This window comes from Amaricoccus solimangrovi (genome assembly GCF_006385685.1).
Classification (GTDB): domain Bacteria; phylum Pseudomonadota; class Alphaproteobacteria; order Rhodobacterales; family Rhodobacteraceae; genus Amaricoccus; species Amaricoccus solimangrovi.
On sequence record NZ_VFRP01000016.1, the window covers coordinates 1 to 96,405 of the forward strand.

88 protein-coding genes, 1 tRNA gene and 1 pseudogene are annotated in these 96,405 nt (G+C 70.4%); 34 read left to right on the top strand and 56 right to left on the bottom strand.

From position 1 onward, the window contains the following. From FJM51_RS15115 to pcaD, 5 genes are all read right to left on the bottom strand, one after another. The coding region (locus FJM51_RS15115; RefSeq protein WP_140454978.1) for a 3-keto-5-aminohexanoate cleavage protein at window positions 1-177 on the bottom strand (177 nt) is incomplete at its 3' end. Beyond that, on the bottom strand, window positions 170-865 hold the full coding sequence (gene pcaG / locus FJM51_RS15120) for a protocatechuate 3,4-dioxygenase subunit alpha (RefSeq protein ID WP_140454979.1): 696 nt from the start codon (window positions 863-865) through the stop codon (window positions 170-172). The genes pcaG and FJM51_RS15115, both read right to left, overlap by 8 nt. 3 nt (window positions 866-868) lie before the next feature. Then, a complete protein-coding gene (pcaH, locus tag FJM51_RS15125; RefSeq protein WP_140454980.1) occupies window positions 869-1,627 on the bottom strand; it encodes a protocatechuate 3,4-dioxygenase subunit beta in 759 nt (252 codons plus the stop codon). After that, entirely contained in the window at window positions 1,624-2,004 is a 381-nt protein-coding gene (gene pcaC, locus FJM51_RS15130) for a 4-carboxymuconolactone decarboxylase (protein WP_210240295.1), read from the bottom strand. Before pcaC ends, pcaH begins: the two co-directional genes overlap by 4 nt. After that, window positions 1,997-2,791, bottom strand: a complete 795-nt coding sequence (gene pcaD / locus FJM51_RS15135) for a 3-oxoadipate enol-lactonase (RefSeq protein ID WP_140454981.1) — start codon at window positions 2,789-2,791, stop codon at window positions 1,997-1,999. Before pcaD ends, pcaC begins: the two co-directional genes overlap by 8 nt. Before the next feature lie 90 nt (window positions 2,792-2,881). On the opposite strand from pcaD, the gene pcaQ reads away from it, so the two are divergent. Beyond that, the gene (gene pcaQ, locus FJM51_RS15140; RefSeq protein WP_140454982.1) at window positions 2,882-3,775 is read left to right on the top strand and encodes a pca operon transcription factor PcaQ; all 894 of its coding nucleotides are present in this window, start codon (window positions 2,882-2,884) and stop codon (window positions 3,773-3,775) included. A gap of 175 nt (window positions 3,776-3,950) precedes the next feature. Here the strand turns inward: pcaQ and prfB are convergent, their stop codons facing one another. Next, window positions 3,951-5,084 (bottom strand): peptide chain release factor 2, encoded by a 1,134-nt coding sequence (prfB, locus tag FJM51_RS15145; RefSeq protein WP_140454983.1) that lies wholly within the window; start codon window positions 5,082-5,084, stop codon window positions 3,951-3,953. A gap of 219 nt (window positions 5,085-5,303) precedes the next feature. Here prfB and FJM51_RS15150 point away from each other — a divergent pair, with 219 nt between their 5' ends. Continuing rightward, entirely contained in the window at window positions 5,304-6,653 is a 1,350-nt protein-coding gene (locus tag FJM51_RS15150; protein ID WP_267901428.1) for a DUF2382 domain-containing protein, read from the top strand. Window positions 6,654-6,723: 70 nt separating this feature from the next. Here the strand turns inward: FJM51_RS15150 and FJM51_RS15155 are convergent, their stop codons facing one another. Next, window positions 6,724-9,270 carry a penicillin-binding protein 1A gene (locus FJM51_RS15155; RefSeq protein ID WP_140454985.1) on the bottom strand — a complete coding sequence of 849 codons (2,547 nt, stop codon included), beginning with the start codon at window positions 9,268-9,270 and terminating at the stop codon, window positions 6,724-6,726. 112 nt (window positions 9,271-9,382) lie between these two features. Beyond that, complete coding sequence (locus FJM51_RS15160; RefSeq protein WP_140454986.1) at window positions 9,383-10,633, bottom strand: N-acetylmuramoyl-L-alanine amidase; 1,251 nt, start codon at window positions 10,631-10,633, stop codon at window positions 9,383-9,385. A gap of 460 nt (window positions 10,634-11,093) precedes the next feature. Here FJM51_RS15160 and FJM51_RS15165 point away from each other — a divergent pair, with 460 nt between their 5' ends. Continuing rightward, a complete protein-coding gene (locus tag FJM51_RS15165) occupies window positions 11,094-14,489 on the top strand; it encodes an Rne/Rng family ribonuclease (RefSeq protein ID WP_140454987.1) in 3,396 nt (1,131 codons plus the stop codon). Between the two features lie 46 nt (window positions 14,490-14,535). Here FJM51_RS15165 and FJM51_RS15170 read toward each other — a convergent pair whose 3' ends face one another. After that, window positions 14,536-15,675 carry a pyridoxal phosphate-dependent aminotransferase gene (locus FJM51_RS15170; RefSeq protein WP_140454988.1) on the bottom strand — a complete coding sequence of 380 codons (1,140 nt, stop codon included), beginning with the start codon at window positions 15,673-15,675 and terminating at the stop codon, window positions 14,536-14,538. Window positions 15,676-15,738: 63 nt separating this feature from the next. On the opposite strand from FJM51_RS15170, the gene FJM51_RS15175 reads away from it, so the two are divergent. The 5 genes from FJM51_RS15175 (at window position 15,739) to aat (ending at window position 20,565) form a co-directional block, all read left to right on the top strand. Continuing rightward, entirely contained in the window at window positions 15,739-17,100 is a 1,362-nt protein-coding gene (locus tag FJM51_RS15175; RefSeq protein WP_181164571.1) for a M48 family metalloprotease, read from the top strand. Between the two features lie 11 nt (window positions 17,101-17,111). Continuing rightward, window positions 17,112-17,885: a DsbA family protein gene (locus tag FJM51_RS15180; protein ID WP_140454990.1), complete on the top strand. Its 774-nt coding sequence runs from the start codon at window positions 17,112-17,114 to the stop codon at window positions 17,883-17,885. A 142-nt stretch (window positions 17,886-18,027) separates the two neighbouring features. Continuing rightward, window positions 18,028-18,522 carry an acetyl-CoA carboxylase biotin carboxyl carrier protein gene (accB, locus tag FJM51_RS15185; protein ID WP_140454991.1) on the top strand — a complete coding sequence of 165 codons (495 nt, stop codon included), beginning with the start codon at window positions 18,028-18,030 and terminating at the stop codon, window positions 18,520-18,522. 41 nt (window positions 18,523-18,563) lie between these two features. Beyond that, window positions 18,564-19,907 carry an acetyl-CoA carboxylase biotin carboxylase subunit gene (gene accC, locus FJM51_RS15190; protein WP_140454992.1) on the top strand — a complete coding sequence of 448 codons (1,344 nt, stop codon included), beginning with the start codon at window positions 18,564-18,566 and terminating at the stop codon, window positions 19,905-19,907. 16 nt (window positions 19,908-19,923) lie between these two features. Beyond that, window positions 19,924-20,565, top strand: coding sequence for a leucyl/phenylalanyl-tRNA--protein transferase (aat, locus tag FJM51_RS15195; protein ID WP_140454993.1), 642 nt, complete (start codon window positions 19,924-19,926; stop codon window positions 20,563-20,565). 3 nt (window positions 20,566-20,568) lie between these two features. Here aat and FJM51_RS15200 read toward each other — a convergent pair whose 3' ends face one another. The 6 genes from FJM51_RS15200 to tig all read right to left on the bottom strand — a co-directional run bounded on the left by FJM51_RS15200 (window position 20,569) and on the right by tig (window position 25,538). Beyond that, window positions 20,569-20,955 carry a DUF2155 domain-containing protein gene (locus FJM51_RS15200; protein ID WP_140454994.1) on the bottom strand — a complete coding sequence of 129 codons (387 nt, stop codon included), beginning with the start codon at window positions 20,953-20,955 and terminating at the stop codon, window positions 20,569-20,571. Beyond that, window positions 20,952-21,398: an outer membrane lipid asymmetry maintenance protein MlaD gene (gene mlaD / locus FJM51_RS15205; RefSeq protein ID WP_140454995.1), complete on the bottom strand. Its 447-nt coding sequence runs from the start codon at window positions 21,396-21,398 to the stop codon at window positions 20,952-20,954. The genes FJM51_RS15200 and mlaD overlap by 4 nt, the downstream gene beginning before the upstream one ends. 12 nt (window positions 21,399-21,410) lie before the next feature. Beyond that, window positions 21,411-21,785, bottom strand: coding sequence for an NADH:ubiquinone oxidoreductase subunit NDUFA12 (locus FJM51_RS15210; RefSeq protein ID WP_140454996.1), 375 nt, complete (start codon window positions 21,783-21,785; stop codon window positions 21,411-21,413). 183 nt (window positions 21,786-21,968) lie between these two features. After that, window positions 21,969-23,234 carry an ATP-dependent Clp protease ATP-binding subunit ClpX gene (gene clpX / locus FJM51_RS15215; protein WP_140454997.1) on the bottom strand — a complete coding sequence of 422 codons (1,266 nt, stop codon included), beginning with the start codon at window positions 23,232-23,234 and terminating at the stop codon, window positions 21,969-21,971. Window positions 23,235-23,378: 144 nt separating this feature from the next. Beyond that, window positions 23,379-23,999, bottom strand: coding sequence for an ATP-dependent Clp protease proteolytic subunit (locus FJM51_RS15220; RefSeq protein WP_140454998.1), 621 nt, complete (start codon window positions 23,997-23,999; stop codon window positions 23,379-23,381). A gap of 174 nt (window positions 24,000-24,173) precedes the next feature. Then, the gene (gene tig / locus FJM51_RS15225) at window positions 24,174-25,538 is read right to left on the bottom strand and encodes a trigger factor (RefSeq protein ID WP_140454999.1); all 1,365 of its coding nucleotides are present in this window, start codon (window positions 25,536-25,538) and stop codon (window positions 24,174-24,176) included. A gap of 347 nt (window positions 25,539-25,885) precedes the next feature. Between tig and FJM51_RS15230 the strand changes: the two genes are divergently transcribed. Together FJM51_RS15230 and FJM51_RS15235 are read left to right on the top strand one after the other, a co-directional pair. Next, window positions 25,886-25,970, top strand: a tRNA-Leu gene (locus FJM51_RS15230). Between the two features lie 121 nt (window positions 25,971-26,091). Continuing rightward, window positions 26,092-26,859, top strand: a complete 768-nt coding sequence (locus FJM51_RS15235) for a hypothetical protein (protein WP_140455000.1) — start codon at window positions 26,092-26,094, stop codon at window positions 26,857-26,859. A gap of 15 nt (window positions 26,860-26,874) precedes the next feature. Here the strand turns inward: FJM51_RS15235 and FJM51_RS15240 are convergent, their stop codons facing one another. The 6 genes from FJM51_RS15240 to FJM51_RS15265 form a co-directional block, all read right to left on the bottom strand. Further along, a complete protein-coding gene (locus tag FJM51_RS15240) occupies window positions 26,875-27,198 on the bottom strand; it encodes a GNAT family N-acetyltransferase (protein ID WP_140455001.1) in 324 nt (107 codons plus the stop codon). A 50-nt stretch (window positions 27,199-27,248) separates the two neighbouring features. Next, a complete protein-coding gene (locus tag FJM51_RS15245) occupies window positions 27,249-27,614 on the bottom strand; it encodes a DUF1850 domain-containing protein (RefSeq protein ID WP_140455002.1) in 366 nt (121 codons plus the stop codon). Then, window positions 27,611-29,680 carry a TRAP transporter permease gene (locus FJM51_RS15250; RefSeq protein ID WP_140455003.1) on the bottom strand — a complete coding sequence of 690 codons (2,070 nt, stop codon included), beginning with the start codon at window positions 29,678-29,680 and terminating at the stop codon, window positions 27,611-27,613. Before FJM51_RS15250 ends, FJM51_RS15245 begins: the two co-directional genes overlap by 4 nt. A gap of 10 nt (window positions 29,681-29,690) precedes the next feature. After that, the gene (locus FJM51_RS15255) at window positions 29,691-30,638 is read right to left on the bottom strand and encodes a TAXI family TRAP transporter solute-binding subunit (protein ID WP_233713142.1); all 948 of its coding nucleotides are present in this window, start codon (window positions 30,636-30,638) and stop codon (window positions 29,691-29,693) included. A gap of 154 nt (window positions 30,639-30,792) precedes the next feature. Then, the gene (locus FJM51_RS15260) at window positions 30,793-31,569 is read right to left on the bottom strand and encodes a sulfite exporter TauE/SafE family protein (RefSeq protein WP_140455005.1); all 777 of its coding nucleotides are present in this window, start codon (window positions 31,567-31,569) and stop codon (window positions 30,793-30,795) included. Window positions 31,570-31,617: 48 nt separating this feature from the next. Next, window positions 31,618-33,294: a bifunctional protein tyrosine phosphatase family protein/NAD(P)/FAD-dependent oxidoreductase gene (locus tag FJM51_RS15265; RefSeq protein ID WP_140455006.1), complete on the bottom strand. Its 1,677-nt coding sequence runs from the start codon at window positions 33,292-33,294 to the stop codon at window positions 31,618-31,620. Between the two features lie 341 nt (window positions 33,295-33,635). On the opposite strand from FJM51_RS15265, the gene FJM51_RS15270 reads away from it, so the two are divergent. From FJM51_RS15270 to FJM51_RS15305, 8 genes are read left to right on the top strand one after another with little or no spacing between them, the layout of a single operon-like run. After that, the gene (locus FJM51_RS15270; protein ID WP_210240297.1) at window positions 33,636-35,045 is read left to right on the top strand and encodes an NADH:flavin oxidoreductase; all 1,410 of its coding nucleotides are present in this window, start codon (window positions 33,636-33,638) and stop codon (window positions 35,043-35,045) included. 25 nt (window positions 35,046-35,070) lie between these two features. After that, window positions 35,071-36,585 (top strand): c-type cytochrome, encoded by a 1,515-nt coding sequence (locus FJM51_RS15275; protein WP_140455007.1) that lies wholly within the window; start codon window positions 35,071-35,073, stop codon window positions 36,583-36,585. Window positions 36,586-36,595: 10 nt separating this feature from the next. After that, window positions 36,596-37,036: a hypothetical protein gene (locus FJM51_RS15280; RefSeq protein WP_140455008.1), complete on the top strand. Its 441-nt coding sequence runs from the start codon at window positions 36,596-36,598 to the stop codon at window positions 37,034-37,036. Further along, complete coding sequence (locus FJM51_RS15285) at window positions 37,033-38,502, top strand: c-type cytochrome (protein WP_140455009.1); 1,470 nt, start codon at window positions 37,033-37,035, stop codon at window positions 38,500-38,502. The genes FJM51_RS15280 and FJM51_RS15285 overlap by 4 nt, the downstream gene beginning before the upstream one ends. Before the next feature lie 13 nt (window positions 38,503-38,515). Beyond that, on the top strand, window positions 38,516-41,287 hold the full coding sequence (locus tag FJM51_RS15290; RefSeq protein ID WP_140455010.1) for a hypothetical protein: 2,772 nt from the start codon (window positions 38,516-38,518) through the stop codon (window positions 41,285-41,287). Window positions 41,288-41,295: 8 nt separating this feature from the next. Further along, entirely contained in the window at window positions 41,296-43,110 is a 1,815-nt protein-coding gene (locus FJM51_RS15295) for a GMC family oxidoreductase (protein WP_140455011.1), read from the top strand. Between the two features lie 3 nt (window positions 43,111-43,113). Beyond that, the gene (locus tag FJM51_RS15300) at window positions 43,114-46,713 is read left to right on the top strand and encodes a S8 family serine peptidase (protein WP_140455012.1); all 3,600 of its coding nucleotides are present in this window, start codon (window positions 43,114-43,116) and stop codon (window positions 46,711-46,713) included. Between the two features lie 2 nt (window positions 46,714-46,715). Continuing rightward, a complete protein-coding gene (locus tag FJM51_RS15305; protein ID WP_140455013.1) occupies window positions 46,716-48,185 on the top strand; it encodes a ComEC/Rec2 family competence protein in 1,470 nt (489 codons plus the stop codon). Window positions 48,186-48,191: 6 nt separating this feature from the next. On the opposite strand, the gene mnhG is transcribed toward FJM51_RS15305, so the two are convergent. From mnhG to FJM51_RS15335, 6 genes are read right to left on the bottom strand one after another with little or no spacing between them, the layout of a single operon-like run. After that, window positions 48,192-48,551, bottom strand: a complete 360-nt coding sequence (mnhG, locus tag FJM51_RS15310) for a monovalent cation/H(+) antiporter subunit G (protein WP_140455014.1) — start codon at window positions 48,549-48,551, stop codon at window positions 48,192-48,194. Beyond that, a complete protein-coding gene (locus FJM51_RS15315; protein WP_140455015.1) occupies window positions 48,548-48,829 on the bottom strand; it encodes a K+/H+ antiporter subunit F in 282 nt (93 codons plus the stop codon). The genes mnhG and FJM51_RS15315 overlap by 4 nt, the downstream gene beginning before the upstream one ends. Continuing rightward, window positions 48,826-49,308, bottom strand: a complete 483-nt coding sequence (locus tag FJM51_RS15320) for a Na+/H+ antiporter subunit E (RefSeq protein WP_140455016.1) — start codon at window positions 49,306-49,308, stop codon at window positions 48,826-48,828. The genes FJM51_RS15315 and FJM51_RS15320 overlap by 4 nt, the downstream gene beginning before the upstream one ends. Continuing rightward, window positions 49,305-50,975, bottom strand: a complete 1,671-nt coding sequence (locus tag FJM51_RS15325; protein ID WP_140455017.1) for a monovalent cation/H+ antiporter subunit D — start codon at window positions 50,973-50,975, stop codon at window positions 49,305-49,307. The genes FJM51_RS15320 and FJM51_RS15325 overlap by 4 nt, the downstream gene beginning before the upstream one ends. Beyond that, window positions 50,975-51,316 (bottom strand): Na+/H+ antiporter subunit C, encoded by a 342-nt coding sequence (locus tag FJM51_RS15330; RefSeq protein WP_140455018.1) that lies wholly within the window; start codon window positions 51,314-51,316, stop codon window positions 50,975-50,977. The genes FJM51_RS15325 and FJM51_RS15330 overlap by 1 nt, the downstream gene beginning before the upstream one ends. Further along, window positions 51,316-54,282 carry a monovalent cation/H+ antiporter subunit A gene (locus FJM51_RS15335; protein WP_140455019.1) on the bottom strand — a complete coding sequence of 989 codons (2,967 nt, stop codon included), beginning with the start codon at window positions 54,280-54,282 and terminating at the stop codon, window positions 51,316-51,318. Before FJM51_RS15335 ends, FJM51_RS15330 begins: the two co-directional genes overlap by 1 nt. A 141-nt stretch (window positions 54,283-54,423) precedes the next feature. Between FJM51_RS15335 and FJM51_RS15340 the strand changes: the two genes are divergently transcribed. Genes FJM51_RS15340 through guaA form a run of 3 tightly spaced genes read left to right on the top strand, consistent with a single transcriptional unit; the run spans window position 54,424 to window position 58,168 of the window. Further along, entirely contained in the window at window positions 54,424-55,800 is a 1,377-nt protein-coding gene (locus FJM51_RS15340) for an alpha,alpha-trehalose-phosphate synthase (UDP-forming) (RefSeq protein WP_140455020.1), read from the top strand. After that, entirely contained in the window at window positions 55,797-56,531 is a 735-nt protein-coding gene (otsB, locus tag FJM51_RS15345) for a trehalose-phosphatase (RefSeq protein WP_140455021.1), read from the top strand. The genes FJM51_RS15340 and otsB overlap by 4 nt, the downstream gene beginning before the upstream one ends. Window positions 56,532-56,587: 56 nt before the next feature. After that, the gene (gene guaA / locus FJM51_RS15350) at window positions 56,588-58,168 is read left to right on the top strand and encodes a glutamine-hydrolyzing GMP synthase (RefSeq protein WP_140455022.1); all 1,581 of its coding nucleotides are present in this window, start codon (window positions 56,588-56,590) and stop codon (window positions 58,166-58,168) included. Window positions 58,169-58,175: 7 nt separating this feature from the next. On the opposite strand, the gene arsH is transcribed toward guaA, so the two are convergent. The 4 genes from arsH to FJM51_RS15370 are packed head-to-tail and all read right to left on the bottom strand — an operon-like array spanning window position 58,176 to window position 60,740. Next, a complete protein-coding gene (gene arsH, locus FJM51_RS15355) occupies window positions 58,176-58,928 on the bottom strand; it encodes an arsenical resistance protein ArsH (RefSeq protein ID WP_140455023.1) in 753 nt (250 codons plus the stop codon). Continuing rightward, window positions 58,885-59,310: an arsenate reductase (glutaredoxin) gene (gene arsC, locus FJM51_RS15360; RefSeq protein ID WP_140455024.1), complete on the bottom strand. Its 426-nt coding sequence runs from the start codon at window positions 59,308-59,310 to the stop codon at window positions 58,885-58,887. Before arsC ends, arsH begins: the two co-directional genes overlap by 44 nt. A 2-nt stretch (window positions 59,311-59,312) precedes the next feature. Then, window positions 59,313-60,374, bottom strand: coding sequence for an ACR3 family arsenite efflux transporter (gene arsB / locus FJM51_RS15365; protein WP_140455025.1), 1,062 nt, complete (start codon window positions 60,372-60,374; stop codon window positions 59,313-59,315). A gap of 3 nt (window positions 60,375-60,377) precedes the next feature. Continuing rightward, complete coding sequence (locus tag FJM51_RS15370; RefSeq protein ID WP_140455026.1) at window positions 60,378-60,740, bottom strand: ArsR/SmtB family transcription factor; 363 nt, start codon at window positions 60,738-60,740, stop codon at window positions 60,378-60,380. A gap of 109 nt (window positions 60,741-60,849) precedes the next feature. Here FJM51_RS15370 and FJM51_RS15375 point away from each other — a divergent pair, with 109 nt between their 5' ends. After that, window positions 60,850-61,305, top strand: coding sequence for a MaoC family dehydratase (locus FJM51_RS15375; RefSeq protein WP_140455027.1), 456 nt, complete (start codon window positions 60,850-60,852; stop codon window positions 61,303-61,305). Here FJM51_RS15375 and nadC read toward each other — a convergent pair. The 3 genes from nadC to nadA are packed head-to-tail and all read right to left on the bottom strand — an operon-like array spanning window position 61,302 to window position 64,778. Continuing rightward, window positions 61,302-62,144: a carboxylating nicotinate-nucleotide diphosphorylase gene (nadC, locus tag FJM51_RS15380; protein WP_140455028.1), complete on the bottom strand. Its 843-nt coding sequence runs from the start codon at window positions 62,142-62,144 to the stop codon at window positions 61,302-61,304. The two genes, FJM51_RS15375 and nadC, sit on opposite strands and share 4 nt — an antisense overlap. After that, entirely contained in the window at window positions 62,141-63,715 is a 1,575-nt protein-coding gene (locus tag FJM51_RS15385; RefSeq protein ID WP_140455029.1) for an L-aspartate oxidase, read from the bottom strand. The genes nadC and FJM51_RS15385 overlap by 4 nt, the downstream gene beginning before the upstream one ends. 7 nt (window positions 63,716-63,722) lie before the next feature. Further along, window positions 63,723-64,778, bottom strand: coding sequence for a quinolinate synthase NadA (gene nadA / locus FJM51_RS15390; RefSeq protein ID WP_140455030.1), 1,056 nt, complete (start codon window positions 64,776-64,778; stop codon window positions 63,723-63,725). A 378-nt stretch (window positions 64,779-65,156) separates the two neighbouring features. Between nadA and FJM51_RS15395 the strand changes: the two genes are divergently transcribed. Together FJM51_RS15395 and FJM51_RS15400 are read left to right on the top strand one after the other, a co-directional pair. After that, window positions 65,157-65,645, top strand: coding sequence for a LysR substrate-binding domain-containing protein (locus tag FJM51_RS15395; RefSeq protein WP_181164572.1), 489 nt, complete (start codon window positions 65,157-65,159; stop codon window positions 65,643-65,645). A gap of 198 nt (window positions 65,646-65,843) precedes the next feature. Beyond that, entirely contained in the window at window positions 65,844-67,079 is a 1,236-nt protein-coding gene (locus tag FJM51_RS15400) for an NYN domain-containing protein (protein ID WP_140455032.1), read from the top strand. A gap of 119 nt (window positions 67,080-67,198) precedes the next feature. Here the strand turns inward: FJM51_RS15400 and FJM51_RS15405 are convergent, their stop codons facing one another. Together FJM51_RS15405 and FJM51_RS15410 are read right to left on the bottom strand one after the other, a co-directional pair. Continuing rightward, window positions 67,199-67,606, bottom strand: a complete 408-nt coding sequence (locus tag FJM51_RS15405) for an MFS transporter (protein WP_140455033.1) — start codon at window positions 67,604-67,606, stop codon at window positions 67,199-67,201. 105 nt (window positions 67,607-67,711) lie between these two features. Beyond that, window positions 67,712-68,596: a LysR family transcriptional regulator gene (locus FJM51_RS15410; RefSeq protein ID WP_140455034.1), complete on the bottom strand. Its 885-nt coding sequence runs from the start codon at window positions 68,594-68,596 to the stop codon at window positions 67,712-67,714. A gap of 111 nt (window positions 68,597-68,707) precedes the next feature. Here FJM51_RS15410 and FJM51_RS15415 point away from each other — a divergent pair, with 111 nt between their 5' ends. Then, complete coding sequence (locus FJM51_RS15415) at window positions 68,708-69,325, top strand: FMN-dependent NADH-azoreductase (protein ID WP_140455035.1); 618 nt, start codon at window positions 68,708-68,710, stop codon at window positions 69,323-69,325. Between the two features lie 148 nt (window positions 69,326-69,473). On the opposite strand, the gene FJM51_RS15420 is transcribed toward FJM51_RS15415, so the two are convergent. The 8 genes from FJM51_RS15420 to FJM51_RS15455 form a co-directional block, all read right to left on the bottom strand. Continuing rightward, window positions 69,474-70,403: an SMP-30/gluconolactonase/LRE family protein gene (locus FJM51_RS15420; protein ID WP_140455036.1), complete on the bottom strand. Its 930-nt coding sequence runs from the start codon at window positions 70,401-70,403 to the stop codon at window positions 69,474-69,476. A gap of 77 nt (window positions 70,404-70,480) precedes the next feature. Next, complete coding sequence (locus FJM51_RS15425; protein WP_140455037.1) at window positions 70,481-71,065, bottom strand: type II 3-dehydroquinate dehydratase; 585 nt, start codon at window positions 71,063-71,065, stop codon at window positions 70,481-70,483. 100 nt (window positions 71,066-71,165) lie between these two features. After that, on the bottom strand, window positions 71,166-71,777 hold the full coding sequence (locus FJM51_RS15430; protein ID WP_233713138.1) for a ferric reductase-like transmembrane domain-containing protein: 612 nt from the start codon (window positions 71,775-71,777) through the stop codon (window positions 71,166-71,168). A gap of 5 nt (window positions 71,778-71,782) precedes the next feature. Then, window positions 71,783-72,271, bottom strand: coding sequence for a peptidase associated/transthyretin-like domain-containing protein (locus FJM51_RS15435; RefSeq protein WP_140455038.1), 489 nt, complete (start codon window positions 72,269-72,271; stop codon window positions 71,783-71,785). 384 nt (window positions 72,272-72,655) lie between these two features. Then, entirely contained in the window at window positions 72,656-73,135 is a 480-nt protein-coding gene (locus FJM51_RS24445; protein WP_233713139.1) for a Gfo/Idh/MocA family protein, read from the bottom strand. Next, a complete protein-coding gene (locus FJM51_RS24450; RefSeq protein WP_140455040.1) occupies window positions 73,132-74,190 on the bottom strand; it encodes a Gfo/Idh/MocA family protein in 1,059 nt (352 codons plus the stop codon). The genes FJM51_RS24445 and FJM51_RS24450 overlap by 4 nt, the downstream gene beginning before the upstream one ends. Before the next feature lie 24 nt (window positions 74,191-74,214). Beyond that, window positions 74,215-75,168 (bottom strand): sugar phosphate isomerase/epimerase family protein, encoded by a 954-nt coding sequence (locus tag FJM51_RS15450; protein ID WP_140455041.1) that lies wholly within the window; start codon window positions 75,166-75,168, stop codon window positions 74,215-74,217. 4 nt (window positions 75,169-75,172) lie between these two features. Continuing rightward, entirely contained in the window at window positions 75,173-76,333 is a 1,161-nt protein-coding gene (locus FJM51_RS15455; RefSeq protein ID WP_140455042.1) for a Gfo/Idh/MocA family protein, read from the bottom strand. 216 nt (window positions 76,334-76,549) lie between these two features. On the opposite strand from FJM51_RS15455, the gene FJM51_RS15460 reads away from it, so the two are divergent. The 5 genes from FJM51_RS15460 to FJM51_RS15480 all read left to right on the top strand — a co-directional run bounded on the left by FJM51_RS15460 (window position 76,550) and on the right by FJM51_RS15480 (window position 81,832). Then, the gene (locus FJM51_RS15460; RefSeq protein ID WP_140455043.1) at window positions 76,550-77,500 is read left to right on the top strand and encodes a sugar ABC transporter substrate-binding protein; all 951 of its coding nucleotides are present in this window, start codon (window positions 76,550-76,552) and stop codon (window positions 77,498-77,500) included. Between the two features lie 96 nt (window positions 77,501-77,596). Beyond that, window positions 77,597-78,694 carry a LacI family DNA-binding transcriptional regulator gene (locus FJM51_RS15465; RefSeq protein ID WP_140455044.1) on the top strand — a complete coding sequence of 366 codons (1,098 nt, stop codon included), beginning with the start codon at window positions 77,597-77,599 and terminating at the stop codon, window positions 78,692-78,694. Window positions 78,695-78,767: 73 nt separating this feature from the next. After that, window positions 78,768-79,493, top strand: a complete 726-nt coding sequence (locus tag FJM51_RS15470) for a GntR family transcriptional regulator (protein WP_140455045.1) — start codon at window positions 78,768-78,770, stop codon at window positions 79,491-79,493. Between the two features lie 99 nt (window positions 79,494-79,592). After that, window positions 79,593-80,492, top strand: a complete 900-nt coding sequence (locus tag FJM51_RS15475) for a dihydrodipicolinate synthase family protein (RefSeq protein WP_140455046.1) — start codon at window positions 79,593-79,595, stop codon at window positions 80,490-80,492. Beyond that, window positions 80,489-81,832, top strand: a complete 1,344-nt coding sequence (locus FJM51_RS15480) for an NAD(P)/FAD-dependent oxidoreductase (RefSeq protein WP_140455047.1) — start codon at window positions 80,489-80,491, stop codon at window positions 81,830-81,832. Before FJM51_RS15475 ends, FJM51_RS15480 begins: the two co-directional genes overlap by 4 nt. Before the next feature lie 327 nt (window positions 81,833-82,159). On the opposite strand, the gene FJM51_RS15485 is transcribed toward FJM51_RS15480, so the two are convergent. The 11 genes from FJM51_RS15485 to FJM51_RS15535 form a co-directional block, all read right to left on the bottom strand. Beyond that, window positions 82,160-83,107, bottom strand: a complete 948-nt coding sequence (locus FJM51_RS15485) for a CobW family GTP-binding protein (RefSeq protein WP_140455048.1) — start codon at window positions 83,105-83,107, stop codon at window positions 82,160-82,162. Next, window positions 83,088-83,402, bottom strand: coding sequence for a hypothetical protein (locus tag FJM51_RS15490; RefSeq protein WP_140455049.1), 315 nt, complete (start codon window positions 83,400-83,402; stop codon window positions 83,088-83,090). Before FJM51_RS15490 ends, FJM51_RS15485 begins: the two co-directional genes overlap by 20 nt. Before the next feature lie 4 nt (window positions 83,403-83,406). Next, a complete protein-coding gene (locus FJM51_RS15495; protein WP_140455050.1) occupies window positions 83,407-84,309 on the bottom strand; it encodes a polysaccharide deacetylase family protein in 903 nt (300 codons plus the stop codon). Between the two features lie 14 nt (window positions 84,310-84,323). Next, the gene (locus tag FJM51_RS15500; RefSeq protein ID WP_140455051.1) at window positions 84,324-85,322 is read right to left on the bottom strand and encodes an asparaginase; all 999 of its coding nucleotides are present in this window, start codon (window positions 85,320-85,322) and stop codon (window positions 84,324-84,326) included. Continuing rightward, a complete protein-coding gene (gene hydA, locus FJM51_RS15505) occupies window positions 85,319-86,752 on the bottom strand; it encodes a dihydropyrimidinase (RefSeq protein WP_140455052.1) in 1,434 nt (477 codons plus the stop codon). The genes FJM51_RS15500 and hydA overlap by 4 nt, the downstream gene beginning before the upstream one ends. Before the next feature lie 24 nt (window positions 86,753-86,776). Beyond that, window positions 86,777-87,541, bottom strand: a complete 765-nt coding sequence (locus FJM51_RS15510; protein ID WP_140455053.1) for an SDR family NAD(P)-dependent oxidoreductase — start codon at window positions 87,539-87,541, stop codon at window positions 86,777-86,779. A gap of 23 nt (window positions 87,542-87,564) precedes the next feature. Continuing rightward, window positions 87,565-88,485, bottom strand: coding sequence for an NAD-dependent epimerase/dehydratase family protein (locus FJM51_RS15515; protein ID WP_140455054.1), 921 nt, complete (start codon window positions 88,483-88,485; stop codon window positions 87,565-87,567). 18 nt (window positions 88,486-88,503) lie between these two features. Further along, on the bottom strand, window positions 88,504-90,111 hold the full coding sequence (locus FJM51_RS15520) for an ATP-binding cassette domain-containing protein (RefSeq protein ID WP_140455055.1): 1,608 nt from the start codon (window positions 90,109-90,111) through the stop codon (window positions 88,504-88,506). Next, window positions 90,108-90,959: an ABC transporter permease gene (locus FJM51_RS15525; RefSeq protein ID WP_210240298.1), complete on the bottom strand. Its 852-nt coding sequence runs from the start codon at window positions 90,957-90,959 to the stop codon at window positions 90,108-90,110. Before FJM51_RS15525 ends, FJM51_RS15520 begins: the two co-directional genes overlap by 4 nt. Window positions 90,960-90,970: 11 nt before the next feature. Beyond that, window positions 90,971-92,011, bottom strand: a complete 1,041-nt coding sequence (locus FJM51_RS15530) for an ABC transporter permease (RefSeq protein WP_210240299.1) — start codon at window positions 92,009-92,011, stop codon at window positions 90,971-90,973. 61 nt (window positions 92,012-92,072) lie between these two features. After that, complete coding sequence (locus FJM51_RS15535) at window positions 92,073-93,719, bottom strand: ABC transporter substrate-binding protein (RefSeq protein ID WP_210240300.1); 1,647 nt, start codon at window positions 93,717-93,719, stop codon at window positions 92,073-92,075. Window positions 93,720-93,918: 199 nt separating this feature from the next. On the opposite strand from FJM51_RS15535, the gene FJM51_RS15540 reads away from it, so the two are divergent. The 4 genes and pseudogenes from FJM51_RS15540 (at window position 93,919) to FJM51_RS15550 (ending at window position 96,002) form a co-directional block, all read left to right on the top strand. Beyond that, a complete protein-coding gene (locus tag FJM51_RS15540; RefSeq protein ID WP_140455057.1) occupies window positions 93,919-94,656 on the top strand; it encodes a GntR family transcriptional regulator in 738 nt (245 codons plus the stop codon). A gap of 342 nt (window positions 94,657-94,998) precedes the next feature. Next, window positions 94,999-95,514, top strand: a complete 516-nt coding sequence (locus FJM51_RS24165) for a DNA methyltransferase (RefSeq protein WP_233713140.1) — start codon at window positions 94,999-95,001, stop codon at window positions 95,512-95,514. A 14-nt stretch (window positions 95,515-95,528) separates the two neighbouring features. Next, window positions 95,529-95,573 (top strand): annotated as a pseudogene (locus FJM51_RS24455) (hypothetical protein); the annotation flags it as partial. A gap of 105 nt (window positions 95,574-95,678) precedes the next feature. Further along, complete coding sequence (locus FJM51_RS15550; protein ID WP_233713141.1) at window positions 95,679-96,002, top strand: cupin domain-containing protein; 324 nt, start codon at window positions 95,679-95,681, stop codon at window positions 96,000-96,002. Between the two features lie 273 nt (window positions 96,003-96,275). On the opposite strand, the gene FJM51_RS24910 is transcribed toward FJM51_RS15550, so the two are convergent. Then, on the bottom strand, window positions 96,276-96,404 hold the full coding sequence (locus tag FJM51_RS24910) for a proline racemase family protein (protein ID WP_368733482.1): 129 nt from the start codon (window positions 96,402-96,404) through the stop codon (window positions 96,276-96,278). Between the last annotated feature and the right edge of the window lies 1 nt (window position 96,405).

The window sequence follows — 96,405 nt, forward strand, 5'->3', positions numbered from 1 at the left end:
CTGGTCGTCGTTCCTGACATGGCAATGCGCGATGGTGGCGCCGGCCTCGAAAGCCTCCTGCGTGCTCTCGATCTGCTCCGCGACGGTGATCGGAACGGCGGGGTTGTTCTCCTTGCGCGGCAGCGAGCCGGTGATGGCGACGCAGATGACGCAGGGCTTGGTCGAGAGATCAGACATCGAGGAACACCGTTTCATTCTCGCCCTGCAGGCGGATGTCGAAGCGATAGACCACCTTGCCGTCGCGCTCCCCGCGTTTCGCGATCAGCGTCGGGCGGCGGTCGACCTGTTCGATCAGGTTCAGCACCGGATCCTTGGCATTGGCCTCCTCCTCGTCGGAGAAGTACATCCGGGTGTTGAGCCCGATGTTGATGCCGCGGGCGACGATCCAGAGATTCAGATGCGGCGCCATCGGGCGCTGGTCCTGACGGCCGCGGCCGAGCGCGTCCTTCGCCTCCTCATCGGCGCTCCGGCGCGGCGGATGCGCGGCGGGCCGGCCGGGGACGGAGCCCGGCTTGATCGTCTCGAAGCTGAAGAGCCCGGTCTCGAAATTCGAGATGACCCGGCCCCAGCCCCGGAAGCCTTCCTCGACCTCCCCGGCGCGGCGGTCGGCGGGATGCGGATAGATGCCGGCGGCGTTGGCCTGCCAGACCTCGATCAGCACGTCCTTGAGCGGCGCGCCCATGCCGTCGATCACGGTGCCCTCGACGGTGATCCGCTCGCCCTTCGCATTCGGACCCGCGATGTCGGTGCCGAGTTCCTTCTCGAAGAGGTCGAACCCCGCGGCGCCCGGCGCGAGGCCGATGTGGACGTAGGGGCCGGCGGTCTGGGACGCGGTCTCGCGCAGGTAGTTCAGCGGCTGCGGCATGGCTCAGTTCCCCTCCAGGCGGTTCTCGAACAGGGTCGAGCGGCTGCCGCGCAATACGATGTCGAACTTGTAGGCGAGGCAGTCGAGCGGCACGGCGGCGTTGAGGTCGAGCGGCGCGATCAGCTGGTCGATCGCGTCCTGGTCGGGGATCGACTTCACGATCGGGCAATGCGGCAGCAGCGGGTCGCCCTCGAAATACATCTGGGTGATCAGCCGCTGGACGAAACCCGCGCCGAAGACCGAGAAGTGGATATGCGCGGGCCGCCAGTTGTTGACCCAGTTCCGCCACGGATAGGCGCCGGGCTTGACCGTGCGGAAGTAATAGTAGCCGTCCTCGTCGGTCAGCGTCCGGCCACAGCCGCCGAAATTCGGATCGATCGGCGCGAGATAGGTGTCCTTCTTGTGCCGGTAGCGCCCGCCCGCGTTCGCCTGCCAGAACTCGACCAGCGTGTTCGGCACGCCCCGGCCGGTCTCGTCGAGCACGCGGCCATGGACGATGATCCGCTCGCCGATCGGCTCGCCGTCATGGGCGTAGTTCAGGATCAGGTCGTTGTCGAGCGGGCCGAGATCCGAATGGCCGAAGGTCGGGCCGGTGACCTCGGAGAGCGAGTTCTGCAGGCTCAGCAGCGCGTAGCGGGGCGAGCGCGCGACGGAGGTCTTGTAGTTCGGCGTATAGGCGGGCGGATGCAGCGTGCGGTCACGCTGGAAGTATTCCGCCGCTCCGGGGCCGGTATTGGATCCGATCCTGCCCATCCGGGTCATGGTTTCACTCCCATTTCCTTGTAGGTTTCTTTCACGATCTTGAAGGCGTGATTGGCCGCCGGGACTCCCGCGTAGATGGCGACATGCATCAGCGCCTCGCGGATGTCCTCGGGGGTGGCGCCGGTATTGGCGGTGGCGCGGACATGCATCGCCACCTCCTCGTGATGGCCGAGCGCGGCGAGCAGCGCGATCGTCACCATCGAGCGTTCGCGCTTCGTCCAGTCCGGGCGCGACCAGACCGTGCCCCAGGCGCCCTCGGTGATCATCTCCTGGAAGGGCGCGTCGAAATCGGTCTTCGCCGCCTCCGCGCGGTCCACATGCGCGTCGCCGAGCACGCTCCGGCGCGTGGTCATTCCGGTGTCGTAGCGTTCAGACAAGTCCGATCTCCTTCGCGAAATCCCCGATCAGGCGGGCGACCGTCTCCGGCGCCTCGACGCAGGGGATGTGGCCGGCGCCCCGGATCAGTTCGAACCGGGCGCCCTCGATGCTCTCGGCCATCTCCCGCACCAGATCGGGCGGGGTCGAGCCGTCCTCGGACCCGGCGATCACCAGCGCGGGCAGCCGCAGTCCGGCGGTCGAGTCGCGCAGATCCGTCTCGGCGAGCGCGGCGCAGCAGCCGATGTAGCCGCCGGCCGGCGTGCGGGTCAGCATGTGCCGCCAGCCCGCGAATTCGGTGGCGCGCTCGGCGCGGAACTTCTTCGAGAACCAGCGTTCCAGCACCGGATCCGCCAGCGCGGCGATGCCGCCCGCGCGGATCGTCGCGATCCGCTCCTTCCACATCGTGTCGGTGCCGATCTTCGGCGCGGTATTCGAAAGCACGATGCCCCGGACGAGGTCCGGCCGCTCCGCCGCGAGCCCCTGGGCGATCACGCCGCCGATCGAGAGGCCGACGAAGAGCACATCGCGAAGACCGAGATGCCCGATCAGCCCGGCGGCGTCGGCCACCAGATCGCCCATGTAGTAGTCGCCGTTCGGCGCGTCGGTCAGCCCGTGGCCGCGCTTGTCGTAGCGGATCACGCGCAGGCCCCGGGGCAGGAGCGGAACCACCGCGTCCCAGACGCGCAGATCGGTGCCGAGGGAATTCGCGAACACCACCGCGGGGCCATCGGCCGCGCCTTCGTCCGTGTAATGGACGGTGAGCCCGTTGATTTCCGCCATCTTCATGGTCGTTTCCTCCTTGCCACGCACGATCTCATTTTCATGTGGTTATGTAAAATGATAAGGTTCTTCCAATCCATAACCTGTGGGATATGAATGCGCGAGATCAGCTACCGTCACGTCCGCTGCTTCCTCGAGATCGCGCGGCTGCAGAGCGTCGGACAGGCGGCCGAGGCGCTGGCGGTGTCGCAGCCCGCGGTCTCCAAGACCCTGCGCGAACTCGAGGATCGGCTGGGGGTGAAGCTCTTCGAGCGCGCGGGGCGGCGGCTGCGCCTGACGGCGGAGGGGGCGGTGTTCCAGGCCCATGCCGGGCTCTCGCTCCTCGAACTGCAGCGCGGCGTCCGGGCGCTCAGCGCCGGCGCCCGGATCGGGCAGCGGATCGAGGTCGGCGTGCTGCCGACGGTCGCGACCGACCTGATGCCGCGCGCGGCGCTCACCTTCGCCGAGCGGATGCCGGGCGTCACGCTCACCATCACCACCGGGCCGAACTGGCTCCTGCTGGCGCAGCTGCGCGACGGCGCGCTCGATCTGGTAATCGGGCGGCTCGCGGCGCCGGCGGCGATGGCGGGGCTGGTCTTCGAGCAGCTCTATGTCGAGGCGGTCGTGGCCGTGGTGCGCGCGGGCCATCCGCTCACCGCCGATCCAGCGCGCGCGCTCACCGGATTTCCGCTGATCATGCCGCCGGCGGGGGCGATCATCCGGCCGGTGGTGGAGCAGTATTTCCTCAGCATCGGCCAGGAGCCGCCGCGCGGCTTCGCCGAGACGGTGGCCCAGGCGGTGGGGCGCGGGCTGCTCACGCGTTCGGACGCGGTCTGGTTCATCTCGCGCGGGGTGGTGGCCGATGATCTCGCCGCCGGGGTGCTCGTGGAACTCGACCTGCCCGGCCTGCCGATCCCCGGCCCGGTCGGACTCACCCAGCGCGGCGGCGACGCGCCCGCGCCGCTGCTCGCGGAGGTGATGCGCGCCATTCGCGACAGCGTCGCGCGCTGAGCGGGAATGTCGGCGGATCGAGGCCCTTCCGCGGTCGGAGGTCAGGCCGGATGACGCAAGGCCTCGATCGCTACGCTTCCTCCTGGTCCCGGCTTCTGCCGCGCAAGATGGGCGCGCGCGCGAAACCGGACCTTGCGCTGGATCAAGCGCGGGGCGGAAACCGGCCCCGGGGGGCCTATTCCTCGAGCCCGGCCTGCGCGTCCGCCCGGCTCTTGCCCGCGACCTGGAGCGCGAGGGCCGCGGCCATGAACGGATCGAGGTCGCCGTCGAGCACGCCCTGCGTGTCCGAGGTCTCGTGGTTCGTGCGCAGGTCCTTCACCATCTGGTAGGGCTGCAGCACGTAGGAGCGGATCTGGTTGCCCCAGCCCGCGTCGCCCTTGGCCTCGTGCTGGGCGGTGATCGCCTCGTTGCGGCGCCGGAGCTCCATCTCGTAGAGCCGCGACTTCAGAGCCGCCATCGCATTCGCGCGGTTCTGGTGCTGCGACTTCTCGGACGAGGTCACCACGATATTGGTCGGGATATGGGTGATCCGGACCGCCGAATCGGTCGTGTTCACATGCTGCCCGCCCGCGCCCGAGGAGCGGTAGGTGTCGATCCGGATGTCGTTCGGCGCGATCTCGATCTCGATGTTCTCGTCCACCACCGGATAGACCCAGACCGAGGAGAAGCTCGTGTGCCGGCGCGCGGCGGAATCGTAGGGCGAGATCCGCACCAGCCGGTGCACGCCCGATTCCGACTTCAGCCAGCCATAGGCGTTCTGCCCCCTGATCTGGTAGGTGACGGAGCGGATCCCCGCTTCCTCGCCCGGGCTCTCGGAGATGAGCTCGACCTTGTAGCCATGCGCCTCGGCCCAGCGCACGTACATCCGCGCGAGCATCGAGGCCCAGTCGCAGCTTTCGGTGCCGCCCGCGCCCGCGTTCACCTCGAGGAAGGTGTCGTTGCCATCGGCCTCGCCGTCGAGCAGCGCCTCGATCTCCTTCTGCGCCGCCGCCTCGCGCAGCGCCCTGAGCGCCGCCTCCGCCTCGGCCACCACCTCGGCGTCGTCCTCGGCCTCGCCGAGCTCGATGAGTTCGCGCTGGTCGTCGAGCTCGCGCGCGAGCCCGGTGTAGCCGTCGATCGCATCCGCGAGCACCTGCCGGTCGCGCATCAGCTTCTGCGCCCGGGCCGGATCGTTCCAGAGCTCGGGATCCTCGCTCATCGCATTGAGTTCCTCGAGCCGATGCGGCGCGGTCTCCCAGTTGAGCCGCTGGCGCAAGAGCGCGAGCGACTTCTCGATCTCGGCGACGACATGTTCGGTTTCGGCGCGCATGACTGAAAGCTCCCCCTCCGGCGGTTGCGTGTTCTATCCGCGCGCGGGGTGAGGGTAAAGGGGTGGGGGGTGTCGGGGGTGCCCGGATCACTGCCGGCCCGGCGCCCCCACCGCCGCGGTGCGCGAAATTCCCCGCCCTGGCCGGGGGCGAGGAACGAAAGAACCGCGCGCCGGTTTGTCCCTCGCCACGCACGAAGTCAAACCCCGATGAGCCCCCCGATGAGCGAACCTGACACGGCATTGCCCGTGATCGAAGAAACCTTGTCCGTCGCCAGGCGCGAGCATGTCGTCGGACGGGTCCGGGTCGAGACGGTGACCGAGACGGTCGAGGAAACCGTCACGGCCGATCTCGAGAGCAGCTCCGTGGAAATCGAGCGGATCCCGGTCGGAAAGGAGATCGAGGCCGTCCCCGACGTCCGCGTCGAGGGCGACGTGACCATCATCCCGGTGATCGAGGAGGTGGTCGTGGTCGAGAAGCGGCTCGTGCTGCGCGAGGAGATCCGCGTGACACGCATCCGTGCGAGCAGGACCGTCGAGGCTCCGGTGGAGCTTCGCAGGCAGCGAGCGATCGTGACGCGCGAAAGGGCCGAGCCCTCCGGCGCCGATCCAAACCCCAAGGAGAATGCAATGTCAGACTTCGCAGGCACCCGCCATCTCACCGCCTTCTTCGACACGCGCGAGGACGCCGACCGGGCCGTGTCCCGGCTCCGCGCCGCCGGCCTGACGGAGGCGGACATCCGCGTGGCGGGAGGCGAGGACTACGGCTCCCGTCTCGAGTCCCGCGACACCGGCGGATTCTGGGACAGCATAGCCGATTTCTTCTTCCCCACGGAGGAACGCGACACCTATGCCGAGGGGTTGCGGCGCGGCGGCTACATCGTCACGGTCGGCGCCATTCCCGCGGGGCGTTTCGACGAGGCGGTGGACATTCTCGACGAGGAAGGCTCGATCGACCTCGACGAGCGTAGCGCGAGCTGGCGGGCCGAGGGCTGGGGCGCCGCGCCGGACGCGGAGGCCGACATGCTGACCGGGGCCGACGCGGGCGTCGCCACGACGCCGGAGCGCCTCGGCATGGCGGCCACGGCCCCGGGTGTTGGCGTGGAGGCCGGCGGCGAGCCCGGAATGCGCGCGGCGGCCACCGGCTTCGACGCCGGCCCGGCGGAGGCCGGCCACGCCGGGCGCGACGAAGTGATCCCGGTGGTCGAGGAAAGGCTGCGCGTCGGCAAGCGCGACGCCTCCCTCGGCCGGGTCCGCGTCCGTTCCTACGTCGTCGAGGAGCCGGTCTCGGAGGAGGTGCGGCTGCGCTCGGAACAGGTCGAGATCGAGCGCCGCCCGGTGGACCGGCCGCTGGAGGCGACCGACGACGCCTTCGTCGATCGCACCATCGAGGCGGAGGAACGCGCGGAGGAGGCGGTGGTCGACAAGGAGGCGCGGGTCACCGAGGAAATCGGGCTGCGCCGGACCGCCGACGAGCGGACCGAGACCATCTCCGACACCGTGCGCCACACCGAGGTCGAGGTCGAGGACGACCGCGACATCGCCCGGCGCGATCCGAAGCCCGGCATGTGATCCGCGCGAACGGAGGCGGCGGGCAAGCCGCCGCCTTTCCGCCCCGGCGCGGGTCGGTTGTCCGGAGGCTTCAGTAAAGCCCCCCGCTCGACATCGAGCCCATCGACGGGTTGCTCGGCAGCGTCCGGGTCTGGCCGCGGACCTGGATGCGCTCGATCTGCGACTGGGCGGCGCCCTCGTAGAGCGGCACGTCGGAGCCCATGCGCCAGCCGCCGTCGACCAGGTCGCCGTAGCCGCCGACCACCGTCTGCTGGCCGTCGCGGATGTATTCCGCCTGCACGTTGGCGCCATCGGCGTTGTCGGCGAGGCGCTGGCCGGAGCGGCGGTCGATCTTGATGAAGTAGCCGCCCGGCGGCACGTCCCAGCGCACCGGCTTCTGGCCCGCGAGCGCGACCTTCATGAAATCGACGAAGACCGGCGCGCAGAGCGTTCCGCCGAAAGCGGATTTGCCGAGCGGGCGCGGCGTGTCGTAGCCCATGTAGCAGCCGGCGACGATGCGCGGCGAATAGCCGATGAACCAGACGTCCTTCGCCTCGTTCGTCGTGCCGGTCTTGCCGGCGAGGTTCATGTGCATCTGGCCCACGGTCGCGGCCGAGGTGCCGCGGGCGGCGGCGCCCTGCAGCATCGAGGTGATCTGGTAGTCGGTGATCGGGTCGAGCAGCCGCTGCGCGTCGGTCCGGATCACCGGCGCGCTCGCCGCCGAGAGCGTCGGCCCCTGGCAGTCGTCGCATTCGCGCCGGTCGTGGCGGTAGATCGTCTCGCCGTAGCGGTCCTGCACGCGGTCGACCAGCGTCGGCTCGACCTTGAGCCCGCCGTTCGCCAGTTCGGCGTAGGCCGTGACCATCTTGTAGAGCGTCGTCTCGCCCGCGCCGAGCGAATAGCTCAGGAGCGGCGGCATGTCGTCGTAGATGCCGAAGTCATGCGCGTATTTCGCCACCGTCTCCATGCCGACCTGCTGGGCCATGCGCACGGTCATCAGGTTGCGCGACTGTTCGAGCCCGGTGCGCATCGGCGTCGGCCCGTAGTACTTGTTGCCCGAGTTCTCCGGCTTCCAGAGCCCCTCCGGCGTCGAGACCTCGATCGGCGCGTCGAGCACGATGGTCGCGGGGCTGTAGCCGTTGTCGAGCGCGGCGGCGTAGACGAAGGGCTTGAACGAGGATCCGGGCTGGCGCAGCGCCTGGGTCGCGCGGTTGAACACGCTCGACTGGTAGGAGAAGCCGCCCTGCATCGCGAGCACGCGGCCGGTCTGGGTGTCCATCGCCATGAAGCCGCCCTGGATCGCCGGGATCTGGCGGTAGGACCAGCGCTCGCCGCTGTCCGTGGCGAGCCGCTTCACGAGGATCACGTCGCCGACTTCGAACGTGTCCGCGATGCCCGACGAGGCGCGCAGCCGCCCGTTCTCGGCGCGGAGCCGCGCCCAGCTCACGTCCGAGAAGGGCAGGACGTTCCCCTCCGCGCCCTCGTCGACGCCCTCGATCCCGATCCGGGCCGAGCCGTCGCCGAGGGAGAGCACCACCGCCGGGCGCCAGCCCTCGATGTCGCGCGGCACCCGGGTCGCGGAGAGCGCCTTGCGCCAGCCGGCCTCGGTCGAGAGGTCGGCCTCGGCCGGGTCGATGTGGGCGAGGGCGCCGCGATAGATCTTGAGCCCCCGGTCGTAATCCTCGAGCCCTGCGCGCAGCGCGCGCGCCGCGGCCGCCTGCAGGTCGGGATTGACCGTGGCGCGGATCGTCAGCCCGCCGGTATGAAGCTCGTCGTCGCCGAACCGCGCCGAGAGCTGGCGGCGGATCTCGTCGGTGAAATAGTCCCGCGGCGGCGTCTCGCCCCGGCCCGAGGGGATGCCGCCGCCCTGCACCGTGACGAGGTCCTGCGCCTTCGCGGCCTCGGCCTGGGCCTGGGTCACGTAGCCGTTCTGCGCCATCTGATCGAGCACGTAGTTGCGCCGCGCGATCGCGCGCTCCTTCTCGCGCACCGGATGCAGGAAGCTCGGCGCCTGCGGCAGCGCGGCGAGATAGGCCATCTCCGCGAGGCTCAGCTCGTCGAGCGGCTTGTTGAAATAGACCTCGGCCGCCGCCGTCACGCCGTAGGAATTCTGCCCGAGGAAGATCTCGTTGAGATAGAGTTCGAGGATCTGGTCCTTCGAGAGCGTCTTCTCGAGCCGGGTGGCGAGGATGATCTCCTTGATCTTGCGCTCGCCCGAGCGGTCGCCGGTCAGCAGGAAGTTCTTCATCACCTGCTGCGTGATGGTCGATGCGCCGCGCAGGCGCCCGCCCTGCGTCGCCGCCTGATAGATCGCGACCGCGATGCCGCGCGGGTCGAAGCCCCGGTGCTGGTAGAAGTTCTTGTCCTCGGCCGAGATGAAGGCGTCCTTCACGAGGTCGGGGATCTCGTAGATCGGCGTGAAGATCCGGCGTTCGCGCGCGAACTGGTCCATCAGCTCGCCCTCGCCCGAATAGATCCGGCTGAGCGTCGGGGGTTCGTAATTGGCGAGCTGCTGGTAGTCGGGCAGGTCGCGGCCGTAGATCACGAACAGCGCCGCGAGCCCGACGAGCCCGACGACCGAGCCGATCGCGAGCCAGCTGAACACCAGCCCGAGGAATCTGAGGATGAGACGCAGCACGATTCGAAGCCTTGCGTGGATACGCGCGCACCTTATCGGACCCCCCGCCGAGCGTCAAAAACCGCGGAGGGCCGCGACGCCGCCCCCGGCGGGATGATGCGCGGCCGCGCGGTCACTTCCGCGTCAACGGCCCGCCCGCGTCGAGCCAGCCGACCATCCCCGCGGCGATCGCCGCGGCCGCGCGCGCGCGCCATTCGGGCGAGGTGAGCGCGCGCCGGTCGGCCGCGTTCGAGAGGAATCCGAGTTCGAGCAGCGCCGCCGGCACGTCGGGCACGCGCAGCACCTGGAAATCCGCCGATTGCAGCGGCGCCGGCCCGGCCCCCGTCACCGGCCCCAGCGCCCGCCCGAGCGCCCGGGCGAGGTCGATCGAGCGCGCCTGACCCTCGGCGCGCAGGAGCCCGCCGAGCACCTCCGCGACGGAATCGCCCGGCCCGGGCGCCGCCGGCCCCGCGGCCGCGTCGGCGCGGTTCTCGGCCGCCGCCCGCTCGCGCGCCGCCGTGCTCGATCCGGCCTCCGACAGGGTGAAGACGATGCCGCCGCGCGCCGCTTCGTCCGCGACCGCGTTGGCATGGATCGAGACGAAGGCCCGCGCGCCGAGGCGCCGCGCGAGATCCGCGCGCGCGGCGAGGGGCAGGAAGACGTCCGTGTCGCGCGTGGTGGCGACGCGGAACCGCCCCGTCGCCTCGAGCGCGGCGCCGAGAGCCTCCGAGAAGGCGAGCACGACGTCCTTCTCCGCCACGCCGTCGCGCGTCGCTCCGGGGTCGATCCCGCCGTGGCCGGGGTCGAGCACAACCAGCGCGTGTCCCCCCTCCCCGTCCCCGCCGAGCACCACGCCCGGCGGCGCGCCCGAACGCGCGGCGAAGTCCTCCGCGCCCACGCGGCGGAGCGTCAGCGCGAGCCCGCCTTCGCCCATCTCCGCCGTTTCGAGCGCGAAGGGCCGCGCCAGATCGAGGACGAGCCGCGCCCAGCCCGGCCGGGCCGGGGCGGCGGAGACGCGCGCCACCGCGCGCGAGCGCGCGACGGCGGCCGGATCGAAACCCGCCGCGTCGAGCCCTTCGAGATCGACGACGAGGCGCGGCGGATCGGTCAGCGTGAAGACGCGGAACGGCCGCGGCGCCTCGAATCCGACCGTGACCGAGAGGCCGCGGCCGAAAAACCAGCGCCGGAGCGCGATCCGCGCGGGATCGAGCCGCGCGGGCCGGGGCGCCGGCGCCATCGCGGAGGGCGCGGCGGAAGGGCCGGTCTCGGCCGCGGCGACCGCGGCCGGCCAGCCCGGCGCGCGCGGCGGCGCCGTGACCGGGGCGAGAGCCAGCGCCGCGAGAAGGGCCGCGGCCATGCGAAAGATGAAGCCCGATTCCAGCACCTTAACCCCGCCGCCCCGAAGCGGGTTCGGACATGGCTTGCCTTTCGCTTGACAAAATACCAATTGTCATTTGAGCCCCGCCATGCCTATTGTGCAAGCGAGGATTGGGTGAATGTCACACCCGGCTCTACTCGTATTCGTCGCACGCCCGCGGCTTCGCGGAACGGTTCAGCGTTCCGGTCGACCCGGCGGATCGCGGCAGGCGTTCGCGCCATACCTGAGGAATACCGCGGCCGAAAGCCCGGGAAAAGCATGGCCAAGCGTCGCAGAGGGCGCCTGGCCGGAGAACGAACCGCGGTGACACGCGCAGGAACAGAACCGGTCCGACACAGCAGCCGCCCCTTGGCGCGCGGGACCGTGTTCCTTTGCCCCGGCGCCACCGCGTCCCCCACAGCAACACGAGAAACCGACGCCGCGCGCGCCCCGACACGGGCCCGGCGCGGCGTTGCCGAAAGATACCATGACAAGAAAAATGCTGATCGATGCCACGCACGCGGAAGAGACCCGCGTCGTGGTCGTGGATGGAAACAAGGTTGACGAATTCGACTTCGAGTCGCTGAACAAACGCCAGCTCGCCGGAAACATCTATCTCGCGAAGGTGACGCGCGTGGAGCCGTCGCTTCAGGCGGCCTTCGTCGATTACGGCGGCAACCGCCACGGTTTCCTCGCCTTCTCGGAAATCCATCCGGACTACTACCAGATCCCGAAGGCGGATCGCGAGGCGCTGCTCGCCGAGGAAGCGGCGCTCGCCCGCGAGGCCGAGGAAGAGGCGCCGCGCGAGAAGCCGAAGCCGAAACCCCGCTCGCGCTCGCGCCGGCGGGCGCAGCCCGCGGCCGAGGGGCTCGGCGCCGAGGACGCGGTCGTCGTCTCCGACGTCGTGCCGGCGGAGACCGGCGCGGAGCCGTCCGGCGACGCGGGGCGTGAGCAGCCCGGACACGCCCATTCCGGACACGCCGCTTCCGACCATGCGCCGCGCACCGACTGGGTCGACGCGGCGCCGGAGGGAGTCGGGACCGAGGATCGGGCGGAGGAGTCGCGGGGCGGCGACGAGCCGGCCTTCGCGGACGCGCCGCCGCCCAACGCCGCCTCGGGCGAGGTCGAGATCCGCGTCGCGGACGAGCCCGAGGGCACGCCCGACCTCGTTCCGGTCGAGGCCCCGCGCGACGAGGCCTCCGACGCGCGCGACGACGAGCACGCGGACGCCGGTGACCGGGGCGAGGACGCGCCGAAGGCGCGCGGCCGGGGCCACGAGGACGACGACGCCCAGGACGAATACGAATCCGTCGGCGGCGACGACGTGGCCGAGGAGCGCGCGCCGCGCAAGCAGGTGCGCCACCGCCGCTACAAGATCCAGGAAGTCATCAAGGTCCGCCAGATCCTGCTCGTGCAGGTCGTCAAGGAGGAGCGCGGCAACAAGGGCGCGGCGCTCACCACCTATCTCAGCCTCGCCGGCCGCTACTGCGTGCTGATGCCCAATACCGCGCGCGGCGGCGGGATCAGCCGCAAGATCACCAACGCGGCCGACCGCAAGAAGCTCAAGGAGATCTCGAACTCGATCACGGTGCCCGAGGGCGCGGGGCTCATCATCCGCACCGCCGGCGCGAACCGCACCAAGACCGAGATCAAGCGCGACTACGAATACCTGCTGCGCCAGTGGGAGCAGATCCGCGACCTGACGCTGAAGTCGATCGCCCCCGCGCCGATCTACGAGGAAGGCAGCCTGATCAAGCGCGTGATCCGCGACCTCTACAGCCGCGACATCGACGAGGTGCTCGTCGATGGCGAGCGCGGCTATCGCGAGGCCAAGGACTACATGAAGATGCTCATGCCTTCGCATGCGAAGAACGTGAAGCATTACAACGAGGCGCTGCCGCTCTTCTCGCGCTTCCAGGTCGAGAACTACCTCTCGGCGATGTTCAACCCGGTGGTGCAGCTGAAATCCGGCGGCTACATCGTGATCGACGTGACCGAGGCGCTGGTCGCGATCGACGTGAACTCGGGCCGGGCGACGCGCGAGGCCTCGATCGAGGAGACCGCGCTCAAGACCAATCTCGAGGCGGCGGAGGAAGCCGCGCGGCAGATGCGGCTGCGCGACCTCGCCGGGCTCATCGTCATCGACTTCATCGACATGGAGGACCGGCGCAACAACGCCGCCGTCGAGAAGCGCCTGAAGGAGAAGCTGAAGAGCGACCGCGCCCGGATCCAGGTCGGCCGGATCTCCGGCTTCGGCCTGCTGGAGATGAGCCGCCAGCGCCTGCGCCCCGGCATGATCGAGGCGACGACGAAGCCCTGCGCGCATTGCCATGGCACGGGCCGGGTGCGCTCCGACGACAGTCTCGCGCTCGCGCTGCTGCGCGAGGTCGAGGAGGAAGGGACGCGGCAGCGCTCGAAGGAAGTGCTGATCGTGGCGCCGGTCGAGATCGCGAACTACCTGCTGAACCAGAAGCGCGAGCATGTCGCGCTGATCGAGAGCCGCTTCGGCCTCTCGGTCCGGGTCGAGGGCGATCCGGCGCTGATCAGCCCGGATTTCAAGCTCGAACGCTTCAAGACCGCCTCGCGCGTGATCCCGGCCCCGGCCGCGATGGCGCTGCCCGCGGTCGCCTATCCCGAGGACGATTTCGCCGACGAGGCCGAGGAGACCGAGGCCGAGGACGAAGGCGCCCGGAGCGAGGCGGCGGAGGGCAACGGTGACCAGGCGGGCGACCAGTCGGGCGACCGGCAGGGCAAGCGCAAGCGCCGCCGCCGCCGTCGCGGGCGCGGCGCCGAGGATCAGGCGCGCGAGACCGAGCCCGCGCGGCATGTCGAGTCCATCGAGACGCATGCCTCGCTGCCGGCCGACGTGATGGAGCCGGTCGAGGACGGGGTCGAGGGCATGGTCGCGGAGGCCGGGGACGAGACCTCCGGCGAGGCGTCGGGCCAGCCGGCCGAGGCCGCGAAGCCGGAACCGCGCACCCGCTCCCGCCGCCGCTCGCGCGGGGGAGCCGGCGTCGCCGCGCAGCCCAACGACGGGCTCGGCGAGGTGATCGACCTCGGCGAAGGCACCGCGCCCGAGATCGTCGACGTTCCGGAGGCCTCCGCCCCCGCGCCGCGCAAGCGCGAACGGATCCGCCGCCCGGCCCCGACGACGGAGGGGGAGGCGGAGGCCTCCGCCCCGGACGAGACCACGCCGACCGAACCCGCCCTGGCCGAATCCACCCCGGCCGAGACGGGCGCGGCGGAACCGCTGGAGGCGAGCACGATGGGCGCGACGCTGTTCGAGCCGATGGAGCCCGCCGCGCAGGCCGATGGGGAAACCGGTGGGGAGGCGGTGGACGAACCCGCCGCCGCCGAACTCGCCGGAGACGCGGATGCGACGGGCCAGCCGCCCGCCGCTCTGCCGCCCTCCGACCCCCGGCCCGCCGAGGCGCCCGAGGCCGAGGCCGCCCCGGTCGCGGAGGCTCCGGCGCCGGAACCGGCGGCGGAGGACGGCTTCCGGCCCGCCGATCAGGGCGGGATCGCCGCGCCGGACTTCGTTCCGGCCGGCGAGATCCCGGACGTGGCCGCGTTCCAGAGCCCGAGCGAAGCTCCGGAGATCCTCGACGCGCCCTTCGAGGCGCCCTACGAGACGCTGACGGCGGAGACCCCGCCCGAGGATCCGCTCCCGGCGGAAACCCCGGCCGCGGCCGAGGCGGCTCCGGAAGCCGCCCCGGAAGCGACCGCGGAAGCTCCGGCGGAGGTCCAGGGTGAAGCCCAGGGGGAGACTCCGGCCGAGCCGGAGGCGCCGCGGGAATACGAGACCGCGGTCGCGGCGGGGGCGGAGCCGGAGACGGACGGACCCGCCGCGCCGAAGCGCCGCGGCTGGTGGTCGCGCGACTGAGCGAAGCATCTTCCCGCCGGGCCCGCGCGGCCCGGCGGGAATCCCCTCAGCGCCCGGACCAGGCCCTGAGCCGGCGCAGCCCCTCGGCGATGTCCGCGGTCGAGCGCGCGTAGGAGAAGCGGAGCGTGCCGGCGCCCCGGCCCGGGTCGAAATCGAGCCCCGGCGTCACCGCCACCCCCGCCTCGCGCAGGATCCGCGCGCAGAGCGCCCGGCTGTCCTCGCCCCGCCCGCTCACATCGGCGTAGATGTAGAAGGCGCCGTCGGGCGGCGCGATCCGGTCGAAACCGGCCCCGGGCAGTTCCGCGAGCATCAGCGCGCGGTTGGCGCGATAGGTGGCGAGGTTCGCCTCCAGCTCCCCGCCCGCGTCCATCGCGGCGAGCGCGGCGATCTGGCTCGCATGCGGGGCGCAGATGAACATGTTCTGCGCCAGCCGCTCGATCTTTCGGACATGCGCCTCCGGCACGACCATCCAGCCGATCCGCCAGCCGGTCATCGAGAAGTATTTCGAGAACGAGTTGATCACATAGACCTCGTCGCTCAGTTCGAGCGCCGAGACCGCGCGCGCGCCGTACTGGATGCCGTGGTAGATCTCGTCCGAGACGAAGGCGATCCCCCGCTCCGCCGCCGCCCCGACGAGCGCGCCGAGCGCGGCCTTGTCGAGCATCGTGCCGGTGGGATTGGCCGGGCTCGCGATCAGCACGCCGGCGAGATCGTCGCGGTCGAGATCGGCGGGCACCGGCTGGTAGCGGTTCTGCGCGGAGGTCTCGATCCTGACCGGAACGAGGCCGAGCGATTTCAGGATGTTGCGGTAGCTCGGATAGCCGGGATCGCCGATCGCCACCCGCTCGCCCGCGTCGAAGAGCGCGGTGAAGGCGAGCAGGAAGCCCGCCGAGGAACCGGCGGTGACCACGACCCGCCCCGGATCGAGATCGACATCGTACCACTCGCCATAGAGCCGCGCGATCCGCGCCCGGAGCGCCGGCAGGCCGAGCGCCACGGTATAGCCGAGCGGATCGGCGCCGAGCGCGCGGGTGAGCGCGCGGCGCGCCGCCTCGGGCGCGGGCGTGCCGGGCTGGCCCACCTCCATGTGGATGACGGAGCGCCCGCGCGCCTCCTCGGCCCGGGCCGCCTCCATCACGTCCATCACAATGAAAGGATCGACCTCGCCCCGGGTTGAACTGCGCACACCGACTCTCCTACGCTTCCGCTCGAACGGGCCCCCTTGGGCCATGAAATGCGACGAGGCGCAATGGAGGCGCTCTTGACCGGGGTGTTCCGGACCGCCGCGGCGCTTCTCATCGGTTGTGCCCTCGGCCTCGCGGCGCCCGCGCGCCCGGCGGCGGCGGCGAACGGCCCGCCGCTCATCCGCGACGCCGAGATCGAGGCGACGCTGCGCCGGGTCGCCGATCCGATCTTCCGCGCAGCCAATGTCACGCCCTCGACCGTGGACCTCTACCTGCTCCAGGATCCGGAGATGAACGCCTTCGTCGCGGACGGGCAGAACATCTTCATCAACACCGGGATGATCACCCGGCTCGACACGATCGACGAACTGCGCGGCGTGATCGCGCACGAGACCGGGCATATCGTCGGCGGCCATCTCGCGCGGCGCGCGCAGGCGACGAGCGGCGGGCGCAACATGGTGCTGCTCGGCCTGCTCGGCGCCGCCGCGGTCGGGATCGCCGGGGCGCCGGATGCGAGCGTCGCGATCGCCGCCGGCAGCCAGCAGGTCGCCCGGCGCAACCTGCTCGCCTACAGCCGGGGCGAGGAGGCGGCGGCGGACCAGATGGGCGTGCGTTATGTCGCGACGGCGGGCGGCGATCCGGGGGCGATCCTCGACGTGCTCAGGATCTTCCGCGGGCAGGAGGCGATGATGCCCGGGATCGACCCCTATGCCCAGTCGCACCCGATGTCGGTCGAGCGCATGGCGATGCTCGAGGACAGGATCGCGAAACTGCCGAAGGGGGGACCGCCGAGCGCGGAGGATGCCTACTGGTACGGCCGCATGGTCACCAAGCTCGACGCCTTCCTCGACCGGCCGGCGAAGACGCTTCGCGAGCATCCGGTGTCGGACCAGTCCGAGATGGCCGCCCTCGCGCGGAGCATCGCCTATTACCGCCTGCCCGACATGGCGCGCGCGGGCGCGCAGATGGACGCGCTGATCGCCATGCGGCCCGAGGATCCCTATTACATCGAGCTCAAGGGCCAGTTCCTGCTCGAGAGCGGGAAGGCCGAGGCGGCGGCCGCTTCCTATGGCCGGGCGGCGGAACTCGCCCCGGACGAGCCGCTCATCCTCGCGGGGCTCGGCCGGGCGCTGCTCAATACCGACGATCCGGACGCGACGGCGCGCGCGCGCGACGTGCTCGCCCGCGCGACGCGGCTCGACCGGCGCAACCCCGACGCGCTGCGCGACCTGGCGCTGGCCGAGGCCCGGCTCGGCCACGAGGGCGCGGCGGCGCTCGCCACGGCCGAGCGGTTCACGATGACGGGCGACGCGCGCGACGTGCTCCGCAACGCGACCCGCGCCGCCGATCTGCTGCCGGTCGGCTCCCCGGGCTGGCGGCGGGCCCAGGATATGATTACGATGGCGCGACGCGCGCTCAAGCAATGAGGCTCCTTCCGATGCGACTCCCCTTCCTGGCCCTCCTGCCGCTGGCGGCCCTGCTGGCCGCGCCGGTGGCCCATGCCGAGGATCAGGCGACGCCGCGCCCCGGCCTCGACATGACCGACGCCGAGCGCGAGGCGTTCCAGCGCGAGGTTCACGACTATCTCCTCGCCCACCCCGAGATCCTGAACGAGATGGTGAGGATCCTCGACGCGCGGCAGAAGGAACAGGCGGCGCAATCGGACCAGCAGCTGGTCGCGGCCAATGCCGATGCGATCTTCGACGACGGATATTCCTGGGTCACCGGCAATCCGGAGGGCGACTTCACGCTGGTCGAATTCCTCGACTACCAGTGCGGCTACTGCCGCAAGGCGATGCCGGAACTGACCGAACTGCTGGAAAGCGACGGCCGGATCCGCATGATCGTGAAGGATTTCCCGATCCTCGGCCCCGGATCCGAACTCGCCGCGCGCGCGGCGGTCGCGACGATGATCGCCGAGGGGCCGGAGGCCTACGGGCGGCTCCATGACACGCTGATGGCCGGCAAGGGCCAGATCACCGACGAGAGCCTCGACCGGGCGATGCGCAAGGCCGATCTCGACCCGGCGAAGATCCGCGCGGCGATGAGCGATCCCGAGGTCGACGGCCGGATCGCCCGGAACCGCGCGCTGGCCGAGAAGCTCTCGATCACCGGCACGCCGACCTTCGTCTTCCAGTCCGACATGGTGCGCGGCTACATCCCGCTCGCGGACATGCGCAAGGTGGTGGACCAGCTGCGCGGAAGCGAGTAAGAGCGGCCGTCCGCGCGCCGCCGGCGCGCATTGATGCTTTTCAGCGCCGTCCGCCCCGCCTATACACGGGAGCCAGGGCCGAGAGAGCAGGCCAAGGCGCGCGCGTGCGCGCGCCCCGGTTCAAAGAATAACAGGGCAATCCATGGCTATGAAACCTCAGGAGTCGGACGTCGCCTTCATCAAGGCCCTCGCCGAACTCCTGCGTGAGAACGACCTGACCGAGATCGAGGTCAGCCGCGAATATGGCGAGGACGACGCGCTGAACGTGCGCGTGGCGCGCCAGATCCCCGTCGCCATCCAGCCGGCGGCCGCCGCCGCGCCGGTGACCGTGCAGATGCCGGGACCGGCCGCGCCGCAGGCCGCCGCCCCGGCGGTCGTCGCCGCCCCCGATCCGGCCGAGGATCCGGGCGTCGTGATCTCGCCGATGGTCGGCACCGTCTATCTGCAGGCGCAGCCCGGCTCGCCTCCCTTCGCCAAGGTGGGCGACACGCTGGCCGAGGGTCAGACGATCCTGATCATCGAGGCGATGAAGACGATGAACCAGATCCCCGCCCCGCGCGCCGGCCGGGTGAAGCGGATCCTGGTCGAAGACGGCTCGCCGGTCGAATTCGGCGCCCCGCTGATCATTCTCGAGTGAGGCCCGCCTCCCGGGGCAAGTCCAAGGAACGCGAGGCGACCATGTTCAACAAGATCCTCATCGCCAACCGGGGCGAGATCGCGCTGCGCATCCATCGTGCCTGCAAGGAGATGGGTATCGAGACGGTGGCGATCCATTCGACCGCCGACGCGCATGCGATGCATGTGCGCATGGCCGACGAGAGCGTCTGCGTCGGCCCGCCGCCGGCGGGGCAGTCCTATCTCTCGATCCCGAACCTGATCGCCGCCTGCGAGATCACCGGGGCGGAGGCGATCCACCCGGGCTACGGCTTCCTCTCCGAGAATGCGAATTTCGTCCAGATCGTCGAGGATCACGGCCTGACCTTCATCGGCCCCTCGTCGGAGCACATCCGGCTGATGGGCGACAAGATCACCGCGATCGACACGATGAAGAAGCTCGGCGTGCCCTGCGTGCCCGGTTCGGGCGGCGGCGTGCCGAGCGTCGAGGAGGCGATCCGGATCGCGAACGAGATCGGCTATCCGGTCATCGTCAAGGCGACCGCCGGCGGCGGCGGCCGCGGCATGAAGGTCGCGCGGAGCGACGCGGAGATGGAGACCGCCTTCGGCTCGGCCCGGTCCGAGGCCAAGGCCGCCTTCGGCAATGACGAGGTCTATCTCGAGAAATATCTCGAGAAGCCGCGCCATATCGAGGTGCAGGTCTTCGGCGACGGCAAGGGCGGCGCCGTCCATCTCGGCGAGCGCGACTGCTCGCTGCAGCGGCGGCACCAGAAGGTGCTGGAGGAAGCCCCCTCCCCCGCGATCGACGCCAAGACCCGGGCGCGGATCGGCAAGACCTGCGCCGAGGCGATCGGGCGGATCCGGTATTCCGGCGCGGGCACGATCGAGTTCCTCTACGAGGATGGCGAGTTCTACTTCATCGAGATGAACACGCGCCTCCAGGTCGAGCATCCGGTGACCGAGGCGATCTACGACGTCGACCTGGTGCAGGAACAGATCCGGGTCGCGGCCGGCAAGAAGATGTCCTTCACCCAGGAGGACCTGGTGCCGAACGGCCATGCGATCGAATGCCGGATCAACGCGGAGAAGCTGCCGAACTTCCAGCCGAGCCCGGGCCGGGTGCGCACCTATTACGCGCCGGGCGGCCTTGGCGTCCGGATGGACAGCGCGGTCTACGACGGCTACGTGATCCCGCCCTATTACGACAGCCTGGTCGGCAAGCTCATCGTGCATGCCCGCAACCGCGAGCTCGCGCTCGCGCGTCTGCGCCGCGCGCTGCGCGAGCTCGTGATCGACGGGATCGACACGACGACGCCGCTCTTCCACGCGCTGCTCGACGAGCCCGACATCCAGGCCGGGCGCTACAACATCCACTGGCTCGAGAAGTGGCTGGCCCAGGAGGGGTGAGCGCCGCGCCGCGCCGATGGCCAGCGATCCGATCCTGACCCCGGACCTCCTGCTCCGCGCCTATGCCTCCGGCGTGTTTCCGATGGCGGACGACGCGGCGGCGGAGGAGCTGTTCTGGGTCGATCCGATCCGGCGCGGCGTCCTGCCGCTCGAGGCGCTCCGCGTCTCGCGGCGGCTGGCGCGCGATTTCCTCGGCAAACCGTTCGAGATCCGGATCGACGCCGATTTCGCCGGAACGGTCAGGGCCTGCGCCGACCGGGAGACCACCTGGATCAACGGCGAGATCTTCCGGCTCTATCGCGAGCTGCACCGGATGGGCCACGCGCATTCGGTCGAGATCTGGCAGGGCGACACGCTCGCGGGCGGGCTCTACGGCGTGGTGCTCGGCGCGGCCTTCTTCGGCGAGAGCATGTTCAGCCGGATGCGCGACGGATCGAAATTCGCGCTGGTCGCGCTGGTCGCGCGGTTGCGCGCGGGCGGCTTCACGCTGCTCGACACCCAGTTCATCACGCCCCATCTCGAAAGCCTCGGCGCGGTCGAGATCACGCGGGCGGAGTACCGTGCCCGGCTCGCCGCCGCGCTGCGCCGGCCGGCCGATTTCCGCGCGCTGCCCATGGGCGCGACACGCCGCGCCCTGCTCGACCTCGCGCGGGAATAGGGCTCAGCCGTCGTCGCAGCCGACGACCCAGACGTCGTAGCGGGGATGGTCGAGCGCCGAGAGCGCCGGGGAGGAGGCGAGCATCCAGCCCGAGAACCGCGGCTCCGCCTCGCGCGTGTCGCGGATCCTGAGGAAGGCGAAGGCGTCGGCCTTCGGATCGTCGACGGGCACGCGGCAGGTCTCGGCGGTGATCTCGAGCCGCTTGAAGCGCGCGGTCTCGCCGACCCGGAGCACCAGATCGGTCACGCCGCCGTCGAGCGTGTCGAGCGCGCGGAGCCGCACCCGGCTCGCCGTCTCGGTGTCGCGCCCGTTCGTGACCTGCTCGGTCTGGGCCGCGACGGCCTGACACCCCGCGCAGAGGGCGGCGATCAGGGTGAGCGCGCGTATCACTTCGACGACCCGGTCCCGAAGCGCATCAGCAGGTTCAGGAGGTCGATCGAGCCCTGCGTGTTCAGCACCTGATCGCCGGCGGCGAGCATGGTCTCGGAGGCGCCGGGCTGGATGTCGAGATAGTTGCCACCGAGCAGCCCCTCGGAGGCGATCTTCACGTCGGAATCGTCGGGAACGTCGAGATCCGTCGGCACGGTGAAGGTCGCCTGCGCCTGGTAGGTCTTGGGATCGAGCACGAGCGCGGTGACCGAGCCGACCTTGATCCCGGCGACGCGCACGTCGGTTCCGACCGAGATGCCGTTGGCATCGCGGAAATCGGCGCGGAGCGGCTTCTCGGCGGAGCCGAAGCCATGTCCGCTGGTCTGCCCGGCATAGAGCGCGAAACCGGCGGCGGCGACGAGCACCACCGCGCCGATCACCGCCTCGGCGACGCTATTTGCCATCTGAGATCGTCCCTATTCCGGCGTCCAGGCCTCGTAGTCGCGGGCGACGCCCGGACCGGCCGCGAGCAGGCTGCCCGTCGGGTGATAGGCGGCGGGGCCGCCGGTCGCGTTCGCGCGGTGCGGCTTCACCCAGGGCTTCGTCGCCAACGGCGCCTCGGTCGGCGGCTGCTGCCAGGTGTGGTGCAGCCAGCCGTGCCATTCGGGCGCGATCCGGCTCGCCTCGACCTCGCCGTTGAAGATCACCCAGCGGCGCGTCCCGTCGGCGTTCTGGTAGTAGACGTTGCCGTCGGCGTCCGCGCCGACCTTCTTGCCGTTGCGCCAGGTGAAGAACCGGGTGGCCAGTGTCTCGCCGTTCCACCATGTCAGCGCCTGCAAGAGCCACTTCATGCCGTTCACTCCGTTCAACCTCACCCCTCTTCGCACATGCGCCGAACCCGGTCCAGCCCCGCCGCGATCACCTGCGCGGCACGCGAGACGCCCCGGCGCGGGCGCGTCCGGAGCCCGGCCCGGAACGGAAACGGCGCGCGCCCGGGGGACGGGCGCGCGCCGCGAAAGCCCTCTCCGCCGGCCTCAGGAGGCCGAGGCGGAGCCTTCCTTGCGGTCGGCGTAGATCAGGAGCGGCTCGCCCTTGCGCGAGATGCAGTCCTCGTTCACGACCACCTCCTCGACGCCCTGCATCGAGGGGAGTTCGAACATCGTGTCGAGCAGCACCTCCTCGAGGATCGAGCGCAGGCCGCGCGCGCCGGTCTTGCGGTCGATCGCGCGCTTGGCCACCGCGCGGAGCGCGTCCTCGGTGAAGGTGAGCTTCACGTCCTCCATCTCGAAGAGCCGCTGATACTGCTTGATCAGCGCGTTCTTCGGCTCGGTCAGGATCGTGATCAGCGCCGCCTCGTCGAGGTCGTTCAGCGTCGCGAGCACCGGCAGACGGCCGACGAATTCGGGGATGAGCCCGAACTTCAGCAGATCCTCCGGCTCGAGCTCCTGGAAGAGCTCACCCACCCGGCGCTCGTCGGTGTCCTTCACATCGGCGCCGAAGCCCATGGCCGAGCCCCGGCCGCGCTGCGCGATGATCTTGTCGAGCCCGGCGAAGGCGCCGCCGCAGATGAAGAGGATGTTGGTCGTGTCCACCTGCAGGAATTCCTGCTGCGGATGCTTGCGCCCGCCCTGCGGCGGAACGGAGGCGACCGTGCCCTCCATGATCTTCAGGAGCGCCTGCTGCACCCCCTCGCCCGAGACGTCGCGGGTGATCGAGGGATTGTCGGACTTGCGGCTGATCTTGTCGACCTCGTCGATATAGACGATGCCGCGCTGCGCGCGCTCGACATTGTACTCGGCCGCCTGCAGGAGCTTCAGGATGATGTTCTCGACATCCTCGCCGACATAGCCCGCCTCGGTCAGCGTCGTCGCATCCGCCATGGTGAAGGGCACGTCGAGGATGCGGGCGAGCGTCTGCGCGAGCAGCGTCTTGCCGCAGCCGGTCGGGCCGATCAGCATGATGTTGGATTTCTGCAGTTCGACGTCGGAATTCTTCTGCGCGTGGTTCAGCCGCTTGTAGTGGTTGTGCACCGCGACCGACAGCACCCGCTTGGCGACCTTCTGCCCGATCACGTAATCGTCGAGCACCTTGCAGATTTCCTGCGGGGTCGGGACGCCATCCGAGGATTTGACGAGGTTCGACTTCGTCTCCTCGCGGATGATGTCCATGCAGAGCTCGACGCATTCATCGCAGATGAACACGGTCGGACCCGCGATGAGCTTGCGCACCTCGTGCTGGCTCTTGCCGCAGAAAGAGCAGTAGAGGGTGTTTTTCGCGTCTCCGCCGCTTGTTTTGCTCATTCTCCGCCTCCGGCTTTCGCCCATTATCGCCGCGCCGCGAGCACGGCGACCCGCTCCTCCGGGAACGCCCCCACCATAGGAGCATGGCTGTCACACCAATGACAAGTCCAAACGCGCCACAAGGTTTCGTGACGCGCGCCGCTTTTACGCCGCGGCCGGCTCGCGCTTGACGACGATGTCGTCGATCAGGCCCCAGTCCTTCGCGTCCTGCGCGGTCATGAACCGGTCCCGCTCCAGCGCCGCCTCGACCGCCTCGAAGGTCTGGCCGGTATGCGTCTCGTAGATCTGGTTCAGCCGGTCCTTCAGCGCCTGGGTCTCGCGCGCGTGGATCATGATGTCCGTCGCCTGGCCCTGGTAGCCGCCCGAGGGCTGGTGCACCATGATCCGGCTGTTCGGCAGCGAGAAGCGCATCCCCTTCTCGCCCGCGGTCAAGAGCAGCGAGCCCATCGAGGCCGCCTGGCCGCAGCACAGCGTCGAGACCGGCGGCTTGATGTACTGCATCGTGTCGTAGATCGACAGGCCCGAGGTGACGACGCCGCCCGGGCTGTTGATGTACATCGCGATCTCCTTCTTCGGGTTCTCGGCCTCGAGGAAGAGAAGCTGCGCGACGATCAGGGTCGACATCCCGTCGTGCACCGGCCCGGAAACGAAGATGATCCGTTCCTTCAGGAGCCGGGAGAAAATGTCATAGGCGCGCTCGCCGCGGGCGGTCTGCTCGACCACCATCGGCACCAGATTCATATAAGTTTCAATGGGATCATTCATCGCGGATCTTGCCTGTCGCTATGTTGAGGCCCCGCGCGCGGGGAGCCCACAGGCCAAGATTAGTCATCGCCTCCCGCATCCGCAAGGGGCGGGCGGGCCGATTCCGGATCGGCCCGGAAAGGCGGCGCGCGCCCGGCTCGCAACCGGGCGCGCGCGACCGTCTCGCCCCGGCGGTCAGTCGGCCGGGGCGACCTCGACCTCGGTCGCGGCCTCGTCGCCGAGCGCGTCGATCGCGGCCTGGAGCTCTTCCTTGCTGACCGGCTTGTCGGTCACCTCGGCCTGCTCCACGATGTGGTCGACGACCTTGTCCTCGAAGAGCGGCGCGCGCAGCTGCTGGAGCGCGGAGGGGTTCTTCTGCACGAATTCGAAGAACTGCCGCTCCTGGCCCGGATACTGCCGCGCCTGGGCGAAGATCGCCCGCTGCAGTTCCTGGTCGCTCACCGTCACCTCGGCCTTCTGGCCGATCTCGGCGAGGAGCAGGCCGAGGCGCACGCGGCGCGCGGCGAGCTCGCGATGCTCGTCGGTCGGCTCGATCTCCGGGTGATCGTGGCCCTGGTGGTCGTGATGCTCCTCGTGCCAGAGCTGATGCGCGATCTGCGCGGCCTCCGCGTCGACGAGCACCGGCGGCAGATCGAAGCTCACCATCGCGTCGAGCGCGTCCATCAGCCGGCGCTTCAGCACCGCGCGGCTCGCCTGGCCGTATTCCTCGCCGAGGCGCTCGCGCACCTGCTGCTTCAGCGCGTCGAGCGAGTCCGCGCCGAAGCGGGTCGCGAGCGCGTCGTCGATCTCGGCGGACTTGGGCTTGCGCACTTCCTTCACCGCGCAGGCGAAGACGGCTTCCTTGCCCGCGAGATGCGGCGCGCCGTAGTTCTCGGGGAAGGTGACCTTCACCTCGGGCGTGTCACCGGCCTTCGCGCCGATCAGCTGATCCTCGAAACCGGGGATGAAGCTGCCCGAGCCGAGCACCAGCGGGAAATCCTCGGCCGAGCCGCCGTCGAACTCGACGCCGTCGACCGAGCCCTTGAAGTCGAACACGACCTGGTCTCCCGATTCCGCCGCCGTCCCTTCCGGGGCCGCCTCGAAGGAGGTCGCCGAATTCGCGAGATTGCCGAGCGCCTCGTCGACCGAGGCCTCGTCGATCTCCGCCACCAGCCGCTCGAGCCGGATCTCCGCGAGCGCGACCTCGGGGACCGCCGGCAGCTTCTGGTAGGCCATCGAGACCTGGACGTCCTGGCCCTCCTCCCAGTCCTCGTTGGTGACCTTCACCTCGGGCTGGACCGCCGGGCGATCGCCGGTCTGCTCGAAATGCTCGCGCATCGCGGCGTCGATCGTCTCCTGCATCGCCTCGCCGAGGACCGACTTGCCGAACATCTTCTTCATCAGGGCGGCGGGGGCCTTGCCCTTGCGGAAGCCCTTCATCTGGAAGTCCTTGCGGGCTTCCTCGAGCTTCTCGTTGACCTTGGCCTCGAGCTCACCGGCCGGAACCGTGATCGAGTATTCCCGCTTCAAACCCTCGTTCAGGGTCTCCACAACCTGCATCTCGCATCCTCGCCTGTTGTCCGACACGGGCCGGGGGCCCTCACCCTCGGCCGCGCGGTGCCGCGACTGAAATCCGTCCGTCGCCGGCGGCCGGGGCCGGAAACCCCCTCGGGACCTCCGCGCCTCCCGCGCCGACTTCCTCGCCATGCGCCTCGCGGCGGCCAGCCTTCGCCACGTCTCCGCCGCCCGGCCGGCGCCGGGTGTCTACGAGGTCGCGCGCGACTGCGCAAGGCCTCGCCCGTAAGCGAGCGGACCCTCCGCGTCAAGCCGGGACGCCGGCCGCGCCTGCGCCGCGGGCGTTCCTCCGCCTTGACAGCGCCCCGGTTCCACCGCCATCTGAGCCCCGCGCGGGCGTGGCGGAATTGGTAGACGCAGCTGGTTTAGGTCCAGCCGGTGAGAGCCTTGGGGGTTCGAGTCCCTTCGCCCGCACCAATCCCCCGTCCCGGCCCCGGCGGGCGGGTCGCGGCGGGTGGCCGGGGCTAGCCAGGGCTTCGCGGCGGGGATAGGCTTTCGGACACGGACGTTCGCCCAGCCGGAAGCAGAGGATCCCCCGATGAAACAGTTCGCAGCCGCCGGTCTTCTCGGCCTTCTCGCGGCCGCCGGTCCGGCGCTGGCGCAGGACGCGGCCCAGGCCAACAACCCGCTTGCCAATACCAAGGCGCTGAACTTCCAGACCCTCTACACGGGCGAGCTGACCGGCGTCGACCGCGACGCGAATCAGTTCACCATCCGCTACGCCCAGCCCTTCTCCGCGTTCGGGGGCCAGTGGCTGATGCGCGCGACGCTGCCGGTCAACACCTTTCCGGTCGCGGACGGCGGAAACGACACCGGGCTCGGCGATTTCAACGTCTTCGCCGCCTATCTCATCGACACCGGCGATCCCGGGATCAGCTTCGGCGTCGGCCCCGAATTCACGCTGCCGACGGCGAGCGAGGATTCGCTCGGCGCGGGCAAATGGCAGGCGGGCTTCGCCAACGTGCTCTTCGACGCGCGGAGCCCGAAGTTCCAGTGGGGCTACCTGCTCACCTGGCAGGCGAGTTTCGCGGGCGAGGAGGACCGGCCCTATGTGAGCGTCGGCGCGCTGCAGCCCTTCGGCTTCTACCAGCTCGGCCAGGGGTGGTACCTGCGGTCCACCGGCATCTGGTCCTACAGCTTCACCACCGACGCCTACGCGGTGCCGATCGGCCTCGGCGTCGGCAAGGTGATCAAGACGCCACGCGCGGTGGTGAACGCCTTCCTCGAGCCGCAGTACTCGGTCGCGACCCGGGGCGACGGCCAGCCGGAGTGGAACATCTTCGGCGGCGTCAACTTCCAGTTCTGACGCCGCGGGCGCCGATCACGCCTCCGGCTCCTCGCCGGGGGCGGTGGTGAAGACATCGGCCCATTCCGGGTGCCGGGCGTACTGGCCGCGGATGAAGGGGCAGAGCGGGATGATCCGCAGGCCGCGCGCCCGGGCGTCGGCGAGCATGAACTCGATCAGCGCCTTGCCCACGCCCCGCCCGCCCATCGCCTCCGGCACGCCGGTATGATCGGCGCTGACGCGACCGGGGCCGCGGCGGGTGAAGATGATCTCCGCCTCGGCCGCGATCCCGGCGACGCGCGCGACATAGCGGCCGTGCCGGGCGTCGGTTTCCTCCAGCGTGATCGTGATCTCGTCCATCGGCGTCTCCTTCTGGCCGCCGGGCAGGCTGGCGGCGCCCCGCGCCGGTGTCAATCGCCGGCGCAGCGGGAGAGCGTGACCGGAGGGCCGGCCTCGGCGCCGATCACGCGGCATTCCCCCGCCGCGCAGAGCGTCCAGCCGCCGCCCGTTGCCCCGGAGGCGGCGAGGACGAGTTCGGGCAGCGGCGGCAGGTCGGGGCGGTAGTCCCAGCCGCCCGCGACGCGGCGCGCGCCCTCCGGCGGCTCCATCCCGGCGCCGGAGCCGCGCACCCGCGCCTCCTCGATCCGGAGGCCCGCGGGCGTGACCGCCCAGCGCTCCCACCACTCGACCCGCTCGACGGAATGGGTCCAGGAGAGGGTGAAGCCGGTGACCGCGAGCCGGAGCACCCCGCCCGCGAGGGCGAGGCAGAGGCTCACGCCCGGCTCCGCCGCCACCACTGCCAGCCGAGCAGAACCGCGGCGAGGCCGAAGCCGAGCTCGTCGGTCAGCGGCAGCGCGAGGATGAGGCTCGCCGCCGCCCCGGCCGCGACGAGCCGTTCCCAGAGCGCGAGCCGCCCGACGAGGAAGCCCACCACCGCCGCGCCCCAGAGGCCGATGCCGAGGCAGGCCTTCAGCACGACGTAGACGACCTCGACCGGATAGCCGAGGCTCGCCGAGATCGCCCCGCCCTGCTGCAGCATCAGCGCGGGCGCGAAGACCGCCATGAAGGGCACGACATAGCCCGCCACCGCGAGCTTCGTCGCCTGGCCGGCGATCCGCATCCCCGAGGCCTTGGCGATCGGCGCCGCCGCGAAGGCCGCGAGCGCCACGGGCGGGGTCAGGTCGGCCATGATGCCGAAATAGAAGATGAACATGTGGCTGACGAGCAGCGGCACGTCGAGCGCGAGAAGCGCGGGGCCGGCGATCGAGGAGGTGATGATGTAGTTCGGGATCGTCGGGATCCCCATGCCGAGCACGAGGCAGGTCAGCATCGTGAGCAGGAGCGACAGGAAGAGATGCTTCTCCCCGATCGCGATGATCGCGCCGATGAAGGTCGAGGCGATGCCCGTCAGCGTCAGCGTGCCGATCACGATTCCGACGATGGCGCAGGCCGCCCCGACGGGCAGCGCGTTCTTCGCCCCCTCCGCCAGCGCGTCGACGCAGAGCCGCAGCGTCGCGCGCCCGCCCCGCAGGAAGGCGCAGCCGATCACGAGCGCCGCGATGACGAGCGCGAGCAGGCCGACGCCCCAGCGCAGGAAGCTCGCCGCCGCCAGGCCGAGCGCGAGCCAGAAGACGAGGCGGAAGGCGAGCGGCCCGATCGCCGCGGCGAGCGGCATGCCGAGGATCAGCACCGCGGTCAGCGCGAGGCCCATCGTGCCGGCGAAGATCGGCGTGTAGCCCGCGAAGAGCAGGTAGACGAGCATCGCGAGCGGCAGCACCAGCGGCCAGTGCTTCCGGATCGGATCCCAGGGGTTCGGAAGCTCCGCCCGCGGCAGGCCGCGGAGGCCGAACTTTCCCGATTCTAGATAGACCATCCAGAAGCAGGCGCCGAAATAGAGCGCCGCGGGGATGAGCGCGGCCTTGACGATCTCGGCGTAGGGCAGGTCCAGCGTCTCGGCCATGATGAAGGCGACCGCGCCCATGACCGGCGGCATGATCTGGCCGCCCATCGAGGAGGTCGCCTCGACCCCGCCCGCGAATTCGGCGCGGAAGCCGAAGCGCTTCATCAAGGGAATCGTGAACTGGCCCGAGGCCACCACGTTCGCGACGCCCGAGCCCGAGATCGTGCCCATGAGCGCCGAGGAGAGCACGCAGACCTGCGCCGGCCCGCCGCGCCAGCCGCCGACGAGGCCGAGCGCGAAATCGTTGAAGAGCGCGATCATCCCCGCCTTCTCGAGGAAGGCGGCGAAGAGCACGAAGATGAAGATGTAGGAGGCCGAGACGTAGATCGGCGTGCCGTAGATCCCCTCGGTGCCGAAGGCGAAGGTGTCGATGAGTTGGTCGATCCCGTAGCCCCGGTGGATGAAGGGGGCCGGGAAGTGGTTGCCGAAGAGCGCGTAGACGAGGAAGATCCCGGCGATGATCGCGAGCGGCCAGCCGAGCAGCCGCCGCGCCGCCTCGAAGACCAGCGCGATCAGCGCCGCGCCCACCACCATGTCGGCCGGCGTGAGGAACCCGGCGCGCCGGATCAGGTCGGCATAGAAGATCCAGTGGTAGAGCCCGGTGCCGAAGCCGAGCAGCCCGAGGGTCCAGAAGAGCGCCCGGCCCCGCCGGCTCCGTGCCTTCAGGTTGCCGATCAGCGCGAAGCCGAGCAGCAGCAGGAAGCCCACGTGCATCGCCCGCGTCACCTGGCTCGGCAGCGCGCCGAAGGCGGCGACCCAGATCTGGAAGGCGGAGAAGGCGAGCGCGATGGCGAAGGCGGCGCGCCCGGCGCCGCCCTCCCCCCAGCCGGGCGGCAGCCCCTCGCCCGGGGTTTCCCCGGGCACCTCGGCGGCGGCGGTCATCGGACCCGCCTCAGGGCATCAGCCCCGCTTCCTTGTAATACCGCTCGGCGCCGGGATGGAGCGGCACCGGCATGCCCTCGAGCGCCTTCTTCGGGTCGATCCCCTTGGCGGCGGCGTGCGCGGCGGCGAGCCGGTCGAGATTTTCGAACAGCGCCTTCGTCATCTGATAGGCGAGATCGTCGGAGACGCCGTCCTGGCTGACGAGGAAGTTGCCGACCGCGGCCGTCGCCACGTCGGCCGCCTGCCCGTCATAGGTGCCCGCCGGGATCGTCGCCGCCATGAAGGGCGCGCCGATCTTCGCGACGATCTCGGGCGAGACCGAGACCACGTTGATCGGCACCGAGGCGGCGAGGTCGCGGATCGAGGCGACGCCGAGCCCGGCCGATTGCAGCGTCGCGTCGATCTGGCGGTTCTTCATCAGCTCGACCGATTCCGCGAAGGGCAGGTATTCGACCCGGCCGAGATCCTCGTAGCTCATGCCGGCGGCGGCGAAGATCGCGCGCGCGTTGAGTTCGGTCCCCGAGGCGGGGGCGCCGACGGAGACGCTCTTGCCCTTCAGATCCGCGAGCGACTTCACCCCGCTCTCCTGCGAGGCGACGATCTGGATGTAGTTGGGATAGATCGCGGCGATGCCCCTGAGCTTGTCGAGCTTGCCGGGGAAGCCCGCCTCCTCGTTCCCCTCGGCCGCGGCCTTCACGCTGTCGCCGAGCGCGAAGGCGATCTCGCCCCGGCCCCGCTGCAGCAGGTTCAGGTTCTCGACCGAGGCCTTGGTGGCCTGCACCTGGGTCCGCGCGCCCGGGATCTCCTCGGCGTAGATCTCCGACAAGGCGACGCCGAGCGGGTAGTAGACCCCCGAGGTGCCCCCGGTCAGCACGTTGATGAATTCCTGCGCCCCGGCCTGCCCCGCGCCCAGCCCGAGCAGCACCGCGCCGATCGCGAAGCCCTTGCGAAGACCCATCATCCGTCATCCTCCCTGCGTTTTTCCCGCGGGCGCCCGTTCACCCGGGCGCTCCGGTCTCAGCTTAGGGGGACGGGCGGGTTTTCCAACCCCGTTCGGCGCCCCGCGACGCGGAATGGTTACCGCGGGGGGCGCGCGGGACCGCGGGGCGGCGTCAGAACGCCGCCCAGCTCTTCCAGAGCATGTAGGCCGCGACGACGAAGACGATGCTCGCGAAGACCGTGGTGAGCGCGCCCTTGCCCGAGAGCCGCCGCGCGAGACTGGCTCCGACGAGCCCGCCCAGGAAACCCGAGGCGATGAAGACGAGCGCGAGCCCCCAGGCGACATAGCCCGAGAAGGCGTAGTTGGCCGCCGTCGTCAGGCCGAAGGCCGTCACCGCGACGAGGCTGGTCCCGACCGCGTAGATCATCGGCATGCTGGTCGAGGCGACGAGGGCCGGCACGATCAGGAAGCCGCCGCCGATCCCGAAGAAGCCCGAGAAGCCGCCGGTCCCGAGCCCGTAGGCCACGACCTTGCCGGCGTTTTCGCGGCCGCATTGCGCGCCCTCGATCCCGACCGCCTTGCGGTTGCGCAGCATCAGCGCGCCGACGATGATCATCACGATCGCGAAGAGGAACAGGAGCTTGTGCCCGTCGATCGCCTTGCCGACCGTGGAGCCGAGGAGCGCGCCGACGACGCCGGCCGCGGCGAAGATCCCGCCGCAGCGCCATTTGACGTTCCCCGCCCGCGCGTGATGCGAGAGGCTGCTGAGCGCGTTGACCGCGACGGCGAGCGCGCTGGTCCCGATCGCGACATGCGGATCGGAAACGCCGACGACATAGACCATCAGCGGCACGGCGAGGATCGAGCCGCCGCCGCCGATCAGGCCGAGCGTGAGCCCGACGAGCACCCCCGAGAAGGCGCCGAGAAGATATTGCAATGGTTCGAACATGGGAGACTGGCCTTCGTGTTTCGGGAGGCCCGCGGCGCGCGCGGGCGGTCACTCGGCGGCGCGGATCGGCTCGGGATGGGCCATCCACTCGTGGCCGCGCAGCATCGCCCGCCAGTAGATCGGCGGCAGCATCCGCTCCTTCAGGAGCCAGGCCGCGCGCGTCGGCCGCGTGCCGTCGAGCAGGAATTTCGGGAAGGAGGGTTTCAGCGCCCCGCCATAGCCGAATTCCGCCAGCACGATCCTGCCGCGCTCCACCGTCAGCGGGCAGGAGCCGTAGCCGTCGTATTGCGCGACCGGCGCGCGGCCGGCGATGTCGGCCACGACGTTCTCCGCCACCACCGGCGCCTGCTTGCGCGCCGCGGCCGCCGTCTTGGCATTGGGCGCGTTCATCACGTCGCCGAGCGACCAGATGTTCTCGTAGGTCCGGTGGCGCAGCGTCGCCTGATCGACGTCGACCCAGCCGGCCGCGTCCGCGAGCGGCGAGACCCGGATGAAGTCCGGCGCGACCTGCGGCGGGCAGACGTGGATCATGTCGAATTCGGTCTCGACCCGGCGGACCGGCTGGCCGGGCTCGCTCACCTCGAAGGTGGCCCGACGGGCCGGGCCGTCGATGGCGACGAGGTTGTGGAAGAAGTTCAGCCCGGCGCGGTAGCGTTCGACATATTCCATCAGCGCCGGCACGTAGTCCTTCACGCCGAAGAGCACGCCGCCCGCGTTCATGAAGGAGATCTCGATGTCGTCGAGCACGCCCCGGCGCAGCCAGGCGTCGCCGGAGAGATACATCGCCTTCTGCGGCGCGCCGGCGCATTTGATCGGCATCGGCGGCTGGGTGAAGATCGCGCGGCCGCGCTTCATCTCGCCGACGAGCTTCCAGGTATAGGGCGCGAGGTCGTAGCGGTAGTTCGAGGTGACGCCGTTCCGGCCGAGCGTGCGCTCCAGCCCCTCGATCCGGTCCCAGTCGAGCTTCAGCCCGGGGCAGACGATCAGCCGGTCGTATCTCACCACCCGGCAGCCGTCGAGGATCACCGCGTTCGCCTCCGGCTCGAAGGCCGCGACCGCCGCCTTGATCCAGTGCACGCCCTTCGGGACCAGCCCGCCCATCACCCGCGCGGTGTCGCGCGCCTCGAAGACGCCGGCGCCGACGAGGGTCCAGCCGGGCTGGTAGTAATGCACGTCGGCCGGGTCGATCAGCGCGATCTCGAGATCGGCCTTGCGCGCCCTGAGGCTCGCCGCGACCGAGATGCCGGCCGCGCCCGCGCCGACGATCACCACGTCGAACCGCGCGTCGGCCGTGTCGGTCGGCGTGCGCCCGCCGTTGGCGATGCGCCGCGCGACGCCGTTCATGTCGTAGCCGGCGCCGCGCGTCCGGCCGAGGATGTCCGAGAGCGCCCTGTCGCCGGCCTCGGCGAGCGACCAGAGCGTCGCCGAGCGCGTGCCGGTGCGGCAATAGGCGAGGATCGGCCCCGGCAGGCGGCGGATCGCCGCGCCGAAGGCGACGGCGTCCTCGTCCCGGACCATGCCCGTGGCGACCGGCAGGTAGAGCGCCTCGATCCCCTCGGCGGCGGCGGCGGCCTCGATCTCCTCGAAGCCCGGCTGGTCCGGCCCCTCGCCGTCGGGCCGGTTGCAGATCACCGCGCGAAAGCCGAGTTCGCGCAGCCGGGGCAGATCCTCCGCCAGGATCTGCGGGGAGACGCTCAGCGTCTCGTCGATCTTCCTTACATCCATCACGATCACCTCCTCGGTCGCGCCCGGGGGTTCCGGGCGTCTCGGGTCGGCGCCTCTATGACACGCGCGGGGGCCGGCTCTCGGTGACCTACGTCACAGAAGCGGCGCGCGCGTTTTCGTGATCGCCGGCGCCCCCGCCCCCGTCCCGTCCGCGCGGGCGCGATCCCGGCCTTCGCCGCGGCGCGGCAATGGATGTCGCAGCGCAGCAAGAACAGGGGAACAGAAATTCCGTAGCGATCAGAATGATTTTCTGGTAGGCTTTAAGAAAGACGATTCCGGTTAGCCATTTTTCGCGCTGTGCCCCGGCTTCTATTCTGGAGCCGACAAACAAGAGCTTTGTCATGTCGCACGTCGAGATGAGTGACGCCGATCAGCGATTCCTGCCGGAGGACAACGCGCGCCAGATCTTCGCGCCGCTGGAGTTCCGGAACCTGACGGTGAAGAACCGGCTGTTCCGATCGAACATCTCCGGCACGTTCGACGATTACAACGGCCACGGCAGCCACACCCGGATCAACTGGGAGACGCGTTTCGCGAAGGGCGGCGTCGGCGCGATCATCTCCTCCTTCACCCCGGTCACGGTGCGCGGGCGAATCCTCACGCGCTATGCGATGATCGACAAGGACGACAAGATCCCGTTCTGGACCCGCGTCGGCGAGAGCGTGCACGAGCACGACTGCCGCTTCATCATGCAGCTCAGCCATTCCGGCCGGCAGCAGGACATGGGCGGGATCGAGAACTATTTCCGCGAGGCGCCGAGTTCGACGAGCCGGAAGGACTTCTTCCACGGCATCCTCGCCAAGGCGATGACAAAGCCCGAGATCGCCGAGACGGTGGAGCAGTTCGCGCAGGGCGCGCGGCGCGCGCGGGAGGCGGGGCTCGACGGGGTCGAGCTCCACGGCGCGAACGGCTATCTCATCACCCAGTTCCTGAGCTCCGGGATCAACGACCGGACCGACGAATACGGCGGCGGCTGGGAGGCGCGGGCACGTTTCGTGCTCGAGATCGTCCGCGCGATCCGCCGCGAGGTCGGGCGCGACTTCCATCTCCAGATGAAGATCAACGGCGTCGATCACAACGACTGGCTCTATCCCTGGGAGAAGAAGGGCAATCCGCTCGACGAGACGGTCGACATCTGCCGGCTGCTGCTCGATGACGGCGCGGGCGTCGACGCGTTCCACGTCTCTTCCGGCTCGACCTTCCCGCATCCGCGCAACCCGCCGGGCGACCTGCCGATCCGCGAGCTCACGCGCTGGTACGACGGGCTGCTGTCGCAGGGCGTGCGCACGCATCTCAACTACGCGATCTTCTCGAACCCGATCGCCGGGCCGCTCTTCCGGCGCTACTGGATCTGGCGGCGGGGCAAGGTGATCGAGGGGATCAACCTCGACTACGCCCGCGCGGTCAGGGACGCGGTCCATGCGATCGATCCCTCCGTCAAGGTGATCTGCACCGGCGGCTTCCAGCACGCCTCGAAGATCGCCGGGGCGATCCGCTCCGGGGCCTGCGACGGCGTCTCGATCGCGCGGCCGCTCATCGCCAATCCGGACCTGCCGGGGATGCTGCGCACGGCCGAGGGGCCGCCGCCGGGAAAGGAATGCACCTATTGCAACAAGTGTCTCATCAACGACCTCGAGAACCCGCTCGGCTGCTACGAGCTCAGCCGGTTCGACGGCGACACGTTCGAGGCGCGCTACGACGCGATGATCGCCGAGGTCATGTCCGTCTTCGAACCACCCGCCTACCGGTGACGGCCCAGCAGCGAGGAGAAATCCGATGGCGCTCGATCTCGACCGCCTCAGCCCCGTGGAAAAGGCGATGGCCCGCCGGCGGATCTGGCGCTGGATCATCATCGCGCTGATCGCCGCGCTGATCGTCTGGCGGCTCGTCTTCGTGAACCAGTACGTCGTCGCCTATGAAAAGCCCCTCGACCATTTCCTGCGCGGCTCGATCGGCTCGGAAACCGCGAACGGCATGCCGGTGCTGGTCTTCAAGGCGCTGCCGGTCATCTATCGCGACCGGCTCGGCCCCGGCGGCTGGCGCCATTTCGGCCTCCTCCAGGAACCGGGCGACGACCTGCCGCTCGGCTTCTCCCGCCGGGTGGTGACGGGGGTCGAGCGGGTCTGGCTCAACTGCTCGGTCTGCCATGTCGGCACCTACCGGATGCCGGGCGAGAGCGAGGAGCATTATGTCTACGGCGCGCCCTCGAACAACCTCCGGCTCTACGCGCTCATCCGCTTCTTCATCGACGCCGGGCGGGATCCGGGTTTCACCGCCGACGCGCTCGTCGATGCGATCAACTCCGACGCGGTGGGGGGCGAGCTCAATTTCGCCGAGCGCGCGCTCTACCGCCACATCGTCTTTCCCCGGGTGAAGGCGGCCTTCCTCAACCTCGGCCAGGAGCTCGCCTTCGTCGAGCGGCAGGAGGACTGGGGACCGGGGCGGGTCGACACGTTCAATCCCTACAAGGCGATCCAGTTCAACTTCCCGATGGGGCCGGACACGATCAGCGAGGTCGCGCTCAACGGTTCCTCCGACTACCCCTCGATCTGGATGCAGCGCCCGCGCGAGGGGATGAACCTGCACTGGGACGGCAACAATTCCTCGGTCGCCGAGCGCAACCTCTCCGCCGCGCTCGGCGCGGGGGTGACGCCCGTCACCGTCGACCGCGCCGCGATCCACCGGATCGAGGACTGGATGTGGGACCTGCCCGCGCCCGCCTGGCCCGGACCGGTCGACGCGGAGAAGGCCGGCCGGGGCGAGGCGCTCTACGCCGGATACTGCGCCGGCTGCCACGGGATGAAGCGCGAGGGCGCCTATGACTACGACCGCGCCCGCCATCCGGGGCTGGGAAAGGTCGTGCCCCTGCCCGAGATCGGCACCGATCCGGGGCGCTGGGCCTCCTACACGCCCGATTTCGCCGGGGCGCAGAACACGCTCTACGCCGGCTATCCCTGGCGATTCACCCATTTCCACGTGACCGACGGCTATGTCGGCCAGCCGCTCGACGGGATCTGGGCGCGCTCGCCCTATCTGCACAACGGCTCGGTCCCGACGCTGCGCGACCTGCTGGAGCCGGCGGCGGACCGGCCGAAGGTCTGGTTCCGGGGCGGCGACGTGCTCGACCTCGACCGCGTCGGCTACCGCTCCGATCCCGGCGCGGCGGCGGCCTTCCGCTACGACACGCGCCGCCCGGGCAACAGCGACGCCGGCCACGACGGCGCGGAATACGGCACGGCGCTGCCGGCGTCCGACAAGGACGCCATCGTCGAATACATGAAGACGCTGTGAGCAGGATGCCATGAATACGGGCCACGCCTCCCTCGCCCGCTGGAAGCTCCGCCACACGGTGGTGGTGGTGATCGGGATCCTGCTCAACCTCGCCTACTGCTTCCCGCTGCTCGTCGCGCCCGACTGGACGCTGGCGCTCTTCGGCATCCCGCGCGAGGGCACGACCTTCTGGCCGCGCCTCGTCGGCGGGCTCCTGATCCTGATCTCGACCTTCTACGTGCCGATGACGGTCGATCTCGACCGCTACCGGATCTTCGCCTGGCTCTCGATCCTGCCGTCGCGGACCTTCGGCGCCACCTTCCTCTTCGTCGCGGTGCTCGGCTTCGGCTTCGCCGGCGGCTTCCTCGTGCCCGCGCTGATCGACGCGGGCATCGCCATCGCCTCGCTCTACTGCATGATCCATGTGGTGAGGATCGAGCAGGCGCTCGCCACCGGGAGGAGCGTGCGATGAGGTTCTGGCGCGCGCTCCTCTGGCTTCTCGTCGCGATGGTCGTGCTCGGCCTCGGAGCCTGGTTCCTGCTGCTCCGGCCGGTGCCGCAGAAGGCGACCAACGATCCGGCGGAGCTCTTCCACCACGGCTCGATCGGCAACGAGGCGGCGCAGGGCCTGCCCTACTGGATCTGGCGCGTGCTGCCGAAGGTCTTTCCCGACCTGATGCCGGGCAACCGGGACGGCTACGGCGCCTTCGGCCTCTACTGGGCGGCGGGCGACGCGGTGCCGATCGGCATGTCGGTCAAGACGCTCGGCGTCATTCCCCGCGTCGCGCCGAACTGCGCCTTCTGCCACCAGGGCAGCTACCGGCTCGCGCCCGAGGACGCGCCCCGCCTCGTCAGCGCCGGCGCCGGCACGCGGGTCGACACGCAGAGCTACATCCGCTTCGTGACCCGCGCGGGCTCGGACCCGCGCTTCACCGCCGACCGGCTGATGACCGAGATCCGCGCGATCTACGACATGCCGCTCTGGGAGCGGATGACCTACCGCTTCGTGCTGATCCCGGCGACGCGCAAGGCGCTGACGAAACAGGCGCCCCAATTCGCCTGGATGGCGACGCGGCCGGACTGGGGGCCGGGGCGCATCGATCCGTTCAACCCGGTCAAGTTCCAGAACCTCCGGCTCGGCGACGACGGGACCATCGGCAATTCCGACATGATGCCGCTCTGGGACATGGCGAGCACCGAGGCGACGCCGCTCCGCCGCGCCGCGCTGCACTGGGACGGGTTGCAGACCGACCTTACCGAGACCGTGGTCTCGGGCGCGATCGGCGACGGGATGAGCTACCAGTCCTTCCCGGAGACGAAGCCGGCGCTCGAGGGGATGGAGGCCTTCATCTCGCGGATGAAGCCGCCGCCCTCGCCCTTCTCCGCCGACCGGCCGAGGGGCGATCCCTACCGCGTCGATCCGGCCCAGGTGGAGACGGGCCGGGGGATCTACCTCCGCGACTGCGCCGAATGCCACGACGCGGGCGGGGCGCGCACGCGGAGCGTGATCCCGGTCGCGGAGCTTGGCACCGACCGGCACCGGATCGACATGTGGACCGAGGCGGCGCGGGCGCGCTACGCCGCCTACGAGCCGGGCCACGACTGGGGCTTCGAGCATTTCGAGAAGACGGAAGGTTACGTCGCCGTGCCGCTGACCGGGCTCTGGCTGCGCGGCCCCTATCTGCACAACGGCTCGGTCCCGACGCTCGCCGCGCTGCTCGCGCCGCCGGACCGGCGGCCGAAGGTGTTCTGGCGCGGCTCCGACCTCGTCGACGCGGCGAACGGCGGGTTCGTCAGTTCCGAGGGCACGGACCCGCGGCGGCGGATGTGGCGCTACGACACCGCCGAGCCCGGCAATGCCAATGGCGGGCATCTCTGGGGGACCGAGCTCGATCCCGCGTCGAAGGCCGCGCTGCTCGCCTATCTCAAGACGCTCTGAAAGGGAGGCGGCCATGTGGCCAGAACGGATCACGCGCATCATCGGCTGGATCCTCGCCGTTCTCGCCGGCCTCGCGCTCTTCGTGCTCATCGTGGGCTTCTTCGCGGTCCGGGGCTTCGTCGAGCCGGATTCCGGCTCCTTCGGGACCCTCCCCGACGAGGCGAAACAGGCGGGCCGCGACGCGGAAAGCCTCCGCGCGGCGGGCGAGCCCTATTTCGCCGCGATGGACAAGGGCCTGCTCGAGATGCCCGCGGCCGGCGCGCCCTACCCGCCCGAGATCGAGCAGGTGGCGAAGATCGCGGGGCTGGAGCCGGAGGCGGTGCGGCTCGCCGCGATCCGGGGACAGAACATGTGGATCGCCTGGACCGGCGGCAACGACCGCTTCTGGGACTGGGCGGCGCGCAACGCGATCGGCTCCTTCGACCTCCTGAAGATCATCTCCTCGCATCCGAGCCAGGCCTATGGCCGGGGCAACCGCTTCCGCTATCTCGGCCTCTCGAACGAGCCCTGTTTCCGCGCGCCGGACGGGCCGGACGACACGCATTTCGGCCTCTGGATCGACCAGCGCGACCCCGCCTGCCCGCCCGACCCGTTCGCCGACGCCGACGCCTATCCCGGCGTGAAGGTCGGCGCGCGCGGCGAGACGCTGCCCGTCGGCTCCTACTACGGCGAGCCGACCGGGGTGATGGGGCTGCGCCTCTTCCCCAATCCCGATTTCGACGCCGCGGCCAAGGCGCGCTGGGATCCGGAGCGGTTCTACAAGGATCCCGCCTATTACAACGACAAGGACCTGGTGCGCCCCTACCGCGTCGGCATGTCCTGCGCCTTCTGCCACGTCGGCCCGAGCCCGATCCACCCGCCGAAGGACGTGGAGAACCCCGCGTTCGGCGAACTCGCCTCCAACACCGGCGCGCAGTATTTCTGGGTGGACCGGATCTTCTTCTGGAACACCCGGCCGCGCGAGGATCCCGCGGTGGCGAGCCCGAACGAGGGCAACATCCTCTACCAGCTCTTCCACACCAACCCGCCGGGCGCGCTCGACACCTCGCTGGTCTCGACCGACTACATGAACAACCCGCGGACGATGAACGCGGTCTACGAGACGATCGCGCGGCTCGACATGGCGCCCGGCCAGGGGATCGAGACGCTGCGGCGGGGCGAACTCGACAACCGGCAGTTCCAGGACTACCCGGAGACGGCGGCGCTCGGCGCGCTCTTCGATCCCGCGACCGGCAAGGCGGCCTCGATGCGGGTGCTGAAGGACGGCGCGGACAGCGTCGGCGCGCTCGGCGCGCTGAACCGGGTCTATCTCAACATCGGCCTCTTCTCCGAGGAATGGCTGCTGCATTTCCGCGCCTTCCTCGGCGGGCGGAAGATCTCGCCGATCCCGATCGCCACCGCGCGGAAGAACTCGGTCTACTGGCGCGCGACGGAGGCCGGAACGCCCGACATGGCGATCTTCTTCCTCGTCACCGCCCGCGCCGACCGGCTGAGGGACGCGCCCGGCGGGGCGGAGATCCTCGCGGCCGAGGACAAGGATCAGGTGAAACGCGGCGAGATCGTCTTCGCGGAGACCTGCGCGGGCTGTCATTCGAGCAAGCAGCCGGTGCCCGACCCGTCCTTCGGCGTCGACACCGGCCCCTGCGCCGGCGGCGGCTCCGGCCCCGGCTATCGCGCCTGCTGGGACCGCTACTGGGCCTGGGTCAACTCCGACGGCTACAAGGCGGCGATGCGCGAGATGGTGGCGCGCCCCGACTTCCTCGACGGCAATTTCCTCTCGACCGACCGCCGCGTGCCGCTCGACCTCATCGGCGTCAACGCCTGCTCGGCGATCGCGACCAACGGGCTCGCCGGGGACATCTGGGACAATTTCACCTCCGCCACCTACAAGTCGCTGCCCGCGCCGAAGCCGGTGACGGTCTACCATCCGGTCTCGGGCGGGGCGACGGAATTCGCCCCGCTCGGCAACGGGCGCGGCTATGTCCGGCCCGCCTCGCTCGTCAGCCTCTGGTCGACCGCGCCCTATCTGCAGAACAACTCGGTCGGCTACGATCCGGACTACTACCACTACGACCGGCCCGCCGCCGGCTATGGCGCGGAGAAGCCGGAGAGCGCGAAGCCCGCCGCCTACGACCCGGGCGCGGCCGACGACTGGGGGCCGCGCACCTGCCCCTCCTCCGATCCCTACGACCCGGCGATGCCCTGCGTCGAGAACCGGCTCCACGCCTTCGACCGCTCGATCCGCCAGATCCTCGATCCGGCCGAGCGGCGGACGGATCCGCTCACGACCGAGCCGGTGCCGGGCTACATCTACCGCACCTCGGCCCCCGCCTGCCTGATCGTGCCGCCGGGCTTCGTCCCGGACGCGGCGCGGCCCTTCACCGGCCTCGCCCACCGGCTCGCGCCCTGGGCGGTGACGGCGGAGGGCGGGATCGCGGTCGGCCCCTTCCCGAAGGACTTCCCGATCAACGCGCTCGTCAGCACCAAGCTCCTGCCCGACAATGACGAGCCCGACATGATGGCCCATCTCTGGAAGCTCGCGAAGACCGGGCCCTCGATCCTCGCGGCGGTCAAGGCGCTGGGCGGCCAGTGCGCGCCGGAGCAGCTGCGCGATCCGGGCGTCGAGCAGCATGCCGAGGAAGTGGTGCGCGAGACCGGCCTCGTCGACACGCTGGTCGGCCTCAGCAAGTGCCCCGACTACGTGGTGAACCGCGGCCACGATTTCGGCGCCCCGCTCTCGCCCGACGACCGCGAGGCGCTGATCGCCTATCTGCGGCATTTCTGAGCGCGGCCATGGCTCCCGGACCCGACATGTTCGACGTGATCGTCATCGGGGCCGGGGCCGCCGGCGCGCCGCTCGCCGCGCGGCTGGCGGAGGGAGGCGCGCATGTGCTGCTCCTCGAGGCGGGCGGCGACCCGCTCGCCCCGGCGGAGGATCGCCGCGGCGCGCGCTCGCTGGCGGACGACTATTCCGTGCCCGCCTTCCATGCCTTCGCCTCCGAGCATCCGGGCATGACGGAGAGCTTCTGGGTCCATCACTACGACGACGAGGCGGTCGAGCGGCGCGATCCGAAATACTGGCCCGAACGGAAGGGGGTGCTCTACCCGCGCGTGCGCGCGCTGGGCGGCTGCGCGGCGCATCACGCGCTGATCGTGATCCGGCCGAACGACGCCGACTGGAACCATATCGCGGAGACCATGGGCGATCCCTCCTGGCGCGCCTCCGCGATGCAGGCCTACTGGGAGCGGGTGGAGCGCTGCCGCTCGCGCTGGTTTCCCTGGCGCTGGCTCGCGCGGCTCACCGGCTGGAACCCGCTCGGCCACGGCTGGGACGGCTGGCTCACCACCGAGCTCGCAATCCCGCTGCGCGGCCTCGCCGACCGCGCGCTCCGGGCCGAGGTGCTGTCCTCGCTCTTCGCGGCGGCGGACAACCATCCCGGCCGGGCCAGCGACTGGCAGGAGGCGCAGCCCGATCCGAACGAGCGCCCGCTCTGGAACGCCTCGGCCTCCGGCATCAAGCTGATGCCGCTCGGCACCCGGCGCCATGCCCGGCACGGCCCGCGCGAGCGGCTGCGCGCGGCCGAGGCGGCGCATCCCGACCGGCTGACGCTCCGGCTCCACGCCGAGGTGCGCCGGATCGAGATCGAGAACGGCCGCGCCGTCGCCGTCCGTTACGCCGAGCAGGGCGTGGAGCGGGTCTCCCGCGCGCGCCACGACATCGTGCTCTGCGCCGGCGCCTTCGGCTCGCCGAAACTGCTGCTTCTCTCGGGCATCGGCGATCCCGGCCATCTCGCGGAGGCGGGCGTCGCGCCGATCCACCCGCTGCCGGGCGTCGGGCGCAACCTGCAGGACCGCTACGAGATCGGCGTGGTGAACCGGATGAAACGGCCGTGGCAGACGCTCGAGGGCGTGACCTACGGCCCGTCCGACCGCGCCTACAAGCTCTGGCGCCGGTTCCGGATCGGCAATTACACGAGCAACGGCGCGCTCTTCGCGGCGCGGTTCCGCTCGCGCGCGGAACTGCCCGAGCCAGACCTCTTCTGCTTCTCCTTCCTCGCGGATTTCCGGGGCTACTACCCGGGCTATTCCGCGCGGCTGCTGAAACCGGACTACCTGACCTGGGTGGTGCTGAAGGCCTACGCGGCCAATCGCGCCGGCACGGTGCGGCTCCGCTCCGCCGATCCCGCGGACCCGCCCGAGATCCGCTTCCGCTACTTCCACGACGACGGGCCGGGCGATCGCGACGATCTCGACGCGATGGTGACCGCGATCCGCTTCGTGCGCCGGATCGCGGGCGCGATGGAGAGCCGGATCGCCGAGGAGGAGGAGCCGGGGCGCCAGCGCGAATCCGACGCGGCGCTGCGCCAGTATGTGCGCGATCACGCCTGGGGCCACCACGCCTGCGGCACCTGCGCGATGGCGCCGCTCGCCGACGGCGGCGTCGTCGACGGCGGCTTCCGCGTCCACGGGCTCGGGGGGCTCCGCGTCGTCGACGCCTCGGTCTTTCCGCGCATCCCCGGATATTTCCCCGTCGCCGCCGTCGCGATGCTGGCCGAGAAGGCCGCCGACCAGATCCTCGCGGACGCCGCGATCACCCGGAAGGAGTGAGCCATGCCCCGCCCCGCCATCCTCATCAAGCTCGCCGGCGCGCCGGAACAGGGTTTCGCCGGGCTCCGCCTCGACACCGGCGCGCGGCTGACGCCGCTCTTCGGCGTGCCGGGCGGCGACCCGGCGCTCGCGGGCGTGGCGCCCGGACGCCCCCGCGCCTGGTTCCGCGCCGAGGCGCCGGAGGGCTTCATGACGCCGGCCGCCGCCTGGGACGCGGCCCACGCGGCGGTGCGCGACGGGCTCGGGGTCGCGGACGCCGCGGTGCTGGCGGCCGAGCCCGATCTCGAACAGGTCTGGCCGGGCGAGCCCGCCCGCGCAGCCTTCGGCGCCGCCGGGGGGCCGGAGGGGCAGAAGGGCGCGCCCTTCGACCTCGGCCCGGGCTTCGGCTGGCATCTCGACGACGCGCATTCGGGGCTGCGCGCCGCGCGCGAGGCGGTGGGCGCGGCGGGGGCCGGGATCACCATCGTCCATCTCGACACCGGCTACGACCCGGCGCACCGCGCGCTGCCGCGCAATCTCGACACGGCGCGGGCGCGCAATTTCGTCGAGGGCACGAACAGCGCCGTCGACATGGCCCCGGCCTCGGGCGTGCTCACGAACCGCGGCCACGGCACCGGCACGATCGGGCTGCTCGCGGGCGGGGACACGAGGGGGCTGCGGTCGGATCCGGCGATCCCGAACGGCTTCGGCCCGCTCGGCGGCGCGCCGGAGGCGCGGGTGGTCCCGGTCCGGATCGCCAATTCCGTGGTGCATTTCTGGACCAGCACGGTCGCGCGGGGCATCGATTACGCCCGCCGGATCGGCGCCGACGTCGTCTCGATGAGCATGGGGGGCCTGCCTTCGGCGAGCTGGGCCGACGCGGTCAACGCCGCCTACGAGGCGGGCGTGCTCATCGTCTGCGCGGCGGGCAACAGTTTCAACGGCCTGCCGACCTCGCTCATCGTCTATCCCGCGCGCTTCAACCGCGTGCTCGCCGCCTGCGGCGTGATGGCGAAGGGCAACCCCTATCACGGGCTCGGCGGCCCGATGGAGGGCTGCGCCGGGCCGATGAGCAAGATGCGCACCGCGATGGCCGCCTATACGCCGAACGCGCCCTGGGCGCGGATCGGCAGCCCCGACGTGATCGACATGGACGGCGCCGGCACCTCCGCCGCGACGCCGCAGCTCGCCGCCGCCGCCGCGCTCTGGCTCGCGCGCCATGGCGACAAGTACCAGCGCTCCTGGCAGCGGGTCGAGGCGGCGCGCTCGGCGCTCTACCATTCCGCCGGGCGCGCGGGCGACGCGCCGGACGGCACCGTCGATCCGCTCCTCGGCCGGGGCCTCCTGCGCGCGCGCGCCGCGCTCGACATGCGCCCGAGCGCGGCGAGCCTCACCCGGACGGCGCCCGACAGCGCCTCGCACGCCTTCCTGCGGCTCGCGACCAGCGCCTTCGGCGCGGCCGAGCCCGATCCGCGTCGGCTCGCGATGCTCCGGCTCGAGCTTTCGCAACTCGCGCTCGCCACGCCGGCGGCCGCGCGCGCGCTCGCCGATCCCGACGATCCGGCCGCGGTCGGCGACGCGCTCGGCCGGCGCCGGCTGCTCGAGGCGATCCTCGACGAGGGCCATCCCTCCGCCGCGCTTCGCGCCGGGCTCGGCGCCGCGCTCGGCCGGGGCGCGCTCCAACCGCCAAAGCCGCGCCCGCCCGCGCCGCCCTCCACCGCGCCCGAGACCTCCTCCGGCCCCGGCGTGCCCGGCAGCGGCGCGAAGATCCCGCGCCGGATCGTCGAGCGCAAACCGACGAAGCGGCGGCTGCGCATCTTCGCGACCGACCCGGGCGACAGCCGCAGCCTGCGCCGCTCCTTCGTCAATGTCGCGACCGTCGAGATCCCCTGGGAGGAGAAGCTCGAACCCGGGCCGGTCGGCGAATATCTCGAGGTGATCGACATCGACCCGGCGAGCGGGGTCGCCTATCCGCCGGTCGATCTCGACGCGGGCGCGCTGCTGGCGCAGGACGGGATCGCGCCTTCCGAGGGCAATCCGAACTTCCACCAGCAGATGGTCTACGCGGTGGCGATGCGCACCATCCGCAACTTCGAACTCGCGCTCGGCCGGCGCGCGCTCTGGGCGGATCACAACTGGCGGGACGACAAGGGCGCGTGGCACACCGACTTCGTCCGGCGCCTGCGGATCTATCCGCACGCGCTGCGCGAGAGGAACGCCTATTACAGCCCCGAGCGCGTCGCGCTGCTCTTCGGCTATTTCGCCGAGACCGGCAGCGCCTCGCAGAGCCGGAACACCGTCTTCTCCTGCCTCTCGCACGACATCGTCGCGCACGAGACCACCCACGCGCTGCTCGACGGGCTGCACCGCCGCTTCAAGGAGCCGACCAGCCCCGACGCCTTCGCATTTCACGAGGCCTTCGCCGACATCGTGGCGATCTTCCAGCACTTCACCTTCCCCGAACTGCTCCGCTACGAGCTTCGCCGGCTGCGCGGAGACCTGACGCGCGCCTCGATCCTCTCCGATCTCGCGCGCCAGTTCGGCCAGGCGCTCCACAACGGCCGGGCGCTGCGCCAGGCGATCGGGGATGGCCCGGCGGGGGTGTTCGAGGATACCGGCGAGGCGCCGGCGCCGGCGGAGAACTACATGGACGTCTCCGAGCCGCACCGGCGCGGCGCGATCCTCGTCGCCGCGATCTTCGAGGCCTTCCTCGCGATCTTCAACCGCCGGACCGAGGACCTGCTGCGCCTCGCGACCTCCGGCACCGGCGTGCTCGGCCCCGGCGCGCTGCCCCCCGACCTGATCGAGCGGCTGGCCCGGGAGGCCGTCCACGTCGCCCAGCGCATCCTGACGAGCGCGATCCGCGCGCTCGACTACATGCCCCCCGTGGATCCGACCTTCGGCGACTACCTGCGCGCGATCGTCACCGCCGACGCGGAGGTTTCCGCCGACAGCGAGAGCGGCTTCCGCGTCGCCTTCGCCGAGGCCTTCGCCCGCCGCGGCATCTATCCGAGCGACGTGCCCATCGTCTCGCCCGACGGGCTGCTCTGGCAGGGGCCGGCCGAGCCGGAGCGCTGGAAGGGCCTGCGCCTCTTCCTGCGGCGCGCGAAAGTGAACCTGCCCGATTACAACGCGCGCGACCGGAGCATCGTGCGCCGCGCCGCGGAACGGGCGGCGGTCGACCTGCACGACTGGCTCGTCCGCTCGCTCGACGCGGAGATGGCGAGGTCGCTCGGCCTCGATCTCGCGCTGAAGATCGAGGTCCATTCGCTCCGGCCCGCCCAGCGCGTCACCGCGGACGGCGAGACGCGCACCGACCTCGTCGCCGTCATCACCCAGAAGAAGCGGCTGCCGCGCGACCCCGCCGATCCGGACGGGCCGAGCTTCACCTTCCGGGGCGGCTGCGTGCTGATCCTCGACCGCGAATACGACGCCGACTGCCCGATCCGCTACGCGATCAGCCGGCCGATCTTCAACGAGAGCCGCGCGCGGCGGGTGCGCGAATACCAGTTCGGCGGCGGCGTCACCGACGCCTATGGCGACGCGGCCACCGCCTTCGAGGGCGGAGCCCGAAGCCGGGCCGAGCCCTTCGCGCTCGTCCACGCCGAACTCGGGAGGGAATGACCATGGCCCGCGAAACCCAGGCCAGTGAAACCCGGCCTCGCGTCCGGGTCCGCATGTACCGCCAGGGGCTCGGCGACTGCTTCCTCGTCTCGGTGCTGCGCGACGACGCGCCCCCCTTCCACATGATGATCGACTGCGGCGTCATCCTCGGCACGCCCGACGCGACCGGACGGCTGCGCGCGGTCCTCGGCTCGGTGATCGAGGAGACCGGCGGGCGGATCGACGTGCTCGCCGTCACCCACGAGCATTACGATCACGTCGCGGGGTTCTTCCTCGCCCGGGATCTCTTCGCCGCGCCCGAGGAGGCGGGGGCGGCGGGCAAGCTCAGCGTCGGCGAGGTCTGGTTCGCCTGGACCGAGGATCCGGCCAGCGACCTCGCGCGGACGCTCCGCGAGGAACGCGCGGCCGGGCTGCGCGCGCTCACCGCGATGGCGCTGCGCCTCGGCGCGGCGGGGCTCGGGGACGAACCCGCCGTCGGCGCGGCGCTGAGCTTCTTCGGCGTCGAGGCGAAGGAGTCCGGGGCGAGCGGCCTCGGCCATACCGCGGAGGCGATGGCCTTCGCCGCCGGCCTCGCGCCGCCGGGCCGGGTGCGCTACCTCGAACCCGGCGCGGTGCTCGCCCCCGAGGCCGCGCCGGAACTGCGCTTCCGCGTGCTCGGGCCGCCGATGGACCGCGCGAGCCTGCGCCGGACCGACTCGACGCGCGAGGTCTATCACATCGCCGCCGGCGCGCTCGAGGCCTCGGTGCTGCTCGCCGCCGGGGAGGACGGCGCGGCCCCGGGCGAGGCGTTCAGCCCGTTCGGCCCCGGCTGGGGCCTGCCGCTCGCGAGCCTCGGGGAACTCGCCGACGACCGCGCGAAGTTCTTCCGCGAACTCTATCTCGACGATGCGGAACAGTCCTGGCGGCGCATCGACGGCGCCTGGCTCGCGAGCGCCGAGGGCCTCGCGCTGGCGCTCGACGGGGCGACGAACAACACGAGCCTCGTGCTCGCGATCGAACTCGTCGAGGGCGACGGGGACGGCGAGGGCGGCGGCGGCGAGGTGCTGCTCTTCCCCGCCGACGCGCAGGTCGGCAACTGGCTCTCCTGGGACACGCTCGCCTGGCCGGGGCCGGAGGGCACGCTGACCGCCGCCGACCTGCTCGCGCGCACGGTCTTCTACAAGGTCGGCCATCACGGCAGCCACAACGCCACGCTGCGCGCCCGGGGGCTCGAACGGATGCCGGCGCCCGATCTGGTGAGCTTCATTCCCGTGGACGAGGAGATGGCGCGGAAGAAGCGGTGGAACGCGATGCCGCTCCCCGCCCTTCTCGAGGCGCTGCGCGCGCATTGCGGGCCGGGGCTGGTCCGGCTCGACGAGGATCCGCCCGCGGACGCGCCCGGCGTCACGACCGGCGGGACCGGGGTCCAGTACGGCTCGCTCTACGTCGACTGGACCCGCGCCCTGCCGGCGCGGCGGGCGGCCACGAGCTGAGGCGGCTCACTCCGCCTCGCGCGCCGCCCGGTCCGCCTCGGCCTTCGCCTCGCTCCGGTCGCGGTAGAGCGCGGCGCGGCCGAGCAGCATCAGCGTCACCGGCGTCGTGATCGTGACGAAGAAGCCGATCAGCAGTTCATGCACCGCGAGCCGCCCGGCGAGCACCGAGAAGAGCACCATCGAGGCGGTGACGATCCCCGCCGTGCCGCCGCTGGTGCCGAGGGTGGGCGCGTGGATGCGCTCGTAGAAGGTCGGGAGCCGCAGCAGGCCGACCGCGCCGATCAGCGTCAGCCCCGCGCCGATGACGAGCAGCGCCGCGACGAGGAGCGCGACGGCGGGCGGCAGCGCCTCGAAATGCGTCTTCATTCGATCACCTCCCCGCGCATCAGGAACTTGGCGAGCGCGACGGTCGCGACGAAGGCGAGGGCGGAGATGACGAGCGCGCCCTCGAAGAAGAAGACGTTGCCGGTCCGCATCCCCTGGGTCACGAAGATCAGCATCGTGCAGATCGAGGCCGCGTCGAAGGCCAGCACGCGGTCCTGCGCGCGCGGGCCGATGATCATCCGGATCACCGCGCAGGCCATCGCCGCGACCAGCGCGACCTGGGCGCCGACGACCGAGTAGTAGAGGATCGTTCCGCTCATTCGAAGATCTCCATCAGCGGCCCCTCGTAGCGCTCGCGCACGATGCCGGCCCAGTCGGTCCCGTCCCCGAGGTCGAGCGCGTGCAGCAGGAGCCGGCCGCTCGCGCGGTCGTACTGGATCCAGGCGGTGCCCGGCATCGCGGTCAGGATCGTCGCGAGGATGCCGAGCGCGAAGGGATCGCGGAGCCGGAGCCCGATCTCGACGAAGCCCGGCACGCGCCGCTCCGCCCCGCGCAGGATCTGGCCGGCGACGGCGAGGTTGGACCCGCCGATGTCGCCGAGCACGCGGAGCGCGAGCCCCGGGATCAGCCACCACCGGCGCGGCCGGACCCGGGGCGGGCGCAGCGCCGACATCGCCTTGCCCGCGATGACGCCGACGAGCGCGCCGAGCAGGAGATGCCCGACCGAGAAGCGGTTCAGCAGCAGCCACATCAGGATGACGGTGGCGGTCAGGATCGGATGGGGCAGATGCCGCGTCATCGCGCCTCCCCCTCCCCGCCCGCGTCGACGGGCGCGGTCTCCTCGATCACGTAGGGGCGCGCGCCGAGCACGGTCTCGACATAGAGGTGAGGCTCGGAGAGGGAGCGCGCCGTCGCCTCCATGTAGCGCATCACCGAATTGGCCTGCACCGTCATGTAGAGCGTGATCGCGATCAGCCCGATCACGGGCACGAGTTCGACGAGCGCCGCCCGGGTGCGGTCCTCCTCGTCCACCGGGCCCCAGAAGGTCTGGATCCCGGTCCGGACCAGCGCGATCATCGCGGCGAGGCCGGAGACGAGCAGGAGCCCGGTCAGCGCGAAGGCGAGCGGCGAGGGTGGCCCGTCCGTCCCGATCCCCTCCGGGTTGAAGGCGGCCGAGAGGATCGCGAATTTCGCCATGAACCCGGCGAGCGGCGGCAGCCCGGCGATGAGCAGCGCGACGCAGGCGTAGCAGACCGAGAGCACGGTGAAGACGCCGGGCAGCACCGGGCCGACCAGCGGCTCGTCCTCGTCGGCCGCGTCCTCGCTGAAGCCGTAGAGCTCGGCCGTCACCGCGAAGACGGTGGCGAAACTGCCCTCGTCGCGCTCGACGAGTTCGATGATGAGAAAGAGCGCGCTGATCGCGAGCGTCGAACTCACGAGATAGTAGAGCCCGGCCGCGACGAGATGCGAGCCGCCGCCGAGCCCGAAGAGCCCGATCACCGCGAGCAGCGTGCCCGAGGAGACGAGCACCGTCGAGCCCGCGAGCCGGCCGAGCCCCTGGGAGGCGAGCACGCCGAAGGTGCCGAAGGCGACGGTGGCGAAGCCGCCCGCGACGAGGATCTCCGCGCCGATCCCGGTCTCGCCGACGCCGGTGCCGAAGAGCGAGGTCATCCTCAGGATCACGTAGACCCCGACCTTGGAGAGCATCGCGAACATCGCCGCGACCGGCGGCGCCGCGGCCAGGTAGGTGATCGGCAGCCAGAAGCAGAGCGGCCACATCGCCGCCTTGACGAGGAAGGCGATGCCGAGGATGGCCGCCGCCGCCTTCAGGAGCGGCTTCTGCTCGGCCGGCAGGGTCGGGATCTGCGCGGCGAGATCGGCCATGTTGAGCGTGCCGGTCACGCCGTAGATGAGCGAGACCCCGATCAGGAACAGGAGCGAGGCGGCGAGGTTGATCGCGATGTAGTGCAGGCTCGCCCGCACCCGGAGCGCGCCCGAGCCGTGCAGCGCCAGCCCGTAGGAGGCGGCGAGCATCACCTCGAAGAAGACGAAGAGGTTGAAGAGGTCGCCGGTCAGGAAGGCGCCGTTCAGCCCCGTCAGGATGAACATGAAGAGGCTGTGGAAATGCTGCCCCCGCCGGTCCCAGCGCGCGCTCGCGAAGATGAGCGCGCCGAGGCCGAGCACCGCAGTCAGGAGCAGCATCATCGCCGCGAGCCGGTCGAGCACCAGCACGATCGCGAAGGGCGGCGGCCAGTTGCCGAGCAGGTAGACCCCGACCGTCCCCGCCTCGCCCCCCCGGCGCGCGAGGTTCAGGAGGTCATGCGCGACGACGACGAGGGCCGCGACCGCGATGAAGCTGATGACCCGCTTCGCCCGCCGCTGCCGGTCCTCGTAGAAGAGCATGAGCGCGCCCGCGATCAGCGGGATCAGCACCGGCGCGATGATGAGGTGCTCCGGCGCCGGCATCAGTCGCTCTCCTTGCCGTCGACATGGTCGGTATCGGTGAAGCCGCGGGCGGCGATCAGCACGACGAGAAAGAGCGCCGTGGTCGCGAAGCTGATCACGATCGCGGTCAGCACCAGCGCCTGCGGCACCGGATCGGCGTAGGCGCCGGCCGCGACCGCGCCCTCCTTGCTCAGGATCGGGCTCGCCCCGGTCCTGAGGCGCCCCATCGAGAAGATGAAGAGGTTGACCCCGTGCGCGAGCAGCGCGAGGCCGACGATCACCTGATAGGTCCGGGGCCGCAGCAGCAGCCAGACGCCGGAGGCGACCAGCACCCCGATCGCGAGGGACAGGACGAGTTCCATCAGGCGGAGCCTCCCCGCCAGCCGTCCTCTTCCTCCACCTCCGCCTCCGGCCCGGCCAGGTCCGGGTCGGGCTCCTCCTCGGGCGGGCGGTCGCGCTTGGAGCGGAGCGACTGGTGGGCGATCGCGATCAGCACCAGCACGGTCGCGCCGACGACGAGGGTGAAGACGCCGAAATCGAAGATGAGCGCGGTCGCGAAGGGCACCTTGCCGACCAGCGGCACCTCGAGATAGCGCGCATGCGCGGTTAGGAACGGGAAGCCGAACATCCAGGAGCCGAGCCCGGTCGCCGCGGCGATCAGCAGGCCGAAGCCGATCCAGCGGATCGGCAGGATCCGGAGCCGGTCCTCGACCCAGCGCGCGTCCGCGCCGAGATACTGCAGCAGGAAGCCGATCGCGAGCGCCACCCCGGCCGCGAAGCCGCCGCCCGGCAGGTCGTGGCCGCGCAGGAAGAGATAGGCCGCGATCATGATCGTCGCCGGGAACATCCAGCGCATGATGACCGAGGGCACGAACATGTAGTCGCGCAGCGTCTCGCCCGGCCGGCGGTGCTCGGCCGTCACCTCGTAGTCGCGCTGGATCCGCTGCTGCTCGGGAATGTCGTCGCTCTCCCGCGCCGGGCGGAAGCGGCGCAGCAGCGCGAAGACGGTGAGCCCGACGATGCCGAGCACGGTGATCTCGCCGAACGTGTCGAAGCCCCGGAAATCCACCAGGATCACGTTCACCACGTTGGTGCCGCCGCCGAGGCTGTAGGCGTGTTCGAGGAAATAGGTCGCGATCTCGCGGTCGAGCGGCGCGGACATGACGGTGTAGGAGATCATCGCGATCCCCGCGCCGCAGAAGACCGCGACGATGAGATCGGCGAAGCGCCGCGCGCGGGCGCGGAACTCGACGTCGTCGCGGATCGCCTGGTTGCGCTTCGGCAGCCAGCGGAGCCCGAGGAGCAGCAGCACGGTCGTCACGATCTCGACGAGGAGCTGCGTCACCGAGAGGTCGGGGGCCGAGAACCAGGCGAAGGTCACGCAGGTCACGGTCCCGGCGCCCCCGAGCATCACGAGCGCGGCGAAACGGTGGTACTTCGCCTGCCAGGCCGCGCCGATCGCGCAGGCGGCGCCGACGAGCCAGACCAGCGCGAAGAGCGGGTCGAAATTCGCGAGCGAGAGCGGCGCCCAGGTCGGCGGATCGCGCAGGAAGGTCGCGGTCGCCGCGCCCGCGGCCATCAGCACCAGGATCCGGAGCTGGACCTGCAGCCGCTCGGTCCCGAGCAGCCGGTGCAGCGCGCGCATCCACCGCCAGGAGAGCGCGAGCAGCATCCGCTCGAAGATCCGCTGCCCCTCGAGCCGGCGGATCACCGGCGGCCCCTCCGGCGCCGCCGCGACATGGCGGGCGAGCAGCGCGTAGATCAGGCAGCCCGCGACGAGCGCGATCACGCTCATCACGAAGGGCGCGTTCACCCCGTGCCAGAGCGCGAGGCTGTAATCGGGCGTCGCATCGCCCAGAAGCGCCACGACCGCGGTCCTGAGATAGGGCGCGATCGTCGCCCCGGGCAGGATCCCGACCAGCAGGCAGATCGCGACCAGGATCTCGATCGGGAAGCGCATCCAGTGCGGCGGCTCGTGCGGCTTTCGCGGGCAGTCGGTCGTTGTCGGCCCGAAGAAGACCGAGACGATGAAGCGCAGCGAATAGGCGACCGCGAGCGCGCTCGCGACGAGCGCGATCCAGGGCATGGCCTGGTCGAAGGCGGAATTGTCATGCGCCTCGATCGTCTCGGCGAAGAACATCTCCTTCGAGAGGAAGCCGTTCAGCAGCGGAATGCCCGCCATCGAGGCCGAGGCGACGATGGCGAGCGTCGCGGTATAGGGCATCGCGTGGCGCAGCCCGCCGAGCCGGCGCATGTCGCGCGTGCCGGTCTCGTGGTCGATGATTCCCGCCGCCATGAAGAGCGAGGCCTTGAACACCGCGTGGTTGATGATGTGGAAGGTCGCCGCCACCAGCGCCTCCGGCGTGCCGATCCCGGCGAGCGCGGTGATGAGGCCGAGATGGCTGATCGTCGAATAGGCGAGCAGCCCCTTCAGGTCGTGCTGGAAGAAGGCGAAGAAGGCGCCGAGCAGCAGCGTCGTCATGCCGACCCCGCCCACGACCCAGAACCAGGCCTCGGTCCCGTTCAGCACCGGCGCGAAGCGCAGCAGCAGGAAGACCCCCGCCTTCACCATCGTCGCCGAATGCAGATAGGCCGAGACCGGCGTCGGCGCGGCCATCGCATGCGGCAGCCAGAAGTGGAACGGCACCTGCGCCGACTTGGTGAAGGCGCCGAGCATGACGAGGATGAGCGCGGTCAGGTAGAGCGGATCCTCCCGCAGCCGGTCGCCGGAGGCGAGCACGGTGTCGAGGTCGTAGCTTCCCACGACATGGCCGATGACGAGCAGCCCCGCGAGCAGGCAGAGCCCGCCCGCCCCGGTGACGATCAGCGACATCCGCGCCCCGTCGCGCCCCTGCGCGTTCTGGTGCCAGTAGCCGATCAGCAGGAAGGAGACGAGGCTCGTGAGCTCCCAGAAGATCAGGAGCAGGATCAGGTTCCCGGACATCACGAGCCCGGTCATCGCCCCCATGAAGGCGAGGAGCGAGGCGTAGAACCGGGGCGCCGGGTCGCGCGCCGAGAGATAGTAGCGCGCGTAGATCACGACGAGCAGCCCGATGCCGAGGATCAGCACGAGGAAGATCCAGGCGAAACCGTCGACGCGGAGCGCGAAATCGAGGCCGAAGGAGGGCATCCAGCGGATCGTCTTCTCGACCACCCCGCCCTCGGTCACGTGGCCGCGCAGCGCCGCGAGGATCCCGAGTCCGACCGCGCTCACCGCCGCCGAGAGCCAGACCTCGGCGTTGCGCAGATTCGCGGGCGAGGTCGCGGCGACGACGCTGCCCGCGAAGGGAAGGATCAGCAGGATCAGCAGGAGGTTGCTCTCGACCATGGGGAACTCATTTCAGGTCGGGCGCGGCGCGGCAAGGGCGCGTTGGGCGGCGCGCGCGGGGCCGCGGCGGGAAACCGCGGGAGCCGGCGCGCGATTCCGCGCCCTTGCCTTCTCGCCGGGGATGCTATCTTGTGCGCCGCAATGCCACGCAGACTCGTCATCGCATCGAACCGAACCGCCGCGCCGGGCGAGCCGCGCGCCGGGGGGCTGGCCGTCGCGCTCTACGACGCGCTGACCGAGCGGGGCGGCGGCGTCTGGTTCGGCTGGTCCGGCGAGGTGGTCGAGCGCGAGACCCGGGGCGTCCGGCTCTTCGCCGACGGCCCGATCGACTTCGCCCTCGCCGATCTCACCCAGCCCGAATGCGACGGCTACTATCTCGGCTATTCCAACCGCGCCCTCTGGCCGGTCTTTCACTACCGCACCGATCTCGCCCATTTCGACGAGGGCGAGTTCGAGGCCTACGAGGCGGTCAACCGCCGCTTCGGCCGGCTGCTCGCGCAGCAGACGCGGCCCGACGATCTCGTCTGGATCCACGACTACCATTTCCTGCTGATGGGCGCGGAGATGCGGGCGAGCGGCTGGGAGGGGCTCATGGGCTTCTTCCTGCACATCCCCTTCCCCGCGCCGGAGGTCTTCACCTCCCTGCCGCAGCACCAGCGGCTCGCCCGCGGGCTCTGCGCCTTCGATCTCGTCGGCTTCCAGACCGACCGCGACGCGGCGAACTTCAGGCGCTACCTGACCGAGCAATGCGGCGGCGTCCAGAACGCGGACGGCACGATCAGCGTCTTCGAACGGGTGGTGCGGGCCGAAACCTTCTCGATCGGCATCGATCCCGAGGACATGCTGAGCCTCGCGGGCTCGCAGGAGGCGCTGGCGGCGGCGGACCGGCTCGGCCGGATCATCGAGAACCGCGCCCTCGTGCTCGGCGTGGACCGGATGGACTATTCCAAGGGGCTGCCGCAGCGGATGGCGGCCTTCGGCCGGATGCTCGACGAATCCCCCGAACTGCGCGGCACGGTGAGCTTCCTGCAGATCGCGCCGCCGTCGCGGGAATCGGTCGACGCCTATCAGGCGCTCCGGGTCGAGCTCGACGGGCTCGCGGGCCGGATCAACGCCGATTACGGCGATCTCGACTGGGTGCCGATCCGCTATCTCGCCCGCGGCTATCCGCGCGAGGTGCTGGCCGGGCTCTACCGGATCGCGCGCGTGGCGCTGGTGACGCCGCTCTACGACGGGATGAACCTCGTCGCGAAGGAATTCGTCGCCGCGCAGGATCCCGAGGATCCGGGCGTGCTGATCCTCTCCGAATTCGCCGGCGCCGCCGAGCAGATGCCCGACGCGCTCCTCGTCAATCCGCACGACATCGCCGGCATGGCCGATGCGATCGAGCGCGGCCTGCTGATGCCGGTCGAGGAGCGGCGCGAGCGGTGGAACGCGCTGATCCGGGGCGTGCGCCAGAACGACATCTCCTGGTGGCGCCGGAGCTTCCTCGACGCGCTCGAGGCTTGCGCGCAATGAGCCGGAACCTGAGCGACCTGCGCCTCGCCCCGGGCGACGCGCTCTTTCTCGATTTCGACGGCACGCTGGCCGAATTGCGCGACGATCCCGACGCGGTGCGGCTCGACGCCGGGACCGAGGCGGCGCTGGCCCGGCTCGCCGCGCGGCTCTCGGGCGCGCTGGCGCTGCTGAGCGGGCGCGACATCCGCGACCTCGACCGCCGGACGCCGCGCGCGCTCTGGCGCGCCGGCGGCCACGGGCTCGAGGTCAGCGAACCGGGCAGCCCGCCGCCGCCGACCCCGCGCGGGCCGGTCGCGGAGATGCTGGAACGGCTCGACGCGGCGGTGGCCGGCTTTCCCGGCGCCCGGATCGAGGTGAAGGGCCCGATCCTCGCGATCCACTACCGCGCCGCGCCCGAGGCCGGTGAAAGCCTGATCGCCGCCGCGAAGGCGGAAGCCGAGCGGAACGCGGATCACGTGGCCCAGGCCGGGCACATGGTCGTCGAGGTGAAGCCGGCGAGCGCGAACAAGGGCCGCGCGCTCCGCGCCCTCGCCGCCCGCGCGCCCTTCGCCGGGCGCCGGCCGGTGATGATCGGCGACGACACGACCGACGAGGATGCGATCGCCGCCGCGCTCGATCTCGGCGGCGTCGGCGTGCGCGTGGGCCCGGGCGAGAGCGCCGCCGGCTACCGCGCCGCCGACCCGGCCGAGGTCCGCGCCTGGATCGCGCGCGAGGCCGCGCGGCTCGGCTGAGGCGGCCCCCGCGCGAGGCTCTTGCGAAGGCCGCGGGCGCGAATTATGCGTCGCCCATGACAGAGACAGCGATCCCCGACCCCGCCGCCGAACATCAGCGCCTCCTGATCGTCGATTTCGGCAGCCAGGTGACGCAGCTCATCGCCCGCCGCCTGCGCGAGGCGCGGATCTACTGCGAGATCCATCCGTTCCAGAAGGTCGACGCGGCCTTCCTCGCCGATTTCGCCCCCCGCGCGGTGATCCTCTCCGGCGGCCCCGCCTCGGTGACCGAGGACGGGAGCCCCCGCGCCCCCGACGAGGTCTTCACCCTCGGCGTGCCGGTGCTCGGCATCTGCTACGGCCAGCAGGTGATGATGACCCAGCTCGGCGGCAGGGTCGAGGCCGGCCACCACGCCGAATTCGGCCGCGCCTACGTGACGCCGACCGAGACAAGCGACCCGCTCTTCACCGGCCTCTTCGCCACGGGGCGCGAGGAAGTCTGGATGAGCCACGGCGACCGCGTGACCGCGCTCGCCCCCGGCTTCTCGGTGATCGGCGAGAGCCCGAACGCGCCCTTCGCGATCACCTCCGACCCGGAGCGCCACTTCTACGCGGTGCAGTTCCACCCGGAGGTGCATCACACCGTCAATGGCGCGCGGATCCTGAGGAACTTCACCGATCTCGCGGGCTTTACCGGCGACTGGACCATGGCCGCCTACAAGGAGCAGGCGATCGAGGCGATCCGCGCCCAGGTGGGCGATGCCAAGGTGATCTGCGGCCTCTCGGGCGGCGTCGATTCCTCCGTCGCCGCCGTGCTGATCCACGAGGCGATCGGCGACCAGCTCACCTGCGTCTTCGTCGATACCGGGCTGATGCGGATGGGCGAGGCCGAGGAGGTCGTGACGCTCTTCCGCGACCATTACAACATCCCGCTCATTCACGCCGACGAGAGCGACCTCTTCATCGACGCGCTCGAGGGCGAGTCCGATCCCGAGACCAAGCGCAAGACCATCGGCCGGCTCTTCATCGAGGTGTTCGACCGCTACGCGCGCGAGGTGGGCGATGCGAAGTTCCTCGCCCAGGGCACGCTCTACCCCGACGTGATCGAGAGCGTCAGCTTCACCGGCGGCCCCTCGGTCACGATCAAGAGCCACCACAATGTCGGCGGCCTGCCCGAGCGGATGAACCTGAAGCTGGTCGAGCCGCTGCGCGAGCTCTTCAAGGACGAGGTCCGCGCGCTCGGCCGCGAACTGGGGTTGCCGGAGAGCTTCGTCGGCCGGCATCCCTTCCCCGGCCCCGGCCTCGCGATCCGCTGCCCGGGCGGGATCACGCGCGAGAAGCTCGAGATCCTTCGCAAGGCCGACGCGGTCTATCTCGACCAGATCCGCCGGCACGGGCTCTACGACGCGATCTGGCAGGCCTTCGCCGTGCTGCTCCCGGTGCGGACCGTGGGCGTGATGGGCGACGGCCGCACCTACGACTATGTCTGCGCCCTCCGCGCGGTGACGAGCGTCGACGGGATGACGGCGGATTTCTACCCGTTCGACGCCGCCTTCCTCGGCGAGACCGCGACGCGGATCATCAACGAGGTCAAGGGGATCAACCGGGTGACCTACGACTATACCTCGAAGCCGCCCGGCACGATCGAGTGGGAGTGACCGCTCCTCAGATCGACCCGAGACCCGCCCGCGCTTCGAGTTTGGCCGCCTCCTCCTTCCGCTCGCTGTAGCGGTCGGTGAGATAGGCCGAGCAGTCGCGCGTCAGCAGCGTGAACTTGACGAGTTCCTCGCAGACGTCGACCACCCGGTCGTAATAGGCCGATGGCTTCATCCGGCCACCCTCGTCGAATTCCTGCCAGGCCTTGGCGACCGAGGACTGGTTCGGGATGGTGATCATCCGCATCCAGCGCCCGAGCAGGCGCATCGCATTGACCGCGTTGAAGGATTGCGAGCCGCCCGAGACCTGCATCACCGCGAGCGTCTTGCCCTGGGTCGGCCGGATCGCCCCGATCGCAAGCGGGATCCAGTCGATCTGCGCCTTCATCACGCCGGTGATCGCGCCATGGCGCTCGGGCGAGACCCAGACCTGCCCCTCCGACCATTCCGAGAGGTCGCGCAGCTCGCGCACCTTCGGATGCCCGGGGTCCGCGTCGTCGGGCAGCGGCAGGCCGGAGGGATCGAAGTGCCGGACCTCCGCGCCCATGACTTCGAGCAGCCGCCCCGCCTCCCGCGCCAGCAGCCGGCTGTAGGAGACCCGGCGCAGCGAGCCGTGCAGGATCAGGATGCGCGGCGGATGCGTGGAAAAGACCGGGCGCAGCGCCGCGGGATCCGGCTGGCGCAGATGGAGAAGGTCGGCGGCGGGCAGATCGTCGCGATCAGGCAACGGGCTTTCCCTTCCCGTCGAGCACGGCCTCGCCATCCTCCTTCGCGAAGGCCCCCGCGAAGGCCTCCGCCGGCAGGACCTCCAGCACGACCTCGGACGGCCGGCAGAGCCGGGTGCCGAGCGGCGTGACGACGAAGGGCCGGTTGATCAGGATCGGATGCGCGAGCATCGCATCGAGCAGCGCGGCGTCGCTCAGGCCCGGATCGTCGAGCCCGAGCTCGTCATGGGGCGTCCCCTTCCGCCGGATCGCCTCGCGCACCGAGAGCCCGGCGGCGGCGATCATCCCCGCCAGTTCGTCGCGGCCCGGCGGCGTCGCGAGATATTCGACGACCTTCGGCTCGATCCCCGCGTGCCGGATCAGCGCCAGCGTGTTGCGCGAGGTGCCGCAGGCGGGGTTGTGGTAGATGGTGACATCCATGGTCAGGCTTCCCTGGCGGAGGTGGCATTGGCGGCGACGGCGGGCGCGCGCTCGTACCAGCACTTCGAGCGGTTCACGATCCAGACGACCGAGAGCATCACCGGAACCTCGATCAGCACGCCGACGACGGTGGCGAGCGCCGCGCCGGACTGGAAGCCGAAGAGGCTGATCGCCGCGGCGACCGCGAGTTCGAAGAAGTTCGACGCGCCGATGAGCGCCGAGGGTCCGGCCACGCAATGCGCCTCCCCCGCCCAGCGGTTCATGAGATAGGCGAGGCCGGCGTTGAAATAGACCTGGATCAGGATCGGCACCGCGAGCAGCGCGATCACCCCGGGCTGGGCGATGATCTGCTCGCCCTGGAAGCCGAAGAGCAGCACGAGCGTCGCAAGGAGCGCGAGAAGCGACAGCGGCCGGAGCCGGGCGAGCAGCGCGTCGAGCCGCGCGGTCGAGCCGCCCCTGATCAGCGCGCGCCGGATCAGCTGCGCCGCGATCACCGGCACGACGATGTAGAGCACGACCGAGAGCACCAGCGTGCTCCAGGGCACGGTGATCGCCGAGAGGCCGAGCAGCAAGGCCACGATCGGCGCGAAGGCCACCACCATGATCGCATCGTTGAGCGCGACCTGGCTCAGCGTGAAATGCGGCTCGCCCTTCGTGAGGTTCGACCAGACGAAGACCATCGCCGTGCAGGGCGCGGCGGCGAGGATGATGAGCCCGGCGATATAGGACTCGATCTCCGCCTCCGGCAGCCAGGGCCGGAACAGCCAGCCGATGAAGATCCAGCCGAGCAGCGCCATCGAGAAGGGTTTCACCGCCCAGTTCACCAGCAGCGTGACGCCGATCCCGCGCCAGTGCTTCCCCACCCCGGCGAGCGCGGCGAAGTCGATTTTCAGCAGCATCGGGATGATCATGAGCCAGATCAGCGCCGCGACCGGCAGGTTCACCCGCGCGACCTCGATCGCGGCGACGAGATGAAAGAGGCCCGGCAGCGCGTGGCCGAGCGCGATGCCCGCCAGGATGCAGAGCGCGACCCAGAGGGTCAGGTAGCGTTCGAAGGCGGACATGGGTCAGGCGGTCCTTCCGCTGGCCGCCCCGTCGGGACAGCATGGCATGAGATCCGAGACGAGCGGCGCGCAGAGGCTCGCGTTCCCTCCGCAGCAGTCCCGGAGCAGGTAGAGCATGACCGCGCCGAAATTGCCGAGATCCGCGCGGTAGACGATGGACCGGCCCCGGCGCTCGCCCGAGACGAGCCCGGCCCGCGTCAGTGTCGCGAGATGGGCCGACATCGTGTTCTGCGGCACGTCGATGAGCCGCGCGAGTTCCCCCGCGGGCAGGCCGCCGGGCTCCTTCCCGACCAGAAGTCGGAAAGTCCGGAGCCGCGTCGGCTGGGCCAGGGCGGCGAGCGCCGCGATCGTCGCTGATTCATCCATGCATCCAGAAGCACGGATATGTCATCGGTGTCAAGCCGGGCCTCGGGCGCTTGTCTCTCCCCGCCGCGCGAAGGAGACTGGCGCCCTTGTCACGACGCGGGGAGAGACCATGAAGGAAATGCTCTATCTCGAGGATCTCGCGCCCGGAATGCGCTTCGAGAGCGCGCCAAGCGACCTGACGGCGGCGGCGATCAAGGCCTTCGCGGCGGAGTGGGATCCCCAGCCCTTCCATCTCGACGAGGCGGCGGCGGAGGCCACCTTCTTCGGCGGCCTCGCCGCGAGCGGCTGGCATGTCGGCGCGCTGACAATGCGGATGCTGGTCGAAACGCTGCCCATCGCGGGCGGGCTGATCGGGGCGGGCGTCGAGATCGCCTGGCCGCGCCCGACCCGTCCGGGCGACAGCCTGCGGGTGGTGGCGGAGATCATCGCCCTCCGGCCCTCCCGGTCGAAACCCGACCGGGGGATGGTGACGGTCCGCGCCGAGACGCTGAACCAGCGGGGCGAGGTCGCGCAGGTGATGACCTCGCAAATGCTGGCCTTCCGACGACCCGGGGAACGGGCCTAGAAGTCGAGCCCGAGGTCCAGCACCCGCGCCGAATGGGTGAGCGCGCCGCAGGAGATGTAGTCGACCCCCGTCGCCGCCACCTCGGGCAGCCGGGCGAGCGTCATGTTCCCCGAGGCCTCGGTGATCAGCTTGCCCGCCACCATCTCGACCGCGCGGGCGAGCGTGGGCGTGTCCATGTTGTCGAGCAGCACGACCTCGGCGCCACCGACCGCCAGCACCTCGGAGAGCTGGTCGAGCGTGTCGACCTCGATCTCGACCCGCGTCATGTGCGAGGCGGCGGCCCGCGCGGCGGCCAGCGCGGCGCGGACCCCGCCCGCGGCGGCGATGTGGTTGTCCTTGATCAGGATCGCGTCCGAGAGGCCGAACCGGTGGCTCGACCCGCCGCCATGGGCGACCGCCGCCTTCTCGACGAGGCGCAGGCCCGGCGTGGTCTTGCGCGTGCAGGTCACCTTCGCCGGCGCCGCGGCGCGCGCGAAGGCCGCCGTCATCGTCGCGATACCCGAGAGCCTTCCCGCGAAATTGAGCGCCACCCGCTCGGCGGAGAGGATCGAGGCCGCGTCGCCCTCGATCTCCATCAGCGTGTCGCCCGGCAGGCAGGGATCGCCATCCGCGCGCACGGGGCGGAGTTCCAGCGCCGAATCGACGAGGCGGAACGCGATCCGCGCCAGCGCCATCCCGGAGACGACGCCCTGCTCGCGCGCGTTGATCCGCGCGGCGTAGCGCGTGCCCGCGGGGATCACCGCGCGCGTGGTCACGTCGCCCCAGGGGCCGAGATCCTCCGCGAGCGCCGCGCGCACCAGCGGCTCGAGCAGCAGGTCGGGCAGGACGAGCGCGCTCACGCCGCCACCTCGCCCAGCGCGGCGGCGCGGATACGCTCCGCCGCCGCCAGCGTCATCCGCGAGCGCAGCGCCCGGGCAGGGTCGGGCGCGGGAAAGTCGGTCCGGTAATGCCCGCCCCGCGATTCCTCGCGCGCCAGCGCCGCGGCCGCGATCAGCGTCGCCGCCGCCGTCATCGCGCGCAGGACCGGCGAGTCCGTGCGCGCCTCCAGTTCCGCGATCCCGCGCAGGGCCGCGCGGAGTCCCTCTCCCGATCGCGTCACGCCAACCTCCTCCGTCATGATCCGGCGCAGGTCCGCGACCGCCTCGGCCGGCGCGGCCACCTCGCCCGGCGGGGGCGCGAAACCCGCCTCCGGCGCCGCCCCCGGCGCGCCGAGCGCGCCCGCGATGTCATGCGCCGCCGCCCGGCCATAGACCAGCGCCTCGAGCAGCCCGTTCGAGGCCAGCCGGTTCGCGCCATGAAGCCCGGTCGAGCTCACCTCGCCGATGGCCCAGAGGCCCGGCAGGCTGCTCCGCCCGGTCGCGCCGACGGCGATCCCGCCCATGTGGTAATGCGCGGCCGCGGCGACCGGGATCGGCGCGCGCGCCGGATCGATGCCGAGCGCGCGGCAGCTGGCCGTGACGGTCGGGAAGCGCGTGTCGATCGCCTCCCCGATCGCGGCGCGCGTGTCGAGCATCGGCCGGCGGCCGGCGCGCCATTCGGCGAAGACCGCGCGCGCCACCACGTCGCGCGGCGCGAGCTCGGCGTCGGGGTGGATGTCCGGCATGAACCGCCGCCCCTCCGCGTCGACGAGCACCGCCCCCTCGCCGCGCAGCGCCTCGGTCGCGAGCGGCAGCGGATCGGCGTCGCAATCGATCGCGGTCGGATGGAACTGGACGAATTCCGCGTCGGCCACCGCCGCGCCGGCCCGCGCCGCGATGCCGAGCCCCTGCCCCCGGATCGTGCCGGGATTGGTCGTGCGCGCGTAGAGCCCGCCGACGCCCCCGGTCGCGAGCAAGACGGCGGGGGCGCGCAGCACCCCCTCGCCCGAATGCCCGTCGGCGGCGGCGAGGCGGAGCCCGGTCACCCGGCCGCCTTCGGTCTCGAGCCCGGTCGCGATCAGCCCTTCGAGCACCTGGACCGAGGGCGTGGAGCGCGTCACCGCGATCAGCGCCGTCATGATCGCCCGGCCCGCGCCGTCGCCCTTCACCCGCACCACCCGCGCGCGGCCATGCGCCGCCTCGCGCGAGAGGACGAAGCCGCCCTCGGCGGTCCGGTCGAAGGGCGCGCCGCGCTCGGCGAGCGCCAGCACGTGTTCGAGCGCCTCGGCCGTCACCTGGCCCGCGACCAGCGGATCGACGGTCCCCGCGCCCGCGCGCGCCGTGTCGGCCGCGTGCTCGGCCGGGCTGTCGCCGGGGCCCACGGCCGCGGCGACGCCGCCCTGCGCGAAGGCCGAGCTCGCCCCCTCGCCCAGGGCCCCGGGCGAGATCACCAGAACCGGGCGCGGCGCGAGGCTCAGCGCGGCGTAGAGCGCGGCGAGGCCCGCGCCGACGATCACGACCCGCTGGGTCTCGGTCACGGGCGTCGCGGTCATGATGGGCTCAGGCCGCCTGCGCGGGGCGGCGGCTGATCTCGATCATCCGCTCCACCGCGCGCCGCGCGCCGGCCGCGACCGCGGGATCGACCGTGACCTCGCCCGCGCCGGTATGCAGCGCGTAGAGCACCTTCTCGAGCGTGATCATCTTCATGTAGGGGCACATGTTGCAGGGCCGGGCGAAATCGACGTCCGGAAGCGCGTCGGCGATGTTGGAGGCCATCGAGCATTCGGTGACCAGCATCGCCTTCGCCGGCCGCTCGCGGCTCACCCAGTCGATGATCCCGCCGGTCGAGCCGGTGAAATCGGCCTCGGCCACCACCTCGGGCGTGCATTCGGGATGGGCGATGATCCTCAGCCCCGGATCCTGCGCGCGGTAGGCGCGCAGATCCTCGGCGGTGTAGAGCTCGTGCACGATGCACGAGCCTTCCCACCAGACCACCCGCTTGCGCGTCTGCGCGGCGACGTTGCGCGCGAGATACTGGTCGGGCGTCATGATCACCGTGTCGCCCTCCATCGCCTCGACGATCTGGAGCGCGTTCGCGGAGGTGCAGCAGACATCCGAGGCCGCCTTCACCTCGGCGGTGGTGTTCACGTAGGAGACGACCGGCGCGCCCGGATAGCGCCGCCGCATCTCCGCCACGCCCTCCGCCGTGATCGACGAGGCGAGCGAACAGCCGGCGTCGTAATCGGGGATGAGCACCGTCTTGGCCGGGTTGAGCACCTTCGAGGTCTCGGCCATGAAATGCACGCCGCACTGGACGATCACATCGGCCTCGACCTCGGTCGCGGCGATGGCGAGCTGCAGGCTGTCGCCGACGATGTCGCCGATGCCATGATAGATCTCCGGCGTCATGTAGTTGTGCGCGAGCACGACCGCGTTCCGCTCGCGCTTCAGCCGCTCGATCTCGATCACATAGGGCGCGTGGAAGGCCCAGTCCGCGAGGGGAACCACGCGGGCCATCCGGGCATGGATGTCGCGCGTCGCCTCGGCCTTTTCGAGCGAAGGCGCGAGATCATAGGCCTCCGCGAGCGTTTCGCGGATTCTGGTCGCATCGAGCATGGGCGGCCCCCCTGGCGCGGACGATCGATTCGTCGGAAATCGCCTCGTAGCGCCTCGCCCCCCGCTCGACAAGAGCAGGCGCGGCGGCGCGACACGGCCGGGCCGGAGCCGCGCGGGCGCCGAAATACCGGCTTTCTCAAAGACTTGCCGAATGCACCGGGATGTTTCTGACTCCCCGCCCAACGCAGGGCCGCCCGGCAACAATTCGCCGCGAGAGAAGGGGATGGTCGCGCGGGTAGTCGGCTTCGGCCGCCCGCGCCGGTCAGCATCGTGACGCGCACTTCGGGATCCGCGTCCGCCTCGGCGAGCCGGGCGCGCAGGTCGAGCAGATGCGCGGGGTCGAGCGCGTTCAGCTTCTCCGGCCGGCCGAGCATGAGGGTGGCGATCCGGTCGGCCTTGGTGAGGGTGATCCAGGCGGCGCATCCCGATACCGAGGTGCGGCTGACCGCGTCGATCGAGACGGTGGATTTCGAGAAGAAGAACCTCGACGGTGCGATCCGGCTCGGCGACGGCCAGTGGCCGGGGCTCGAGGTCGACCGGCTGGTCGCGAACGAACTCACCCCGCTCCGCGCCCCCGCCTACCGCCGCAAGCTCGACCTGAAACGGCCCGAGGACCTGACGCGGGCGCGGCTCCCGCACACGCTGGTGCGCTTCGACGACTGGCGCTTCTGGCTCGAGTCGGTCGGCGTCGGCGGCATCGACGCCTACGCAGGCGACAAGTTCGCGAGCTCGACCCTCTCCTATCAGGCGGCGCTGGAGGGCCAGGGGATCATGATGGCGCAGAAGGCGCTGTTCGCCGACGACCTCCGGGCGCGGCGGCTGGTCGCCCCGGTCAAGCCGGTGCTCGACCGGGGGGATTTCACCTAATACTTCATCTTCCCGCGCGGGAAGCTTCGGAGCCCGGCGTTCCGGCAGTTCCGGGGGTGGTTGTTGGAGCAGGCGGTGGGGTGAGGCGTCGCTTCGCGCCCAGCTGTTGGCATTGCCGTCTTGCGAGAGCAGCCTTACAAAGGTGCCCGCAGCAGATGGTTGCAATGAAGATTCAAAAATTTATCTGGATCGAGAACTATGGCTCCAAATGATTTACCTGCTTCCCTCCAAGTGCACCGCTCCAGACCGGCGAAGATTGCTAACCGGCTCGCGACTCAGCGAGAACTGCACGGGAAGCTCGGACAGGCCATAGAGCACTACAAATCCTTCGACACTGAGCTTGAAAATATAAGAGTGCATAATCTCGACGAAACGGCGAATGAATTATCCAAAAAAATTGCAGATAAAGATAAAATTCAAAAGAAAATTTTTCAAGAACTCAGAGAGGTTAAGTCGAGACAATCTAATCCTCTGGCTTTTTGGAAAATGTTTACTCCAGAGCAGAGGCTGCTACGGGCGGAGGTCGATCGTCTTGCCCGTGACATCTCCGCATCTGAAAAGCGTTTGAAAAATGATAAGGATGCGCTTTCCAGAACAATAGAGAGCGCCAGAAGAGCCAGAAGTAATCTTAAGCAACATGCAAATTTTAATCTCGATAATTCTGAAAGGCTGTATTCGGAACTTGGCTCTGAGATTAAACGGCTTGAAGAAGATTATGCGACCGCTAGCGCCGAACTTTCGCGGATCGAAGTAACGATTCGTTCGCATATCCAAGAATACGATCGCCTGAAGTCTTCAATCGCCACCCTGAACGCCGATATCGCAGCTGCGGACCGTTTTGACCAAGAACTCAGCGCAGCTGCCAATAGCTACGAGCGAGCGCAAATCCATCAGAAATGTGAGGTGAAATTCGGCACTAGAAGCCCAAAGTATGTCACCAAGGACAGAAGTGGCCAGATTCGTAGCCTTGAAAACAACCTTTCCAAGATCAACCGGCGGATCAGTGATGAGATCAGGAAGTTCGACAGGAAGATTGAATACCTCGTGATCGATGGGAACAACACTTGCTACGAGGGTCAATCTTTTATAGGATTGCGAGCAATATCTGCTCTGACTGCGGAGCTGGCTAGTCGCTATAAAGCGACAGTAGTGTTCGATGCATCAATTCGTTCTCTATTGAAGACGGACACCCAAGGCATCGAGCGAGCATTAGGGTCTACAGTGTCAACTTACGTCGCGCCAACGAAAACCGCCGCAGATGAGTATATTCTTAAGCTCGCCAACGAAAACCAAAATACCTACATACTGAGCAATGATCGCTACGCCGAGTACCATGAATATGATGTTGTAAAATCGGGACGGTGTATCCGGTTCATGATTGCCGATAATAAATTTATGATCAATGATATTGATATTTTGGTGAATTTTCAGTGAATTCTAAGTGTTGCAAATATGGCGATTGCCCACCCCGCTTCTGGTCGAGTCTAGCAGGCTAGATTTTGCGAAAGGGCGCCCCTCCCGAGGCGCCCCCTTTTCTCCCAGAAAGCCAATCCTTACCGCAACGGCTGCCCCTTCGTCTCCGGCATCCGCGCGTAGGTGACGAGGCTCACCGCCGAGATCGCCGCGAGATAGACCCAGACCAGATGCCCGTGGCCCCAGCCGTGCATCGCGGTGATCAGGTACGGCGCGGTGCCGCCGAAGAGCGTGACCGAGAGCGCGTAGGGAAGTGCTATGCCGGTGACGCGGACCTCGGCCGGGAACTGCTCGGCGATGGCGACGGCGGAGGCGGCGCCGTAGCCGGTCATGATCACGAGCGCCACGGTCTGGAGCAGGATCACCTGGGGCAGCGTGATGCCGGGCGAGAGGAAGGCGAGGCTCGGCCAGGCCCAGCGGATCGAGGCGGCCGCGAAGGCGATCAGCACCGGGCGGCGGCCGAACCGTCCGGTCTCGCCGGGTTTCACCGTCGGTAATTCATCACGAAGTCGGGGCCGGGATCATCGGGAATCACGGAGAAGGCGACGCCTCCAGGGCGGCGCGTCGCGCGGAGCGGCCGGTCGTCGGCCGGACTAGCCGCCACCGAGACGCGCCACGAGGAAATCCGTCAGCACCCTGACCTTCGCGGGCACGTATCCGCCGGGTGGGCGCATGATCCAGAGCGCGGATTCCGGCGAGGGGAAATCCGGCAACACTCTTTCCAGCCGTTTCCCGGCGATCGCGTCGCCTCCCATGAAGGATGGAAGCAAGGCGATGCCGTACCCCGCGATCGCCCATCGCAGGATCGCGTCGCCGCTGGTGGAGGCGAGCCTGCCCCTGGGTCGAAAGCCGACACGGCGCCCGGCGGACACGAATTCCCACTCGGAGCCGCCTCTGGTGAGGTACCGCAGACAGTCATGCCCGGCGAGATCGCGCGGGTGCGCCGGACGTCCGCGGCGCGCCAGATAGTCCGGGCTCGCCACGCAATGGGCGCGGACCGGTGCGAGACGCCGCGCGATGAAACTCGAATCCGGCAATGTCCCGATGCGGATCACCGCGTCGAACCTGCTCTCGATCAGGTCCACGAACCGGTCGTCGAAGTCCACCTCGATCTCCAGCCCGGGATTGGCCGCCGCCAGCTCGCCCAGCAGCGGGGTCAGCGCGTGCACGCCATAGGCCAGCGGCGCCGCGAGCCGCAGCGTGCCGAGCACGGTCCCGCTCCGGGCCGCGACCACTTCGCGCGCCTCCTCAAGCTCCGCCAGGATGCGCTCGGCACGGGTGATCAGCTCATCGCCCGCCTCCGTCGGGCGAACCCCGCGCGTCGTGCGGTCGAAGAGGCGCGCGCCGAATCCCGCCTCCAGTCTCGTGAGGCGGCGGCTTACCATGGATTTCGAGATACCCATCGCCTCCGCCGCCCGACTGAGGGAGCGACTTCTCGCGATCTCGACGAAGCTGCGCAGATCCTCGATCTCGTCCATTCGCGTTCCGCTTCATGCAACGGATTGGTGTGGATTTCTTGCATTCCGATCCGGGCCGCGCAACGCCAGATTAGCAGGGACACTGCGAAACACTTCGGAAAGGTTCCCATCATGTCCAGCATTCTCGCCATCACCAGCAGCGCCCTCGGCGCCGCCTCCGTCTCGAACCAGCTGGTCTCCGACACGGTGGAGGCGCTCAGGGCCGGATCCCCGTCGACGAACGTCCGCCTTCGCGACCTGGGCGAGGCCCCGGTGCCGCATCTGACCGCGCTCGATCTGGTGCCGGAGCCGGCGACCGGGGAACAGAGGGCGCTCCGGTCGCTTTCGGACGAACTCATCGCCGAGCTTCAGGCCGCCGACACGCTGGTCATCGGCGCGCCGATGTACAATTTCGGCATCCCCTCGACGCTCAAGGCGTGGTTCGATCGCGTGCTGCGCGCCGGCGTCACCTTCCGCTACACGAATTCCGGGCCCGAAGGCCTGCTGAGGGGCAAGCGCGCCTTCGTGGTCCTGTCCCGCGGCGGGCTCTACAGCGAGGGTCCGGCTCAGGCGATGGACGCGCAGGAGCCGCACCTGCGCACGCTTCTGGGCTTCATCGGCATCACCGACGTGACCTTCATCCGGGCCGAGAAGCTGGCCATGGGCACCGAGGAACGCGCGGGCGCCCTCGCGGCGGCGGAAGCGCGGATCGCCGAGGCCGTCCGGCGCCCGGCGGCGCTGGCCGCGTAGGCGAGGGCCCCCTCCCGATGGAACCGTCGCTTTCAGAGGATCGCCGCTCCCCCGCCGCGCGTCCTTCCGCGGCCGCGCCGGCGGCGTCCTCGAGGCGGGCTCGTGAGCCCTCCTCCGCCTCGGGTCGATCGGAGCGAGCGCGCGGCGGTCAGTATCCGACGCCCTCTGCCCGGACGTGCAGCGCGTAGAGCGACTGGCTCGCGGCCATGAAGAGCCGCGTCCGGTAGCGTCCGCCGAAGCAGAGGTTGGCGCAGCGCTCGGGCAGATGGACATGGCCGATGGGCTCACCGTCGGGTGCGAACACCCGGACGCCGTTCAGCCCCTCGCCGCGGCCCCAGCCGGCCCAGATGTTGCCGAGCGTGTCGAGCCGGATCCCGTCCGGCGTTCCGGCCTCCCCGGCCTCGATCAGCCGCTTGCCCGCGCCGACGCCGCGCCCGTCCGGAGAAACCTCGAAGGCATGGATCGCCCGGGGCGGCGCGGACTGGACGACATAGAGGCGGCTCTCGTCCGGCGAGAAGGCCAGGCCGTTCGGCAGCGGAAATCCCTCCAGCACGACGTCGAGGGCACCCGTTTCGGGATCGAGCCGGTAGACGTTGGTGGGCAGTTCCGGCTCGGCCCGGTAGCCTTCGTAATAGTCCGCGATGCCGAAGGTCGGATCGGTGAACCACACCGCGCCGTCCGATTTCACCACCACGTCGTTCGGCGAATTGAGCCGCCCGCCCCCGCAGCCGTCGGCGAGCACCGTGATCGCGCCGTCGGTCTCGGTCCGGGTGACCCGTCGCGTCCCGTGCTCGCAGGAAACGAGGCGGCCGCGCCGGTCGCGCGTGTTTCCGTTGGTGAAGTTGCCCCGGCGGAAGACCGAGACGGTTCCGGTCTCCTCCTCGTATTTCAGCATCCTGTCGTTCGGGATGTCGCTCAGCAGCAGGCAGCGCAGGTCGCCGAACCAGACCGGCCCCTCGGCCCAGCGAAGCCCGGTATGGAGCCGCTCGATGGCGGCGTTGGTGACGAGCAGATCCCGGAACCCCTCGGCCAGGACCTCGATCGCCGGATCGGGGTAGCTCTCCGCCGGCTGCCACATCGGCGACCTCCCTTCCTTCGTGTTCCTATCGTGGCACCCGCGCTCCGGGTTCGGCGCGAGCACTCGCGCGGGCATCCTCACGACGAGAGGCCATCGCGCAAGCATATTCGGTAGGCGCCAAGGGCCATCCGGGTCAGGGGGGGCGACGAGGCCGTCGGGTACGTGTCCGGAACACCCTCTCCGCGAACAAGCAACATCCGCTCCCGGCGAGCCTGTTCCCTCCGACGCGCCCGGGGGACCGGAGTCGGCCGCGTCGGGGCACTTCCTTCGATCCGCCCCGGATCGGTCAGCCAGAATCGCGCTGAGGGCACGGACCGCGATCGGATAGCCCGGGCGCCGAGACCGGCGATGACGCCCTTCGCGAGCGCGGAGACCAGCGAATGGCGGTGCGGCTCGTCGCGCGCGTGGATGTTCGAGAGATGGACCTCGATGACGGGCGCCGTCACCATGCTCGGGGCGTCGACGAGCGGGATGGAGCGGAAGCTCGGTCCGGCCGGATTGATCACGATGCCGCCGTCCGCGTCCATCGCCTCCGAGGTCCAGCCGATCGGGAGGTTGAAGGGGTAGCGGAAGGCGATCCGCGCCAGGAAGGCGATGAACATCGCCAGCAGCGGCATCGCCAGCGAAAGCGGAACCGGATGCGCGTCCTCCGGTCTGGCCATCTCGCGCGCGGCGCCCGGAAGATTGGCGCGTCCGCGGCGGACCCGAGGCGAGCGACGGGCGGAACTCCGACCCGGCGACGGAGCCGGGCGAAGGGCCTGGTCAGCGAGACATCCCTCCCGCCGCGCGGATCCTGACCCGGGCGACGACGGCGACCGTCGCGACGACCATCACGGCGCAGGCCGCGACCTTGGAGACGGGCTCCATCGTACCTTCGATCAGCAGCGCGTGAGCCGCGCTTGCGATCGCGATCACGAGCGCGAGCATCCTGTGAGCGAGATGCCAGAGCCGCGTCCTCCGATGGAAGGCCGCGAGAAGCGCCGCGATCACGAGCGCCCACATCGCGATCACGCCCCAGGCCGAGAAGGCGGTGGGAGCCGTGAAGGTGAGCGCGTCGATCACGTCGGGCGGGCTGGTCATCCAGAGGCCCGCGACGTGGACCAGCACCACGACCAGCGCCGCGGCGCCCGCGTAGCGGTGCGACCGGAGCCCGCGACGGCCCGCCAGCCCCGGCAGCGCGCCCGCCGCGAGCAGGGGCTGGACCAGGAGCAGCGCCATTGCGACGATCCCGGCGAAGCCCGCCACGACGTAGACCGGCTCGCGCCATTCGAGAAGCGGGCTCGCGGCGGCCGCGAGCAGCGGCGCGACGGTAACCAGCGCGACGACGGCCCAGACGAGGCCCGCGCGGATCCGGTGGGCCGGCCCGGTTGCCAAGAGCGTCAGACCGGCCGCAGCACGAAATGCGCTTCCAGGGCGCGCTGCCGCGCATTCCTCATCACCGGCCGCAGGAACACCGTCTCGAAGTCGCCGCTGTCATAGGCGAGATGACCATGGGGCTGCCCGAAGGCCGGAACGATCCGGGGCATCTCGAGCCGGAAGGCCCCGGCCGCGTCGGTGAGCGTGGCGCCGTGGCTCCACGGGTCGCGCTCGCTTCCCTCGGTCGTATGCGCCCAGATCTGGATGCGCTGCCCCGCGAGCGGAGTGCCATCGCCCGCGCGCCGGACGGTGCCGGACATCCAGAAGCCGCCACCGCCGATCCGCTCGACCACGGGCGCCCCGGGAAGGTAGTTGTTGGCGCCGCCGCGCATCGACCGCGTGGGGGCGAGGTCTTCCGCGCGAAACGGCGAAAGCAGCCCCGCTACGCCCGTGAGCAACAGCGCGCCGCCGCCCGCGAGGAGGCTTCGGCGATCGTACAGGACCGGTGTCATGCGAATTTCCTCCCGTTTGCGTGCTCCGGGTCGCGAAAACGGTGATCCCCGTTCCGCCCTCGATCCTACCGCCAGCGCGGCGCGGGCCAAAGCGGGCAAAACCGCGCGATCCCGCGAAACCGGCCCACGATTTCGCGAGCCAGGCGCCGCGCGAGGACCTCGGCGGCCCCGGCGGCGAGGCCGGGAGCGCCGGCCGGTCGCAACACTCGTCCACGCAGCCGCGCAGGTCGCCTCGACCGCGCGGGGTTACATGAGACTCCGGCCCGGAACACGGCGCGTGGGAGGCGAAAGCTTCCCGCCGGAAGGCCTCCCGCGCCCGGTCATCATGAGGAGTCACCAGGGACCCTGCGCGCCGGCGGGAGGCGAAACGTTCCGCCTTGCCGGTCAGGCCTCGACCCGCCGCTTTTCCGTGACCGAACGGGCGCAGGCATCCGCGAGGCGGAGCGCGGCGACGCCATCGGCGCCGCTCGGGTTCGCCGGTGTGCCGTTCACGAGGCAGTCGATGAAGGCCGCGATCTCGCCGGCGTAGGAGGCGGTGTAGCGCGTCATGAAGAAGTTGAGGAGCGGCGGGCGGGAATAGCCCCCGGCGGTGCCGATCACCACGGAGCGTTCGTGCTGGTTCTCGGCATTGGCGACGCCGAGCGAGCCATGCACCTCGACACGCTGGTCGTAGCCGTAGGTGGCGCGGCGCGAATTGGAGATGACGGCCTGCCTGCCGGAGGCGGTCTCGAGGATCACCGTCGCGCTGTCGAAATCGCCGATCTCCGCGAGCTTCGGCTCGACGAGCACGCTGGCATGGGCGGAGACGCTCACCGGCTCCTCGCCGAGGAGGAAGCGCGCCATGTCGAGGTCGTGGATCGTCATGTCCCGGAAGATCCCGCCCGAGCGGGAGGCATAGCCGATGTCGGGCGCGCCGGGTCCACCTTTGCCCAGCCGCCCGAGGCGGCGGAGGCGAAGATCGCATCCACGCAGGCCATGTTGGCGCGCGCGTCGTCGAGCCCGTAGAACGGCGCGTCCTCGCCGCGCACCGCCCGTGCGAAGTTCGTCACCTCGGCCTCGTACTGGTCGAGCGCGTCGAAGCTCAGCGTGGCGAGGTCGGATTTCGCGTGGTCGGCCGAGAGATCGACATGGATCAGGTTCGGCTCGGTCCGCGAGGGCACATAGGCCTTCGGCAGTTCGATGAAGGCGCGCTCGCAGACCACCTGAAGCGACTGCGACGAGGCCTCGGCGAGCGAGACGGAGAAGATCGCGTGGCAGCCCGCGCCGAAATCGAGGATCACGCTCGAGAACATGTCGATGCCGCGCGCGTCGCGCGCGCAGGTGGCAAAGGCGCGTTCGGGCTCGCGGCCGAACACGAAGCGCGCGGCCATCGCGGTATAGCAGCCGAGGTCGTAGATCGCGCCGCCGCCCCATTCGGGCCGGGTCCGGAAGTCGTCGGCGTTGGTCATCATGAAGGAGAGCAGGCTCGACACCGTGCGCGGCGCGCCATGCTCGCCGCTCGCGATCTTGGCGCGGAGCGCCTGCCAGCGCGGCTGGTGGCGCACCATGAAGGCCTCGGCGACCTTGAGTGACGGATCGAGCCCCTCGAGCGCCGCGAGATCGGCGCGGGTGAGCGCGATCGGCTTCTCGACCAGCACATGTTTGCCGGCCGCCGCCGCGTTGGCCACCCATTCGACGTGGAGATGGTTCGGGAGCGCGACATAGACCGCCTCCACCTCCGGATCGGCGAGCAGCGCCTCGTAGGAGCCATAGGCATTCGGGATGCCGAATTTGTCGGCCATGGCGCGGGCGCGGGTCTCGTCGCGGGCGGCGAGCGCCACCGGCGCGCAGGCGGGGCTCCTGGTCATGCCGGGCAGCACGGCGCCCTCGGCGATGCGGGCGGCGCCGAGGATGCCCCAGCGGACGGGTTCAAGAGTCATCGGGTTTGTCCTGAATGAGAGGGGTCAGAGGCCGAGGCGGCGGCCGGATTCGGCGATGGCGAAGCGCAGCGTTTGCACGCTCTCCTCGATCGCCGCGCGGGTCTCCAGCGTATAATCCTCGTTCTCGATCGAGATCACGTCGTCATAGCCCGCCCGGCGCAGCGCCATGACGACTTCGAGCCAGCCGCGCCGCGAGAGCCCATGGCCGAGCGGGACGAAGTTCCAGGTCCGGCCGACGACCGGCGTCACGTGTTTCACGTCGAGCGTGCCGTTGACGCGGGCCTCCGGCTCGATCCGGGTGTCCTTGCCGTGGAAGTGATAGATATGCTCCGTGCCGAGCGCCTCGATGGCCGCGACCGAATCGCCGCCCATCCAGATCAGGTGGCTCGGGTCGAAGTTCATCCCCACCGCCGGGCCGATGGCCTCGCGCAGCCGGAAATAGCTCTCGGGATTGTAGACGCACTGCCGGCCGTGGTTCTCGACGCAGAAGCGCACCCCGGCGGCTTCGCCCGCCTTCGCAAGCTCGCGCCAGAACGGGATCACCCGCTCTGTCCATTGCCACTCGAGCATCTCCATGGCTTCGAGCGGCCAGGAGGAGGTGATCCAGTTCGGCGTCTTTTCCTCGGGTCCGCCACCGGGCAGGCCCGACATCATGATGACGCGGGAGACGCCGAGAAGCTTCGCCAGCGCCACGGCGTCATGGGCGAGCTTCGCATCCGCCGGACCGATCTCGCCCGGATGCAGCGGGTTGCCGGAGGCGTTGAGCGCCGAGATCGCGAGGCCGCGCTCGCGCAGCATGCCGGTGAGCCGGTCCCGCGCCGCCTCGGAGCCCAGAAGCTCCGCGATATCCACATGCGGCGCCGAGCTCCAGCCGCCGAGGCCGAATTCGACCGTGTCGAGCCCGAGTTCGGCGGCGGCGTCGAGCGTTTCCTCGAGCGAGAGCGCGCCAAGGCTGTCGGTGTTCAGTCCGATCTTCATGGTCTCAGTCCCGCCAGTCGATCGCCACGGGGGCGTTGGTGGTGGCCGCGCGGTGGATCGCGTCGAGCACCTGCGCGGCGCGGTAGCCGTCCTCGATCGAGCCGTTCCCGAACGGGCGGCCCTCTGCCACCGCGGTCAGGAATTCGTGGATCATGAAGCCGAAGGATTCCGCGTAGCCGATCGGCACGAGGTCATGCGGCACCGCCGCGAGATTGATGCCGGGCGAGGAGGGCCGGTTCAGCATCCGCCGGAACGGCGCCGGGCCGGAGCCGTCCCTCACCGCGAGATCGAAATGCGAGGGCGTCTCGTTGGAAAACCGCGCCGTGCCCTTCGTGCCGTAGACCTCGACCTGAACCCGGTTGCCGGTGCCGACCGCGACGCGCGAGGCGGTGACGAAGCCCTGCGCGCCGCTCGCGAAGCGCAAGAGCGCCGAGGTCACGTCGTCGTTCTCGACCTTGGCCGTCCTGTCGGAGAGCGCGACATGGCCGTGGCCGACCGTCGCGCCCGCCGGCAGGAACCGCTCCGGGATCGAGATCGTCGAGACCGCGCCCGTCACCTCCGCCACGTCGCCCATGATGAAGCGCGCCAGATCGACCGCGTGGGTGCCGACGTCCAGGAGCGCGCCCGGCCCGGCGCGCTCGAACTCGTAGCGCCAGCTGTGCGGCAGCAGCGGATCGGCCGCGTAATCGCATTGATGGAAGACGGTGATCTGCACCGGATCCCCGAGCTCGCCCGAGGCGACCCGCGCCCGGATGTCGGCCACCGCGGGGATCCGGCGGTAGTTGAAGACCGTGCCCGAGATCCCCGAGGCATCCCGCGCCGCGTCCCGCGTTCGAAGCGCGTCCGGCAGGGTGGTCGCGAGCGGCTTCTCGCAGAGCACATGCTTGCCGGCCGCGAGCGCCGCGCGCGCGACCTCGCCGTGCAGGAAGTTCGGCAGGCAGACCGAGACGATCCCGATCGCCGGATCGTCGATCACCTCGCGCCAGTCCGAGGCGGTCCGCTCGAAGCCCCAGGTCTTCGCGAGCGACCCGGCCTGGTCGGCCGACATGTCGCAGACGGTGGCGAGCCGCGCATCGAGCCCGGTGCGCGGCAGATGGGTCCGGTAGCCGGACGCATGCGCGGCGCCGATCATGCCCGCGCCGATGATGGCAATTCCCGTGGTCATTTTCCCCTCCCGGCGTCGCACGCCCCGCCGCGCTTGCCCGGCGGCTGGCGGGAACATGCTTGCGAAGCGGCGCGGGCGGAATCCGAAAACTGATGGGAAACCATCAGTCCGGCGGTGGCGTGGTTTGTTGATCCGGGCGACACCTCCGCCACCGCCAAGACGCGGAAAGCAATCAAGGCCGAGGGGCACGGACGCCCGGCCAATCAAGGGGGAGACATGCTCAGACACCTCGCCACCGGCGCGCTCGCCGCGACGCTTCTCGCCACCGCCGCCGCCACGACCGCTCCCGCCGCCGAGATCGGCGTCGCCATGTCGAATTTCGACGACACCTGGCTCACCATCCTGCGCGATGCGATGACGAAGATGGACGCCGAGGACGCCGACATAGAACTGAGCTTCGAGGACGCGCAGCTCGACATCGGCCGCCAGCTCAGCCAGGTCGAGAACCTGATCGCCAAGGGCGTCGACGCGATCATCATCCACCCGGTGGACCAGACCGCCACGACGCAGATGACGCAGCTCGTCTCCGCGGCCGGCATCCCGCTCGTCTACGTCAACCGCCCGCCGATCGAGGCGTCGCTGCCGCCGAAGGTGGTCTTCGTCGCCTCGAACGAACTCGACTCGGGAAAGCTGGAAGCCGAGGGCATCTGCGCGCTGCTCGGCGGCCAGGGCAAGGCGCTGCTCCTGATGGGCGACCTCGCCTACGAGGCGGCGCGGGTCCGCAGCCAGGACGTGCGCGACGTCTTCGCCACGCCCGAGTGCTCCGGCATCGAGATCATCGACGAGCAGCCCGGCACCTGGATGCGCACCTCGGGCATGGACATCACGACGAACTGGCTCTCGGCGGGCTACGACTTCGACGCGATACTTGCCAACAACGACGAGATGGCGCTCGGCGCGATCCAGGCGCTGAAGGCCGCGGGTCAGCCGGTCGGCACCGATGAGGGTGAAATCAAGGTCGCCGGCATCGACGCGACGCAGGACGCGCTCGCGGCGATGCAGGCGGGCGATCTCGCAGTCACGGTCTTCCAGGACGCCGCCGGCCAGGGCGCGGGCGCGGTGAAGGCCGCGAAGGCGCTGATCGCGGGCGAGGAAGTGCCGGTCGAGAACTGGATCCCGTTCGAGCTCGTCACGCCCGGGAACATGGACCGGGACCTGAGCAAGTAACGTCCTCCCCACTGGCGGCCGGCGCACCCGGCCGCCCTCTTTTTCGCCGGCGATCCGAGGTTTATCCTCCCGGGCCACCAAGGCGAGGAGGATCACGTGTCGGACAAGCCCGCTTCCCGCCGGCGCGCGACGCTCGACGACGTCGCCCGCGAGGCCGGCGTCGGCATCGCGACCGTCGACCGCGTCCTGAACGAACGCGGCAATGTCAGCGCAAAGACGGCGGAAAGGATCCTGACCACCGCCCGAATGCTCGGATTGAGGCGGACGCTCCCGGACCTCCATCGCCGTGCCCTGCGGATCGAGGTCATCCTGCCCCGCCCGGAACTATCGCTCATCGCGCGCATGAACGAGAGTTTCGCGCGCCTCGCCCGACGGGTCGACCGCTCGGTGGTGATCCACCGCGCGATTCCCCGTTCCGACGATCCGAAGGCGCTCGCCGCGCGGATCCGCGACTCCCGGAGCGAGGCCATCGTCGTCTACGCGCCCGACCATCCCGAGATCCGGGCCGCCGTCGCTCAGGCGACCGCCCGGGGCACGGCGATCGTGACCGTCATCTCCGACCTGCCGGGCACGCCGCGTCTGGCCTACGCGGGAACCGATCACTACGCAGCGGGACGGACGGCCGGCTTCCTGCTCACGCGCATGCTGCCGGCGGGCGGGACCGTGCTCGTCCTCCGCGCGCATTTCGGCATCCAGTCGCACGCCGAGCGGATCCGCGGCTTCTCGGAGGAGATCGCCGCGCATGGTGGCGCCCGGATCGCCGAGATCCTCGAGGGCGGCGACGACGCCGAAACTTCCGAACTCCTGCTCCGCCGCGCGATCCCGCGCCACGCGCCGGTTCACGCGCTCTACAACGTCGGCGCCGGCAACCGCGCGATCGGCGCGGTCATCGGCTCGAACCTGTTCCGCGCGCCGCCGCTCTTCATCGGCCACGAGCTCACCCCCTACACGATCCCGATGCTGCGCGACGGCCGCATGACCTTCGCCCTCGACCAGAATCCCGATCTGCAGGCGGCATTCGCGATCGATGTGATCCTGAGCCATTTCGGCCACGCGGAGCCCGGCGAGCTTCATCCGCCCTACGAGTCCCACGTGCCGGTCACGCTCTACACGCCCCGCAACCTGCCCGTTGGGAAGCCCGAGCATCGGGTCGTGACGGCGCGGTCGCGACGGGCGGTCGGGGACGACCCATGATCCCCTGAGTTAGGGATTGATGTTCTACAATAAGTATTTTATTTGTCTACTCGAAGATGGTGGAGATTCGCCGATGGCGTCGGAACGGGCGGACGGAACGGTTCCAGGCAGCGGCGTGGCCACCACGCTGGACAGGAAGGGGGTTCTCGGCGCGGCGCTGCGTCGCCGCATCCTGACGATGCGGCTCGCTCCGGGCGCGATCCTCGACGAGGTGGCGCTGGCCGAGGAATTCGGCCTGTCGCGTCCGCCGGTCCGCGAGCTGATGCGGCATATGGCGGGAGAAGGGTATATCGAGCTCGAGGCAAATCGCCCCGCGCGCGTGACCTCGATGAACTTCAACGCGCTCCGCGACTTTTTCCTCGTCGCTCCAATGATCTACATCTCCGCGACGAAGCTGGCGGCCGAGAGGGCGACCTCCGCCGATGTGGAACGGCTGAGGGCGATCCAGCGCGCCTTCCGCCAGGCCGCGGTCGATACCGACGTTGACGCGCGCATCTTCGCGAACAACGAGTTCCATCTCGAGATCGGCCGGATCGCCCGCAACGATTACCTGATGCCGAGCCTGACCCGGCTTCTGATCGATCACGCGCGCATCGGCCGGACCTTCTTCCGCGACGACCCGGCGGCGCGGGATCAGCTCGACCTGGCAGCGGGCCAGCACGACGCGATCGTCGAAGCCATCGCCCGGCACGATCCCGAGGAAAGCGCGCGTCTCGCGCGCGCCCATCTCGATCTTTCGCGCCGGAACATGGCGGCCTACGCGGCGCCCGAAGGCATGGACGTGCCCGCCGGCCTCTGACCCTCCCCCTCGACTCGCGGGAACGACAATTCCGTCCGCGATCGGCACCCCCCTCAAGACCATCTGGCTCGATCTCTCCAGCGCGGAAAGCCTCTGACCATGACCGATTTCCTCTTCCCCGGCCTCAACCTCGCCGTCACCACCCCGTTCGATGACCGGGGCGGCGTCGATCTGGACGCTTTCGAGGACCATCTCGAAAGGTACATCGCGGCGGGCGTCGATGGCTTCGTGCTCTCCTCGGGCACGGGCATGCATGTCTATCTGTCGCGCGAGGAGTCCGACCGGCTGGTCGCGCGCGGCGCCAGGGTGATCGGCTCGCGGGCACGGATCATCGTCCAGACCTCGGCGCTCCTCGTCGAGGACGTGATCGCGCGCACCCGGCACGCCGCCGACCATGGCGCCGAGGGCGTGATGGCGCTGCCGCCCTTTTTCGAGGGGCCGACCGACGACGATGATCTCCTCGCCTTCTACGAGGCGGCGGCCGAGGGCGGCCTGCCGATCATCGGCTACAACGTGCCCCAGGCGGTCGGGGTCGGCATCTCGCCCGACCTGCTCCGCCGGCTCAGCGAGATTCCGAATTTCCACGCGGTGAAGGATTCGAGCGGCGATCTCGCCCAGCAGAGCGATCTGGCGCGCACCGGCCTCCCGGTGATGAACGGCGCCGATCCGCTGGTGCCTTACGCGCTCTACGCCGGCGCGGCGGGCCTCATCTGGGGCGGCGCCAACTTCGCGCCGCGCACCTGCGTCGCGCTGGTGACCGCCGCGACGGAAGGCCGCTGGGCGGAGGCGCGGGAGATCTGGCGCGCGCTGGAACCGGCGATGAACCTGATCTGGCAGGGCGACTACGCGCAGTCGGTCTACGCCGCGGCCGAGATGACGGGCTATGGCGCTGGCCATCCCCGCCGCCCCTTGCGCGCGCTTGGCGCGGAGAAGCGCGAGGCGCTCGGCGCCGCCCTCGGCGACCTCGTCGCCCGCGAGCGGGACGCCGTGCCGGCATGAGCCCCGCCGCCGCCTTCACCGCCAAAGGGCTCCCGAAGCCCTCCCCGGGCGTCTGCGGATGGGTGGCGCTGCTGCCGCCCCGCGCCGCGACCCAGCCGCTCGAAGGCACCGCCACGGCCGATGTGACGGTGATCGGCGCGGGCTTCGCCGGCCTCTCCGCCGCGCGCCGGCTGCGTGAGCTCGAGCCCGCGCTCAGCATCGTCGTGCTCGAGGCGGGCGTGGTCGGCGAGGGGCCGGCGGGGCGCAACTCGGGCTTCATCATCGACCTGCCGCACGAGGTCTCGTCGGAGGATTACGGCGGGGACTCGCTCCGGAAGAGCCGCGATCATGTGACGCTGCAACGCCGCGCGGTGGACTTCGCGAAGGACCTCGCGGCCGAGCGCGGGCTCGGGCGCGAGGTCCTCGACCCCCGCGGGCGCTACAACCTCGCCCTGACGGCCGAGGGCGACAGGCATCTCTCCGACTACGCCGCCCAGCTCGACCGGCTCGGCGAGGCGCATGCGATGCTCGACGCCGCCCAGGTCGCCGGGGTGACGGGCTCCACCGCCTTTACCTCGGGCATCTACATGCCGGGCACGGTGATCGTTCAGCCCGCGGCCTATGTCCGCGCGCTCGCGGACAGCCTCGCCGCGCCAGCGCGGCTCCACGAGAACACACCCGTCACCGCGATCGAGCGGGCTGGCAGCGGCTGGCGCGTGCGCGCGCCGAAGGGTTCGGTCGAGAGCCCGCGCGTGGTCCTCGCCAACAATGGCCATGCCGAGCGTTTCGGCCTCTTCCGGGGCCGGCTGCTGCACGTCCATACCTATGCGTCGATGACCGAGCCCTTCGATCCCGCCCGGCTCGGCGGCGACCGCGCCTGGGCCGCGACCCCCGCCTCGCCGATGGGCACGACGCTCCGGCGCGTCACAGGGCCGGACGGCGACCGGCTCCTGGTGCGCGCGCGCTACACCCGCGGTCCCGGGCTCGACGTGGGCGAAGGCACGCTCCGCCGCGCGGGCGCGCTCCATGACGCGAAGTTCGCGCACCGCTTCCCGATGCTCAGCGGCGTCGGGATGCAGTACCGCTGGGGCGGTGCGATGGCGCTGACCCGCAACGCCGTCCCCGCCTTCGGCGAGGTCGAGGATGGCATCTTCGCCGCCTGCGGCTGCAACGGGCTCGGCGCCTCGAACGCCACCGCCTCCGGCCTCGCCGCCGCGGAGATGCTCGCCGGCGTCGAGACCCCGCTCACCCGCCTCTACCGGGGCTTCGCCGGTCCCGCGGCGTTCCCGCCCCGCCCGCTCACCCTGATCGGCGCCCGGGCCACCCTCGCCTTCCGCGCGTGGAAGGCCGGGATCGAATGATGCTCCGACGCCGAAGCGGGCGATCCCTCGGAAATCCGCGCGGCATATTCCAGGTTCGGACATGTCTCCGATCGCGCGCCATGCGCTCCGCCAGCGCGCCGTTCTCCGCCGCGCGCGGGCCTTCGATCGCCCCGGCATGGTCGCAGGGGTCCCGGTTCCGGCTCAGCTTCGACCTGGCATCTCCTCGGGAGCAGGCCCGCGTCTCTCGCATCGCCGCGAGGTCTCCCGCGCACGACGGGGACATCCACAAGGCCCCTCCGGATCGCCTCGTCCGCAGGGCCGACGCCCTCTGCTTCGCGGCATGACGCGCGAAGTCGAGCCAAGTCCTCAGCCGCCGAAGCGGCGCCAGGAGCGTTCCAACAGGTCCTCGTCGATGCCGCGACCCAGCAGAACGAGGGTGCCCACCTCGGGCGGCGGACCCGCGACGCCCGCGTCGTCCGGGGGCAGGATCTCGGGTGGCTGCACGCGCTGGCGGACCGACTGGATCAACAGCCGTCCGGCGGGAGTCGCGACCACGCCTTTCACGCGCACGACGTCGTCTCCCCGCGCGACGAGAAGCGCCGAGAGCCAGGTCGACAGCGCCGCCCAACCCGCTTCCGCGCCGATACGCAGCCGGCGCGGCCGGATCGGCGCCGCGGCCGCGAGTTCAGGAAGCCGATACGGCGCGGCGGCCCCGTCGGGCAGCCGCGCGGGCGCGCCGCGCTCCGTGGCCACGACCTCCGCCACGGGGTTCAGACGCCGCAGCGTGGCGGTGAGCCGGGCGAGCGCGGATTGTTCCGCCATTCCCGCCTTGGTGAGAACGAGCGTGTCCGCGGCCTCGGCCTGCGCGCGCGCCAGCGACTCGGCCGCGAGCTGGAGCGCGCCGTTGAGCCCGTCCACCAGCGAGATCACGCGCGCGATCGCGATCCTGCGGGCGAGCACCGGATCGCCCGCCACCGCCGCCGCGATCCCGGCCGGATCGGCCAGTCCGCTCGTCTCCAGCACGACGCCCGCGATCCCGTCCTTCCACGCCCGATCGCAGAGGCCGCGCAGCAGCGCGACCAGCGCCGCGCGGCCCTCGCAGCAGGCGCAGCCGGCGGCGAGCGTCTCGAGCCGGCGCGCGCGCGCGAGCAGCAGGTTGTCGATCGGGGTCTCCGCCGCCTCGTTGACGACGACGGCGTGGTCCGCGAAGGCTCCGGCGCTGAGCTGGTGGCGCAGCCAGGTGCTCTTGCCCGCGCCGAGGAAGCCGCCGACGATCGTAAGCGGCAGGCGGCCGTCAGCGCGCGCGGACGTCATCGCCCCCCTCCCCCAGCGCGCGCGCCGAGAGCGGGTCGACCGGTTCCCCGGCAAGCCGGGCGGCCGCGCCCCAGAGCGCCTCGAGATCCGGCACGAGCTCGCGCCGACCGTCGGGGGCGATCAGCTGCAGCCCCGGCGTCGCGCCGTCGTCATGCGCGCGGAGCCCGTAGGGCGCGAGCAGCCGGTTGACGCGCGCGAGCCGCGTGAAGCGCAGCCGCAGCCGCTCGCCGGGGCTTCCAGCCCCGGCGTCGGTCCAGTGCCCGGCCGCGGTCGGAAAGCCGCAGGCGCCGCACATCGGCTCAGACCACCTCGGGCCGCGACCCGCTCTCGAACGGATAGCGGACCCGGAAGTCGGCGGCGATCTCCTCGAAGGGCGCCCATTCGACGCCCTCGTGGCCGCTGATGTATTCGATGAGCCGCTCGAGCATCAGCAGCACCTGCGGCCGGCCCGAGACGTCGGGATGGATGGTGAAGGCGAAGACGGCATAGTCCATCTCGCGGTAGACCCAGTCGAACTGGTCGCGCCACATTTCCTCGATGTCGCGCGGGTTGACGAAGCCGTGGCTGTTCGGCGCCTTCTTCATGAACATCATCGGCGGCAGGTCGTCGACGTACCAGTTCGCGGCGATGTCGACGAGGTCGATCTCCTTGCCGTGCCGCAGCGGATGCATCCAGTCCTTCGCTTCCCTGGTGTAGTCGATCACGTTCCAGGAATCGCCCACGCGCGCGTAGAACGGCTGGAAGTCGCGGTATCCCTGGCTGTGATCGTAGCTGAAGCCGTATTTCCCGAGGAGCGCGGCGGTCGATCCCGACATCTCCCACCAGGGCGCCACATAACCGCGCGGCGCCTTGCCCGAGAGCTTCTCGATGAGTTCGATCGAGCGGACGAGCACGTCCTCCTCCTGCCGCGGCGTCATCGCCACCGGGTTCTCGTGGAGATAGCCGTGCGCGCCGATCTCGTGGCCGGCGTCGACGATCATCCGCATCTGGTCGGGGAAGGTCTCGAGCGAATGGCCCGGAATGAAGAAGCTGGTCCGCAGGTCGTACTTCCTGAACAGCCGCAGCAGCCGGGGGATGCCCACCTCGCTCGCGAAGATGCCGCGCTGGATGTCCGAGGGGCTGTCGCCGCCGCCGTAGGAGCCGATCCAGCCGGCGACCGAGTCGATGTCGGTCCCGAAGGCGCAGTAGATCTTCTTCGTCATGTCGTGTCTCTCCTTCAAACGCGCGCGGCGTCCGGGTTCCAGGACAGGTCCGCGTAATCTCCGAAACGCTCGGGCGCGCCCGCCATGAGCAGCAGGCCGATCGCGAGGCGCGCCTTGAGCGCGTCGAGGTCGCCCGAGCCGACGAGGCCCCGGCGCAGCAGGTCGATCTCGGCGCCGGGCTGGCCATAGGTGCGCGAGAGCACCCGCCCGCCGCGCGTCCGGCTCGCGAAGATGACCGGGATCCGCGCGACGGCGGCGTCGAGCGCGTCGAGCCAGCAGGCCGCGACATGGCCGCCCCCGGCGAGATCGAGGACGAGCGCCTCGGCCCCGGCCTCGAGCGCCGCGCCGACGAGGCGCGGCTCGTCGCCGATGCCGGGCTTCAGGATCGGCGCGAAGGGGAAGGCCGCGCCCTCGGGCACCGCGATCGCCGGCCGCCGCCGCGCGGGCGCGCGCATGACCGGCCGCCCCTCGGCGATCCAGCCGAGCGGCGCGGGCGAGCCGAAGGCGCCGGTCGCGGAGGTGTCGCCTTTCCGGACCCAGGCCGCCGCGTGGATCACGTCGTCGAAGGCGACGAGCACGCCCTGCCCGCGGAAGGCCGGATCGGCCGCGCAGGCGATGGCGGCGTGGAGATTGGCCGCGCCGTCCGGCCCCGGCAGCGTCGGGTTGCGCATCGCGCCCGTCACCACGACCGGCATGTCGCCATCATGGACGAGGTCAAGGAAGAAGGCGCTCTCCTCGAGAGAGTCGGTGCCCTGCGTCACCACGACGCCCGCCACGCCCTCGGCCGCGTGCGCGCGGATCGCGGCCAGCACCTCGAGCAGCAGGGGCGGGGCGATCTCGGTGCTCGGCACATTGGCGAGATTGCGCGCGCCGATCCGCGCGAGCGCCCCCACGCCGGGGACCGAGGCGAGCAGGTCGCCGGCGGTCAGGCCGGGCGAGACGCCGCCGCCGGGATCGGCGACGCTCGCGATCGTGCCGCCGAGGGCGAGCACTTCGACGCGGGGGCCGCTCACGCGAACGCGCCCCTCGCGCGGCCCGCCATCGGCGAGCGGTCGCGGCGGAGGAACCCGCCCGAACCCCTGGCGCCCAGGATCTCGCCCTCGCGCATCACAACCTCGCCGCGCAGGATCGTGGCCTGGGGCCAGCCGGTCACCTCGAACCCCTCCCAGGGCGTGTAGTCGGCGCCGTGGTGCATGATCTCCTGGCTGATCGTCACGCGCCGCTCCGGATCCCAGAGCACGATATCCGCGTCATGGCCGGGCGCGATCGATCCCTTGCGCCCGCCGAGGCCGTAGATGCGGGCGTGATTGGTCGAGGTCAGGGCGACGAACTCCTGGAGGCTGATCCGGGCCTTCACCACGCCCTCCGAAAAGAGGATCGGCATCCGAACCTCGACCCCCGGGATGCCGTTCGGCACCCAGCGGAAGGAGGTACGCGCCTTCGGGTTCATCTTGCCGAGCGGCCCTTCGAAGAAGAACGGGCAGTGGTCGGAGGAGAAGGTCTGGAACACCCCGGTCGCGATCCCGTTCCAGATCGCCTCCCAGCTCTCCCGGTCGCGCGGCGGCGGCGAGCAGACGTACTTGCCGCCGGTCTCGTCCATGTTGAGGCCCTTGAGGTCGTCCGCCGTCAGCGAGACGTATTGCGCGCAGGTCTCCCCGAGGATCCTGAGGCCGCGCCCCCGCGCCCAGCGGATCTGTTCCATCGCCTCGCGGCCCGAGACGTGGACGATCATGATCGGCACGCCGGTGATCTCGGAATGGGTGATCGCGCGATGCGCCGCCTCCCGCTCCACCGGCTCGGGCCGCGAGACGGCGTGGTAGTAGGGCGCGGTCTTGCCGGCGCGCTCCAGCCGCTCGGTCATGAAGCGGATCGCGTCGTAGCCCTCGCAATGCACCATCACGAGCGCGCCGCAGTCGCCGGCGGCGTCGAAGACCTCGAGCAGTTCGCGGTCGTTCAGCACCATGTCGTCGTAGGTCATGAAGACCTTGAGCGAGCTGTAGCCGTCCTCGACCAGCGCCGGAAGCTCCTGGCCCAGCACGGCGGGCGTGGGATCCGTGACGATCAGGTGGAAGCCGTAGTCGCAATAGGACTGACCATCCGCCTCGTGGTGGTAGGCCGCCACCGCCTCGCGCAGCGAGGTGCCCCGCGCCTGGAGCGCGAAGGGGAGGACCGTCGTGTTGCCGCCCGCGATCGCCGAGCGCGTGCCGCTCTCGAAACCGTCGGCCATCGCCGGGCCTCCGAAGGCGGGCTGGGCGAGGTGCACGTGGCTGTCGATGCCGCCCGGCATGACGAGCAGCCCGTCCGCGTCGATGGTCCGGCGGCCCCCCGGCAGGTCGAGCCCCACCGCCGCGATCCGCCCGTCGCGGATTCCCACGTCGGCGCGCGCGGTGTCGGCGGCGGTCACCACCGTGCCGCCCCGGATCACCAGATCGAAATCGTCCATGTCACTCAAGGCTCCGCTTCGGGGTCACACCATCACGTCGCCGCCGTTCGGCGACAGCGTCTGACCGCAGTAGAAGGCCGCTCCCGTCTCGGAGGCGAGCAGCAGGGCGGTGGGCGCGATCTCCTCCGGCGCGCCGAAGCGGCCGAGCGGCAGCTCCGCCTTCTTCATCGCGCGCCATTCGTCGGAGAGGCCGTTCAGGAGCGGCGTCTCCACCGGCCCCGGCGCGATGCCGTTGACCATCACGTTGAACGGCGCGCCCTCGTAGGAGAGCGCGCGCGTCAGCCCGACGACGCCGGCCTTGGCCGCGACATAGGCGCTGAGCCCGGGCGCGCCCTTGTAGGCGAGCTGCGAGGCGATGTTCACGATCCGCCCGTAGCGGCGCGCGATCATGCCGGGGTAGAAGGCGTGGGTGACGAGGAAGACGCCGCGCAGGTTCACGCCGAGCATGCGGTCCCATTCCGCGACGGTCATCTCCTCGAAGGGCTTGTCGCGCCCGCCGATCCCCGCGCAGTTCACGAGGATGTCGACCGCGGCGAGCGTCTCTCCGGCCCAGGCGGCCATCGCGCGCACCGCCGTCTCGTCGGCGACGTCGCATTCCATCGCCCGGAGCGTCCGGCCGCGCGCCGCGAACTCGGCGCCAAGCGACCCGGCGCCGGCGGCGTCCCCGAGGTGGCAGATCGCGACCTCGGCGCCCGCCTCGGCGAAGAGCCGGGCGATCGCCGCGCCGATGCCGCGGCTGCCGCCGGTGACGAGCGCGCGGCGCCCGGCGAGCGTAAGGGGGGTCTGCATGGGGGATGTCTCCTTGGGGCGCGTCACGCGCAGACCCCTTCGCGGGCCAGCCAGTCGGCATAGCTCCGCAGCCCGTCCTCGAGGGATACGCGGGGCACGTAGCCGAGGTCGCGCTCGGCGGCCGAGATGTCGAACCGCTCCTGCCGCATGTCGCCCGGATCGTCGCCGGGCGCGACCTCGACCCGGGCGCCGGGGATCACGCGCATCACGGTCTCCGCGACCTCGCCGAGCGTGATCCAGGCGCCGCCGGTGATGTTGTAGGCCTGCCGGGGCAGGTTCGGCCGGTCGAGCGCGGCGATCATCGCCCCGGTCACGTCGTCGATATGGACGTACTGGCGCGGGAAGTCGCGGCCGTAGGGGATGCGGGTCGGCCGCCCGGCGGCGGCGTCGGTCAGCATCCGCCGGATCAGGCAGGCGGTGGTGCGCCGGGGTCCGTAGACCCAGCCGATCCGGAGGCTCACCGTGTCGACGCCGAACTGGAGCCTGTAGGCGTTCATGATGTGCTCGGCCGCCGCCTTGGAGGCGCCATACATCGAATCGGGCACCATCACCGTATCCTCCGGAACCGGGCCCGGCGGGGTGGCGCCATAGGCGGTCGCGGTCGCGGCGAAGACGACGCGCACGCCGCCGATCACCCGCGCGAGCTCGCCGATGTTGCCCGCGCCGCCGATGTTGACCCGGATCATCTGCGTCGGATGGTCGGGCGAGACCATCGGGCCCGAGAAGGCGCCGCAATGGACGATGGCCCCGATCGGATGGCGCCGCGCGAGCGCGTGGAGCCCGTGAACATCCGTCACGTCGCATTCCAGCACCTCGCGGCCGTCCACGGTCGCCGCCATGCGGTCGATGGCGATCACCGGCGTGCCGCGGTCCTCGAGCCTCCGGCGCACCGCGTTGCCGATCAGCCCGATCGCGCCGGTCACCAGGACATGGTCTCCGCTCATTCTCTCTCTCCCGAAGTCTCAGGCGGCCGTGTAGCGCTCGATCGGCAGTTCGGCCCCGAGCAGCATCCGCGTGTAGTCGTGCGAGGGCGCGGCGAAGATCCGCTCCGTCTCCCCCATCTCGACGATCCTGCCGTGGCGCATCACGGCGACGCTGTGGGCGAGCGAGCGCACCGAATTGAGGTCGTGCGTGATGAAGAGCGTCGAGAGCCGCATCTCGCGCTGGAGTTCGCGCACGAGGTCGATGATCTGGGCGCGCACCCGGATGTCGAGCGCGGTGGTCGGCTCGTCGAAGACCACGAAGGCCGGCCGCGTCGCGAGCGCGCGCGCCATGCCGACGCGCTTCTGCTCTCCCGCCGTCAGCTCGTGCGGATAGGCCTCCGCGAGCCGCGCGGGCAGCCGCGTGAGCTCGAGCATCTCGCGCACCCGCGCCCGCCGCGCCTCCGCGCCCGCCATCTCCGGATCGAGGCCGAGCGGCTCGCCCACCAGCCGCTCCACCGTCCAGCGCGGGTTGAGCGCGACATAGGGCTCCTGGAACACCATCTGGATGTCGCGGCGCAGCGGCCGGAACGCCTTCTCCGGCAGACCTAGCATGTCGCGGTCGCGGAAGAGCACCGCGCCGCCGTCGGAATCGAGCAGCCGCGCGAGGCACTGGCCGACCGTGGTCTTGCCCGACCCGCTCTCGCCGACGAGCGCGAGCGTCTCACCGGCCGGGATCGCGAAGGAGACATCGTCGACCGCGCGCACCACATGGCCCGAACCGGTGGTGAAGTGCTTCACGAGGTTCACGACCTCGACCAGCGGGCGCTCCGTCGCGCCTTTCGCCGCCGCCCTGGCCATCGGCGCCGGCCGGGCGCGCGCGGCGCCGAGCAACTCCGCGCCGTAGGGGGTCGCGGGGGCGCTCAGGAAGCGCGCCGTCGGCGCCTCCTCGACGATGCGCCCGTCGCGCATGATCTCGACCCGGTCGCAGTAGCGCGCGACGATGCCGAGGTCGTGGGTGATGATCACCGCGCCCATGCCCAGTTCGCGGCAGCGCGCCACGAGCAGGTCGAGCACCTGCACCTGGATCGTCGCGTCGAGCCCGAGCGTCGCGTCGTCGGCGAGGATGACGCTCGGCTCGGCGATCAGCGCCATGGCGATCACCACGCGCTGCGCCATGCCGCCCGAGAGCTGGTGCGGAGAGGCCTCCGCCCGCTTCTCCGGATCGACGATGCCGACCTTGGCGAAGAGCTCGATCGCCTGGGCCTTCGCCTCGGCCGCGCCCAGCCTTCGATGCGCGCGCAAGACGTCGGCGACCTGCGCGCCGACCGTGCGCACCGGATCGAGCAGCGATTTCGCATCCGTTCCGATCAGCGCCACCGTCCCGCCGCGCAGCGCGCGCCGCTCCGGCTCCGGGAGCGTCGCGAGGTCCCTGCCCCCGACCCGGATCCGGCCGCCGGTGACGCGTCCCCCGCCCGGCAGCAGGTCGAGCATCGCGCGGGCGAGCACGGACTTGCCCGCCCCGGTCTCCCCGACGATGCCGAGCACCTCGTCCGGGCGGAGCGAGAGCGTGATGTCATGGAGCACCGTCCTGTCACCATAGGCGACCGAGAGGTTCTCGACTTCGAGCAGTGGCGTGTCGGCGGTCATCGGGATCTCTCCCCGCGGGGATCAAGGTAGTCGCGCGCGGCGTCGGCCATCAGCGCGAAGCTCAGGACCGAGAAGACGATGGCGAGACCGGGGAAGAGCGCGACCCACCAGATGCCGAGGATCATCTGCTGCGAGCCGGTCGAGACCATGAGCCCCCATTCCGGGATCGGCATCCGCACGCCCGCGCCGATGAAGGAGAGGCCGGCGGTCAGCAGGATCGCCATGCCGATCGAGATCGAGACCTGCACGATCGAGGAGCCGAGCGCGTTCGGGAGGATGTGGCGGAACATGATCGCCGCGTCCGTCGCCCCCGAGCAGCGCGCGGCGGCGATGAAGGGCCGGTCGCGCAGCGACAGCGCCTCGGCGCGCACCAGCCGGGCGAAGATCGGCGTGAACAGGATCGCGAGCACGATCGCGACGTTCCAGATCTCCTGCCCCATCACCGAGACCAGCGCCATGCCGAGGACGAAGACCGGGAAGGACTGGATGAAATCGAAGATCCGCATGACGAGCGTGCTCGCCCAGCCCCGGCGGTAGCCGACGACGAGCCCGACCGGCACGCCGATGACGAAGGCGACGGCCACCGCGATCACCGAGATCAGGAGGTTGATCCGCGTCGCGAAGATGATGCGCGAATAGATGTCCATCCCCGAGACGTCGGTGCCGAGCCAGTGCTCCGCCGAGGGCGGCTGGAGCGAGGCGAGCGGATTGGCCTCGATCGGGGAATGGGTGGCGAGGAGCGGGGCGAAGAGGATCGCCGCCGCCTGGACGAGCAGGAGCGCGAGGCCGAGGAGCGCGGCCGGGCGGCGCAGGACGAAGGCGGGGAAATCCGCGAGGGTCTTCATCATCGCGCGCGGCCTCAGGTCTCGATCCGGGGGTCGGCCAGCTCGTAGAGGATATCGACCACGAGATAGACGACGAGAATGAAGACCGCGGCCACGAGCACGAAGCCCTGCAGCGCGGGATAGTCGGAATAGGTCACGGCCTGCACCGCGTATTGCCCGAGCCCGCCCCAGGAGAAGATCGTCTCGACCAGCACGGCGGCGCCGAGCAGGAATCCCACGAGGAAGCCCACGAGGGTGATGATCGGCGGCAGGCTGTTGCGCAGCGCGTTGCGCACGAGCCAGCGCGAAGGCAGGCCGCTCGCCCGCTGGTGCCGGATGAAGTCGGAGCGCCAGATCTCGGCGAAGGTGGTCTTGGTCATCTTCATGAGCGCGCCCGCGTTGACGATGGTGAGCGTGATCACCGGCAGGACCAGCCGGCCGGCCGAGGACCGGAAGGCGGAAAGGTCGCCCGCGATGAGCGAGTCGAAGGTGTAGAACCCGGTCACCGCCGGGGGCGGGGTGACGAGCGGGTCGATCCGGCCGAAGGGGGCCGCGGCGATGCCGAGCGTGCTGAAGAACAGGAAGATGAGCAGCAGTCCGACCCAGAAATCCGGGATGGCGCCGGCGGCGAGGCCATAGACGCGGCTGAAATAGTCGGCGACGCCGCGCGGACGGACCACCGCGACGACCGAGACCGTGACCGCGATCAGCACCGTCAGGAGCATGCTGTAGAACACGAGCTCGAGCGTCGCGGGCGCGCGTTCCATCAGGTCGGTCGCGACCGGGTTCGAGGTGAAGAGCGAGATGCCGAGGTCGCCGTGGAGCACCTGGAGCATGTAGTGGGCGAACTGCTGCCAGAGCGTGCCGTCGAGGCCGAGCTGGGCGCGCAGGTTCGCGATGCTCTCCTCGGTCGCCATGTTGCCGAGCATGAGCAGCGCGGGATCGCCGGGCAGCAGGCGCGCCAGCATGAAGGTGACGAAGATCACGCCGAACATCTGCGGGATCACCATCGGCAGCCGGCCGAGCACGATGCGCAGCGGCCGGGGCAGCTTTCGCCAGGTATCTGAGAGGGTCATCGCGGGTCCCGGGCTTGGGAGGGGGGGCGCCGGCCGGGGACGATACCGGCCGGCCGCGCGGTCATTCCTTGTGGAAGTCGAACCAGGCGTTGCCGTTCGGCGTGTACCAGGAATAGCCCTTCACGTTGGCGCGCGTGGCAAGCTGGTAGCCCGGGTTGAACAGGAACACCCAGGGCGCCTGCTCCATCACCACCTGCTGCACGCGCTGCATGTCGGCGATCCGCTTCGGCTCGTCCGTGCTCGTGAGCGCGCTGTCGATCAGCGCGTCGACCTCGTCGCTCTTGAAGCGCGAATAGTCGATGAGCGAGTCGCTGTTCAGCCAGAGGTTCGCGACATAGGCGGCGTCGGGCACGATCGCCATGTCGCGGAAGAAGTACATCGGGATCTCGCCCTGGGTGTAGCGCTCGACCAGCGTCGAGGCCGGCAGCTTCGAGAGCGTGACATCCACCCCGGCCTGGGCGAAGGCGGTCTTGAGGATGACCGCGATCTCCTCCTCGAGCTGGTCGCCGGTGCGGTAGCCGAGCTCGGTCTTGAAACCGTCCGGATAGCCCGCCTCGGCGAGCAGCGCCTTCGCCTTTTCCGGGTCGTTGGCGTAGGGGAAATAGGCGTCGGTGAAGGCGGGATAGATCTCCGAGATCGGGCTCTTCGTCGGCCGCGCGGTCCCGAAGTAGACGGCCTGGGCGATCTCGTCGCGCGGCACGAGATAGTTCAGCGCCTGGCGGACCCGGGGGTCGTCGAAGGGCTTCATCTCGTTCTGCATCTCGACGCGGTGGATGTAGTTGCCGAAGACCTTGTGCACGCTCACGCCCGGCATCTTCTCGACCATTGCGAGCTCGCGCGGCGAGAGGTATTCCGCCACGTCGACCGCGCCCGCCTGCAGCGCCGCGACCCGGTTCGCCGTCGTGGGCATCTCGCGGAAGATCACCTTCTTGAGCGCCGGGGCGCCGCGGTAGTATTTCTCGTTCGCCTCGTAGACGATCTCCTGGCCCGGCGTGTATTTCGCGACGCTGTAGGGGCCGAAGGAGGCCGAATTCGTCGCGAGCCAGCGCGAGCCCCACGGATCCTCCCCGGTCAGATGCGGCTTCATCGCGTCCGCGTCGAGGATGCCGAGGTCGCTGTTGATCCAGAGCTTCTCGAGCAGCGGCGACGGCTTCGGGATCGTCACCTTCACCGTCATGTCGTCGATCTTCTGGAAGGCCGCCGCCGGATCCTCGATGTTGAGGATCTGCGTCATGTACCAGTGGAAGTTCGACTTGAGGTTCCAGCCGCGCTCGAAGGACCACATGACGTCGTCGGCGTCGAGCGCGCCGCCGGTGGCGCTGACCACGCCCGGCCGCAGGTGGAAGGTGATCGAGGTGAAGTCGGGCGAGACTTCCCAGCTCTCGGCGAGCGCGCCGGTGATCTTCGAGAAATCCTCGTAGGAAACGCCGTCCTCGCCCGTCTGCATATCATAGGCGAGCAGCCGCTCGTAGACGTTGCGGCGCAGCTCGTGCACCGCCTCGGTCGGCGGATATTCCTGGTCGAGCGATTCCGGCGTGCGCGGCCCCGCGACGATGAGCGTGTCCCGCGCGGCCTGGGCGGAGGCGGGCGCCCCCTGCCACAAGAGCGCGATCGCGGCGCAGGCGCTCGCGGTCCGGAGCAGGTGGCGACGTGTCAGGGCGCGAACTGGGCCGCGGCCGCGGCGCGGCGTTTCGGTCTCGGGAATCACTCTCACCTCCTCTGATCTGATCGGCTCCACGCTGAGGCGGAGCCGGTGCGTCTCATTGGATACAATCATGGGCACAAGATTGGCGTGTCAATTGCAGCGCACCCGCCCACGCTTTAAAATGCGCCATTGCTCACGCATTGTGCGGGCGATGACTGATTCCGAGGCGGTCCCGGTGGCCGGTGGGTGGGAGTAAGACCCGATGGAGAACTCGCGCGAGAGAGCCGCGGGGATCACGCCGAGCCGCAGGCGCGGCTATGCCGAGCGCGAGATCACGCGCCGGTTGATCCACGCGATCTTCGAGCAGCGCCTCCCCCCCGGAGCGCGGATCACCGAGGAGCAACTCGCCGAGACCTTCGGGGTGAGCCGGACCGTGGTGCGGCAATCGATGAACCGGCTCTCGGAGATGGGTGTCTTCAGGAAGACGCCCAACCAGGGCTGCACCATCGCAGCGCCGACGCGCCATGAGGCGCGCAAGATGCTCGCGGTCCGCGACATGATCGAGCCCCCCATGGCCCGCCTGGTCGCGGAGAGCTGGAAGGCCGACGAACTCGACCTGCTAAGGGACCACCTCGGCCGGGAGGAGGCCGCCCGCCGGGCCGGGGATCGCTCGACCCTCGTCCGGCTCACCGGCGAGTTCCACCTGAAGCTCGCCGAGATGACCGGCAATCCGTTCCTCGTCCGGATCATCACCGAACTGCAGGTGCTGACCTGCCTTGCGATCCTGGTTCATGCCGAGAGCGAGACCGGCTGTCCCAGAGACGAGCACGGCGTCATCGTCGACGCGATCGAGCGGCGCGACGGCGCGGCGGCGGCGGCCGAAATGGCGCGTCATCTCGATCACATCGTCGAAGAACTCCAGCTCGACCGGAGGGACCCGGAGCGCAACCTCGAGAAGGCCTTCCGCTGGCTCGGAGCGGGCGGCGAGCCAGCGGGCTGACGCGCGAGACCGGGCGGGCCCTGTGCCTCGGACCGGATGAAGGCGGATCTCGATCCGGTCGGGCGGCTCTGCGATACCGGCTCGGCCAGGGCAAGGTCGGGAAGAACCTGCTCCGCGACGGGTTCGCCTCGCCGCGGCTCCGAAGGGCCGCGATACCTTCGGGCTGTGAATGTGGTATCGCAGCTTGATGGCCTGACCCATCCTACGATTGACCACGTGTCATTGCGTTGACGTGTCGACCATCAGGCTGCCCCGGCAGCGGGCGAGATGTGACCTGATAGGAGCCTGGCGGTCAGCGTACCCTCACAGTCCTACCGCGCCAATGTCCGGGAGTACCGGGGGGTGAACACGCGCAAGGCCGACCGGATGGCCGAACTCGCGATGCATCCGACGGTGAAGCCGGTGGCGATGATCGCCGACGCGATCAGGGATTGCTCGAAGCGGGGCGGCATCATCCTCGACCCGTTCGGCGGCTCGGGCTCGACGCTGATCGCCGTCCACAATCCGACGAAACCGCCGCCGACGATGGCGACGTCGGCGCGAAGGTCGCCCACGAGTTCCGGCTGCTCCTCGCCCTGCCCCGCGATCTCGTCAAGCCATAGCGATGTCATCGGACGTCTTCCTGAGGTTCGCTGCGAGAAGTCCCGCCGCCGGCGGAGAAGCCGACGGATCGCGGATGGCTCAGAAGGGGACATGGATCAGAACCTTCCGAAGATGCCGCGCCCTTCCAATCCGCGGGGCGCCGTCGACACCGCGGATGATCAGGTGCGGGTCGCCGATGTCATCGATGTCGACGGCGACGTCGGCGAGGAGATCGCGACCTCCGGCGCGCGCGAGATACGACGCTCGCGGCGCTGAGCGCGCAGACCGGCCTGTCGCAAGGCTATCTCAGCCAGATCGAGCGAGGCATTTCCCGCCCCTCGATCAAGGCGCCGCATGCGATCAGCCGCGCGCTCGGTGTCAACATCAGCTGGTTCTTCCGCGCCGCGCAGGACGGAGAGGAACACCTGACGGATTACGTCGTGCGCGCGGACAAGCGGCGCGGCCCGCGGTTCGAGAGCGGCATTACCGACGAGCTCCTCTCCCCGAACCTGTCGCGCCAGATCGAGCTTCCGCGCTGTACCTTCCAACCCGGCTCCCAGAGCGGCACGGAAAGCTACACGCACAGGGGCGAAGAGGCGGGGATCGTCCTTTCGGGCACGCTTGTGCTCTGGCTCGACGGCGAGGAGATCACGCTTCGCGCGGGGGACAGTTTCGCCTTCGCAAGCGATCTGCCGCACCGGTACTCGAACCCCACCGACACCGTCGCGGTGGTGATCTGGGCGATCACGCCGCCCTCCTACTGACGGGTCGCGCTCACCCGGGCGCGGTCGCGCGGCTGTCGCTTTCCGAAACGCTGGCGCGTGACGGCGCGATGAAGCCGCGACGGACGGCCCGCACGATCATCGGACGGCGGATCGAATTCTGCTTCGGCATCCGCGGTCGCGAGCCGGAGCGCCGCGTGGCCGACCTTCTTGACAAGATCTAGATGGGCGAGGGCGTCGCAGACCGCTAATCCGGCCGAGCAATCAGGCTGCCGGAAACAGTGCGTCCGCATCGTCCGCGCCCTCGCCGGGAGATCAGGCCCAGGTGTCGCCCACGGTGAAACCCTCGGTGAACGGGTCGTCGTGGTCGAGCACGATCGTGTTGAGGCCGTGGATCCAGCTCGTGCCGGAGATCTCCGGGACCACCGCCGGGCGGCCGCCGATG

Bases quoted from the DNA above. Each gene is read 5' to 3' on its own strand.
- pcaG (WP_140454979.1), bottom strand. From the start codon at position 865: ATGCCGCAGCCGCTGAACTACCTGCGCGAGACCGCGTCCCAGACCGCC.
- pcaH (WP_140454980.1), bottom strand. From the start codon at position 1,627: ATGACCCGGATGGGCAGGATCGGATCCAATACCGGCCCCGGAGCGGCG.
- pcaD (WP_140454981.1), bottom strand. From the start codon at position 2,791: ATGAAGATGGCGGAAATCAACGGGCTCACCGTCCATTACACGGACGAA.
- pcaQ (WP_140454982.1), top strand. From the start codon at position 2,882: ATGCGCGAGATCAGCTACCGTCACGTCCGCTGCTTCCTCGAGATCGCG.
- prfB (WP_140454983.1), bottom strand. From the start codon at position 5,084: ATGCGCGCCGAAACCGAACATGTCGTCGCCGAGATCGAGAAGTCGCTC.
- FJM51_RS15150 (WP_267901428.1), top strand. From the start codon at position 5,304: ATGAGCGAACCTGACACGGCATTGCCCGTGATCGAAGAAACCTTGTCC.
- FJM51_RS15165 (WP_140454987.1), top strand. From the start codon at position 11,094: ATGACAAGAAAAATGCTGATCGATGCCACGCACGCGGAAGAGACCCGC.
- FJM51_RS15175 (WP_181164571.1), top strand. From the start codon at position 15,739: ATGGAGGCGCTCTTGACCGGGGTGTTCCGGACCGCCGCGGCGCTTCTC.
- FJM51_RS15180 (WP_140454990.1), top strand. From the start codon at position 17,112: ATGCGACTCCCCTTCCTGGCCCTCCTGCCGCTGGCGGCCCTGCTGGCC.
- accB (WP_140454991.1), top strand. From the start codon at position 18,028: ATGGCTATGAAACCTCAGGAGTCGGACGTCGCCTTCATCAAGGCCCTC.
- accC (WP_140454992.1), top strand. From the start codon at position 18,564: ATGTTCAACAAGATCCTCATCGCCAACCGGGGCGAGATCGCGCTGCGC.
- aat (WP_140454993.1), top strand. From the start codon at position 19,924: ATGGCCAGCGATCCGATCCTGACCCCGGACCTCCTGCTCCGCGCCTAT.
- mlaD (WP_140454995.1), bottom strand. From the start codon at position 21,398: ATGGCAAATAGCGTCGCCGAGGCGGTGATCGGCGCGGTGGTGCTCGTC.
- FJM51_RS15210 (WP_140454996.1), bottom strand. From the start codon at position 21,785: ATGAAGTGGCTCTTGCAGGCGCTGACATGGTGGAACGGCGAGACACTG.
- clpX (WP_140454997.1), bottom strand. From the start codon at position 23,234: ATGAGCAAAACAAGCGGCGGAGACGCGAAAAACACCCTCTACTGCTCT.
- FJM51_RS15220 (WP_140454998.1), bottom strand. From the start codon at position 23,999: ATGAATGATCCCATTGAAACTTATATGAATCTGGTGCCGATGGTGGTC.
- tig (WP_140454999.1), bottom strand. From the start codon at position 25,538: ATGCAGGTTGTGGAGACCCTGAACGAGGGTTTGAAGCGGGAATACTCG.
- FJM51_RS15235 (WP_140455000.1), top strand. From the start codon at position 26,092: ATGAAACAGTTCGCAGCCGCCGGTCTTCTCGGCCTTCTCGCGGCCGCC.
- FJM51_RS15240 (WP_140455001.1), bottom strand. From the start codon at position 27,198: ATGGACGAGATCACGATCACGCTGGAGGAAACCGACGCCCGGCACGGC.
- FJM51_RS15250 (WP_140455003.1), bottom strand. From the start codon at position 29,680: ATGACCGCCGCCGCCGAGGTGCCCGGGGAAACCCCGGGCGAGGGGCTG.
- FJM51_RS15255 (WP_233713142.1), bottom strand. From the start codon at position 30,638: ATGGGTCTTCGCAAGGGCTTCGCGATCGGCGCGGTGCTGCTCGGGCTG.
- FJM51_RS15260 (WP_140455005.1), bottom strand. From the start codon at position 31,569: ATGTTCGAACCATTGCAATATCTTCTCGGCGCCTTCTCGGGGGTGCTC.
- FJM51_RS15265 (WP_140455006.1), bottom strand. From the start codon at position 33,294: ATGGATGTAAGGAAGATCGACGAGACGCTGAGCGTCTCCCCGCAGATC.
- FJM51_RS15270 (WP_210240297.1), top strand. From the start codon at position 33,636: ATGTCGCACGTCGAGATGAGTGACGCCGATCAGCGATTCCTGCCGGAG.
- FJM51_RS15275 (WP_140455007.1), top strand. From the start codon at position 35,071: ATGGCGCTCGATCTCGACCGCCTCAGCCCCGTGGAAAAGGCGATGGCC.
- FJM51_RS15280 (WP_140455008.1), top strand. From the start codon at position 36,596: ATGAATACGGGCCACGCCTCCCTCGCCCGCTGGAAGCTCCGCCACACG.
- FJM51_RS15285 (WP_140455009.1), top strand. From the start codon at position 37,033: ATGAGGTTCTGGCGCGCGCTCCTCTGGCTTCTCGTCGCGATGGTCGTG.
- FJM51_RS15290 (WP_140455010.1), top strand. From the start codon at position 38,516: ATGTGGCCAGAACGGATCACGCGCATCATCGGCTGGATCCTCGCCGTT.
- FJM51_RS15295 (WP_140455011.1), top strand. From the start codon at position 41,296: ATGGCTCCCGGACCCGACATGTTCGACGTGATCGTCATCGGGGCCGGG.
- FJM51_RS15300 (WP_140455012.1), top strand. From the start codon at position 43,114: ATGCCCCGCCCCGCCATCCTCATCAAGCTCGCCGGCGCGCCGGAACAG.
- FJM51_RS15305 (WP_140455013.1), top strand. From the start codon at position 46,716: ATGGCCCGCGAAACCCAGGCCAGTGAAACCCGGCCTCGCGTCCGGGTC.
- mnhG (WP_140455014.1), bottom strand. From the start codon at position 48,551: ATGAAGACGCATTTCGAGGCGCTGCCGCCCGCCGTCGCGCTCCTCGTC.
- FJM51_RS15315 (WP_140455015.1), bottom strand. From the start codon at position 48,829: ATGAGCGGAACGATCCTCTACTACTCGGTCGTCGGCGCCCAGGTCGCG.
- FJM51_RS15320 (WP_140455016.1), bottom strand. From the start codon at position 49,308: ATGACGCGGCATCTGCCCCATCCGATCCTGACCGCCACCGTCATCCTG.
- FJM51_RS15325 (WP_140455017.1), bottom strand. From the start codon at position 50,975: ATGCCGGCGCCGGAGCACCTCATCATCGCGCCGGTGCTGATCCCGCTG.
- FJM51_RS15330 (WP_140455018.1), bottom strand. From the start codon at position 51,316: ATGGAACTCGTCCTGTCCCTCGCGATCGGGGTGCTGGTCGCCTCCGGC.
- FJM51_RS15335 (WP_140455019.1), bottom strand. From the start codon at position 54,282: ATGGTCGAGAGCAACCTCCTGCTGATCCTGCTGATCCTTCCCTTCGCG.
- FJM51_RS15340 (WP_140455020.1), top strand. From the start codon at position 54,424: ATGCCACGCAGACTCGTCATCGCATCGAACCGAACCGCCGCGCCGGGC.
- otsB (WP_140455021.1), top strand. From the start codon at position 55,797: ATGAGCCGGAACCTGAGCGACCTGCGCCTCGCCCCGGGCGACGCGCTC.
- guaA (WP_140455022.1), top strand. From the start codon at position 56,588: ATGACAGAGACAGCGATCCCCGACCCCGCCGCCGAACATCAGCGCCTC.
- arsH (WP_140455023.1), bottom strand. From the start codon at position 58,928: ATGGCGAGGCCGTGCTCGACGGGAAGGGAAAGCCCGTTGCCTGATCGC.
- arsC (WP_140455024.1), bottom strand. From the start codon at position 59,310: ATGGATGTCACCATCTACCACAACCCCGCCTGCGGCACCTCGCGCAAC.
- arsB (WP_140455025.1), bottom strand. From the start codon at position 60,374: ATGTCCGCCTTCGAACGCTACCTGACCCTCTGGGTCGCGCTCTGCATC.
- FJM51_RS15370 (WP_140455026.1), bottom strand. From the start codon at position 60,740: ATGGATGAATCAGCGACGATCGCGGCGCTCGCCGCCCTGGCCCAGCCG.
- FJM51_RS15375 (WP_140455027.1), top strand. From the start codon at position 60,850: ATGAAGGAAATGCTCTATCTCGAGGATCTCGCGCCCGGAATGCGCTTC.
- FJM51_RS15385 (WP_140455029.1), bottom strand. From the start codon at position 63,715: ATGACCGCGACGCCCGTGACCGAGACCCAGCGGGTCGTGATCGTCGGC.
- nadA (WP_140455030.1), bottom strand. From the start codon at position 64,778: ATGCTCGATGCGACCAGAATCCGCGAAACGCTCGCGGAGGCCTATGAT.
- FJM51_RS15400 (WP_140455032.1), top strand. From the start codon at position 65,844: ATGGCTCCAAATGATTTACCTGCTTCCCTCCAAGTGCACCGCTCCAGA.
- FJM51_RS15410 (WP_140455034.1), bottom strand. From the start codon at position 68,596: ATGGACGAGATCGAGGATCTGCGCAGCTTCGTCGAGATCGCGAGAAGT.
- FJM51_RS15415 (WP_140455035.1), top strand. From the start codon at position 68,708: ATGTCCAGCATTCTCGCCATCACCAGCAGCGCCCTCGGCGCCGCCTCC.
- FJM51_RS15420 (WP_140455036.1), bottom strand. From the start codon at position 70,403: ATGTGGCAGCCGGCGGAGAGCTACCCCGATCCGGCGATCGAGGTCCTG.
- FJM51_RS15425 (WP_140455037.1), bottom strand. From the start codon at position 71,065: ATGGCCAGACCGGAGGACGCGCATCCGGTTCCGCTTTCGCTGGCGATG.
- FJM51_RS15435 (WP_140455038.1), bottom strand. From the start codon at position 72,271: ATGACACCGGTCCTGTACGATCGCCGAAGCCTCCTCGCGGGCGGCGGC.
- FJM51_RS24445 (WP_233713139.1), bottom strand. From the start codon at position 73,135: ATGACGATCCACGACCTCGACATGGCGCGCTTCCTCCTCGGCGAGGAG.
- FJM51_RS24450 (WP_140455040.1), bottom strand. From the start codon at position 74,190: ATGACTCTTGAACCCGTCCGCTGGGGCATCCTCGGCGCCGCCCGCATC.
- FJM51_RS15450 (WP_140455041.1), bottom strand. From the start codon at position 75,168: ATGAAGATCGGACTGAACACCGACAGCCTTGGCGCGCTCTCGCTCGAG.
- FJM51_RS15455 (WP_140455042.1), bottom strand. From the start codon at position 76,333: ATGACCACGGGAATTGCCATCATCGGCGCGGGCATGATCGGCGCCGCG.
- FJM51_RS15460 (WP_140455043.1), top strand. From the start codon at position 76,550: ATGCTCAGACACCTCGCCACCGGCGCGCTCGCCGCGACGCTTCTCGCC.
- FJM51_RS15470 (WP_140455045.1), top strand. From the start codon at position 78,768: ATGGCGTCGGAACGGGCGGACGGAACGGTTCCAGGCAGCGGCGTGGCC.
- FJM51_RS15475 (WP_140455046.1), top strand. From the start codon at position 79,593: ATGACCGATTTCCTCTTCCCCGGCCTCAACCTCGCCGTCACCACCCCG.
- FJM51_RS15480 (WP_140455047.1), top strand. From the start codon at position 80,489: ATGAGCCCCGCCGCCGCCTTCACCGCCAAAGGGCTCCCGAAGCCCTCC.
- FJM51_RS15485 (WP_140455048.1), bottom strand. From the start codon at position 83,107: ATGACGTCCGCGCGCGCTGACGGCCGCCTGCCGCTTACGATCGTCGGC.
- FJM51_RS15490 (WP_140455049.1), bottom strand. From the start codon at position 83,402: ATGTGCGGCGCCTGCGGCTTTCCGACCGCGGCCGGGCACTGGACCGAC.
- FJM51_RS15495 (WP_140455050.1), bottom strand. From the start codon at position 84,309: ATGACGAAGAAGATCTACTGCGCCTTCGGGACCGACATCGACTCGGTC.
- hydA (WP_140455052.1), bottom strand. From the start codon at position 86,752: ATGGACGATTTCGATCTGGTGATCCGGGGCGGCACGGTGGTGACCGCC.
- FJM51_RS15510 (WP_140455053.1), bottom strand. From the start codon at position 87,541: ATGCAGACCCCCCTTACGCTCGCCGGGCGCCGCGCGCTCGTCACCGGC.
- FJM51_RS15515 (WP_140455054.1), bottom strand. From the start codon at position 88,485: ATGAGCGGAGACCATGTCCTGGTGACCGGCGCGATCGGGCTGATCGGC.
- FJM51_RS15520 (WP_140455055.1), bottom strand. From the start codon at position 90,111: ATGACCGCCGACACGCCACTGCTCGAAGTCGAGAACCTCTCGGTCGCC.
- FJM51_RS15525 (WP_210240298.1), bottom strand. From the start codon at position 90,959: ATGATGAAGACCCTCGCGGATTTCCCCGCCTTCGTCCTGCGCCGCCCG.
- FJM51_RS15530 (WP_210240299.1), bottom strand. From the start codon at position 92,011: ATGACCCTCTCAGATACCTGGCGAAAGCTGCCCCGGCCGCTGCGCATC.
- FJM51_RS15540 (WP_140455057.1), top strand. From the start codon at position 93,919: ATGGAGAACTCGCGCGAGAGAGCCGCGGGGATCACGCCGAGCCGCAGG.